Annotated in this window: 112 protein-coding genes (1 of these 112 cut by a window edge); 47 read left to right on the forward strand and 65 right to left on the reverse strand. The window is 63.1% G+C overall.

Features of this window, described 5'->3' with window-relative positions:
• Positions 1–150: 150 nt before the first annotated feature.
• The 4 genes from AC070A_RS10295 to AC070A_RS10310 all read right to left on the reverse strand — a co-directional run bounded on the left by AC070A_RS10295 (position 151) and on the right by AC070A_RS10310 (position 2,401).
• On the reverse strand, positions 151–564 hold the full coding sequence (locus tag AC070A_RS10295) for a GFA family protein (RefSeq protein WP_057247901.1): 414 nt from the start codon (positions 562–564) through the stop codon (positions 151–153).
• A 123-nt stretch (positions 565–687) separates the two neighbouring features.
• Positions 688–1,155 carry an SRPBCC family protein gene (locus tag AC070A_RS10300; RefSeq protein ID WP_058324578.1) on the reverse strand — a complete coding sequence of 156 codons (468 nt, stop codon included), beginning with the start codon at positions 1,153–1,155 and terminating at the stop codon, positions 688–690.
• Entirely contained in the window at positions 1,152–1,481 is a 330-nt protein-coding gene (locus tag AC070A_RS10305) for an ArsR/SmtB family transcription factor (RefSeq protein WP_057248239.1), read from the reverse strand. Before AC070A_RS10305 ends, AC070A_RS10300 begins: the two co-directional genes overlap by 4 nt.
• A gap of 161 nt (positions 1,482–1,642) precedes the next feature.
• Positions 1,643–2,401 (reverse strand): alpha/beta fold hydrolase, encoded by a 759-nt coding sequence (locus tag AC070A_RS10310; RefSeq protein WP_057247903.1) that lies wholly within the window; start codon positions 2,399–2,401, stop codon positions 1,643–1,645.
• 149 nt (positions 2,402–2,550) lie between these two features.
• On the opposite strand from AC070A_RS10310, the gene AC070A_RS10315 reads away from it, so the two are divergent.
• Positions 2,551–2,997, forward strand: a complete 447-nt coding sequence (locus tag AC070A_RS10315) for a MarR family winged helix-turn-helix transcriptional regulator (RefSeq protein WP_057247904.1) — start codon at positions 2,551–2,553, stop codon at positions 2,995–2,997.
• Positions 2,998–3,033: 36 nt separating this feature from the next.
• Here the strand turns inward: AC070A_RS10315 and AC070A_RS10320 are convergent, their stop codons facing one another.
• Positions 3,034–3,996 (reverse strand): LysR family transcriptional regulator, encoded by a 963-nt coding sequence (locus AC070A_RS10320; RefSeq protein WP_057247905.1) that lies wholly within the window; start codon positions 3,994–3,996, stop codon positions 3,034–3,036.
• Between the two features lie 112 nt (positions 3,997–4,108).
• On the opposite strand from AC070A_RS10320, the gene AC070A_RS10325 reads away from it, so the two are divergent.
• Together AC070A_RS10325 and AC070A_RS10330 are read left to right on the forward strand one after the other, a co-directional pair.
• Positions 4,109–4,534: a DoxX family protein gene (locus AC070A_RS10325; protein WP_057247906.1), complete on the forward strand. Its 426-nt coding sequence runs from the start codon at positions 4,109–4,111 to the stop codon at positions 4,532–4,534.
• Positions 4,535–4,668: 134 nt separating this feature from the next.
• A complete protein-coding gene (locus AC070A_RS10330; RefSeq protein WP_309140256.1) occupies positions 4,669–5,013 on the forward strand; it encodes a nuclear transport factor 2 family protein in 345 nt (114 codons plus the stop codon).
• A 42-nt stretch (positions 5,014–5,055) separates the two neighbouring features.
• Here AC070A_RS10330 and AC070A_RS10335 read toward each other — a convergent pair whose 3' ends face one another.
• From AC070A_RS10335 to AC070A_RS10355, 5 genes are all read right to left on the reverse strand, one after another.
• Positions 5,056–5,799: a class I SAM-dependent methyltransferase gene (locus AC070A_RS10335; RefSeq protein WP_057247908.1), complete on the reverse strand. Its 744-nt coding sequence runs from the start codon at positions 5,797–5,799 to the stop codon at positions 5,056–5,058.
• 12 nt (positions 5,800–5,811) lie between these two features.
• The gene (gene guaA / locus AC070A_RS10340) at positions 5,812–7,374 is read right to left on the reverse strand and encodes a glutamine-hydrolyzing GMP synthase (protein ID WP_113479340.1); all 1,563 of its coding nucleotides are present in this window, start codon (positions 7,372–7,374) and stop codon (positions 5,812–5,814) included.
• A 160-nt stretch (positions 7,375–7,534) separates the two neighbouring features.
• Complete coding sequence (locus AC070A_RS10345; RefSeq protein WP_057247910.1) at positions 7,535–8,173, reverse strand: 5'-methylthioadenosine/S-adenosylhomocysteine nucleosidase; 639 nt, start codon at positions 8,171–8,173, stop codon at positions 7,535–7,537.
• Positions 8,170–8,622, reverse strand: a complete 453-nt coding sequence (locus AC070A_RS10350; RefSeq protein ID WP_057247911.1) for a PaaI family thioesterase — start codon at positions 8,620–8,622, stop codon at positions 8,170–8,172. The genes AC070A_RS10345 and AC070A_RS10350 overlap by 4 nt, the downstream gene beginning before the upstream one ends.
• 35 nt (positions 8,623–8,657) lie before the next feature.
• Positions 8,658–9,026 carry a TspO/MBR family protein gene (locus tag AC070A_RS10355; protein WP_244495501.1) on the reverse strand — a complete coding sequence of 123 codons (369 nt, stop codon included), beginning with the start codon at positions 9,024–9,026 and terminating at the stop codon, positions 8,658–8,660.
• A gap of 47 nt (positions 9,027–9,073) precedes the next feature.
• On the opposite strand from AC070A_RS10355, the gene AC070A_RS10360 reads away from it, so the two are divergent.
• Positions 9,074–9,628, forward strand: a complete 555-nt coding sequence (locus AC070A_RS10360; protein WP_057247913.1) for a GNAT family N-acetyltransferase — start codon at positions 9,074–9,076, stop codon at positions 9,626–9,628.
• A gap of 14 nt (positions 9,629–9,642) precedes the next feature.
• Here AC070A_RS10360 and AC070A_RS10365 read toward each other — a convergent pair whose 3' ends face one another.
• The 10 genes from AC070A_RS10365 to AC070A_RS10410 all read right to left on the reverse strand — a co-directional run bounded on the left by AC070A_RS10365 (position 9,643) and on the right by AC070A_RS10410 (position 21,304).
• The gene (locus AC070A_RS10365) at positions 9,643–10,728 is read right to left on the reverse strand and encodes a DUF1513 domain-containing protein (RefSeq protein WP_057247914.1); all 1,086 of its coding nucleotides are present in this window, start codon (positions 10,726–10,728) and stop codon (positions 9,643–9,645) included.
• 78 nt (positions 10,729–10,806) lie between these two features.
• Positions 10,807–11,796 (reverse strand): magnesium transporter CorA family protein, encoded by a 990-nt coding sequence (locus AC070A_RS10370; protein ID WP_057248240.1) that lies wholly within the window; start codon positions 11,794–11,796, stop codon positions 10,807–10,809.
• A 344-nt stretch (positions 11,797–12,140) separates the two neighbouring features.
• A complete protein-coding gene (locus AC070A_RS10375) occupies positions 12,141–13,256 on the reverse strand; it encodes an imelysin family protein (protein ID WP_057247915.1) in 1,116 nt (371 codons plus the stop codon).
• Positions 13,256–14,785 (reverse strand): di-heme oxidoreductase family protein, encoded by a 1,530-nt coding sequence (locus AC070A_RS10380; RefSeq protein ID WP_057247916.1) that lies wholly within the window; start codon positions 14,783–14,785, stop codon positions 13,256–13,258. Before AC070A_RS10380 ends, AC070A_RS10375 begins: the two co-directional genes overlap by 1 nt.
• Positions 14,786–14,833: 48 nt before the next feature.
• Positions 14,834–16,114 (reverse strand): imelysin family protein, encoded by a 1,281-nt coding sequence (locus tag AC070A_RS10385; RefSeq protein WP_113479341.1) that lies wholly within the window; start codon positions 16,112–16,114, stop codon positions 14,834–14,836.
• A 190-nt stretch (positions 16,115–16,304) separates the two neighbouring features.
• Positions 16,305–17,594, reverse strand: coding sequence for an RsmB/NOP family class I SAM-dependent RNA methyltransferase (locus AC070A_RS10390; RefSeq protein WP_057247918.1), 1,290 nt, complete (start codon positions 17,592–17,594; stop codon positions 16,305–16,307).
• 136 nt (positions 17,595–17,730) lie between these two features.
• On the reverse strand, positions 17,731–18,105 hold the full coding sequence (locus AC070A_RS10395) for a septal ring lytic transglycosylase RlpA family protein (RefSeq protein ID WP_057247919.1): 375 nt from the start codon (positions 18,103–18,105) through the stop codon (positions 17,731–17,733).
• A 460-nt stretch (positions 18,106–18,565) separates the two neighbouring features.
• Positions 18,566–19,441 carry an SDR family oxidoreductase gene (locus AC070A_RS10400; RefSeq protein WP_057247920.1) on the reverse strand — a complete coding sequence of 292 codons (876 nt, stop codon included), beginning with the start codon at positions 19,439–19,441 and terminating at the stop codon, positions 18,566–18,568.
• Entirely contained in the window at positions 19,429–20,631 is a 1,203-nt protein-coding gene (queG, locus tag AC070A_RS10405; RefSeq protein WP_057247921.1) for a tRNA epoxyqueuosine(34) reductase QueG, read from the reverse strand. Before queG ends, AC070A_RS10400 begins: the two co-directional genes overlap by 13 nt.
• A complete protein-coding gene (locus AC070A_RS10410) occupies positions 20,612–21,304 on the reverse strand; it encodes a glutathione S-transferase family protein (RefSeq protein WP_057247922.1) in 693 nt (230 codons plus the stop codon). The genes queG and AC070A_RS10410 overlap by 20 nt, the downstream gene beginning before the upstream one ends.
• Before the next feature lie 162 nt (positions 21,305–21,466).
• Between AC070A_RS10410 and AC070A_RS10415 the strand changes: the two genes are divergently transcribed.
• On the forward strand, positions 21,467–22,273 hold the full coding sequence (locus tag AC070A_RS10415) for an undecaprenyl-diphosphate phosphatase (RefSeq protein WP_057247923.1): 807 nt from the start codon (positions 21,467–21,469) through the stop codon (positions 22,271–22,273).
• 238 nt (positions 22,274–22,511) lie between these two features.
• Here AC070A_RS10415 and AC070A_RS10420 read toward each other — a convergent pair whose 3' ends face one another.
• The 7 genes from AC070A_RS10420 to dnaN all read right to left on the reverse strand — a co-directional run bounded on the left by AC070A_RS10420 (position 22,512) and on the right by dnaN (position 27,665).
• Positions 22,512–22,673, reverse strand: a complete 162-nt coding sequence (locus tag AC070A_RS10420) for a hypothetical protein (protein ID WP_093236169.1) — start codon at positions 22,671–22,673, stop codon at positions 22,512–22,514.
• 239 nt (positions 22,674–22,912) lie between these two features.
• Positions 22,913–23,893, reverse strand: coding sequence for a complex I NDUFA9 subunit family protein (locus AC070A_RS10425; protein ID WP_113479343.1), 981 nt, complete (start codon positions 23,891–23,893; stop codon positions 22,913–22,915).
• 121 nt (positions 23,894–24,014) lie between these two features.
• Positions 24,015–24,302 carry a DUF1330 domain-containing protein gene (locus tag AC070A_RS10430; protein ID WP_492384459.1) on the reverse strand — a complete coding sequence of 96 codons (288 nt, stop codon included), beginning with the start codon at positions 24,300–24,302 and terminating at the stop codon, positions 24,015–24,017.
• Between the two features lie 105 nt (positions 24,303–24,407).
• Positions 24,408–25,112 (reverse strand): orotidine-5'-phosphate decarboxylase, encoded by a 705-nt coding sequence (gene pyrF, locus AC070A_RS10435; protein WP_058324595.1) that lies wholly within the window; start codon positions 25,110–25,112, stop codon positions 24,408–24,410.
• Between the two features lie 3 nt (positions 25,113–25,115).
• Positions 25,116–25,703, reverse strand: a complete 588-nt coding sequence (locus AC070A_RS10440) for a histidine phosphatase family protein (RefSeq protein WP_057247927.1) — start codon at positions 25,701–25,703, stop codon at positions 25,116–25,118.
• 4 nt (positions 25,704–25,707) lie between these two features.
• Positions 25,708–26,310, reverse strand: coding sequence for a phospholipid N-methyltransferase PmtA (gene pmtA, locus AC070A_RS10445; RefSeq protein ID WP_082615696.1), 603 nt, complete (start codon positions 26,308–26,310; stop codon positions 25,708–25,710).
• 236 nt (positions 26,311–26,546) lie between these two features.
• Positions 26,547–27,665 carry a DNA polymerase III subunit beta gene (gene dnaN, locus AC070A_RS10450; protein ID WP_057247928.1) on the reverse strand — a complete coding sequence of 373 codons (1,119 nt, stop codon included), beginning with the start codon at positions 27,663–27,665 and terminating at the stop codon, positions 26,547–26,549.
• 252 nt (positions 27,666–27,917) lie between these two features.
• On the opposite strand from dnaN, the gene rsmI reads away from it, so the two are divergent.
• From rsmI to AC070A_RS10495, 9 genes are all read left to right on the forward strand, one after another.
• Positions 27,918–28,847 carry a 16S rRNA (cytidine(1402)-2'-O)-methyltransferase gene (gene rsmI / locus AC070A_RS10455; protein WP_057247929.1) on the forward strand — a complete coding sequence of 310 codons (930 nt, stop codon included), beginning with the start codon at positions 27,918–27,920 and terminating at the stop codon, positions 28,845–28,847.
• Positions 28,837–29,205 (forward strand): YraN family protein, encoded by a 369-nt coding sequence (locus tag AC070A_RS10460; protein WP_057247930.1) that lies wholly within the window; start codon positions 28,837–28,839, stop codon positions 29,203–29,205. The genes rsmI and AC070A_RS10460 overlap by 11 nt, the downstream gene beginning before the upstream one ends.
• Before the next feature lie 161 nt (positions 29,206–29,366).
• Positions 29,367–30,665 (forward strand): extracellular solute-binding protein, encoded by a 1,299-nt coding sequence (locus AC070A_RS10465; RefSeq protein ID WP_057247931.1) that lies wholly within the window; start codon positions 29,367–29,369, stop codon positions 30,663–30,665.
• A 5-nt stretch (positions 30,666–30,670) separates the two neighbouring features.
• Positions 30,671–31,675: an ABC transporter permease subunit gene (locus AC070A_RS10470; RefSeq protein ID WP_244495502.1), complete on the forward strand. Its 1,005-nt coding sequence runs from the start codon at positions 30,671–30,673 to the stop codon at positions 31,673–31,675.
• 10 nt (positions 31,676–31,685) lie between these two features.
• Positions 31,686–32,528 (forward strand): sn-glycerol-3-phosphate ABC transporter permease UgpE, encoded by an 843-nt coding sequence (gene ugpE, locus AC070A_RS10475; RefSeq protein WP_057247932.1) that lies wholly within the window; start codon positions 31,686–31,688, stop codon positions 32,526–32,528.
• A gap of 66 nt (positions 32,529–32,594) precedes the next feature.
• On the forward strand, positions 32,595–33,707 hold the full coding sequence (locus AC070A_RS10480; RefSeq protein ID WP_057247933.1) for a sn-glycerol-3-phosphate import ATP-binding protein UgpC: 1,113 nt from the start codon (positions 32,595–32,597) through the stop codon (positions 33,705–33,707).
• Positions 33,704–34,693 (forward strand): exonuclease/endonuclease/phosphatase family protein, encoded by a 990-nt coding sequence (locus AC070A_RS10485; RefSeq protein ID WP_057247934.1) that lies wholly within the window; start codon positions 33,704–33,706, stop codon positions 34,691–34,693. The genes AC070A_RS10480 and AC070A_RS10485 overlap by 4 nt, the downstream gene beginning before the upstream one ends.
• Positions 34,694–34,839: 146 nt before the next feature.
• A complete protein-coding gene (gene gshB / locus AC070A_RS10490) occupies positions 34,840–35,787 on the forward strand; it encodes a glutathione synthase (protein WP_057247935.1) in 948 nt (315 codons plus the stop codon).
• A 222-nt stretch (positions 35,788–36,009) separates the two neighbouring features.
• Entirely contained in the window at positions 36,010–37,542 is a 1,533-nt protein-coding gene (locus AC070A_RS10495; RefSeq protein ID WP_113479344.1) for a YifB family Mg chelatase-like AAA ATPase, read from the forward strand.
• A gap of 65 nt (positions 37,543–37,607) precedes the next feature.
• On the opposite strand, the gene cysK is transcribed toward AC070A_RS10495, so the two are convergent.
• Both cysK and AC070A_RS10505 read right to left on the reverse strand, forming a co-directional pair.
• Positions 37,608–38,576 carry a cysteine synthase A gene (gene cysK, locus AC070A_RS10500; protein WP_057247937.1) on the reverse strand — a complete coding sequence of 323 codons (969 nt, stop codon included), beginning with the start codon at positions 38,574–38,576 and terminating at the stop codon, positions 37,608–37,610.
• A gap of 136 nt (positions 38,577–38,712) precedes the next feature.
• On the reverse strand, positions 38,713–39,330 hold the full coding sequence (locus tag AC070A_RS10505) for a LysE family translocator (RefSeq protein ID WP_057247938.1): 618 nt from the start codon (positions 39,328–39,330) through the stop codon (positions 38,713–38,715).
• Positions 39,331–39,505: 175 nt separating this feature from the next.
• On the opposite strand from AC070A_RS10505, the gene AC070A_RS10510 reads away from it, so the two are divergent.
• Entirely contained in the window at positions 39,506–40,138 is a 633-nt protein-coding gene (locus AC070A_RS10510; protein WP_057247939.1) for a LysE family translocator, read from the forward strand.
• 22 nt (positions 40,139–40,160) lie between these two features.
• Here AC070A_RS10510 and AC070A_RS10515 read toward each other — a convergent pair whose 3' ends face one another.
• Positions 40,161–40,466, reverse strand: coding sequence for an NIPSNAP family protein (locus AC070A_RS10515; protein WP_057247940.1), 306 nt, complete (start codon positions 40,464–40,466; stop codon positions 40,161–40,163).
• A complete protein-coding gene (locus AC070A_RS10520) occupies positions 40,463–41,377 on the reverse strand; it encodes a DMT family transporter (protein WP_057247941.1) in 915 nt (304 codons plus the stop codon). The genes AC070A_RS10515 and AC070A_RS10520 overlap by 4 nt, the downstream gene beginning before the upstream one ends.
• Before the next feature lie 131 nt (positions 41,378–41,508).
• Between AC070A_RS10520 and AC070A_RS10525 the strand changes: the two genes are divergently transcribed.
• Positions 41,509–41,946, forward strand: coding sequence for an Lrp/AsnC family transcriptional regulator (locus AC070A_RS10525; protein ID WP_057248242.1), 438 nt, complete (start codon positions 41,509–41,511; stop codon positions 41,944–41,946).
• A 107-nt stretch (positions 41,947–42,053) separates the two neighbouring features.
• Here AC070A_RS10525 and dut read toward each other — a convergent pair whose 3' ends face one another.
• Positions 42,054–42,527, reverse strand: a complete 474-nt coding sequence (gene dut / locus AC070A_RS10530; protein WP_057247942.1) for a dUTP diphosphatase — start codon at positions 42,525–42,527, stop codon at positions 42,054–42,056.
• A 91-nt stretch (positions 42,528–42,618) separates the two neighbouring features.
• Between dut and AC070A_RS10535 the strand changes: the two genes are divergently transcribed.
• Positions 42,619–44,202: a peptide chain release factor 3 gene (locus tag AC070A_RS10535; protein WP_057247943.1), complete on the forward strand. Its 1,584-nt coding sequence runs from the start codon at positions 42,619–42,621 to the stop codon at positions 44,200–44,202.
• A 77-nt stretch (positions 44,203–44,279) separates the two neighbouring features.
• Here the strand turns inward: AC070A_RS10535 and AC070A_RS10540 are convergent, their stop codons facing one another.
• From AC070A_RS10540 to AC070A_RS10550, 3 genes are all read right to left on the reverse strand, one after another.
• Positions 44,280–44,978 carry a B3/B4 domain-containing protein gene (locus AC070A_RS10540; protein WP_057247944.1) on the reverse strand — a complete coding sequence of 233 codons (699 nt, stop codon included), beginning with the start codon at positions 44,976–44,978 and terminating at the stop codon, positions 44,280–44,282.
• Positions 44,979–45,011: 33 nt separating this feature from the next.
• Entirely contained in the window at positions 45,012–45,929 is a 918-nt protein-coding gene (locus tag AC070A_RS10545) for a DMT family transporter (protein ID WP_113479345.1), read from the reverse strand.
• Positions 45,930–46,019: 90 nt separating this feature from the next.
• Positions 46,020–46,826 carry an AraC family transcriptional regulator gene (locus AC070A_RS10550; protein ID WP_057247946.1) on the reverse strand — a complete coding sequence of 269 codons (807 nt, stop codon included), beginning with the start codon at positions 46,824–46,826 and terminating at the stop codon, positions 46,020–46,022.
• A gap of 177 nt (positions 46,827–47,003) precedes the next feature.
• Here AC070A_RS10550 and AC070A_RS10555 point away from each other — a divergent pair, with 177 nt between their 5' ends.
• The 10 genes from AC070A_RS10555 (at position 47,004) to AC070A_RS10600 (ending at position 60,296) form a co-directional block, all read left to right on the forward strand.
• The gene (locus tag AC070A_RS10555) at positions 47,004–47,591 is read left to right on the forward strand and encodes an ANTAR domain-containing response regulator (RefSeq protein ID WP_058324614.1); all 588 of its coding nucleotides are present in this window, start codon (positions 47,004–47,006) and stop codon (positions 47,589–47,591) included.
• A gap of 38 nt (positions 47,592–47,629) precedes the next feature.
• A complete protein-coding gene (locus AC070A_RS10560) occupies positions 47,630–48,931 on the forward strand; it encodes a CmpA/NrtA family ABC transporter substrate-binding protein (RefSeq protein WP_082615708.1) in 1,302 nt (433 codons plus the stop codon).
• 346 nt (positions 48,932–49,277) lie between these two features.
• On the forward strand, positions 49,278–50,570 hold the full coding sequence (locus AC070A_RS10565; RefSeq protein WP_057247948.1) for a CmpA/NrtA family ABC transporter substrate-binding protein: 1,293 nt from the start codon (positions 49,278–49,280) through the stop codon (positions 50,568–50,570).
• A gap of 64 nt (positions 50,571–50,634) precedes the next feature.
• Positions 50,635–51,528, forward strand: coding sequence for a nitrate ABC transporter permease (gene ntrB, locus AC070A_RS10570; protein ID WP_082615709.1), 894 nt, complete (start codon positions 50,635–50,637; stop codon positions 51,526–51,528).
• A 14-nt stretch (positions 51,529–51,542) separates the two neighbouring features.
• Complete coding sequence (locus tag AC070A_RS10575) at positions 51,543–52,343, forward strand: ABC transporter ATP-binding protein (RefSeq protein WP_057247949.1); 801 nt, start codon at positions 51,543–51,545, stop codon at positions 52,341–52,343.
• Between the two features lie 4 nt (positions 52,344–52,347).
• Complete coding sequence (gene nirB, locus AC070A_RS10580) at positions 52,348–54,810, forward strand: nitrite reductase large subunit NirB (RefSeq protein WP_057247950.1); 2,463 nt, start codon at positions 52,348–52,350, stop codon at positions 54,808–54,810.
• Positions 54,811–54,814: 4 nt separating this feature from the next.
• Positions 54,815–55,150, forward strand: coding sequence for a nitrite reductase small subunit NirD (gene nirD, locus AC070A_RS10585; protein WP_057247951.1), 336 nt, complete (start codon positions 54,815–54,817; stop codon positions 55,148–55,150).
• A 230-nt stretch (positions 55,151–55,380) separates the two neighbouring features.
• A complete protein-coding gene (locus AC070A_RS10590) occupies positions 55,381–58,038 on the forward strand; it encodes a nitrate reductase (protein WP_492384461.1) in 2,658 nt (885 codons plus the stop codon).
• Positions 58,010–59,512 carry a siroheme synthase CysG gene (gene cysG / locus AC070A_RS10595; protein ID WP_057247953.1) on the forward strand — a complete coding sequence of 501 codons (1,503 nt, stop codon included), beginning with the start codon at positions 58,010–58,012 and terminating at the stop codon, positions 59,510–59,512. The genes AC070A_RS10590 and cysG overlap by 29 nt, the downstream gene beginning before the upstream one ends.
• 88 nt (positions 59,513–59,600) lie before the next feature.
• A complete protein-coding gene (locus tag AC070A_RS10600; protein WP_112994153.1) occupies positions 59,601–60,296 on the forward strand; it encodes a DUF2268 domain-containing putative Zn-dependent protease in 696 nt (231 codons plus the stop codon).
• A 69-nt stretch (positions 60,297–60,365) separates the two neighbouring features.
• Here AC070A_RS10600 and AC070A_RS10605 read toward each other — a convergent pair whose 3' ends face one another.
• From AC070A_RS10605 to AC070A_RS10635, 7 genes are all read right to left on the reverse strand, one after another.
• Entirely contained in the window at positions 60,366–60,785 is a 420-nt protein-coding gene (locus tag AC070A_RS10605; protein WP_057247955.1) for a GFA family protein, read from the reverse strand.
• Between the two features lie 158 nt (positions 60,786–60,943).
• Complete coding sequence (gene iolB, locus AC070A_RS10610) at positions 60,944–61,744, reverse strand: 5-deoxy-glucuronate isomerase (RefSeq protein ID WP_057247956.1); 801 nt, start codon at positions 61,742–61,744, stop codon at positions 60,944–60,946.
• A gap of 237 nt (positions 61,745–61,981) precedes the next feature.
• Positions 61,982–62,881, reverse strand: coding sequence for a myo-inosose-2 dehydratase (iolE, locus tag AC070A_RS10615; RefSeq protein WP_057247957.1), 900 nt, complete (start codon positions 62,879–62,881; stop codon positions 61,982–61,984).
• A gap of 260 nt (positions 62,882–63,141) precedes the next feature.
• A complete protein-coding gene (iolD, locus tag AC070A_RS10620) occupies positions 63,142–64,995 on the reverse strand; it encodes a 3D-(3,5/4)-trihydroxycyclohexane-1,2-dione acylhydrolase (decyclizing) (RefSeq protein WP_492384462.1) in 1,854 nt (617 codons plus the stop codon).
• Positions 64,996–65,070: 75 nt separating this feature from the next.
• Complete coding sequence (locus AC070A_RS10625; protein ID WP_057247959.1) at positions 65,071–67,008, reverse strand: bifunctional 5-dehydro-2-deoxygluconokinase/5-dehydro-2-deoxyphosphogluconate aldolase; 1,938 nt, start codon at positions 67,006–67,008, stop codon at positions 65,071–65,073.
• Between the two features lie 124 nt (positions 67,009–67,132).
• Entirely contained in the window at positions 67,133–67,987 is an 855-nt protein-coding gene (locus AC070A_RS10630; protein WP_057247960.1) for a MurR/RpiR family transcriptional regulator, read from the reverse strand.
• Positions 67,988–68,076: 89 nt separating this feature from the next.
• Complete coding sequence (locus AC070A_RS10635) at positions 68,077–69,204, reverse strand: Gfo/Idh/MocA family protein (RefSeq protein WP_057247961.1); 1,128 nt, start codon at positions 69,202–69,204, stop codon at positions 68,077–68,079.
• Positions 69,205–69,476: 272 nt separating this feature from the next.
• On the opposite strand from AC070A_RS10635, the gene AC070A_RS10640 reads away from it, so the two are divergent.
• On the forward strand, positions 69,477–70,283 hold the full coding sequence (locus AC070A_RS10640) for a class II glutamine amidotransferase (RefSeq protein ID WP_057247962.1): 807 nt from the start codon (positions 69,477–69,479) through the stop codon (positions 70,281–70,283).
• 193 nt (positions 70,284–70,476) lie between these two features.
• On the opposite strand, the gene coaBC is transcribed toward AC070A_RS10640, so the two are convergent.
• The gene (gene coaBC / locus AC070A_RS10645; RefSeq protein WP_110877872.1) at positions 70,477–71,697 is read right to left on the reverse strand and encodes a bifunctional phosphopantothenoylcysteine decarboxylase/phosphopantothenate--cysteine ligase CoaBC; all 1,221 of its coding nucleotides are present in this window, start codon (positions 71,695–71,697) and stop codon (positions 70,477–70,479) included.
• A gap of 345 nt (positions 71,698–72,042) precedes the next feature.
• On the opposite strand from coaBC, the gene AC070A_RS10650 reads away from it, so the two are divergent.
• Positions 72,043–73,854, forward strand: coding sequence for a sensor domain-containing diguanylate cyclase (locus AC070A_RS10650; RefSeq protein ID WP_057247964.1), 1,812 nt, complete (start codon positions 72,043–72,045; stop codon positions 73,852–73,854).
• Positions 73,855–74,016: 162 nt separating this feature from the next.
• Positions 74,017–75,597, forward strand: a complete 1,581-nt coding sequence (locus tag AC070A_RS10655; protein WP_057247965.1) for an ABC-F family ATP-binding cassette domain-containing protein — start codon at positions 74,017–74,019, stop codon at positions 75,595–75,597.
• Between the two features lie 10 nt (positions 75,598–75,607).
• Here AC070A_RS10655 and AC070A_RS10660 read toward each other — a convergent pair whose 3' ends face one another.
• Entirely contained in the window at positions 75,608–76,510 is a 903-nt protein-coding gene (locus tag AC070A_RS10660; RefSeq protein ID WP_057247966.1) for a cation diffusion facilitator family transporter, read from the reverse strand.
• 196 nt (positions 76,511–76,706) lie between these two features.
• Here AC070A_RS10660 and AC070A_RS10665 point away from each other — a divergent pair, with 196 nt between their 5' ends.
• Positions 76,707–77,489, forward strand: coding sequence for a bestrophin-like domain (locus tag AC070A_RS10665; RefSeq protein WP_057247967.1), 783 nt, complete (start codon positions 76,707–76,709; stop codon positions 77,487–77,489).
• A 5-nt stretch (positions 77,490–77,494) separates the two neighbouring features.
• Here the strand turns inward: AC070A_RS10665 and AC070A_RS10670 are convergent, their stop codons facing one another.
• From AC070A_RS10670 to ubiE, 8 genes are all read right to left on the reverse strand, one after another.
• The gene (locus AC070A_RS10670) at positions 77,495–78,763 is read right to left on the reverse strand and encodes an MFS transporter (protein ID WP_210334375.1); all 1,269 of its coding nucleotides are present in this window, start codon (positions 78,761–78,763) and stop codon (positions 77,495–77,497) included.
• Between the two features lie 237 nt (positions 78,764–79,000).
• Positions 79,001–79,471 (reverse strand): nucleoside deaminase, encoded by a 471-nt coding sequence (locus tag AC070A_RS10675; RefSeq protein ID WP_057247969.1) that lies wholly within the window; start codon positions 79,469–79,471, stop codon positions 79,001–79,003.
• Positions 79,472–79,482: 11 nt separating this feature from the next.
• The gene (locus AC070A_RS10680) at positions 79,483–80,076 is read right to left on the reverse strand and encodes an ankyrin repeat domain-containing protein (protein WP_057248245.1); all 594 of its coding nucleotides are present in this window, start codon (positions 80,074–80,076) and stop codon (positions 79,483–79,485) included.
• A gap of 552 nt (positions 80,077–80,628) precedes the next feature.
• A complete protein-coding gene (locus AC070A_RS10685; protein ID WP_113479346.1) occupies positions 80,629–81,408 on the reverse strand; it encodes an SDR family oxidoreductase in 780 nt (259 codons plus the stop codon).
• Positions 81,409–81,576: 168 nt separating this feature from the next.
• Positions 81,577–81,837, reverse strand: coding sequence for a hypothetical protein (locus AC070A_RS10690; protein ID WP_057247971.1), 261 nt, complete (start codon positions 81,835–81,837; stop codon positions 81,577–81,579).
• A 170-nt stretch (positions 81,838–82,007) separates the two neighbouring features.
• The gene (locus tag AC070A_RS10695; RefSeq protein WP_057247972.1) at positions 82,008–82,538 is read right to left on the reverse strand and encodes a GNAT family N-acetyltransferase; all 531 of its coding nucleotides are present in this window, start codon (positions 82,536–82,538) and stop codon (positions 82,008–82,010) included.
• A gap of 226 nt (positions 82,539–82,764) precedes the next feature.
• Positions 82,765–84,339 carry a 2-polyprenylphenol 6-hydroxylase gene (gene ubiB, locus AC070A_RS10700; RefSeq protein WP_057247973.1) on the reverse strand — a complete coding sequence of 525 codons (1,575 nt, stop codon included), beginning with the start codon at positions 84,337–84,339 and terminating at the stop codon, positions 82,765–82,767.
• A 5-nt stretch (positions 84,340–84,344) separates the two neighbouring features.
• Positions 84,345–85,121 (reverse strand): bifunctional demethylmenaquinone methyltransferase/2-methoxy-6-polyprenyl-1,4-benzoquinol methylase UbiE, encoded by a 777-nt coding sequence (ubiE, locus tag AC070A_RS10705; RefSeq protein WP_057247974.1) that lies wholly within the window; start codon positions 85,119–85,121, stop codon positions 84,345–84,347.
• Positions 85,122–85,294: 173 nt separating this feature from the next.
• On the opposite strand from ubiE, the gene mutM reads away from it, so the two are divergent.
• The 4 genes from mutM to dnaA all read left to right on the forward strand — a co-directional run bounded on the left by mutM (position 85,295) and on the right by dnaA (position 90,065).
• Entirely contained in the window at positions 85,295–86,185 is an 891-nt protein-coding gene (gene mutM, locus AC070A_RS10710; RefSeq protein ID WP_057247975.1) for a bifunctional DNA-formamidopyrimidine glycosylase/DNA-(apurinic or apyrimidinic site) lyase, read from the forward strand.
• Positions 86,186–86,236: 51 nt separating this feature from the next.
• Positions 86,237–87,010: an enoyl-CoA hydratase gene (locus tag AC070A_RS10715; protein ID WP_057247976.1), complete on the forward strand. Its 774-nt coding sequence runs from the start codon at positions 86,237–86,239 to the stop codon at positions 87,008–87,010.
• A gap of 301 nt (positions 87,011–87,311) precedes the next feature.
• Entirely contained in the window at positions 87,312–87,578 is a 267-nt protein-coding gene (gene rpsT / locus AC070A_RS10720; protein WP_034797494.1) for a 30S ribosomal protein S20, read from the forward strand.
• A gap of 1,041 nt (positions 87,579–88,619) precedes the next feature.
• Entirely contained in the window at positions 88,620–90,065 is a 1,446-nt protein-coding gene (gene dnaA, locus AC070A_RS10725; RefSeq protein WP_057248246.1) for a chromosomal replication initiator protein DnaA, read from the forward strand.
• Positions 90,066–90,122: 57 nt separating this feature from the next.
• Here the strand turns inward: dnaA and gcvA are convergent, their stop codons facing one another.
• Positions 90,123–91,067 carry a transcriptional regulator GcvA gene (gcvA, locus tag AC070A_RS10730; RefSeq protein ID WP_057247977.1) on the reverse strand — a complete coding sequence of 315 codons (945 nt, stop codon included), beginning with the start codon at positions 91,065–91,067 and terminating at the stop codon, positions 90,123–90,125.
• Positions 91,068–91,228: 161 nt separating this feature from the next.
• Here gcvA and AC070A_RS10735 point away from each other — a divergent pair, with 161 nt between their 5' ends.
• The 6 genes from AC070A_RS10735 to AC070A_RS10760 all read left to right on the forward strand — a co-directional run bounded on the left by AC070A_RS10735 (position 91,229) and on the right by AC070A_RS10760 (position 95,551).
• On the forward strand, positions 91,229–92,161 hold the full coding sequence (locus AC070A_RS10735; protein WP_057248247.1) for a DMT family transporter: 933 nt from the start codon (positions 91,229–91,231) through the stop codon (positions 92,159–92,161).
• A 122-nt stretch (positions 92,162–92,283) separates the two neighbouring features.
• Positions 92,284–92,658 carry a YciI family protein gene (locus tag AC070A_RS10740; RefSeq protein ID WP_057247978.1) on the forward strand — a complete coding sequence of 125 codons (375 nt, stop codon included), beginning with the start codon at positions 92,284–92,286 and terminating at the stop codon, positions 92,656–92,658.
• Positions 92,655–93,929, forward strand: a complete 1,275-nt coding sequence (locus tag AC070A_RS10745) for an RNA polymerase sigma factor (RefSeq protein ID WP_058323675.1) — start codon at positions 92,655–92,657, stop codon at positions 93,927–93,929. Before AC070A_RS10740 ends, AC070A_RS10745 begins: the two co-directional genes overlap by 4 nt.
• A 79-nt stretch (positions 93,930–94,008) precedes the next feature.
• The gene (locus tag AC070A_RS10750; RefSeq protein WP_244495504.1) at positions 94,009–94,422 is read left to right on the forward strand and encodes a DoxX family protein; all 414 of its coding nucleotides are present in this window, start codon (positions 94,009–94,011) and stop codon (positions 94,420–94,422) included.
• A 35-nt stretch (positions 94,423–94,457) separates the two neighbouring features.
• The gene (locus AC070A_RS10755) at positions 94,458–94,823 is read left to right on the forward strand and encodes a DUF1801 domain-containing protein (protein WP_057247980.1); all 366 of its coding nucleotides are present in this window, start codon (positions 94,458–94,460) and stop codon (positions 94,821–94,823) included.
• A gap of 113 nt (positions 94,824–94,936) precedes the next feature.
• Positions 94,937–95,551: a glutathione S-transferase family protein gene (locus tag AC070A_RS10760; protein ID WP_058323673.1), complete on the forward strand. Its 615-nt coding sequence runs from the start codon at positions 94,937–94,939 to the stop codon at positions 95,549–95,551.
• Between the two features lie 30 nt (positions 95,552–95,581).
• On the opposite strand, the gene hemW is transcribed toward AC070A_RS10760, so the two are convergent.
• The 4 genes from hemW to rph all read right to left on the reverse strand — a co-directional run bounded on the left by hemW (position 95,582) and on the right by rph (position 98,664).
• Positions 95,582–96,766, reverse strand: coding sequence for a radical SAM family heme chaperone HemW (hemW, locus tag AC070A_RS10765; protein WP_057247982.1), 1,185 nt, complete (start codon positions 96,764–96,766; stop codon positions 95,582–95,584).
• 82 nt (positions 96,767–96,848) lie between these two features.
• On the reverse strand, positions 96,849–97,493 hold the full coding sequence (gene rdgB, locus AC070A_RS10770; protein WP_057247983.1) for an RdgB/HAM1 family non-canonical purine NTP pyrophosphatase: 645 nt from the start codon (positions 97,491–97,493) through the stop codon (positions 96,849–96,851).
• 17 nt (positions 97,494–97,510) lie between these two features.
• A complete protein-coding gene (locus tag AC070A_RS10775; RefSeq protein WP_057247984.1) occupies positions 97,511–97,930 on the reverse strand; it encodes a VOC family protein in 420 nt (139 codons plus the stop codon).
• A gap of 14 nt (positions 97,931–97,944) precedes the next feature.
• The gene (gene rph, locus AC070A_RS10780) at positions 97,945–98,664 is read right to left on the reverse strand and encodes a ribonuclease PH (protein ID WP_057247985.1); all 720 of its coding nucleotides are present in this window, start codon (positions 98,662–98,664) and stop codon (positions 97,945–97,947) included.
• Between the two features lie 160 nt (positions 98,665–98,824).
• Here rph and hrcA point away from each other — a divergent pair, with 160 nt between their 5' ends.
• Together hrcA and grpE are read left to right on the forward strand one after the other, a co-directional pair.
• Entirely contained in the window at positions 98,825–99,904 is a 1,080-nt protein-coding gene (hrcA, locus tag AC070A_RS10785) for a heat-inducible transcriptional repressor HrcA (protein WP_057247986.1), read from the forward strand.
• A gap of 265 nt (positions 99,905–100,169) precedes the next feature.
• The gene (gene grpE / locus AC070A_RS10790; RefSeq protein ID WP_057247987.1) at positions 100,170–100,787 is read left to right on the forward strand and encodes a nucleotide exchange factor GrpE; all 618 of its coding nucleotides are present in this window, start codon (positions 100,170–100,172) and stop codon (positions 100,785–100,787) included.
• A 79-nt stretch (positions 100,788–100,866) separates the two neighbouring features.
• Here the strand turns inward: grpE and AC070A_RS10795 are convergent, their stop codons facing one another.
• Both AC070A_RS10795 and AC070A_RS10800 read right to left on the reverse strand, forming a co-directional pair.
• Complete coding sequence (locus AC070A_RS10795) at positions 100,867–102,102, reverse strand: D-arabinono-1,4-lactone oxidase (RefSeq protein ID WP_057247988.1); 1,236 nt, start codon at positions 102,100–102,102, stop codon at positions 100,867–100,869.
• 11 nt (positions 102,103–102,113) lie between these two features.
• Complete coding sequence (locus AC070A_RS10800; RefSeq protein ID WP_057247989.1) at positions 102,114–102,881, reverse strand: SDR family NAD(P)-dependent oxidoreductase; 768 nt, start codon at positions 102,879–102,881, stop codon at positions 102,114–102,116.
• A 228-nt stretch (positions 102,882–103,109) separates the two neighbouring features.
• Here AC070A_RS10800 and AC070A_RS10805 point away from each other — a divergent pair, with 228 nt between their 5' ends.
• Positions 103,110–103,841 carry a helix-turn-helix transcriptional regulator gene (locus AC070A_RS10805; protein ID WP_113479348.1) on the forward strand — a complete coding sequence of 244 codons (732 nt, stop codon included), beginning with the start codon at positions 103,110–103,112 and terminating at the stop codon, positions 103,839–103,841.
• 42 nt (positions 103,842–103,883) lie between these two features.
• On the opposite strand, the gene ptsN is transcribed toward AC070A_RS10805, so the two are convergent.
• From ptsN to lptC, 6 genes are all read right to left on the reverse strand, one after another.
• The gene (gene ptsN / locus AC070A_RS10810) at positions 103,884–104,348 is read right to left on the reverse strand and encodes a PTS IIA-like nitrogen regulatory protein PtsN (RefSeq protein WP_057247991.1); all 465 of its coding nucleotides are present in this window, start codon (positions 104,346–104,348) and stop codon (positions 103,884–103,886) included.
• Positions 104,349–104,520: 172 nt separating this feature from the next.
• A complete protein-coding gene (hpf, locus tag AC070A_RS10815) occupies positions 104,521–105,093 on the reverse strand; it encodes a ribosome hibernation-promoting factor, HPF/YfiA family (protein WP_057247992.1) in 573 nt (190 codons plus the stop codon).
• Positions 105,094–105,318: 225 nt separating this feature from the next.
• Entirely contained in the window at positions 105,319–106,857 is a 1,539-nt protein-coding gene (gene rpoN, locus AC070A_RS10820; RefSeq protein WP_057247993.1) for an RNA polymerase factor sigma-54, read from the reverse strand.
• A 143-nt stretch (positions 106,858–107,000) separates the two neighbouring features.
• Positions 107,001–107,819, reverse strand: coding sequence for an LPS export ABC transporter ATP-binding protein (gene lptB, locus AC070A_RS10825; RefSeq protein WP_057247994.1), 819 nt, complete (start codon positions 107,817–107,819; stop codon positions 107,001–107,003).
• A 12-nt stretch (positions 107,820–107,831) separates the two neighbouring features.
• Positions 107,832–108,392, reverse strand: a complete 561-nt coding sequence (locus tag AC070A_RS10830; protein WP_057247995.1) for an LptA/OstA family protein — start codon at positions 108,390–108,392, stop codon at positions 107,832–107,834.
• Positions 108,393–108,407: 15 nt separating this feature from the next.
• Positions 108,408–109,076 (reverse strand): LPS export ABC transporter periplasmic protein LptC, encoded by a 669-nt coding sequence (gene lptC, locus AC070A_RS10835; protein WP_057247996.1) that lies wholly within the window; start codon positions 109,074–109,076, stop codon positions 108,408–108,410.
• Between the two features lie 263 nt (positions 109,077–109,339).
• Between lptC and sppA the strand changes: the two genes are divergently transcribed.
• The 3 genes from sppA to AC070A_RS10850 form a co-directional block, all read left to right on the forward strand.
• On the forward strand, positions 109,340–110,299 hold the full coding sequence (sppA, locus tag AC070A_RS10840) for a signal peptide peptidase SppA (protein WP_057247997.1): 960 nt from the start codon (positions 109,340–109,342) through the stop codon (positions 110,297–110,299).
• A 129-nt stretch (positions 110,300–110,428) separates the two neighbouring features.
• Positions 110,429–110,731, forward strand: coding sequence for an integration host factor subunit beta (locus AC070A_RS10845; protein ID WP_057247998.1), 303 nt, complete (start codon positions 110,429–110,431; stop codon positions 110,729–110,731).
• A gap of 97 nt (positions 110,732–110,828) precedes the next feature.
• Positions 110,829–111,145 carry the 5' portion of a hypothetical protein gene (locus tag AC070A_RS10850; RefSeq protein WP_057247999.1) on the forward strand. It continues 28 nt past the right edge of the window, so 317 of the gene's 345 nt are visible here — the first part of the coding sequence; its start codon is at positions 110,829–110,831; the stop codon falls past the right edge of the window.

Raw genomic sequence — 111,145 nt, forward strand, 5'->3', positions numbered from 1 at the left:
AGTTGTTCGAACTAGTAGCCGAAAAGCGGAGTTATTGTTCGCCTTTGCCGAACGCTGTGCGGTCTTGTTCGCGTTCCCGCCGGGGTAGCGACCAGATGAGTGTGGGCGGGCACTCCAAGGCCCGCCCTGCGAAACCTTCCGTTGCCGATCCTAAGCCGGCGGCATGGTCTCGAATTTGGTCAGGGCCGGATCGAGATGGTCCCAGGCATGGCCGCGTATGCCGTAGGTCACGACCTGAGGCTTGTAGCGGCTGGGATCGTCGAGGCTTGCCGCGCGAACACTGAAGAACTCCGGCATGGCCGAGAAGGTCATGTAGACGGGTGAGCCGCAGGTGGGACAGAAGCCGCGCGTCTTCACATGGCCACTATCGGCGACCATGTCCCAGTGCGTCGCTTCACCTTCGAGCTTCACCCCGTCGCGGCGGAACGTCATATGTGAACCATGCCCGGTTCCGCTCTCCTGCTGGCAGTCGCGGCACTGGCAGTCGTTGGAGAAAACCGGTTCTCCGGAGATTTCGTAGCGGATCGCACCGCAGGCGCATCCGCCGATATAGGACTTGCTCATACATTCCTCCTGTTTCGGGCACGGCAAAGCCTGGCGCGCGGCCGTAAGGGCGACGCCGACCATTCTCTTTGCTCGTTCGGGTTGGTGAGGTGCCGGATTGCCGTGACGATCCGGCTTTAGCATTTAGTGCTGTTCGTCGGTGACAGAGCCGAGGCGCGACAGGACCTTCGTCCAGCCCTCGCTCATGTTCTTGTAGGCGCTGTCGTTCTTCGGCGTGACGAAGCCGGAATGCACAAGGCGAAGACGGGTGCCGTTGTCGACCTTTGCCAGCGTCCAGGTGACGACCGTATCGAGGCGGGAGCCGTAGCCGGTATTGCCCTCGTGCCCGCCCTGCCAGGAGTAGACGAAGCGCTCATGCGGACGCACCTCCAGCACCTGGCAACGGATCGTCCCGTCCCAGGCGCCGGCCGGCGTCGTCTGGAAGGTGAAATGCGTGCCCTCCACGGGTTGAAAGCCCGTCGGCGGCATGATCCATCGGCCCATCAGGTCGCCGTTGGTCAGCGTCTTCCAGATCGTCTCGGGCGTATGCGGAAACACCTCGTCGACGACGATGTCTTGCGTCTCGGACTTCAGAACTGCTGCGTCGGTCATGGATCAATCTCCTTGAGAAGTGTGCGTAGGTCGGCAAAGCGCTCGCGCCAGAAGGTGCCGTAGTGGCTCATCCAGTCGACGAGCGGCGCCAGGCCTTCGGGCTCGGCGCGGTAATAGACGTTGCGGCCCTCCGGACGCTCGGCGACGAGACCCGCCTGCTTCAGCGATTTGAGGTGCTGGGAAATCGCGCCCTGCGTCACGCCGCTGCCGCGGGTGAGCTCGACCACGGTGATTTCCTCGGCATTGGCGATGCGCTCGAAGACGGCGCGCCTTGTCGGGTCGGCAAGGGCGCGCATGACGGCGGTGATGGGGGCGGTTTCAATCATCATGGCTAAATCATTAGTGTAGGCTGATTGATTAGTCAACGCTATTTGTTTCGCCCGGCGCTCCTGAAACGATAAGGCTGTCGTCCGAGTTTGGGTTCGAGACGAGAAAAAGGGGCGCCACCCAAGGTGCGCCCCTTTGTATTGTTGTCGGTTGAGGTTGCTTATTCGCTGGCTTGAGCGGCCTGTTCGATAAGCGCTGCGACGGCATCGGGCTTCGAGACGTAGACGGCGTGGCTGCCGGATGTTTCGACGACGGTGGAGCCGGCGCGTTTTGCCATCTGGCGCTGGGCGGCCGGCGGGATCATGTGGTCGTCGGTGGCGACCAGATAGAAGCTCGGCTTTTCCTTCCAGGCCGGCGCGGTGACGGCACCGGCTGCCGCTTCCACGCCCCACGGCACCTGGGAGTCGGCCATGAAGGCTGCAATCTCGGGATCGACGTCGGCCGCGAAGGCGGCGGCGAACTTCGCCTTGTCGAGCGCCAGGAAACCATCGACCGGCGGCAGGATCGGCGGAACGGAGGCGCCGGCCGGCGGGTTGGCGATCAGCGTGGAAACGGACTCGCCCTTATCCGGCGCGAAGGCGGCGATATAGACGACGGACTTCACCTTTTCGTCGGTACCGGCTTCCGAGACGACCACGCCGCCATAGGAATGACCGACGAGTACGACCGGGCCATCCTGTGCGGCGATCGCGCGCTTGGTGACGGCAACGTCGTCTGCAAGCGACAGGGTCGGGTTCTGGACGATGGTGACGTTGTAGCCGTCCTTCTTGAGGATGTTGTAGACGCCCTGCCAGCCGGAGCCATCGACGAAGCCGCCGTGAACGAGCACGACATTCTTGGTGGCGGGGGCGGCCTCAGCCGGTGTGAGCGCGCTTGCGGAGAGGGCGAAAGCGGCGGCAGTGATGAGGGTCTTGATCATTTTCGGGTCTCCTTGGTTGAGTTGGTTTCCGCGAAAATCGTTATCGCGATAATCATCGTATACGCCGACTCGATTTCGTTGTAAAGATACTTTTTATCGCGATATTGATTTTCGCAGCACAAGGTTCGAACTGCGCCAAGGAGACTACGATGTCTGATGCACCCACCCTGCCACTGGACAGCCAGCTCTGTTTTTCGATCTATTCGGCGTCGATCGCCATCAACCGCGTCTACAAGCCCATGCTCGATGCGCTGGGTGTGACCTACACGCAGTATCTCGTCCTGAGTACGCTTTGGGAAAAGGACGGCCTGACGATCTCGGCGATCGCCGATCGGCTGAGCCTTGAATCCAGCACCATTACGCCGGCGGTCAAGCGGTTGGAGGCCGCCGGTTTCGTCGGCCGGCATCGCAGCATGGTCGACGAACGCCTGGTCGAGGTTCACCTCACCGCCAAGGGTCGGGATCTCCACGTGAAGACCGGATGCTTGACGGCCTCCCTGCTGGAGCATTCGGGTTTCACCGTACCGGAGATGATCGATCTGAACGAAAGGGTCCAGAAGTTGCGCAACGGAATGCGGGACGCAGCCAAGGCGTAGAGGCGGGCGAGCATTGCGACGCGGTTGGGCGCCGGGCTATGTCTGCTTTCTTCGCTGGTGCGGTCGTTTCCAGCCCATCACCGCTTCCGCGCTCCAACCCGCATCCGTCAGCCCGGCGATCAGGAAATCAGCCAGGGCAGAGACCTTGGCGGGTCGCGCGCGGGCCGTCGGCGTCACGAAGTACAGTCCGCCTTCCGGTAGACGCCAGTCGGTGAGAACAGGTTCCAACCGTCCGTCCGGAAAATACTGGGTGGCGATGAACTCGGGGAGCTCGGTCATCGCCAGCCCTTCGAGTACTGTCGGCAGCAAGGCCTCCGCGCTCGTCCCTCGCAGCAACCCCCTGGGCGCAACCGCCACTTCCTCGCCGGTCTCGTGATGGGTGAAGCGCCAGACGTCCCGTTTCGCCCGGTTGGCGTAGCTCAGACACTGGTGGGCGATAAGGTCGTGCGGGTGCTGCGGGCGGCCATTTGTTTCAAGGTAAGCCGGCGAAGCGACGACGAACCGTTGGACAGGTGCGATCAGCCGCGCGACGAGCGATGAATCCTCCAGCACGGCGATGCGCAGCGCAGCGTCGAAGCCATCGCCGATGAGGTCCGTCTGCGCATCGGTCAAGTGAAGGTCGACTGCAATCTCGGGGTAGCGCCGAAAGAATTCCGGCAGAAGGGGAGCGACCCAGCGCGTGCCGAAGGACAGCGGCGCCGCTAGCTTCACCAGCCCTCGCGGACGGCTGGCGGCCTCGCGCGCCAGGTCCTCCGCCTCTTCGGCATCCGCGAAGATCCTGGACGCCCGTTCGGCCAGCATGTGGCCGTAGTCGGTCAGGGCAAGTCGGCGCGATGTTCTATTGAGCAGACGACCGCCAAGTCGCTCTTCGAGACGGGTGACGGCGCGCGATACGGTTGCGACCGAAACCCCCATCGTCCGTGCCGCCGCAGCGAAGGAACGCTCCTCCGCCACCTTGGCAAACATCGCCAGCGCTTCGAAATCGGGCAGCTTGGACATCGACAATTCTGCAATGATGACTTTCAATCACTTCTATTTCGAAAAGAGCGGAGTTGCAACATCATGGCCTGGTCCGCAACGAATTGCGAAGTCCACGTCAAGGAGACGTTCAATGTCTGCGACCCGTTATCTTCCCTTTGTCGGCCGGCTGCTGATCGGCCTTCCCTTCGCCATGAGTGGTTTCAGCAAACTCGGCGCCTACAGCGCCACGACCGGCATGATCGATGCCGTCGGGCTGCCTTTTCCACCGCTGGCCTTCACCGTGGCAGTGCTTGTCGAGCTTGGTGGAGGTCTGCTTCTCATTGCCGGCTATCGCACCCGCTCCGTGGCGGCTGCTCTCGCGCTGTTCTCCCTCGCAACGGCCTTCTCGTTTCATAGCAATTTCGCCGATCAGAACCAGATGATCCATTTCCTCAAGAACGTCATGATGGCGGGTGGGCTTCTTCAGATCGCTGCATTCGGCGCCGGTGCTTTCAGCATCGACAATCGGCACCAGGCCGGCGAGCCGGGCACAGGCGCGGCGGTTGCCGCCCATTAGTCAGCCAATGCCGGATCGGCGGATGTTGCCACCGGGCTGAGCGATCCAGACCTGACCCTGTGCCCTGTCCTCACGCTTCCGGCAATCGGCCCGACCCCAACCGGAGAAATGTGATGTCTTTCCCCGTTTCGACCTTGTTGCTTCGCAACCTCCACGACGTGTTCGGTGAGATTGACGCTGAGCGCCGGCGTGCCGCGATCGACGAGATCTTCCATGAAGACGCCGTGTTCTATGACCCCAATGGCGGTATCTTCCGCGGCCGCGACGAGATTGATCGGATCGCGGGCGTGATCAAGGCCACACATCCCGACTTTCAATACCAGCCGATCGCCCCAGCTGAGGAAATAGGCAATGGCGGCCGGGTCCGGTGGGTGTCAGGCAGTCCCGGCAAAACAGCGGCCTATGCCGGGACCGATTTCATCATCGCCCGGGATGGCAAGATCGCCGCCGTCTATCTCTTTTTTGATGCGCTTGCATAGATCAGACGCATCGCGATCGCTTTCCGGGCACCGGGCAAGCGGCTATCTCAGCCGGCCGATCGGAATGATCTCGGGCGCGGAAGTTTCGAACGAACTGCCGTCCCAGCCGCCGAGCCACTGTTCGACGACGAGCCCGGCCTCGTCCATCATCGCGACGAGGTCTTCATGGGAAGGGAAGGCGATTTTCGACTGGGCCGCGTAAGTGCGTCCGTCGGCTGCGATCCGATAGAAAGTTCCGTATTCCACGATACCCGTCGCCGGATCATGCTGCACGTCGTTCCAGGCGAGAACCTGGCCTAGGACCGGATGAACGATGTCCCGTTCGGATTCGGCCGCGGTCCACTCCCGCCATTCTTCGACCAGCGGATTGCGGCTGTCGAAAATGAAGCGCCCGTCGGGAGCCAGATGCGCTGCGATGGTCTTGAGTGCGGCGAGCTGATCCTCCCTGGTCAGGAAGACCTGGAAGGCATGGCCGCTGAGCAGCACCATATCGAAGGTCTCGTCGAGGCGGATGGTCCGCCCGTCGCCCTCGACCCAACGCACCCGGTCGCCGCCGGGTCGTGACCTCGCGACATCGAGCATCGCGGCCGCCGGATCGACGCCGACGACCCGTTTGCCACTCACAGCAAGAGCAGCAGCCAACAGGCCGGTGCCGCACCCCAGATCGAGGATCGAGGTGCGCCCAGCGGCCATGGTCTTCAGATATTCGGAATCAGCGGTCCAGCCGTTCTCGATGTCGTAGAACTCTACAAGGCTTGGATCGCTATAGAGCTTGTCTGACGGCATCGAGATGACTGCTTATTCCCACTCGATCGTGCCCGGCGGCTTCGAGGTGACGTCGTAGACGACACGGTTGATGCCGCGGACCTCGTTGATGATGCGCGTTGCCGCGCGGCCGAGGAATTCCATGTCGTAGTGGTAGAAGTCGGCCGTCATGCCGTCGACCGAGGTGACGGCACGCAGCGCACAGACGAACTCATAGGTGCGGCCGTCGCCCATGACACCGACGGTCTGCACCGGCAGAAGCACGGCAAACGCTTGCCAGATGGCGTCGTAGAGGCCGGCCTTGCGGATCTCGTCGAGATAGATCGCATCAGCCTCGCGCAGGATCTCGAGCTTCTCGCGGCTGATGCCGCCCGGGCAGCGGATGGCAAGGCCCGGGCCCGGGAAGGGGTGGCGGCCGATGAAGCTGTCGGGCAGGCCGAGCTCGCGGCCGAGCACGCGGACTTCGTCCTTGAACAGTTCGCGCAGCGGCTCGACGAGCTGCATATTCATGCGCTCCGGCAGGCCGCCGACATTGTGGTGCGACTTGATCGTCACCGACGGGCCGCCGGTAAACGAGACGCTTTCGATCACATCGGGATAGAGCGTGCCCTGGGCAAGGAAGTCCGCGCCGCCGAGCTTCTTCGCCTCTTCCTCGAACACTTCGATGAACAGGCGGCCGATGATCTTGCGCTTGGTCTCGGGGTCGCTGACGCCTTCGAGTTCGCCGATGAAGCGGTCGGACGCGTCGACGTGCAGGAGGTGCAGGTTGTAATGCTCCTCGAACATCGCAACGACGTTCTTCGCCTCGTCCTTGCGCATCAGGCCGTGGTCGACGAGGATGCAGGTGAGTTGGTCGCCGACAGCCTCATGGATGAGGAGTGCCGCGACCGAGCTGTCGACGCCGCCCGAAAGCGCGCAGATCACCTTCTTGTCACCGACCTGGTTGCAGATCGCCTCGACCGCCTTGGCGCGGTAGGCCGACATCGACCAGTCGCCCTTGATGCCGGCGATCTTGTGCACGAAGTTGGCAATCAGCTTGGCCCCGTCGGGGGTGTGCACCACTTCGGGGTGGAACTGCACGGCGTAATATTTGCGCTTCTCGTCGGCGATGAAGGCGAAGGGCGCGTTGGCCGAGGTCGCGACGACCTCGAAGCCCTCGGGGATCGCGGTGACGCGGTCGCCATGCGACATCCAGACCTGGTGGCGCGAGCCGACGGACCAGAGGCCTTCAAACAGCGGGCAGTCCTTTTCGACTTCCAGGAAGGCGCGGCCGAATTCGCGGTGATGTCCGCTCTCGACCTTGCCGCCAAGCTGGGCGCACATGGTCTGCTGGCCATAGCAGATGCCGAAGACCGGCAGGCCGGAATCGAAGATAACCGAGGCCGCGCGCGGCGAGCCGATGTCGAGCGTCGAGGCGGGGCTGCCGGAGAGAATGACGGCCTTCGGCTTCAGCTGGCGGAAGCCTTCCTCCGCCGACTGGAACGGCACGATTTCGCAATAGACACCGGTTTCGCGCACGCGCCGGGCGATGAGCTGCGTCACCTGGCTGCCGAAATCGACGATGAGGACGGTATCGGGATGGGCTGTCTGGGTCATTGGGGGCCTTCAAACAAGCTTGATCATGGCGAGCCTTTAATGAAAGGCCGTCATCAGCGCAACGATTCAATTGCACCCCGACAATTCCGGGGTTTCAGAGCGGGATGAGGAAAAGTGTGTGCGGTTTTCCGACCGCATCCCGCTCTGACTTACGATCACATTAGAGCCGGATCGCGCCGCTTGAGATCGCATTCTCCAACCGGTCGATCACGGCTGCAAGCTTCTCGTCGATGACGTGCAAATATTCCGTCCAGTCGCTGACGTGCTTGAGCTCGGCCTTGCCGTCGGAAATGCCGCGAAGCGCAATTAGCGGAACCCCGAAGGACTGGCAGGCGCGCAGGACCGCAAAGGTCTCCATCTCCACCATGTCGGCGTCGATCGTCTCGTACGCCGCGCCCGAGACGATGTTGGCGCCGGTCGAAAGCCGGGCCTCCGGCACGCCGGGAATCCTGAGCGGCAGCGGCACCGCGGCCGGCAGGTCGAGAAACGGCGTTGCGCCCTTCTCGAAGCCGAGCGGCGAGGCATCCATGTCGCGATAGCCGACGGAAACGGCCTGGTAGACCTCCGTCTGTTCCAGCCTGGCGGCACCGGCGGACCCGAGCGAAACGACCAGATCGGGCAGGGCTCGCTCCGCGGCGAGCTCCGCGAGCGTTCGCGTCAGCACCACGGCGGCCTCGACCGGGCCGACGCCGGTCATCAGCGGTTTGATCCGCTGCTTGAGGTGCGTCCCGTATTCGGCATCCACGGCCATGACGTAGAGAACCCTGCGTCCGGCAACGGTTTTGACGGCAAAACTCATCCTTCGATCCCCTGGCGTCCGCGTACCACCATCATCGTCCCGGTCATCGAGGCGATCAGCTTCGCCGGCCCATCGGCGCGGATCGCGTAGCCGCGCCCGTCGGAGACGATGATCGTCGAGCCGGGTTTGGTCACTTCACCGCGAAACAGGAAACGCTCGCCGCGCCCCGGCGAAAGCAGGTTGACCTTGAACTCGATCGTCAGGATCGAGGCATCCGGGTCGATCACCGAATAGGCGGCATAGGTGCCGGCCGAATCCAGCGCCGCCGAGATCACGCCCGCATGCAGGAAGCCATGCTGCTGCGTCAGCTTGTCGTCGAACGGCAGTTCGATCTCGACCGTGCCCTGTTCAACGAGCGTCAGTTCGGCGCCGACCGTGCGCATTGCCGCCTGCCGCGCGAAACTCTCACGGATGCGCTTTCGGAAATCGGGGGGATCACGGTCGTCCATCAGTCCACATGGCCTTTTTTTGTCGGGTGGCATCATTATGCCTGCGGGACAGTGGCACGCTCGTGAAGGTCCGACAAGTTCAATTCATGAGCAAAATCGAGCTGTTGAGCGTCGTCGCAAACGCAACCCAGGCGAGATAGGACCAGGAACAGCAGGGCCGAAACGCGATCCCGCCGCCGGCTTGCGACGACGAAACCGGCGACTGCAATCAATAGCGCGATGATCAGGCCCGAGGAGATGTCCTCAATCCCGAAGAACAGCGGCGACCAGAGGAAGTTGAGGAACATCTGCGCCAGCCACAATCGCATGGCGGCGCGAGACCGAGACCAGTGGCGAATAGGACTGCGCACACGATCGTTCTGTTCATGGCCTCGACAGATAAAACAGACTTTCTGGCTTTCCATGGGGGCTGCCGTTTTGAAGCCGTGATCTGCCACCTATATCATGTGCCATGAAGAGCTTCAGACGCATCGACATCCGGCCGGCCGGTCCGGATGACATCATGATGATCGCCTCCGTCATCGTCGAAAGCTGGCGATCGACGTTCCGCGGACTGATTTCCGACGCCTTCCTCGATGGGATGAGCGTCGAAGAGCAGGCGCTGCGCCACGCAAGGCGCATGCGCGTCGCCGATGTCTTTCATCTGGTCGCGGTCGACATGAGCACGAACAAGGTGATCGGTTTTGCCAATTATGGAAAAGCCCGCTCGATGCCGCCGCGTTTCGATCGCGAGCTCTACGCGCTCTATATCCTCAAGGAATTCCAAGGCGCCGGCATCGGCTCGGCACTGGTGCGCAGCGTTGCCGCCCATTGCCGGGAACTGGGCGGCAAGTCCCTGTTTGCCTGGGTGCTTTCCAGCAATCCGAACAGGGCGTTCTATGAGCATCTGGGTGCGGTTGCCGTCGGCCAGGGTCAGGTAAGCCTCGGCGGTGAAAACCACGACCAGATGGCCTATCGCTGGGACGACTTGGCAAAGCTCTCCGGCGCGGGCCGCTTTTCGGCCTGAGGCATGTCTCCGGCCTATGCCAAACGAACGATGTGCTGATCCCAGGCGACCCGGCTTTGGCGCTCCTTGAAGTGGCCGTCATAGGACGAAACGGCAAAACCGTGGTCGGCTGTGGCGACCCCTGCTGCATCGACGACGCGCTCTTCCTTCAAAACAGCGCCGGTGCGGGCATCGAGCGTCACGGCCACGTTGCCCTTCGGTGAGGTCAGGCCGATCAGCCCTTCGTGCCGGTTGACGGCGATCGCGCCGACATAGTTCGCCAGCGCTTCCGTCGTGCGTTCGGGCAGCGACAGGAATTTCAGGTCCTCGCCCTTGGAGAAGGATCCGACCAACGGCGGCAGGTCGTTGCGCGCGCCTTCGTACTGGCAGGCAAACCAGATCTCGCCCTTCGGGCCGATGTCGACGTGGCGCGTCGAAAGACGGCTGAGTTCAGCAGGCAGACCGTGCCTCTGTACGAGCGCGCCGGTTTTCGTGTCCACCAGCGTCAGGCTCGGCTCCATATGGTCGAGATTGAGCTTGGTGCGGCCGAAGTCCGGGTGGGTTTCGATGCCGCCATTGGCGATCGCGAGCAGGCGTCCGTCGGCAGCGAGCGTCATGTCGTGCGGACCGATGCCATAGGTCGGGAATTCGCCGATGCGGGCGAAGTTGTCGGTGCCGTCATAGATGCCGACCATGCCGCGATTGCCGGCAAAGTCGTTCTCGGTAGCATAGAGCAGCTTGCCATCCGCCGAGAAACAGCCGTGACCGTAAAAGTGCCGGCCCTCTGCTGCAGCGATGACCACTGGTTCCGCCGAGCCGTCGGTCGAAAGGATCATCGCATAGGTGCCGGGCCGGCGGGCGAAGGCGACCGCTCGATGGCTGACGGGCGAATAGGCCATGCCATGCGCGCGCGCCGGAAGCGTCGTACGGTCGATGATCTCGCCGGCTTCCGTCAGCGTTGCAACGCCATAGCTTCCATCCGGCGCCATGAAGGCCGAGGCGAAGACGGCATCGGCTCTGCCTAGGGCGAAAGCCCGGTCAAGCGCCAGGCTTGCCACCCAGGCTGCGCCTGCCATTTTCAGGAAACTGCGCCGGTCGATCAGACCCGTGGCGGCTGTCATGCCATCCTCGCTCGTCGTGGAAATCTGCAGCCCTGAACGGAGGTGCCGCTCAGGGCTGCGATATAGCAGGTTGCGGGGTCAGAGCCAGCCCCGGCGCTTGAAGTAGAAATAGGGCACGATCGCCGATATCACCATCAGCATCAGTGCCGCAGGATAGCCGAACTCCCACTGCAGCTCCGGCATCACGCCGAAGTTCATGCCATAGATCGAGGCGACCAGCGTCGGCGGCAGGAAGACGACGGCGGCGACCGAGAAGATCTTGATGATCTGGTTCTGCTCGAGATTGATGAGGCCGAGCGTCGCGTCGAGCAGGAAGTTGATCTTGTTCGACAGGAACAGCGCGTGGTCGCCAAGCGAAGTTGCATCCCGTTGGATCAGCTTGATCCGCTGCCGGCTTTCCTTTCCTGCCTTGCGTGGCCCCATGCCTTCGAGCGCCACGTGATAGGCAACGAGCCGACCGATGCTGACGAGGCTTTCGCGGATGACCGTCAGGAGGTCGCCCTTCTGGCCGATCTGCTCGATCAGCGACTGCAGGTCGCGCGTCTTCTTGGTGGCGCTGGCATTCGTCTTGCGGAACACTTCGCGCGAAATCGCGTCGACCTCGCTGCCGGCGCGCTCCAGCGCGTCCGCCGTGCGATCGATGATCGCTTCCAGCAGGCCGAGCATCACCAGTTCGCCGGTCTCGCAGATCTGGCCGTTGGCCTTCTGGATGCGGTTGGAAAAGGTCTGAAACGGCTTGGGGTCGGCATGGCGTACCGTGACCAGCGTCGCGCCCTTGAGGATGAAGGTCACCGGCACCTTGACCGGATAGTCGCTGTCGAGCTTGGCGGTGGCCGTCATCGTCATGAACTCGGCGCCGTCCTCCTGGTAGAGGCGGTCGGAAAGCTCGATTTCCTGCATCTCGTCACGGGTCGGGATCTCGATGCCGAGCTGGCCCTCGACGAGGCGCGTTTCCTCAACGGACGGATTGAAGAGGTCGAACCAGATGGCGGGCGTCGGCGATGCGATGCCGTCAAGCATGTCGACGAGCACGAGGTGGCTGTTCTGGCTTTTGTAGATGCGCAGCATATAGGGCTCCATAGGGCGAGTCATCCGACCGCCACGGAGCCCTGATCAAATCAGGACCGGACGGCCGTGAGCGTGAAGGCTCGACTTCGACTGTCGGGGTTCATTGTGAGTTGGTCCTTGTGGTGAAACGTGCCCGCGAGAGCGGACACGGGAAGCGCTTTGCGCCTAAAAGCCTTGATTGTCAACACTCTGAGTTTGAGCGGGATGCGGGCGGAAACCGCGCACACTTTTCCTCATCCCGCTCTGGAGCGCGTGCGTTCAATTGAACGCACTAAGGACGCTCCAGCACTTTGATGCGAGAGCATCTTTTCCGCTCCAGTGCCTACACCTGCGAGCGGGATGCTCTAGTCACCGTCGGCGAAGGAGAAGCCGGCGCCAAGCCCGATCGCGCCTCCGAAATCCTTGTTCAGACGGTTGAGGAGGTCGTTGGTGTTGAGCGACAGGAAGGCGAGCTTGGCGCGCTTGTCGTCGTCAGTGAGCGCGGCATCGATCGGCCCGTCGATGTTGCCGGCCATGCCGATCACCGACTTGAAGACGAAGTCGGCCGAACCCGCCACGGAGCGGCTGTCTTCCGGCAGCAGGCTTTGCATGTCAGCGACATCGAACAGCGTCTTGAGCCCGCGCACGTTGCCGGCGATCGAGGCCATGGTGTTGCCGGAGCGCCAGTAGATCGCAAGTTTCGGATGCCCCTTGTCGTCCTTGCCTTCGTAGAACGGCTTCAGCCGCTGGTCCTTCACCGTCTCGACGCCATGGACGAGAATGCCGAGCAGTTCGGTCGTCGCCTCGCGATTGTCGCGGAATTCGGGATTGTCGGGGCCTGGGTGTTTCCAAGCGGCCTGGATTCCCTCCGGCTTCTGCCAGGCGGCCAAAAATTCGTTGGCGATCGTGTCGAGGTTCCCAGTGATCGCCAGGCCATAGCGGCAGCGGAAGTCACCCTCCTTGCCCGAAAGCGCCTCGGCGCCGGTGCCATAGAGAACATATTCGAGTGCGCCCAGCCCTTGCGCCGCGACGCTCTTGCCCTTGAGCTTGGCTTCGTCCGTTGCGCTTTCGTCCGCCTTCGAAAGGATCGCCTGCACCTGCTTGAGCCCGGTGCTCTTGCGATCGGGGTAGAAGAGGAAGCGTTCGAAGCGGTTCTGTTCGAGAGCCGGACCAAGCCTCACGACCTCGATCGCCGACCAGGCGGCGACCAGGTCGGAGAACGCACTCTGCGCGTTCTTGAGTGCCGGCTGCGACGGCGCCTCGCAGAGCTTCGCCGTCGCTTGCCTTGCAGCGGCGGTCTTTTCCGACAGGTTGCGGTAGCCGGGAATGATGAAGTCGTCGACGGCCTTGGCCATGACGGCGGGCACGGCGGCCTCGTTGACGACGCGCGGCGAGAGCGCGCTCCCCTCCTGAGCTATTGCGGGCAATGCGGTCGTCAGCGCCAGGGAGAACGCGAGGGTGAGCGTATGCGTAGAGGGCATCAGAGTGACTCCAGGAAGGCAAGGAGATCGCGGCGATCGCTTGCGGCAAGGGCGGCGAAAGCATCGCGGGCCTTCTGCCCTTCGCCGCCATGCCAGAGGATCGCTTCGGTGAAATTGCGGGCGCGTCCGTCGTGCAGCAGGAAAGTGTGCCCACTGACGGTCTTCGTCAAGCCGATGCCCCAAAGCGGCGGGGTGCGCCATTCTCGGCCGGTGGCGACGCCCACTTCCTGGCCGTCCGCGAGACCTTCGCCCATGTCGTGCAGCAGGAAATCGGAATAGGGCCAGATGAGCTGGAAGGACTGCGCCTTGTTTGCGGCATCCCGGCGGGTGACGAATTTCGGCGTGTGGCAGCTCGTGCAGCCGAGGTCGTAGAAGACCTTCTTGCCACGAAGTGTTTCGGCAAAGCTCGCCTTGCGACGCGCCGGAACGGCAAGGTTCTCCGAATAGAAGGTCACGAGGTTAAGCACCGGATCGGGCGCTTCGGTCGGACCAAGCCGTTCCTGCACACCGGTCGCCATGGTGAGGCATTTCGCTTGGGCGGCTGTGCAGTCGCCATGCGGCCGGTCGGCGTCGGGGGAGGAGATGCCGATATCGGTGGCAAAGGCATCGGCGCTCTGCTGCCGCACGGTGGCATTCTGCGCCTTCCAGCCGAAACGTCCGATGGTCAGCCTGCCGGACTTCGCGTCACGTCTGAGCGCCGGGCGGCCGCTGATCCCGTCGCCGTCGGCGTCGTCAGGATCGGCAAGCGCGAGGATGTCCGCCTCTTGGATCGCCTCGATGAGGCCGAGCCCGATCATCGGCTGGGCCACGCGCGGTGAGAGCGTCGTTGCCGGATCGAGCGGTCCGTAGGCAAGGTCGGTCACCGAGTAGCGCGGCCGGCGCAGTGAAACGGTCTCGCCGTCGGGGAAGGTGAAGGGTTGCTCGGTGTAACTGACCTTCAGATGGCCTTCGGCAGCAAGGCCCGGCACGGCGCTATCCTGAAGCTGGGCGCCATAGACCGGATCGGGGAAATTCACGGCCTGATGCGCCTCGATCGACCGGCGCTCTTTGTCGTCGCGCGGCGGGCGCGCCAGACGGAAGAACATCGAAGTCGTATCGGTGGAGCCCTCCGGCGGGCGTCCGCGTCCGTCCTTCAGGTGGCAGCTCTGGCAGGCGCGGGCGTTGTAGAGCGGGCCGAGCCCGTCGGATGCCTGGGTCGAGGAGGGCGAGGAGACCCAGAGCTTGCGAAACAGCGCGTTGCCGAGCTTGAAGCCTTCCTCTTCCTGGAAGCTGAGATTGGCCGAAAACTGCGAGAAGCTGTCGGCATTGACGGGCGCGATCGAGGTCGCAGCACCGCCGGACATGGCCTCGAAGCTTTCCGCCTTGGAAAAATCCGCAGTCGGTCGCGTCACCGTTGCGACGCGATCGCGGTCGGTGTTGCTCAGGTCGATACGTTTGGTCGGAAGATCGTCGCCCGCGGCGGCGGGCAAGGCGAGAAAGAGCGCCTGCGCAAAAAGAAGCGCGAAAAGGCGAGGAGCGCCAAGTTTCATCGGTAGAGGATCGGGCCGCACCGGTTTCGGGCGGCCCGCCTTTTCAGCTTATTGGAAGACGGCGTTAGGATTGTCCAGGCTGTCGGAACCTTCAAGCTCGATCGTGCCGAGATCCAGCGACGCAATGACGCGCTGAACGGTCTTTGCCTGGGCGATCAGGCCGTCGATCGCTGCCTGCACCGTGGCGTTGCCCTCGGCATTGCCTTCGCCGATCATCTGGTCGTAGGCCTCGGTGGTCTCCGCGCGCTTGGCCATCGCCTGCATCTTCTCGACTGTAGTCGAAAGGTTGCCGGTCATTTCCTTGTCGAGCGCTGCGTCCTTGGCGGCAACGAGTTCCGAAAGCGACGGGCCGGTCATCTTGGTGCCGTCGACGCGGATGTACTCGCCCGTATAGGCCGACTGGATGCCGATCGCGTCGTGCAGATGCGAGTTGTGCGTGTTGTCGGAGAAGCAATCATGCTCTTCTTCCGGATCGTGCAGCAGCAGGCCGAGCTTCATGCGCTCGCCGGCAAGTTCGCCATAGGAGAGTGAACCCATGCCGGTGAGGATGGCGACGAGACCAGCCTTCGGATCGGCCTCGACGGCCTTGGTTGCGGCACCGTCCGGTGTCCAGTTGGCGACCATTTCCTTGAGGTCGGAAACCAGGAGCTCGGTCGCGGCCTTCAGATAGGCGGCGCGGCGGTCGCAATTGCCACCGGTGCAGGCCTTGGTGTCGTAGTCGGTATAGGGGCGGTTTCCGGCGCCAGCCTTGGTGCCGTTCAGGTCCTGGCCCCAGAGCAGGAATTCGATCGCGTGGTAGCCGGTGGCGACGTTCGCCTCGATGCCGCCGGCTTCCTGCAGCGTGCCCGCCAGGAATTCCGGCGTGATGTTGCTGGCATCGACGTCCTTGCCGTCGATCTTGATCGTCTTGTTGGCGATGACGTTGGCGGTGAACAGCGCGTTCTCGTCGCTTTCGCTGCCGTAGCTCGGGTCGACATAGTCGATCAGGCCTTCGTCCAGCGGCCAGGCGTTGACCTTGCCTTCCCACTCGTCGACGATCGCGTTGCCGAAGCGGTAGACTTCGGTTTCCTGGTAGGGGTTGCGGGCCTTCCGCCAGGCGTCGCGCGCGGCCTTCAGCGTTTCTTCGCTCGGCGTCGCGATCAGCGCGTCGACCGCCTTGTCGAGTGCCTCGGCCGTCGTCAGCGCATCTTCGAACTTGGCATGGGCGACGGCGGTGTAGTGCTTCACCACGGCGGCGGCATCGGTTGCGGCGTGGGCCGGCTGCAGGGCCAGCGCCGACGTTGCCGTCATGAACGCCAGCGCGGCGCCGCGGATGAATTTCTTGGTCATGACCCTCTCCTGTTGCTTCCTTCGGCGCAGCCGATCGAGCCCGCAAACGCGGCATCGTTCAGGCGTCGGGCCATGAGAAAAGGCCCCGGCCGGGCCTGCCTCTCATGAACCAAAAGCAAACTTGTGTCAAAGTGTATAGTTTAGAACGTTTTCAATCTGATGCCGGGTCCTCGGCGGCATGCGAAGGGCATCAGCCCTTGCGTTGCATCAGGCAGAAGAAGAAGCCGTCCGTGCCGGTCGAGGCGGGCGTCAGCGTCACCGTCTTCATGTCGGCCGACCAGGGTTGCGGCTTGTCGGTTCCAAAGAGCGTCGCCCAGATGTCGGCTGCCGACAGGATCTCGAATTCCGGGTTGTCTTCGCAGAAGCCGTAGACCTGGGCCTCGTTTTCCTCAGGCAGTACCGAGCAGGTGACATAGATGAGGTGGCCGCCCGGGCGGACGAACTGGGCAGCGCTCGCCAGCGCTTCCTCCTGCTGGGAGATGCGCTCTTCAAGATTCTTCTGGTTGAGGCGCCATTTCGTGTCGGGCCGGCGGCGCCAGGTGCCGGTGCCGGTGCAGGGCGCATCGACCAGCACCCGGTCGAAGCGGCCGGCGAGCGGCGCGAGGCTGTCGGTGGATTCATGCACCTGGACATTGCGGGTGCCGGCGCGCTTCAGCCGTTCGATGATCGGCGCGAGGCGTTTGCGGTCGGTGTCGTAGGCGTGCACCTGGCCCTTGTTGTTCATCGCCGCCGACATGGCGAGCGTCTTGCCGCCACCGCCGGCGCAATAGTCGAGCACCTGTTCGCCTTCCTGCGGAAAGGCGAGATCGGCAACGATCTGCGAGCCTTCGTCCTGGACTTCGAACCAGCCCTTCTGAAAGGAAAGCTCCGCCGTCACGTTCGGCAGGCGCGAGGCGCCTTCGCCGGCCGGAATGCGAATGCCGTTGCGGGCGATCGTCGCCGGTTCGGCGCCGCTGCGCTCCAGCGCCTTCAGCACCTTGGCGCGCGAGGCCTTCAGCGTATTGGCACGCAGGTCGAGCGTCGGCCGGCCGGCGAGGGCCTTCGCTTCATCGAGCCAATCGTCGGAGAAGTTTTCCTCGAAGGAGGCCTGGACCCATTCGGGAATGTCGCCCTGGATGTGGGCTGCGGCGTCTTCGAGGCGGCGCGTGGCGAAGGCTTGCGCCATCTCGGCTGACGGCATCTCAGGCGCAAATTTGTCGCCGTCGAGTTCGGCAGCGAGCGCTTCCGGGGTGAAGCCCCATTGCCGGTACATCACGGCATGGCCGAGCGCCGACGCGCTGTCGCTGTCCATCAGGAAGGCGTGCGAGAGTTTCATGCGAAGGGCGTCGTAGACGATGTTGCCGATCGCCGAGCGATCGCCGGATCCGGCGAAGCGATGGGAGAGGCCCCAATCCTTGAGCGCGTCGGCGACCGGGCGCTTCCGCTTTTCGATATCCTCAAGAACCTCAATGGCTCCAGCGAGCCTGCCGCCCAAACGCATCTTCGATCAACTCCTTTTTCGCCGTGGTAACGGCGATGGCATCGAAGAGCAAGACGGCGGAGAAGATTAACCGCCGAGAATGGTCTTTCTCAAGTAAACCCACCCGACGATCGGTCGGATGGCAGTATTTCAAAAATCAGGAATTGATGACGCGATAACAGATGCTGGCGTGGCCGGAGCGGATCATGCCGATCTGCGAGGCTGCAGCCTTGGAAAGGTCGATCACGCGGCCACGAATGAATGGCCCACGGTCGTTGATCCGAACGATCACGCTCTTGCCGTTGCGCTTGTTGGTGACCTGAACCTTGGTTCCGAACTTCAGGCTGCGGTGGGCGGCGGTCAGGCGGGCGGCATTCATGCGCTCGCCGGAGGCGGTCTTGGAGCTCAGCGCGTACCAGGACGCGCCGCCGCAGCCGGCGCCGGCTGCATGGCTATCGGAAACGGAAACGAGACCGATAGCGGTCGTGAACAGCGCTGCAGCGGCAGCAGCCTTGATCTTCGCTGGCGTCAACTGGCGATCCCCTCGGTCAAATGGTTGAATAAAAATCTTCTGGGAACCGCTAATTGGGGCGAAAAATGGCGAAAACGTGCTTCAACCATTTACGATCTATTAGGATTTATTAAAAAATGACGAAAATTCAAAAACGAAGATTGTTTGAAATAGTTTAAATGGAGCCAGGAAGTTCTTTGGAATCAGCGGTTGAACGCTCACAGCCTTCCGCACGCAGGCGCAACTCAGTGGTAAACGAAAAATTTTATTAAAAATTTCGAATTGGACGAAATTTCCGGAATCCGGATGGTCGAAAACTCGTTACTAGCGCACAGGTTGTATTCAATTCGTCAAGTATCGAATGAATATCCAGAGAAAGTCACAATTCTGGCGGCGCTGCCGCCGCCATTACTGATGGACTGACTATCGGCTTTCTATAAGCATTTCGGGTTATGTTATTGATTGAGCGCCGAGTTGCGTTTCAGGCGTTGCGCCATGTGCCGGATTGCCAGAGCTGCGCAAGCGAAACGCGATAATCCGGATACGCGAACTCGAAACCGGTGGCGCGCATGCGGGCGTTCGATACCCGCTTGTTCTCGCCATAGAAGGAGCGGGCCATCGGTGACAGCTCCGCCTGCTCGAAGGGAATTTCCGGCGGCGGTTCGACGCCCATCAGCCGCGCGGCCTCAAGCACCACGTCCTGTGGTGGCGCCGGCTCGTTGTCGGTGATGTTGAAGACGCCGCTCGTGCCGTTGTTGGCGAGGAACAGGGTGGCCGCGCCGATATCTTCGACCCGGATGCGGTTGAACACCTGCCCAGGCTTGATCAGGCGCCGGGCCGTGCCGTTTGCGAGATTGCAGAAGGCGTTGCGTCCGGGGCCGTAGATGCCGGCAAGCCTCAACACGGCAACCGGAATGCTCTGCTTCGCGCCGAAGGCGATCCAGGCATCCTCCGCCTCCACCCGCTCGACCGAGCGGGCCGAGACCGGTTTGCGCAGCATGTCCTCGGTGACCCATTCGCCGCCGTGGTCGCCATAGACGCCGACGGTCGAGAGATAACCGATCCACTTGAGGTTCGGCGCCAGTTGCGCGAGATCCGGGCTGGAAGGGCGAAACATTGGATCGCCGTCGCGGCCGGGCGCGATCGACTGGATCAGGTGCGTCGCCTGGCCAAGCGCAGCAGCGAGTTCGCCGGAGACCGTTTCGCCGTCGAAGAGGATCGGGCGGATGCCGGCCTTTTCAAGCTTCGTTGCCTTCTCCTCGGTGCGGGTGGTGCCGACAACGCTTGTCGCCGTCGGGGCCATGGTCCGCGCGATTGCCATACCGGAGTAACCGGCGCCAAGGATCAGGACTTGCATCGGCTCACTCCCGCCATTTGCCATTCGTTGAGGACGTCTTCGTCGGTCTCTGGCTCGCATTGTTCGGCAAATTCCGCAAGCGCCGCCGGCGCGACCAATCGTGACAGCGCCCAGACCGCCATCGCCCGCACCACGGGCGAGGTATCGCCGATGCGCGCCCTGACCGCAGGCACGAGCGCCTGGTCGCCGGAGTTTCCGGCGGCGATCAGCACGTTGCGCACGAAACGGTCGCGGCCGATGCGCTTGACCGGCGAGCCCGAGAACAGGCTGCGGAAGGCCGGGTCGTCGAGGCCGAGCAAAGCTTCCAGCGATGGCGCCTTCAGGTCCTCGCGCGCCTTCAGCTTCATTTCGGAGGCTGCCTGCGCGAACTTGTTCCAGGGGCAGGCGGCGAGACAGTCGTCGCAGCCATAGATGCGGTTGCCCATCAACGGGCGCAGCTCCGGGTCGATTGGACCCTTGTGCTCGATGGTCAGGTAGGAAATGCAGCGCCGCGCGTCGATCTGATAGGGCGCAGGAAAAGCGCCGGTCGGGCAGGCATCGAGGCAGGCGCGGCAGGAGCCGCAATGGTCGCGCTCCGGCTCGTCGATGACGAGGTCCGCCGTGGTGAACAAGCTGCCGAGAAACAGCCAGGAGCCGAATTCGCGACTGACGAGATTGGTGTGCTTGCCCTGCCAGCCGAGGCCGGCCTTCTCCGAGAGTGGTTTCTCCATCACCGGGGCGGTGTCGACAAAGACCTTGACGTCCTCGCCGGCGCGCGCGGCGAAGCGGGTCGCGACTTCCTTGAGCTTGCCCTTGATGATGTCATGATAGTCGCGGTTCTGGGCATAGACCGAGATCGCGCCGCGATCGGTCTTTTCGAGAATCCCGCGCGGATCGTCTTCCGGCCCGTAATTCATCGCGAACATCACCACCGAGCGCACGTCGCTCCAGAGCGTGCGCGGATCGGAGCGTCGCTCGGCAGTCTCGGCCAGCCAGTCCATCGTGCCGTGGAAGCCGTCGTCGAGGAAGTCCTGGAGCCGAGCCGGCGCCTCGGGAATGGCGTCAGGGCGGGTGATGCGACAGAGATCGAAGCCCTTGTCTGCCGCCTCGGCTTTCAGGAATTCGGTCAGCTTCAGCCGCCGTCGATCCCCATTGTCAGCCTTGGCAGCGATGCCGGGCACGGATTCATCCTCAGAAGTCGAGGTCCGCATAGTGCGGAACCGGAGTCACGCCGCGCACACGCTCGGCAAGCAGCGGGCGGAAGGAGGGGCGGGACTTCAGCCGCTGGTACCACTCCTTGGCGGTCGGGGCATCCGACCAGTCGATCTCGCCGAGATAGTCGAGCACGGACACCGTCGCGGCCGCGGCGAGATCCGCATAGGAGATGCGGTCGCCGGCAAGCCAGGTGCGCGAACCGGCGAGCCAGGAGAGATACTTCATATGCTGGCGGATATTGGCGCGCGAGGTGCGCAGGACCTTGCTGTCGGGCGCGCCGCCGCCCTGGTCCGGTGTCATTTGCAGCTTGAAGATCCGCTCGCGCACCAGCGGCCGCGTCACGTCCGCTTCCATCTTGTGCAGGAACCACTCGACCAGGCGGCGGATTTCCGCCCGCTGGAACGGGTCCTCGGCCAGAAGCCGGCGATCCCGCTTCATGATTCCGTTCGTTTCGTCGAGATATTCCGAGATGATCGTGGCGCCACAGAGCGCTCTCATACTGTCGTCAACATAGACCGGTAGCGTCCCGGCCGGGTTCAAGGCCAGGAAGTCGCGCCGGTTCTCCCAGGGCTGTTCCTCGGACAATTCCGTCTGATAGCCATATTCCGAGAGGATAAGGCGAACGAACCGTGAAGCGGAGGACATGGGGTGATGATACAGTGTCGGCATCGATGATCTGGCTTCTCAGAGTCTTTTTGCTGGGGGCGTCAGCGTGGCGGCGCAAGCGTCTGGCCACGGCTCCTGTGATAGAGCTATAGAAATTTGTGGTGGCAAACACAAGCGAATCAGCCTTTTCCTCCCACTCCAAAACTTGTCAGGAAAATCTCATATATGGCGGATCAATCGATCATCAGCGCGCTTGTCCTCGGACTCATCGAGGGCTTGACGGAGTTTATCCCTGTTTCGTCGACGGCGCACGTCCTCCTTGCCGGCCACTTCCTCGGCTTCAGGTCGCCGGGCAACACCTTCGCCGTCCTCATCCAGCTCGGCGCCATTCTGGCCATCCTGCTCGTCTATTTCCAGAAGCTTCTGTCGATCGCGCTGGCGCTGCCGACGAGCATCAAGGCGCGCCGCTTCGTCCTGTCCGTTTTGATCGCCTTCCTGCCGGCGGCCGTCATCGGCGCAATCGCCCATGATTTCATCAAGACGGTGCTGTTCGAAACGCCGATGCTCATCTGTGTCGTGCTGATCGTCGGCGGCTTCATCCTCTACGCGATCGACCACCTGCCGCTGAAGCCGCGCTACACTGACGTCATGGACTATCCGCCGTCGCTGGCGCTGAAGATCGGCCTGTTCCAGTGCCTGGCGATGATCCCCGGCACCTCGCGTTCCGGCGCGACGATCGCCGGCGCCCTGCTGATGGGGACCGACAAGCGCTCGGCCGCGGAGTTCTCGTTCTTCCTGGCGATGCCGACCATGCTCGGCGCCTTCACGCTGGACCTCTATAAGAACCGCGACGCGCTCTCCTTCGACGATTTCACCCTGATCGCCGTCGGCTTCATCGCGGCGTTCGTCGCCGGCATCTTCGTCGTGCGTTCGTTGCTCGATTTCGTCTCGCGGCGCGGTTTCACGCCCTTCGCCATCTGGCGCATCGTCGTCGGCACGGCCGGCCTGATCGGCCTCTGGTTGCTCGGCTGATCTCGGGATCAACGATCTCAAATGAAAAAGGCGCGTTCTGGACGCGCCTTTTTCTTTGACCTCAGTCTTCTTCGAACTCGGATAAGGCCTCAAAAACAAAGCCGCGTGCGTCTCAAGGTGAAACGCACGCGGCCACTGGCCCCCGCCAATAACTCTAACTATGCCCTTCCAAAGCAATTCCAGGAAAAGCGCGAAGCCGCTTTCCGTCCGGAAACGCCTGATCTAAAGGGCGCCGGCCTTAGTTGCCGGAAAGATCGATCGATGCCGTCGTGCACGGATCGACGCCATAGGCCGGCGCGCAACCCTTGCCGCTGCTCGCGACCGTGTTCGGCGCGATGAATGAGCCAGCCAGAATGATCAGTGCCGCAGACGCAAAAAAGATTGCGATCGACTTGCCCATGGACGCTATGCCTTTCGAGATTGCTGCTGCCGCCCGCCGTCATGCCTTGCGATCGGGGCGCGAGGCGGTGTTTAGTCGCTGGATATGACATGATCAATATCAGGACATGTTGAATTTGCGGTAAATGCCATTCGCTTTCTTAACTGCGGCAGAACTGCAACGCTGTTGCCTGGATACCACAGCAAACGGCCGCCCGTGGGTACCGGCGGCCGTTCAAAATAAGATGGGCTTTGCGGCGATCAGGCGCCGCGGCCGCTGCGCGTGTACTGGCCCTGCGGGCGATAGCGCACCAGATAGGTCGGCAGGATCGACTCCAACATGGTCGGATCGATGCCAATGCCGGCGAACGTACGTCCCTCGGAAACCGCCTTTGCCGAGACGACATTGTCGGATTTCAGCAACACCACCTGGTCGGGGGTGAGCGGCGGCGTGATGAAGGGGACCATCGACGCGATGCTGCCGATGAAGGTTGCGACGCCGAAGGGCAGCGAGACGAGCGTGCGCTTGCGGTCGATCGTGTTCAGCATGATCTCGAGACAGTCGCGGAAGCTTAAGACATCCGGGCCGCCGAGTTCGTAGATCTTGCCCTTGGTGATCTTGCCGTCGACGGCGCGCGCCACGGCCTCGGCGACATCGGTCACGTAGACGGGCTGGAACTTGGTGTGGCCGCCGCCGATCAGCGGCAGGACCGGCGAGAAGCGGGCCATGTTGGCGAACTTGTTGAAGAAGCCGTCCTCGGGACCGAAGACGATCGACGGACGCAGGATGATCGCGTCAGGCTTCGTTTCCAGGATCGCCGCCTCGGCGCGGCCCTTGCTGCGGGCGTATTGCGACGGCGAGGAAGCGTCCGCGCCGATCGCCGAAATGTGCGTCAGCGTGGCGCCGACGCTACGTGCCGCTTCTGCCACCGCGCGCGCGCCGAAATCCTGGACGGCGTCAAACGTGTTGCGGCCTTTTTCAAACAGCACGCCGACGCAGTTGATGACGTGGTCGGAGCCTTCGACGGCGCGATCGACGGATTTCCGGTACCGCAAGTTCGCCTGGACAAAGGAGATCTGGCCGACATTGCCGAGCGGCTGCAGGTGGCCGGCAAGGTCGGGCCGGCGAACGGCAACGCGAATGCGGTAGCCGCGCTTGGCGAGTGCGCGCACGACATGACGGCCGACGAACCCGGATCCGCCGAAAATCGTCACCAGCGGCGGAAGGTTGGACAAGGTCATGGGAAACGCACTCCTGATCGCAGAGGAAAGAATTGATTGCTACATAGCCCAACAGCCGCGAGAGGTGAAGGCCAATCCACGCGGCTTGTCGGGTCTGTCGGAAGATGGGGATGCCGGGTCGTCAGACGCCTTCGACGACGACCATCTCCGCGTCGGCGACTTCCTGGCGGATCGCGGCGGCAATCTGGTATTCGGGCGAGTTGTAACAGTCGACCGCTGCCTGCAGCGACGGAAATTCGATGACGACGTTGCGCGCGCGCACGCCGCCCTCAAGGCGATGATGTTCGCCGCCGCGCGCGAGAAAATTCGCGCCGTATTTCTCGAAGGCCGGCTTTGCTGCCGTCACATAATCCTTGTAGCGCTCGGTGTCGCGGACATCGACCCGTGCGATCCAGTATCCCTTGGCCATAGTGAGCTCCTCGTCTTGCACCGCTGAAGGCTGACGCGAGACTTACTTCCGGCAAATTTTGATTGAGGTCAAGCGGATCGCGATGGGTTCCTGGCGCCGCCCGCATCAGCGGGCAAGCGCGCCGTTCATTTCCGCGAGAATGGCGCGGGCGGCCGCAAGCGGCTCCGCGGCTGCGACGATTGGGCGCGCGACGACGAGGTGGCTGGATCCGGCCTTCAAGGCTTCGGCCGGCGTCATCACCCGCTTCTGGTCGCCCTTGTCGGCGCCGGCAGGGCGGATACCCGGCGTCACCAGCGCCATGTTCGGTCCGATGATCTTGCGGACCGCTGCGGATTCTTCCGCCGAGCAGACGATGCCGCCCATGCCGGCGGCGCGCGCCTGTTCGGCCCGGCGCAGCACCAGCGTGTGCGGGTCGTATTCGTAGCCGGCATCGATCACGTCCTGCTCGTCCATCGAGGTGAGCACGGTGACGCCGAGGAGGCAGAGATCGGAACCTCTAGCGGCTTCGACGGCCGCCTTCATCGCCTTCGGATAGGCGTGCAGGGTCAACATCGACATGCCCATCTTGACGATGTTCTCGACACCCTTGGCAACCGTGTTGTCGATATCGAGCAGCTTCATGTCGAGGAAGACGTTCTTGCCGCTGGCGGCAAGGTCGCGCGCGAATTCGAGCCCGCCGGCAAAGACCAGCTGATAGCCGATCTTGTAGAAGGAGACGTCGTTCCCGAGCGTCGACACGATCCTCTCGGCATCGGCGATCGTCGGAAGGTCGAGGCCTACGATCAATCTGTCGCGCGCGGTTTCGGTCATCGTCTAGATCCCCTGCCAGTTTTCCATCGGGGTCCAGTCGCATGCGACGGCGCGATCCGCAAGGCGGAAAGCGAAGACGTTGCCGCCGCCACCGCCCTTCTGGTCGGAACTGCGGGCAATCGGCGCGCCGAGCAGCCGGCACTTCAAAAGGGTGCCGACGCCGCCATGGCCGACGAAGGCGATTGGGATCTTGGTGTCGTGCCCTTCGAGGACACGGAACACTGCGTCCGAGATCCGCGTCTGGGCGTCGATCGCGCGCTCCCAGCCCTTAAAACTTTCCGCCGGATGGGCGAAGAACCAGTCGGCCGCCTTCTCGAATTCCGGCGGCGGTAGGAAGCCGGTGGCGGAGCGATCGTTCTCGCCCATGTCATGGTGAATTTCGACCGTCAGGCCGGCGGCATCGGCAAGCAGCTGGGCCGTTTCGATCGCCTTGGTTTCGTCGCTCGAGACGATCCTCCCGAGCGAGCGCACCCACGGCAACGCCGCCGTCAGGGCCGCACGATCGCGGCCAACAGCGGAAAGTCCCCATTGCGGGACGGGCACGTCCGGATCGATCCAGACCTGCGGATGGGTGACGTAGACGCCGAACATCCCGTCAGTGCGCCCGACGATAGACCCAAAGCTGTGCCGGCGGGATGTTGCGCACGACGAAGTCGAGATGCTGGATGCTGTAGCGGTCCGGCATGGCGACGACGGGCGAGAGCGGCCCATAGGAAATCTGCACGACCGGCCGGCCGGCCGGAATGCGCGAGAGCAGGTCGTCGATCAGCTCGACGCGCCGATGCATCGGGAAGTTCAAGAGCGGCACTGCCGAGACGACACTGTCGAAGGTCTGTCCCTTCAGCTCGCCGAGCGTATGTTCCAGATCGAAAGCATCGCCATTGACGAAATTGACGCCGGCGAAGTTGGCCCTGAGCTGGTTATAGAAGTCGGTCGAATATTCGACCGAGACAAGGCTCGATGCGGGCAGGCCGCGTTCCAGAATTGCCTTCGTGATGACACCCGTGCCCGGGCCCAGCTCAAGAACCGGCAGGCCCGAAGCGGGATTGATGACGCTCGCCATTCGGCGCGCGGTTATGGAAGAGGTCGGCAGGATTGCGCCGACAGCCTTGGCATTGCTCATCCATCCCTTGAAAAAGCGAATTTCCTCATCGAACTTCCGTCCGAGCCGTTCCTTCACCTTCACGCGCAAATTCATTGAACCCCTCAAAACCGTCGTCCTCTCCTCATACGGGCCGCCCGCTGTAATCCCGGCTCGCTGATTCGAGCCGGTCCGGGCGGCGGCAATCATAATGTGTCCCCATCTGCGGCAAAAACAAGTCTGTCTGCGCCTGAAAGCGTCGGCTTATCAACAGCCGCCGGATGGATCGATCAACAAAAAACCCGTCACGAGCGGGCGTGACGGGTTGGCATTTCGCGCCGCGTCAGGCCCGGTTACACGCGCATCGGCATGAGCACGTAAAGTGCATCCTCGGCAGCAAGATCGCGAACGAGCGTCGGCGAGCCCGGATCGGCCAGCATGAAAATCGCATCGGTGCCGGTCAGCTGCGAGGTGATGTCGAGCAGATACTTGGCGTTGAAGCCGATTTCGAGCGGGTCGTGGTCGTAGCCGACGGGCAGTTCTTCCGTGGCGCTACCCGAATCCGGATTGTTGACCGTCAGCGTCATCTGGCCTTCGTTCAGCGCCAGCTTGACGGCGCGGCCGCGCTCCGACGAGATCGTCGAAACGCGGTCGACGGCCTGGGCGAAGGACTGGCAATCGACGCGCAGTTCCTTGTCGTTGTTGGCCGGGATCACGCGCTGGTAATCCGGGAAGGTGCCGTCGATCAGCTTCGAGGTCATGACGATCGAACCCATCGTCAGTCGGATCTTGGCGTCCGAGACTTCGACGGTGACGACGAGGTCCGGGTTGTCGAGCAGCTTCTGCAGTTCGCTGACGGTCTTGCGCGGGATGATGATGCCCGGCATGCCTTCGGAGCCGGACGGGGCTTCAACGTCAGCGCGGGCGAGGCGGTGACCGTCCGTGGCGACGGCGCGCAGCTTCAGTTCGCCCTTGCTCTCGACGGTGTGCACGAAAATGCCGTTGAGATAGTAGCGGGTTTCCTCGGTTGAGATCGCAAACTGGGTGCGATCGATCAACATCTTGAGGTCGGTCGCCTTGAGGCGGAAGGAGTGCGAGAAGCTGCCGGCGGTGAGATCCGGGAAGTCGGACTGCGGCAGGCACTGCAGCGAGAATTTCGAACGGCCCGAGGCAACGGTCATCGCCGTGCCCTCGGCATTGGTGGCGAGCAGCACTTCCGAACCGTCAGGCAGCTTGCGCACGATGTCGTAGAGCAGATGCGCCGGCACCGTGGTCGCGCCCGACTGTTCCACCTGCGCCGGTGTCGCCTCGGTGATTTCGAGGTCGAGGTCGGTCGCCTTCATTTCGAGGCTCGCACCGTCGGAACGCAAGAGCACGTTCGAGAGGATCGGGATCGTGTTTCGCCGCTCGACCACGCGGTGCACGTGGTTCAGCGATTTCAGGAGGTTGGACCGCTCGAGAGTAATGCGCATGGGATGCCGCTTTCAACCATTGCCCGGCAGACGAGGCGTCCGCCTGAGCGTCAACTGCGAGTGTCCCGGCCGACCGACCGGAAATATGTGGACCGGCAAAATGGCAGAAACAGCGCCCGGAACGCAAGGGGTTTAAGGGCTTCTGTCCCCAGATGCAGCGCGCTGGACCATTGCCTTGCCCTTGCCCTGCCCTGCCGGCTCACTCATAAAGACCGGACCGACGCATCGGTGAGCACGATCAGGACGTTACAGGTGGAAAAGCAGAAGACATCGGAAGCATCGGGCGGGCAGAGAGAGCGTAGCTATCGCCTGCACAATGTCAGCGTTCCGGCCCGGCCCCTCGATGCGGCGCTCTATCTGGTGGCGACCCCGATCGGCAATCTCGGCGACATTACGCTGCGCGCACTGGAAACGCTTGCCGGCGCCGATGTGCTCGCCTGCGAGGACACGAGGGTTACGCGCGTGCTGCTCGACCGCTATGGCATCGTGAACCGGCCCTACGCCTATCACGAGCACAATGCCGACGAAGCCGGCCCCCGGCTGCTTGCAGCACTCGCCGAAGGGCGATCGGTGGCGCTCGTTTCCGACGCCGGAACACCGCTGGTTTCCGACCCGGGCTACCGGCTGGGGCAGCTTGCGATCGAAGCCGGTCATCGCGTCGTGCCGATCCCGGGCGCCTCGGCGCCGCTTGCAGCACTCGTCGGCTCCGGCCTGCCAAACGATGCCTTCCTCTTTGCCGGTTTCCTGCCGACCAAGGACAAGGCGAAACGCGATCGCCTCAGGGAATTAGCGGCCGTGCCGGCGACAATCATGTTCTTTGAATCGCCGCACCGCATCGCCGCGACAGTGGCGGCCGCAGCCGAGGTGCTGGGCGAGGGTAGGCGGGCTGCCGTCTGCCGCGAGCTCACCAAGACCTTCGAGGAGTTCCGCCGCGGCACGCTCGGCGAGCTTGCTGCACATTATGGAGAAGCTGGCGCCGTCAAAGGCGAGATCGTGCTCGTCATCGGGCCGCCGGATGCCGCACCCGAGCCGGAAGCGGCCGATGTCGACGCCCTGCTGCTGAGCCTTGTCGCCGACATGCCGGCCGGCAAGGCGGCGACCGAAGCCGCCCGCCAGACGGGCGTGCCGCGCAAGGAGCTCTATGACCGGCTGCTGCAGCTGAAGAAGCGCCATGACGGCTGACGGCAGCGACCGGCGGAAGCTGAAAGCGCTGAGGCGGGGGCAACTCGCCGAATACCGCGCGGCGCTCTGCCTGCTGCTGAAGGGCTACCGCATCGTCGCCATGCGCCATCGCACCAAGCTCGGCGAGATCGACATCATCGCCCGGCGCGGCGATCTCATTGCCTGCGTCGAGGTCAAGGCGCGCCGCTCGGCCGAGGACGGCGTATTCGCGGTGACGGCCACGGCGCAAAAACGCATTCGCGCTGCGAGCGATCTCTGGCTGGCCAGGCAACCGGACTTCAACAGGCTTTCCGTGCGCTACGACATCATCACGGTGACCCCTTGGGGCTGGCCGCGGCATCTGCCGGATGCCTTCTGAACCGGCGCGGGATGAGGGAAAATGATTGCGGTGTTCCGCCCGCATCCCGCCTTGGAACAAAATCGCGAATTTGTAATCGTTCCGACATAAAAGCGTTACGGGCCTGTCATTGAACGTCACTAGTCCAAGCCATCCGCAACCCGGTGGAGAGGGACCAAGTCATGTTCAAGAAGTTTTCATTCGCAGCCCTTAGCTTCGCTTTTTCCGCGACGTCATCATTTGCCGCGACCAATATCACCTGGTGGCACGGCATGGCCGGCCGCAACGGCGAAGTCATCAATGAAGTTTCCAAGAAGTTCAACGAAGCCCAAAGCGCCTGCGCGCTGACCCCGGTTTCCAAGGGCACTTACGAGGAAGCGCTCGCTTCCGGCATCGCCGCATTCCGTTCGGGCGAACAGCCGAACATCCTGCAGGTCTTCGACGCCGGCGCCGCCACGATCATCAACGCCAAGGGCGCGGTCATTCCGGCCGAAGACCTGATCATCAAGGCTGGCCACAACTTCGACCGCAACGCCTTCATTGACGGCGTGCGCTACTTTTACGCCGACAGCGAGGGCAAGTTCGTCGGCATGCCGTTCAATTCCTCCGCGCCGATCATGTACATCAACGACGAGGCCCTGAAGAAGGCCGGCGTCGAAGCGCCGAAGACCTGGGAAGAGTTTGAAGCGGTTGCCCCGAAGCTGAAGGAAGCCGGCTACATCCCGCTCGTCCAGTCGCAGCTCACCTGGCAGTTCACGGAGAACTTCTTCTCCCGCAACAACATCCAGTTCGCCACCAACAACAACGGCTATGACGCCGTCGTCGACACGCAGCTGAAGGTCACCGACCCGAACCTCATCATGATGTTCGACAAGCTCAAGGCCTGGAAGGACGAAGGCTACTTCGCTTTCTACGGCGCCGGCTGGAACGACAACCAGAAGGTCTTCGAAGAAGGCAAGGCTGCGTTCTGGATCGGTTCGTCGGGCTCCTTCGGCGGCCTGCAGAAGACGGCGCAGATGCCGTTCTCGGCAACCTTCCTGCCCTATTGGGGCTCGATCAAGGGTGCCGGCACCAATTCTTTCATCGGCGGCGCGGCACTGTTTGCCATGTCCGGCAAGTCGGATGAAGAGAACAACTGCGTTGCCGACTTCTTCCAGTTCCTGACCTCGCCGGAAATCCAGTACTTCTACCACAAGGCCACCGGTTACGTTGCCATCACCAAGGCAGCCTACGAGCTCGCCCAGAAGGACGGCTACTACAAGGAAAAGCCGGTTGCTGAAGTCGGCATCAAGCAGCTGCTGCTGCCGGCCGGTGACTGGTCGAAGGGCTACCGCCTCGGCTTCTACCCGCAGATCCGCGAAATCATGGAACGCGAATACGGCCGCATCTTCTCGGGCGAAACGACCGTCAAGGACGCTTTCGACACGATCGAAAAGGAAGGCAACGAGCTGCTCGCTCGCTTCGCCAAGACGGCCGGCTGATCTCCATGTCGACCGCGACAGATCTCCTCCCCGCCTCGCGGGGAGGAACCGGAACCCAAACCGGCGGGCGTCGCTTCGGCGCCTTCCGGTTTTTCGGTGGCCAGTCGAAGAGCGGAGGAGAAGGCGTTGCCAAGCGCGTTCAGTTCTCCTCGCCGTTCCTGCCCTACCTCTTCCTCGCGCCACAGCTCGCGATCATCTTCATCTTCTTCTACTGGCCGTCGGTTCAGGCGATCCAGTCGTCCTTCTATCTGGAAGACCCCTTCGGCTTCGGCTCGACCTTCGTCGGCATGACGAACTATACCGACGTGCTGAAATCGGGCGAGTATCTCGGAATCGCCCGCTTCACTGCCGTCTTCACGGCGCTCGTCACCTTCTTCGCGCTGTCGATCGGCTTGCTGCTCGCCGTCAAGGCCGATGGCGTCATCCGCGGCAACGCCGCCTACAAGACGCTGCTCATATGGGTCTATGCCATCGCGCCGCCGGTCGCCGGCCTCATCGGCATGATGTTCTTCGACCAGCATATCGGCCCGATCGTCGAACTCGCCCGCTGGTTCGGCTGGGACATCAAGGTCGGTCTGAATTACTTCGACACCGCCTTTTCCATGGTGGTCGTCTCCGTCTGGAAGCAGATCCCGTATAACTTCATCTTCTTCCTCTCGGGCCTGCAGGGCATCCCGGTCTCGGTGCGCGAGGCGGCGGCGATCGATTGCCGCTCCGGCTTCCGCCGCTTCTGGACGGTGATCCTGCCGCTCTTGGCGCCGACCGCCTTCTTCCTGTTGATCATCAATGTCACCTATGCGCTGTTCGATACCTTCGGCGTCATCGACGTGATGGTGAAGGACAAGGCCGCCAACAACCCGATCACCCTTGTCTACAAGGTCTACATGGACGGTTTCCGCGGCAACGATCTCGGCGGCTCTTCGGCCCAGTCGGTGATCCTGATGCTGATCGTCTTCGTTCTCACCATCTTCCAGTTCCGCTTCATCGAGCGGCGCGTGCACTACAACTGAGGCGGCGCCGATGTATCGCACCAAGATTTTCGACCACGTCATCCTGCTCTTCGGCGTCTTCATCATGGTGGCGCCGGTCGTCGTCGCCTTCATGACCTCGACGCACGAGGCAGCCGATATCCACCGCAATGGCCTCAGCCTCACCTGGGGCGGCCATTTCGTCGAGACCTACCAGACGGTCTTGACCCGTCAAGGCGGCTTCACCGGCAAGATCACCGGCTTCAACATGATGCTGAACTCGATGATCCTCGGCTTAGGTTTCGCCGTCGGCAAGATCGTGCTCTCGATGCTCGCGGCCTATGCGCTGGTCTATTTCCGCTTTCCGCTGGCGACCTTCTTCTTCTGGGTAATCTTCACCACGCTGTTGCTTCCGCTCGAAGTGCGCATCCTTCCGTCCTACGAAGTGATGAACACGCTGAAGCTGACCAACACCTACACCGGCCTGATCGTGCCGCTGCTCGCCTCGGCGACGGGTACGTTCTACTTCCGGCAGTTCTTCAAGTCGGTGCCGGACGAGCTGCTTGAGGCGGCGCGCATCGATGGCGCCGGGCCGTTCAAGTTCTTCATCGACGTGCTCGTGCCACTGTCGCGCACCATGATGGCGGCGATCTTCATCATCATGTTCGTCTACGGCTGGAACCAGTACCTCTGGCCCACATTGATGACCACCGACGAAGGCTTCTTCACCCTGGTTCGCGGCATCAAGCAGATCCTGCTTGTCTGGGTCGGCTCGAACATCCCCGACTACAACGAGGCCTTTGCACTGGCGATCCTCGCCATGCTGCCGCCTGTGATGATCGTCGTGATCTTCCAGCGCTGGTTCATCAAGGGCCTGACCGAAAGCGACAAGTAAGCGGAGTGGAGGCGGGACAACTGTCCCGCCCGCTTCTGAAACGGTACCATTTTAACGGAGGCAGCCATGGCGGCCATTACCATCGCCGAGGTCTCGAAGATCTATCACGGCAATGTCGAGGCGGTGAAATCCGTCTCGATCGATATCGAGGACGGCGAGTTCATCGTGCTGGTCGGCCCGTCCGGCTGCGGCAAGTCCACGCTTTTGCGCATGGTCGCCGGGCTCGAGACGATTTCGAAGGGCACGGTGACCATCGGTTCGCGCGTCATCAACGACGTCGATCCGGCCGAGCGCGACATCGCCATGGTCTTCCAGAACTATGCGCTCTATCCGCACATGACCGTCTACGACAACCTCGCCTATGGCCTGAAGAACCGCAAGACGCCCAAGGCCGAGATCGATGCCCGCGTCGCCGAAGCCGCGCGGATGCTGGAAATCGAGCCCTATCTCGCGCGCAAGCCGCGCGCCCTTTCCGGTGGCCAGCGTCAGCGCGTCGCCATGGGCCGCGCGATCGTGCGCAAGCCGGCGGCCTTCCTGTTCGACGAGCCGCTCTCCAACCTCGACGCCAAGCTGCGCGTCTCGATGCGCGGCGAGATCAAGCGCCTGCAGAAGCGCCTCGGCACGACCTCGCTCTACGTCACCCACGACCAGCTCGAAGCGATGACGCTCGCCGACCGGCTGGTGGTGCTGAACGGCGGCCGGATCGAGCAGATCGGCCGTCCGCTCGACGTCTACCACCGTCCGGCCTCGACCTTCGTCGCGAGCTTCATCGGCTCGCCGGCGATGAACCTGATCAAGGGCCAGATCGAGGGCGGCAGCCTGCAGATCGGCCTCTACAGGATTGAGCTTGGCAGCCGCGCCCCGGTCGAAGGCGCTGTGACCGTCGGCCTGCGCGCCGAGGACCTCCGGCTTGCCGGTGTCGGCGAGGATGCGATGCTGTTCCAGGTCGACTATGTCGAGGAGCTCGGTGCTCAGCGGCTCGTGCACGGCACCATCGAGGGCCAACCTCTGACGATAGCGCTCTCTCCGGAAATGCCGCTTTCCGGTGATCTCGCCGTGACGATTGCCGTCGACCGCCTGCACTTCTTCTCGCCCGAAACCGGCAAGCGGCTGGAACGGGGCACGTCTTTTGCCGGTGATGCACCGGCGCAGAACCTTCGGCTGGAGACGGCATCGTGATCCATGAAGCCGTTGAGCAGCTTGCCGTTCCATCGCTCGAACTGCGTGCAGGATTTGCTTCGATGCTGCGCACCATTGCGGCCCATGACGCCGCCATGGCCGCGCGACCGGAAATGAACAGCATCGAGGTCGGCGCCGCGCCGTCCTCGACCGCGCCGCTCGCCTTTCCCTTCACCGTCGCTGCCTGGAACCTGGAGCGCTGCCTGTTCGCACCGGAAAGTGCTGGACATCTCGCAGCAACCAAGGCCCCAGTCGTGCTGCTATCGGAAATGGACAACGGCATGGCCCGCACCGGCCAGCGCCATCCGACCGCCGAAGTCGCTGCTATACTCGGCATGCAATATGCCTATGGCATCGAATTCATTGAGATGGGCCTCGGCTCCGATACCGAGCGCGCGTTCTGCGAGGATGATTTCAACGCCAGGGGCTTTCACGGCAATGCGCTGATGGCTTCGGTGCCGCTCGGCCGGCCCTTCATGCTGCGCCTCTGGGGCGAGCGTCTCTGGTTCACCGATGGCGAACAGCCGCGTCTCGGCGAGCGTTTCGCGATCGGTGCCGTTATCGAGACCGAGTCAGGCCCCTTCGTCGCCGTCTCCACCCATCTTGAAAGCGCGACGACCGCGGCCTACCGCGAACGCCAGGTCAGGGAATTGATCGATGCGCTCGACGAAGCCTTTCCCGGTCTGCCGGTGCTGATCGGCGGCGATCTCAACACCGGCAACCATGCTGGCGGCGACTTCGAAGCCGAAGGGCTCTTTGCGATGAGCGCTGCCCGCGGCTTCACCCGTCACGGTGGACCACTTGAGGTGATGACCACCCGGCCGAGCCTGATCACCCGTTGGCCGGAGCGCGCGATGAAGCTCGACTGGTTCCTCGCGCGCGGCCTGAAGATCGGCGAAACCAGGATCATTCCCTCGCTCGATGAAACCGGCCGGCCGCTTTCGGATCACGATCTCATCACCTGCGTGGTCGAAGGCTTCGAATAGGCTCAGCTCTCCTTGCCTAAGGCACGCCCGCATTCTACATGTCGAGGGCTTTTCCAGTGCGGGAGAGGGCAGCGGTTTTCTCGTCCTCTTCCGTTCTGACGATTTGAAATCGATCACGCTTGGCGTGATCCACAGGGGACGGGAAGATGGCGAAAATCGTCAATGTCGGGGTCCAGATGGACCATGTGTCGGGCATCAATATTGCGGGTGATTCTACCTTCGCCATGAGCCTCGAGGCACAGTCGCGCGGCTACCGCCTTTTCCACTACACGCCCGAAAAACTGTCGCTGCGCGACGGCAAGGTCTATGCGAGCGTGCAGCAGATGACGCTGCGCGACGTCAAGGGCGATCACTTCACGCTTGGCGAAGCCGAACGCGTCGATCTGTCGACCATGGACGTCATCCTGCTCCGCCAAGATCCGCCCTTTGACATGGGCTACATCACCTCGACGCATCTTCTGGAACGCCTGCATCCGAAGACGCTGGTTGTCAACGATCCGGCCTGGGTGCGCAATTCGCCGGAGAAGATCTTCGTCACCGAATTCGCCGACCTGATGCCGAAGACGCTGATCACCCGCGACCCCCAGGAGATCGCCAGCTTCCGCCAGGAGATGGGCGACATCATCCTGAAGCCGCTCTACGGCAATGGCGGCGCCGGTGTCTTCCATTCGACCCGTGACGACCGCAACCTGTCTTCCCTTCTGGAAATGTTCGGCCAGATGTTCCGTGAGCCCTTCATCGCCCAGGAATACCTGCCGGCGGTACGCAAGGGCGACAAGCGCATCCTGCTCGTCGACGGTGAGCCGGTCGGCGCCATCAACCGCGTTCCGGCCGAACATGATGCGCGCTCCAACATGCATGCCGGCGGTCGGCCGGAGGCGACCGAGCTTACGGCGCGCGAAAGGGAAATCTGCGCCCGCATCGCTCCGGCGCTGAAAGCCCGCGGCTTCCTCTTCGTCGGCATCGACGTCATCGGCGACTACATGACCGAGATCAACGTCACGTCGCCGACCGGCATCCGCGAAGTCAAGAAGTTTGGCGGCGCCGATGTTGCGAGCCTGCTCTGGGACGCGATCGAGCGCAAACGCGCCTGATCCGGCGCTTCCGGTAGAACCTGTCTCCGGATGACGGAGATTGCCGCGGCTTCCGCCCGCGGCTGCGGGGGTGCGCCCTTGCCAACGGCAGCGCGTAGGTCTTGCCTCAGATGTTCCGTAATTGTTCTTGTTTTTGTGCGTGAACCGTGCAAGGCTCCGTCTTGCAACCCAAGGCGGTTGCGGCGCCCGTAATGACGGGACGCCCGGGGCGAGGGAGCAACCATGGTCGCGCGCGTCAGCACGGTCGCATTTCAGGGTATCGAGGGTCTGCCGGTCGACGTTCAGGTGATGATCGCGCCGGGCAAAGTCGGCATGCAGATCGTCGGCCTGCCGGACAAGGCGGTGGCCGAAAGCCGCGAGCGGGTGCAGGCAGCGCTTCATGCTTCGGGTCTGGCGCTGCCGGCCAAGCGCGTCACCGTCAATCTCGCCCCCGCCGATCTGCCGAAGGAGGGCAGCCACTTCGATCTTGCGATCGCGCTCGGCCTGATGGCGGCGCTCGGGGCCATCCCCGGCGATGCGCTGGCGCCCTATGTCGTGATCGGCGAGCTCAATCTCGACGGCACCATTGCCGCCGTTGCCGGCGCGCTTCCCGCCGCCATCGGCGCCAATGCGCTCGGCAAGGGGCTGATCTGCCCGGCCGAAAGCGGGGCGGAGGCGGCCTGGGCAGGTGCGGAGATCGACATTCTCGCGCCGCGCAGCCTGATCGCGATCGCCAATCATTTCCGCGGCACGCAGGTGCTGTCGCGGCCCCAGGCCGCGATCCGCTCGGGCGCTGCCAACCTGCCCGATCTCGCCGACATCAAGGGACAGGAAAGCGCCAAGCGGGCGCTGGAGGTGGCTGCTGCTGGCAACCACAATCTGTTGATGGTGGGACCGCCGGGATCGGGGAAATCGATGCTCGCCGCACGGCTGCCGTCGATCCTGCCGCCGCTCAATCCGGCCGAGCTGCTCGAAGTGTCGATGATCCACTCGATCGCCGGGCAGTTGCCGGGCGGCAAACTCTCGGACCGGCGGCCGTTCCGCACGCCGCACCATTCCGCAACCATGGCCGCCATGGTCGGTGGCGGCTTGCGCGCCAAGCCCGGCGAGGCCTCGCTCGCCCATCATGGCGTCTTGTTCCTGGACGAGTTTCCGGAGTTCACGCCGCAGGTGCTCGACGCACTGCGCCAGCCGCTCGAAACCGCGGAATGCATCATCGCCCGCGCCAATCACCGGGTGAGCTATCCCGCCGCCATCCAGCTCGTCGCCGCCATGAACCCCTGTCGCTGTGGCATGGCCGGCGAGCCCGGACGCAGCTGCGCCCGCGGCCCGCGCTGCATGACCGATTACCAGGCGCGCATCTCCGGCCCGCTGATGGACCGCATCGATATCCGCATCGACGTGCCTGCCGTCAGTGCCGCCGATCTGTTGAAGCCGGCTGCAGCCGAAAGCAGTGAGGTCGTCGCCCGTCGGGTTGCCCGCGCCCGTGCCCTGCAGACCGACCGCTTCGCTGCCCTCGGTCATCCGGAGTTAACGAGCAACGCCCGGTGTTCGACATCGATGATCGAGAAGATCGCCGAGCCCGACGCGGCCGGCCTGCAACTCCTCCGGGATGCCGCCGAGAAGATGAAATTTTCTGCGCGCGGCTATCATCGTGTGCTGAAGGTCGCACGCACGCTCGCCGATCTCGATGGCGCGCAGACGGTCGGCCGCATCCATCTGGCCGAAGCGATTTCCTACCGCATTGCCGGCGAGAGGCTGCAGGCGGCGGCGTAGAGGTCGGTTCGAAACAAAAGGGCGCCGCGAGGCGCCCTTTCCTTTCGTGGGAGAAGGCTTGTCGATCAGCCGCCGAGGCCTTCAAACAGCGCGGTCGAGAGATAGCGTTCGGCAAACGACGGGATGATGACGACGATGGTCTTGCCGGCGTTTTCTTCGCGCTGGCCAACCTCGATCGCCGCCGTCAGTGCTGCGCCGGCGGAGATGCCGACCGGCACGCCTTCGAGCCTGGCGACGAGGCGAGCAGCCTCGATCGCTTCGCCGCTGTTGACGGTGACGATCTCGTCATAAACGGAGGTGTCGAGGATCGCCGGCGCAAAGCCCGCGCCGATGCCCTGGATCTTGTGCGGGCCCGGGTTGCCGCCGGAAAGCACAGGGGACTCTTCCGGCTCGACCGCGATCACCTTGATCGAGGGTTTGCGCGCCTTCAGCACCTGGCCGGCACCGGTAATCGTGCCGCCGGTGCCGATGCCGGACACGAAGATGTCGACAGCACCTTCGGTGTCGTTCCAGATTTCCTCGGCGGTCGTCTTGCGGTGGATTTCCGGGTTGGCCGGGTTCTCGAACTGCTGCGGAATGATGGCGTCGGGCAGCGTCTCGACCAGTTCCTGCGCCTTGGCGATCGCGCCCTTCATGCCCTTGGCACCTTCCGTCAGCACCAGCTCGGCGCCAAAGAGGGCCAGCATCTTGCGGCGCTCGACCGACATCGTTTCCGGCATGGTGAGGATCAGCTTGTAGCCCTTGGCGGCGGCGACGAAGGCGAGCGCGATGCCGGTGTTGCCCGAGGTTGGCTCGATCAGGGTCGTGCGGCCGGGAGTAATCTTGCCCTGGGCTTCCAGGCTCTCGATCATCGCCACGCCGATGCGGTCCTTGACCGAGGCGATCGGGTTGAAGAATTCGAGCTTGGCGAGCAGGTTCGCCTTGACGCCCTTCTCCTTGGCAAGCTTGTCCAGCCGCACGATGGGTGTATCGCCGATCGTCTCCGTGATCGAGGAATAGACGCGGCCGCGGCCGGGCTTGCGTGTGTCGGACATGGGTTTCTCCCTTGGGCGTGAACTGTCAGCTATGAGAATAGGAACAATGACTGCTCAATTCCAGAACGACAAACACGCAGCGACGATTCGCCGGAGGAAAAAGCACCGGCGAAGTTGTTGTTCAGGAAAAGTTTTTTCAGCTCGCGCGGACGGCGATATAGGCGGCCGTTCCCGCCAACACGCTGGCTGCGACCCGGTTCAGTGTTCGGAGCGCCTTTGGCTGCTTGAGCAGCAGACGTGCGCGCGCCGCGAGCAGCATATAGGGAACCAGCACGGCCAACAGCACCAGGAAGGTTGCCGTCAGCAAAAGGCCGTAGTCGCGGGGGCCGATGTCTGCGATGTCGATCAGCGTCGGCACCAGCGCCACATAGAACAGCATCGTCTTCGGGTTGCCGAGGGTGACGAGCAGGCCGGACAGGAAGGACATCACCGGACTCGTCGACGGCTTCGCTTTGATATCCTCGGGCAGCAGCCCCGCGGTCCAGAGTTTCCAGGCGATGTAGCCGAGATAGAGGACGCCTGCAAATTTCACGACCAGGAAGACCGTGGTGAAGGTCTGGGCGATCAGCGCCAGCCCGAGCACGACAGCCGTCAGGTAGATAATGTCGCCGAGTACGATGCCAAGACCCATGAAGAAGGTTTCGCGGAAACCGGAGCCGAGCGCACGGGCGACGAGCGCCGTCACGCCGGGACCCGGTATGGCCGCAGCGATGAAGAGTGCGCCGCTATAGGCAACGAGAGCCGCGAGCGTCATGGACATTCCTTCCGATGGTGATGCCGATTTCTAGCGCAGACGGACAAAAAAGGGAAATCAAGGAACGACGACCGATAGGCGCCTGACGACAAAATTGATCGGGTGACAAGTCTGGCGTTGTCCGCCGACGCGGGATCGGTAGAGCTTGCAGAAAACGAGCGAAAGGCGCCTCTCCATGCCCGAGTTGAAAGATATGATCGGCTTTGCCCTCCTTGCTCTCGGCATGGTGCTGACGCCGGGGCCGAACATGATCTACCTGATCTCGCGTTCGATCAGCCAGGGGCCGGGCGCCGGATTGATCTCGCTCGGCGGCGTTGCGCTCGGTTTCGTCGTCTACATGATTTCGGCCGCACTCGGCATCACCGCGCTGCTTCTCGCCGTTCCCTTTGCCTATGATGCGCTGAGAATTGCCGGCGCCGGCTACCTTCTCTATCTCGCCTGGCAGGCTGTGCGGCCTGGCGGGCGTTCGCCGTTTCAGGTCCGCCATCTGCCGAAGGATGGGCCGAAGAAGCTGTTCGTCATGGGGTTTCTGACGAGCCTGCTCAATCCCAAGGTGGCGGTGCTCTATCTCTCGTTGCTGCCGCAGTTCATCCGGCCGGAACTCGGCAATGTGCTCGGCCAGTCGCTGGTCTTCGGGTCGATTCAGATCATGACCAGCGTTACCGTCAACGCGATGATCGCGCTTGCCGCCAGCGGCATCGCGGCCTTCCTCGCCGGGCGACCGCTGTTCATGGTGGTGCAGCGCTGGGCCATGGGTACGGCGCTTTTCGGCTTCGCGCTGAGCATGGCATCGGAGGCGCGGCGTTAATCCGCGCTTTATCGACCAGGGACTATTCGAAGACCGGCCGCATGAAGCTGCGCTCATAGCTGACGATGCAGCGCGTCTTCTCGGCATAGGCGAAGGCTTCCTGGCATTCCGGATCCGCGGCCATTTCCTGGCGGTAGCTTTCATAGGCCGCAAGGCTCGGAAAGCTGAAGAGCGCGAGCGCGATGTTGTTTGCCCCTTCATGCGGCATGAAATAGCCGTGATGCGTGCCGCCGAGACGGTTGACGAGCGGAATCCAGAGCTTGGCATAGTGCTCGAACTCGGCGGCCTTGTAGGGGTCGATGACGTATTTCAGGTAGCAGGTGATCATGCGGTTCTCCCTTCGCGCTCCCGCTTGATAGAAGAGGGCAGGCGAAGTTTCCAGCCGAGATTCATGCCGGCGGCGGCAATGAGGATGGCGATCGAGCCGAGGATCTGGATCGGTTGCAACTGATGGCCGAAGGCGATGCGATCGACGACGATGGCGGCGATCGGGTAGACGAAGGAGAGCGCGCCGGTCATATGCGTCGGCAGTCGCTGGATCGCGCCATAGAGCAGCACATACATCAGCCCCGTGTGGACGATGCCGACCGTGACCAGGATCGACCATTGCGCGGCACCAGACGGGGCGGGCGCCGCGAGCGCCATCGGCGCCAGCATCAAGGTGCCTGTGATCACCTGGATCAGCGCGATCAGATGCGGCGGCGTACCCTTGAGCAGCTTCGTCGCGATCGCTGCGATCGCGTAGAAGAAGGCCGCGCCGATCGCCAGCGCAACACCCGTCAGATAGCTTTCCGGCGCGAAGCCGTGGCCGGGTTTGGCCGAAATGATCGCCAGCATGCCGGCAAACGAGACCGACAGCCAGAAGATCTTGGTGGCCGTGATCTTCTCGCCGAGGAAGAGCGCACCGAGCCCCAAGAGCATGAAGGGCTGGGTGTTGTAGACCATCGTCGCGATCGAGATCGAGGCGTGGGAATAGGCGGCGAAGAGCAGCAGCCAGTTGACGACGATCGCGACGCCGCCGACGATCGAAAGCAGCAGCATCCGTCGGCTGAAGTGGCGGCGATCGAACAGACCGAGAAACCAGGCAATGCCGACGAGTGTCACGGCGCCGAAGACACAGCGCCAGAAGACGACGCTCGTCACCGGCTGCCCCGACTTCAGCACGAACCAGCCGATGGTTCCGGAAATCAGCATCGCGGCTGTCATCTCGATGCTGCCGCGTTTGAGTTCGGTATTCATGTTCGCCGCTCCATGTTGGTGATCGGAGAATAGCCGGTGCTTGCAGCCTTTCCCATGGATGAACGAAGGCAATTGTGTTATATTGCCTAATTATCGAAGTTCTGTTCGTTACTATGACTTATGGTGCCGTGATGCTGGACGAGATTGACCGACGGATCCTAGACATTCTGGCAGCCAATGCCCGGGTATCGCTGAAGGAGCTGGCGCAGGAGGCAGGCCTTTCCTCGCCGAGTGCTGCGGATCGTCTGCGCAAGCTGGAAGAGCGCGGCGTTCTCGATGGCTTCACCATCGCCCTCAATCCCCAGAAGGTCGGCTATCCCCTGCAGGCGGTCATCCGCGTGCGGCCGATGCCGGGCATGCTGCACATCGTTGAGCGGCTGATCCAGGACACGCCCGAAATCGTAGAATGCGACAAGGTCACCGGCGACGATTGCTTCATCGCCAAGCTCTTCGTGCGCGACATGGCGCAGCTCGACACGATCCTCGACCGGATCGCCGAGAAGGCGCAGACCAACACTTCGATCGTCAAGTCGTCGCCGGTCAAGCGCCGCTTGCCGCCGTTAATTTAAGAGAGCAATTCCAGGAAAAGTGTGAAGCGGTTTTCCGTCCGGAATTGCGTAGACGAGAGCAATTCCAGGAAAAGTGTGAGGCGGTTTTCCGTCCGGAATTGCGTAGATTAAACCCCGGTCGAGCCGAAGCCGCCGGCGCCGCGCGTCGTCTCGCTGGCATTGTCGCTCTCGCGGACAGTCACCTGCGTGACCGGCGCGATCACCATCTGGGCAATGCGCATGCCGCGCTCGATGATGAAGTCTTCGTCAGCGAGATTGATGAGCAGCACCTTCACCTCGCCGCGATAGTCGCTGTCGATGGTGCCGGGTGTGTTGAGGCAGGTGATGCCGTGCTTGAAGGCGAGGCCCGAGCGCGGGCGGATCTGCGCTTCATAGCCCACGGGAACCTCGAAGATGAAGCCGGTCGGAACGAGGGCGCGTTTGCCCGGGGTGAGCATGAGCGGCCGATCGCCGGGAACGGCTGCGCGCAGATCCATGCCGGCGGCGCCTGCCGTCTCATAGGCGGGCAACTCGAGGCCTTCGCCATGCGGCAGGCGAACAAGGTTGAGGGTCGGGCGGGATTCGGATGGGTGCGTGCTCATGACCGCATAAGCCGGGCGGCGGGCGCCTCGGTCAATTGCATAATCGGGGCCGAGCCTGTAAAGGACGCGGCAACTCACAGGATTCTACGACATGGCTGAAACTCTCGCCGAGGCGGTCTCCCGCCGCCGCACATTTGCGATTATCGCCCACCCGGACGCCGGTAAGACCACGCTCACCGAAAAATTGCTGCTGTTCGGCGGCGCCATCCAGCTCGCCGGCGAGGTCAAGGCCAAGAAGGATCGGATCCAGACCCGTTCGGACTGGATGAAGATCGAGCGCGAGCGCGGCATCTCGGTCGTCACCTCGGTGATGACCTTCGAATATGGCGGCAACGTCTTCAACATTCTCGATACGCCCGGTCACGAAGACTTCGCCGACGACACCTACCGCACGCTGACGGCGGTGGATGCCGCGGTCATGGTCATCGACGCCGCCAAGGGTATCGAGCCGCGCACGCTGAAGCTTTTCGAAGTCTGCCGCATGCGCGATATTCCGATCATCACCTTCGTCAACAAGATGGACCGCGAAAGCCGCGATCCCTTCGAGATCCTGGACGAGGTCGAGGAAAAGCTGGCGCTCGACTGCGCGCCCGTCACCTGGCCGATCGGCCGCTCGAAGACCTTCTGCGGCTCCTACAATCTCGCCCACGACACCGTGCGCGGCTCCGACACGCAGGAAATCCCGACCAAAGTCAACGGTCCGGAGATGGCCTCCCATCGCCTGCCGGAAAACGAGCGCGACGTCTTCACCGACGAGCTGACGCTGGCGATCGAGGCCTGCAAGCCCTTCGACAAGAAGGCTTTCCTCGAAGGTCACCTGACGCCGGTGTTCTTCGGTTCGGCGCTGCGCAACTTCGGTGTGCGCGATCTCATCAACGCGCTCGGCGACATCGCACCGCCGCCGCGTGACCAGGTGGCCGATATCCGCACCGTGCACGCCACCGACGACAAGATGACGGCCTTCGTCTTCAAGATCCAGGCCAACATGGACCCGAACCATCGCGACCGTATCGCCTTTGCCCGCGTCTGCTCCGGCAAGCTGGAGCGCGGCATGAAGGCGCGGCTGTCGCGCACCGGCAAGCAGTTGGGCCTCAGTGCCCCGCAGTTCTTCTTCGCGTCGCAGCGCCAGCTCGCCGACACCGCCTATGCCGGCGACGTCGTCGGTATCCCCAACCACGGCACGCTCCGGATCGGCGACACGCTGACCGAGGGCGAGTCGCTGGTGTTCCAGGGCGTGCCGAATTTTTCGCCGGAAATCCTGCGCCGCGTGCGTCTGGAAGATGCAATGAAGGCCAAGAAGCTGAAGGAAGCGCTGCAGCAGATGGCGGAAGAGGGCGTCGTGCAGCTCTTCTCGCCCGAAGACGGCTCGCCGGCAATCGTCGGCGTCGTCGGCGCGCTGCAGCTCGACGTGTTGAAGGAGCGCCTCAGCGCCGAATACGGCCTGCCGGTTTCCTTCGAAATGTCGCGCTTCTCGGTCTGCCGCTGGATCTCGGCTGATCAGCCTGCCGAACTCGACAAGTTCGTCACGGCCCGTCGCGGCGACATCGCCCGCGACCTCGATGGCGACCCGGTGTTCCTGGCGCAGGACAGCTTCTCGCTGCGCTACGAGGCGGAACGCTATCCGGCGATTAAGATGGTCGCGATCAAGGAGTATCACGTCGCCAAGGCGGCGTGATCGATTTCTCGTCCGGCCGGTGCCTGAGGCATCGGCCGGTTTTCCGGCGCCTGCCGCGCCGTGTCGGAACGACTTCCCTAAATCGAAAAATCGAAACGCGGTGACGAGCGATCCAGCATGGCCATGCTCGGGCGAGTGCTCCAAGCTGCAGAGATCGCTTCCGAAAGCGCAGTCATCAAACGCGCGACGTCCTCTCGCGCCGTTTCGTGCATGGCTTCGGCAACGATCAGCGCATGCGCCGTCTGCGGCCGGATCGCCGAATGGCCGCTCTGCCGGTTGGTCCAGCGCCGGGCATGGGCCCGTCCTTCGGCATCCGCGAAGATCACTTCGCCGGGTTCCGGGTTTTCCGTTTCGTCTGCGAAGGTCAGATAGGTCTCGTTGCCGACCGCGCGGCGGACGTGCAGAAAATCGCTGACGTTCGAAAGGTCGAAGACCGCGATGGGAATCGCGGAGGCGAGCGAGGCGGCGTTGCACAGATCGATCAGCGGATGGATCGCCGGCAGGCTGCCTTCTTTCCGGAAGCGCCGGAGCAGCGCCTCGGAGGCGGAGCGATACTGTGTCGGCTTCAGCCCCATCCTGGCAAAGGTTCGGCGCCATGCCTGGATTTCCGGCAGATCGCTTTCCGATCCGGCGCCGAGGCGGTCCTCTGCGATCGCCTGGAAGCGGCGAACATGGTCCTCGACCGAAACTTCGCTGCGTACGTTGTCGATGAAGAGTGCGCCGACGTTGAGCTCCGGGAAGTCGCGCCAGATATCGTCTGCGTGTTGGAAGTGCATGGAGGCCCTCGGATTAGATGCGTTCATTCTGGCTCAAGCCTTCCCTGCCTGAAAGGCGCGCGCTGTCCTTCGGCTGGCGCGGATCTGGGGCACGGTCAGGCCAAGTACGGCGGCGAGCACGCAGCCGATCCCAAGCAACTGATGGGTGCCGACCGGTTCGCCGAGCAGAAGAAAGGCAAAGAGCACGGCAGAGACAGGCGCCAGCGCCGTGAAGACGGAAGCCTCGGTGCCGCTCACCCTTGCGGAGCCGGCATACCAGAGCACGAAGCCCACCACCGTCGGAATGAGCGCATAGTAGAGAACCGCAACGATCGCGCCCTTGTCGATCCGTGCGGCCGAAGGTGCCTCGAAGAGCGCGGGGATGAGGGCGACGGCGAGGCCGAGACCTGCCATCAGCGTCGAAAGGGCAAGCGGAGAGATCTCGGCCCTGACGCGCTTGTTGATGAGGATGAACAGGCCCTCGCAGATGACGGCGCCGAAGATGAGGGCGATGCCGAACGGGGAGTGCGCGGCGCCTTCGCCGGGCTTGAAGACGATGGTAAGCACGCCGGCAGCGGCGAGCACGATCGCCGCAAGCATCCGGCGGTCGGGGCGCTCGCCGAGAAGCAGGATGGCGATTGCGGCGGAAACGATCGGCAGGGTCCCGATCACCACGCCTGCGTCGGTTGCGGACGTCAGGCTCAGGCCGGCGATCAGCAGGGTGGTGTAGCCGACGCTACCGGCACCCGCCTGGGCGATGAGGATCAGCCAGTCGCGCCACCCGAGTTTCGGCCAGGGCGTCTTGGTCAGTCGCATCAAGAGCAGGAACAGCGGGAAGGCGATGGCGAAGCGCAGAGCTGTCGCGGTGAAGGGCGCAAGCCCGGCGGCAATGATCTTGCTGACGATCACCGTGCTGCCGACGAGGATCATCGCCAGCGACAGATAGAGATAGCCCTGAAATTTTTCCGACATGTCCGTTCTCCGTTGCAGTGCCGCGCTGTCGATGCGCAGGTTGAGCAATGCGCCGGAGGGGGAGACGGGTCTTGAACGGAATTGCGGGTGTTACTTCCTGGCCTCGGCATAGGTGCCGGGCGAGAGGCCGTATTTGCTGACGAAGACGCGCGTCATGTGGCTCTGGTCGGCAAAGCCGGCCGCGAATGCGGCCTCTGCCAGCGGTGTGCCTGCGCCGATCAGTCGGCGGGCGAGATCGATGCGGCGCTGGACGATATAGGCATGCGGCGTCAGGCCGACCGCTTTCGCGAAGTTGCGCACCAGCTGGAAGCGGCTGAGCCTCGCCTCGGCGGCGAGGTCGGTAAGCGTGATCGTCGCCGTCGGATCGTCGTCGATCATCGTTTTTGCAGCGGTGACGGTTGCCGGCCTTTCGTGATGCTGGGGTTTCCCGGTGCCAAGAACGTTCGCAAGCAGCAGCAGAAGCTGCTCCTCGCGCCGGATCGTCTCATCCTCTGCTTCGGGACCGGTGATCGCCGTGAACAGTGCCCGGAACTGGTTTGCCGCTTCGGCGTCCTTAAAAGCCGGTGAGGCAAATTCTCCAGCGTCCGAGCGGCCCTGGCTGATATCCGCGGCGGCGGTGGCAATGACGGAAGGATCGAAATAGAGTATGCGCCAGGAACGGCCGGCGTCACCGATCGGTGCGCCGTCGTGCACCTCGCCGGGGTTGACGGTGATCATGTCGCCGGCGCCGGCCTCGACCATGCCGCGGCCGCTGAGCGATTTCTGTGCGCCCTGGTAGATGAGGCCGATGCCGAACTGGTCGTGGGTATGGCGGGCGAAGGAATGGCGCGTTTCCGCCTCCACCGCGTCAATGCCCGCGGTAGCGCTGCGCAGCATCCTGAACTGACCCTTTGCCATCCGCGCGCCGCTCCTTTTACTACGACGTCTTTTACATCGTCCGACCGCATCCCGCTATCGTCCTCAACCTCGCCCAATCGATTGGCGTTTCGCCTAAATTTTATGCATCTAATACAAATGTCAAAACATTAGGCAAATCCTGTTGCGAAAAATGCTGCGCTGCATCATGATCGAGCGATGACGCACCGGGACCTCACCATTCTCGTGATTGACGAGAACGCCATCCGCGCCTCGATCATCGAGGAAGGCTTGCATGAGGCCGGTCATCGCAAGGTCACAGTCATTCACGAGGTCCAGGGCGTCGCGCGCACCATCGACACGCTCAGGCCCGATGTCATCGTCATCGATATCGAAAACCCCAACCGCGACATGATGGAGCATCTGTTCCAGCTCACCCGCACCGTCGGGCGGCCGATCGCCATGTTCGTCGACCGCTCCGATACGGCGTCGATAGAGGCGGCGGTGGAGGCGGGCGTCTCCGCCTATGTGGTCGACGGGCTGAAGAAGGAACGCGTCAAACCGATCCTCGACATGGCCGTCAGCCGCTTTAATGCCTTCAGCCGGCTGCAGCGCGAGCTCGCCGATGCGAAATCGGCGCTGGAAGAGCGAAAGGTGATCGAGCGCGCCAAGGGCATCCTGATGAAGATGCGCGGGCTTTCAGAGGACGAGGCCTTCGCACTGCTGCGCCAGACGGCGATGAACGAAAAGAAGAAGATGTCGGAGATCGCGCAGAGCGTGGTGACGGCCGCGGGCCTGCTGATGTGAGAGCGCGGTTTCCGATGCTGTCGGAAGGAGACACCGGAGTGAACATCATGACGACCATCGACAATTCGCGACCCGGAGCGGCGATGGGTGACGGGCTGCCGGCGCCGGTGAGACTGGGCGGCGAGGGGGCACGGACGATCCGCGCCGGCTTCATTCCGCTGGTCGATGCCGCCGTGCTGATCGTGGCGGCGGAACTTGGCTTCGCGCGCAAGGAGGGGCTGACGCTTGATCTCGTCAAGGATGTCTCCTGGGCCAATGTACGCGACCGCCTCGCCTTTCGTCAGTTCGATATCGCCCATATGCTCTCGCCGATGCCGGTCGCCGCCATGCTCGGCCTCGGCTCCAATCCTTCGCCGACGATCGCCCCTTTCTCGCTCGGGCGCGGCGGCAATGCGATCACGCTTTCCAACCGGCTCTTCGCCCGCATGCAGGAGGAAGGCGCCCTTGGCGAAGTAGAGGATGCGCTCGCCCATGCGCGTGCGCTCGCCGCGGTGCTTGCCCGCATGCGCCAAAGCGGCGAGGCGGCGCCAAGGCTCGGCGTCACCTATCCCTTCTCCTCACACAATTACGAGGTCCGCTACTGGCTTGCCGCAGGCGGCATCGATCCGGACCGCGACGTCAAGCTTGTGGTGGTACCGCCGCCGTTGACCTCGGATGCCCTTGCCGCCGGCGCCATCGATGGTTTCTGCGTCGGCGCGCCCTGGAACATGGTGGCCTCCGAGCGTGGACTCGGGCGCATCGTCGCCGCCAAGCAGGACATTTGGCCATTGGCGCCGGAAAAGGTGATCGGCATGCGGCCCGAATGGGCGGAGAGCAACGCCGAGACCGTATCGCGCCTGCTTCTGGCGCTCGACCAGGCGGCGCGCTGGTGTGATGAGCCGGACAATCGCGGCACGCTTGCCGAACTGCTTGCCGCCCCCCGTTACATCGGTGCCCCGATCGAAATCATCCGCCGGGTTCTCGCCGGAGAGTTCGCCATCGACGCGGCCGGCAACAGGCGTGTGATCGATGATTACTTCGTCTTTCATCGCGACCACGCCAACTACCCCCGTCCCGGCCAGGCGCTCTGGATCTATAGCCAGATGGCGCGCTGGGGACAGGTGCGGCTATCGCCCGAGATGCAGGCGCTGGCGGCTGCCGCCTATCGCCCCGACCTCTATCGCCACGCGCTCGGCGAGGCCGCCGCTCCCGCCGCTCCCGCTATTCGTGTCGAAGGCGAGAGGCCGGGCGAACGCTTCATGGATGGGCACGTTTTCGATCCCGCAGATATCGGGGCCTATGTTCGCACTTTCCCCGTTCGCGCTTTGGCGGAGAGCGTTTCGGTCGAGCAGGAGGGTTGAGGATGGCGCACCATGTTTGTGCAGAATCCCGATGCGGAATGTGTGCACCGCACAATAATTCAGCAGAGTCTACAATAGGCGCATTTATGGGCGCCGCATCTGCATCCGGAAATTACGATTTGAATTCAAACCACTAAGGGGCGTGGCGGCGAACTGGCACGGCCCTTGCTTTTCTAGAAATGCTTCGGTCAACGGCGATTGAAGCTATCTCAAACGCCAGATCGCGTTTGCCAACGACACCGACGTCGCAAGGTTTTTGTTTTCCGAGGGTTCCTCCCGATCCCGGACGCAAGCACCGAGCGGCGTTTTTTTATGTCCGTTATCCGGCCAGCAGAGGAACCTGCGCATGACCAAGTTTTCGACCGGCGGTCTGACCCGCCGAAGCCTGCTGAAGACCACCGCGACCGTTGCGCTCTTCGGCGCGGTCAAGTCGGCCTTCCCATCCGGTGCCTTTGCGCAAGGCTCCGGGCCGGAAACCACCAAGGCCGTGCTCGGCTTCATCGCGCTCACCGACTCGGCACCGCTGATCATCGCCAAGGAGAAGGGCCTCTTCGACAAATACGGCATGACCGAAGTCGAGGTGGTCAAGCAGGCCTCCTGGGGCACGACCCGCGACAACCTGGTGCTCGGCTCCGCCGGCGCCGGCATCGACGGCGCCCATATCCTGACGCCGATGCCCTATCTGATCTCGACCGGCAAGGTCACTCAGAACAACCAGCCGCTGCCGATGGCGATCCTTGCGCGCCTCAACCTCGATGCCCAGGCAATCTCGGTCGGCCAGGCCTATGCCGACCTCAAGGTCGGCCTCGATGCATCCGCGCTCAAGGAAGCTTTCGCCAAAAAGAAGGCCGAAGGTGCCGCCGCCAAGGTGGCTATGACCTTCCCCGGCGGCACCCACGATCTCTGGATCCGCTACTGGCTCGCCGCCAGTGGCATTGATCCCGATAGCGATGTCGAAACCATCGTCGTGCCGCCGCCGCAGATGGTCGCCAACATGAAGGTCGGCACCATGGACTGTTTCTGCGTCGGCGAGCCCTGGAACGAGCAGCTCGTCAACCAGAAGATCGGCTACACCGCCGTCAACACCGCCGAAATCTGGAACGAGCATCCGGAAAAGTCCTTCGCCATGCGCGCCGACTGGGTGGAGAAGAATCCGCGTGCTGCCAGGGCGCTTACCATGGCGATCCAGGAGGCGGCGCAATGGTGCGACGACATGGCGAACAAGGACGAACTGGCGAAGATCGTCGGCAAGCGTAGCTGGTTCAACGTGCCGCCGAAGGACATCGTTGATCGCCTCAAGGGCGAGTACGACTACGGCAATGGCAAGGTCGTCGAACAGAGCCCGCACTTCATGAAGTTCTGGCGCGATCACGCCTCCTATCCCTTCCAGAGCCACGATACCTGGTTCCTCACCGAGAATATCCGCTGGGGCAAGTTTGCGCCCGATACCGACGTCAAGGCGCTCGTCGCCAAGGTCAACCGCGAGGATATCTGGCGTGAGGCCGCCAAGGATCTGGGCGTCACCGACGTGCCGGCTTCCACCTCGCGTGGCGTCGAAAAATTCTTTGACGGCAAGATCTTCGATCCCGCGGATCCGCAAGCCTACCTCAAGAGCCTTTCGATCTCGCGCGTCGCCTGAGCCATCGCCGATGCTGGCCGGCATGGCCCGCCAGCATCCGCTTTCGAATACCAAGGAGAACGGCATGACCGTCACCAACCTCAAACTCAAGGGCCAGTCGGCGCCGCGACCTGCCGCGCGCGTGATCGCCTTTACCCGCTCGGCGAAACCCGGAAGCAGCCGTCCGCTGCTCGAAAGGCTCGCCGCCGGTGCCGCGAACATCGCGCCGCTCATCGTCACGCTGTCGCTGATCCTCATCACCTGGCAGGTTGTCTGTTCGGCGCCCGATTCCAGCCTGCCGTCGCCGGCGCGGGTGCTGGAGGAAAGCTGGGAGCTCATCGCCCATCCCTTCTATATCGGCCAGGGCGTCGACCAGGGTCTCTTCTGGCATATCGCGGCGAGCCTTCAGCGCGTCGCGGTCGGCTATGCGCTCGCAGCGGTCGTCGGCATCGCGCTCGGCGCGCTGGTTGGCCAGAGCCAGCTTGCCATGCGCGGGCTCGATCCGATCTTCCAGGTGCTGCGCACTGTGCCGCCGCTTGCATGGCTGCCTTTGTCACTGGCTGCTTTCCAAGACGGCAACCCCTCGGCGATCTTCGTGATCTTCATCACCGCCATCTGGCCGATCATCATCAATACCGCTGTGGGCATCCGCAACATCCCGCAGGATTATCAGAACGTCGCCAGGGTGCTGCGCCTCAACGCCTTTGAGTACTTTTCGAAGATCATGTTGCCGGCCGCCGCCCCCTACATCTTCACGGGGCTGCGCATCGGCATCGGCCTCTCCTGGCTGGCGATCGTCGCGGCTGAAATGCTGATCGGCGGCGTCGGCATCGGTTTCTTCATCTGGGACGCTTGGAACTCCTCGCTGATCAGCGACATCATCGTCGCGCTGATCTATGTCGGCATCGTCGGTTTCCTGCTCGATCGCCTCATCGCCCTCGTCGGCCGCGTTGTCACCCGCGGCACCGCAACCGCTTGAGAGAGGGGAAAGCCATGACCAAGAGCTATCTTTCGCTGGAACTGATCGACAAGAGTTTTGAACGCGGCGGCGTGCGCACAGAAGTGCTGAAACAGGTGTCGCTCTCTGTGGACAGGGGCGAGTTCATCTCGATCATCGGCCATTCCGGTTGCGGCAAGTCGACCTTGCTCAACATCGTTGCCGGCCTGACGCTGGCGACGACCGGCGTCGTGCTGCTCGACGGCCGGGTCGCTGACGAGCCGGGGCCGGACCGCGCCGTCGTCTTCCAGAACCACTCGTTGCTGCCCTGGCTGACCGTCTACGAGAACGTCCGCCTCGGCGTCGACAAGGTCTTCTCGCGCACCAAGAGCAAGGCCGAGCGCCACGACTGGACGATGCGCAATCTTGAACTCGTGCAGATGGCGCATGCGACGGACAAGCGCCCGTCCGAAATCTCCGGCGGCATGAAGCAGCGCGTCGGCATCGCCCGCGCGCTTGCCATGGAGCCGAAGGTGCTGCTGCTCGACGAGCCTTTCGGTGCGCTGGACGCGCTGACCCGCGCGCATCTGCAGGACCAGGTGATGCAGATCCATGCCGAGCTCGGCAACACGGTGCTGATGATCACCCATGACGTGGATGAGGCGGTGCTGCTTTCCGATCGCATCGTCATGATGACCAACGGCCCATCGGCCCGCATCGGCGAGATCCTCGACGTGCCGCTCGCCCGCCCGCGCCGCCGCATCGAGCTTGCCGGTGACCGAACCTACCTCAAATGCCGCGAAGCCGTGCTCAAGTTCCTCTACGAGCGCCACCGCTTCGTCGAAGCTGCGGAGTGATCCCATGGCTGAACACACCACTGAAAAGCTCGTGATCATCGGCAACGGCATGGCGCCGGGCCGCATGCTGGAAGAACTCTTCGAGAAGGCCTCGGGCCGATACGCGGTGACGATCTTCAACGCCGAGCCGCGCGTCAACTACGACCGCATCATGCTGTCGCCGGTGCTTTCGGGCGAGAAGGACTACGAGCAGATCATCATCCACGGCGACGGATGGTACATCAAGCACGAGATCACGCTCTACAAGGGCCACAAGATCATCGCCATCGACCGTGACGCCAAGACCGTCACCTCCGACCATGGCGTCACCGAGAGTTACGACAAGCTCGTGATCGCGACCGGTTCGGTGCCATTCATCATTCCGGTACCGGGCAAGGACCTGCGCGGTGTCATCACCTATCGCGATCTCGACGATGTGCAGGCGATGCTGCTTGCGGCCCAGTCGCGCGAAAAGGCTGTCGTCATCGGTGGCGGTCTTCTCGGCCTCGAAGCGGCAGCCGGTCTCAATGCACGCGGCATGGACGTCACCGTCCTGCACGTCATGCCGACGCTGATGGAGCGGCAGCTCGACCCGTCCGCCGGCTACCTGCTGCAGAGGGCGGTCGAAGAGCGTGGCATCAAGGTCATCACCAAAGCGAATACCAAGCGGATCGTCGGCGACGAGAAGGTCGAGGGCATTGAACTCGACGACGGCCGGATCATCCCGGCGACACTGGTCGTGATGGCGGTCGGCATCCGACCGAATGTCGGCCTTGCCAAGGAGGCGGGGCTTGCCACCAACCGCGGCATCGTCGTCGACGCCGGTATGCAGACGTCCGACGGCCACATCATGGCGCTCGGCGAATGCGCCGAGGTCGGCGGCATGGTCTATGGCCTGGTGGCGCCGCTGTATGAGATGGCGCGGGTTGCCGCGCGTCACCTGGCCGGCGATCGCAGCGCCGCCTTTGTCCATTCCGATACGCCGACAAAACTGAAGGTGACCGGCATCAACCTCTATTCGGTCGGCGATTTCGCCGACGGCGACGGACGCGAGGAGATCGTCCTTCGCGATGCTACCGCCGGCATCTACAAGCGGCTGGTGCTCAAGGAGAACCGCATCATCGGCACGGTGCTCTACGGCGAGACCGGCGACGGCGCCTGGTTCAACGATCTGATGAAGCGTGGCACCGACATTACCGAAATGCGCGACACGCTGATCTTTGGCCAGGCCTATCAGGGAGGGTCGCCGCTGGACCCTATGGCGGCCGTTGCAGCCTTGCCGGATGATGCGGAAATCTGCGGCTGCAACGGCGTCTGCAAGGGCAAGATTGTCTCGACGATCGCGACCAAGAGCCTGACCTCGCTCGACGACGTGCGCGCCCATACCAAGGCGTCCGCCTCATGCGGCTCCTGTACCGGCCTCGTCGAGCAACTGATGTCGCTGACGCTCGGAGACACCTACAATCCCGCTGCCGTCCAGCCGATGTGCACCTGCACCGAGCTCGGCCATGACGACGTGCGCCGGCTGATCAAGGCCAAGGGGCTGAAGACCATTCCCGCCGTGATGCAGGAGCTGGAGTGGAAGACCTCCTGCGGCTGCGCCAAGTGCCGCCCGGCGCTCAACTACTATCTCGTCTGCGACTGGCCGGACGAATATGCCGACGATTACCAGTCGCGCTTCATCAACGAGCGCGTCCACGCCAATATCCAGAAGGACGGCACCTATTCGGTGGTGCCGCGCATGTGGGGCGGCGTCACCAATTCCGGGGAATTGCGGGCGATCGCCGACGTGGTCGACAAGTTCGATATCCCCCTGGTCAAGGTGACGGGAGGCCAGCGCATCGACCTGCTCGGCATCGAGAAGGAAGACCTGCCGGCGGTCTGGGCGGATCTCGGCAAGGCCGGCTTCGTCTCCGGCCAGGCCTATGCCAAGGGGCTGCGCACGGTGAAGACCTGCGTCGGCTCCGACTGGTGCCGCTTCGGTACCCAGGATTCGACGGGGCTCGGCATCCGCATCGAAAAGTTCATGTGGGGCTCGTGGACGCCGGCCAAGCTGAAGATGGCGGTCTCCGGCTGTCCGCGCAATTGCGCGGAAGCCACCTGCAAGGACATCGGCGTCGTCTGCGTCGACAGCGGCTTCGAGATCCATTTCGCCGGTGCTGCCGGGCTCGACATCAAGGGTACGGAGGTGCTCGGGCTGGTGAAGACCGAAGACGAGGCGCTGGAGCATATCGTGGCGCTGACGCAGATGTACCGCGAACAGGCCCGCTATCTCGAGCGCATCTACAAATGGGCGAAACGCGTCGGCCTAGACGAAATCCGCCGCCAGATCATGGGCGATGCCGACAAGCGCAAGGCCTATTTCGACCGCTTCGTCTTCAGCCAGAAATTCGCCCAGGTCGATCCCTGGTCGGAGCGCGTCTCCGGCAAGGACAAGCACGAGTTCCGGCCGATGGCGACGGTCGGTTTTTCAGAAGCCGCGGAGTGAGGGGATGGATATGAACTGGATCTCAATCGGCGACATCTCCGACATTCCGCTGAGGGGCGCGCGTTGCGTGAAGACACCCCAGGGCAAGATCGCCGTGTTCCGCACGGGCGAAAACGAGGTGTTCGCCATCGAGGATCATTGCCCGCACAAGGGTGGACCGCTGTCGCAAGGCATCGTGCACGGCACGGCGGTGACCTGCCCCTTGCACAATTGGGTGATCTCGCTCGAAACCGGCAAGGCGCTCGGCGCCGACGACGGCGCAGTGCGCACGATCCCGGTGCGCAACGACGGCGGCGCGCTGTTCATCGCACTCGAAAGCCTGCTGATCGCGGCGGAGTAATCGCATGGATGATTGCGTTCCCCGTTCTGTTCTCTTGCGCGCTACCTCACGCTCTTCCTCATCCTTGTGCTTGTCACAGGGATCCAGCAGCGCCGCGTCCACGGCGCGAAGGGGACCCATCACGCGAAAGATTTCGCGTGATTGGATTCCTGTCACAAGCACAGGAATGACGGAGGAAGGGCTTCAGGGCGCCGGTTCAACAGCGCCTCGATGCCGGAGGAGGACAGGCAATGCCCTCTGAGACGAGAACCACCTGTCCCTATTGCGGTGTCGGCTGTGGTGTTATCGCGACGGTGGCCGAGGACGGCGCCGTCTCCGTTCGCGGCGACGTCGAGCATCCTGCCAATTTCGGCAGGCTGTGCTCCAAGGGCTCGGCGTTGGCCGAGACCCTCGATCTAGACGGCAGGCTTCTTTACCCCGAGGTCGACGGCAAGCAGGCCGGCTGGGACGAGGCGCTCGATATCGTCGCCACACGTTTCGCTCAGACGATCGCAGAACATGGGCCGGATTCGGTTGCCTTCTATGTCTCCGGGCAGTTGCTGACCGAAGACTATTACGTCGCCAACAAGCTGATGAAGGGCTTCATCGGCTCGGGCAACATCGACACCAATTCGCGGCTCTGCATGTCCTCCTCGGTCGCCGGTCATCGCCGCGCCTTCGGCTCGGACACGGTGCCGGGCTGCTACGAGGATCTGGAGCTTGCCGATCTCGTGGTGCTGACGGGCTCCAATCTCGCCTGGTGCCACCCGGTGCTCTACCAGCGCCTTGCCGCGGCAAAGGCGGCGCGGCCCGAGATGCGGGTGGTGGTGATCGATCCGCGCCGCACGATGACCGCCGATATCGCCGACATGCATCTTGCCATCCGGCCGGATGGCGACGCGGCGCTGTTCAACGGCCTTTTCGCCCATCTGGCCGCCAGCCCCACTAACGACCGGTCCTTTATCGCTGCCCATACCAGCGGCTTCGCCGAAGCCTTCGCAGCGGCGAGCGCGCTTGACGAGTCCGCCTTGGCACAATCGACCGGGCTCGAACCGTCGGAAATCACCGCCTTCTTCCGCCTGTTCGAAACGACGGAAAACGTCGTCACCTGCTACAGCCAGGGCGTCAACCAGTCCTCCTCGGGCACCGACAAGGTCAACGCCATCATCAACTGTCATCTCGTCACCGGCCGCATTGGCCGGCCGGGCATGGGGCCGTTTTCGCTGACCGGTCAGCCCAATGCCATGGGCGGCCGCGAGGTCGGCGGCCTCGCCAACATGCTTGCCGCCCATATGGACATCGAAAAGGCCGGGCACCGCGATCAGGTGCGCCGCTTCTGGGGCGCGCCATCGATCGCGACCAGGCCGGGGCTGAAGGCGGTCGACATGTTTCGTGCGGTTGCAGACGGCCGGATCAAGGCGATCTGGATCATGGCGACCAATCCCGTGGTCTCCATGCCGGATGCCGACGCCGTCGAGGCCGCACTCAAGGCCTGTCCCTTCGTCGTCGTCTCCGATGTGCTCCAGGAGACCGACACCACCCGTCACGCCCATGTGCTCCTGCCCTCGCTCGGCTGGGGCGAGAAGGACGGGACGGTCACCAATTCCGAGCGCCGCATTTCCCGTCAGCGCGGCTTTCTCGCGGCCCCGGGGGAGGCCCGCGCCGACTGGTGGCAGCTGAACGAAGTGGCGCGCCGTATGGGGTTCCAGGGTGCCTTCGCCTATACCTCACCCTCAGAAATCTTCGCCGAGCATGCTGGTCTTTCGGCGTTCGAGAATGACGGGCGGCGCGATTTCGACATCGGCGCCCATGCGGAGATCGATGCTGCGGCCTACGACGCGCTCGCGCCGTTCCAATGGCCGCAATCGCTGGGGAAGCCAGAGGGCGAGACCCGCTTCTTTGCCGATGGTGGCTTCTTCCACGCGGATGGGCGTGCCCGCTTCGTCGCGGTTGCGAGCGCCGTGCCGGCCCGCGTCAGTGGCGGCTTCCCTTTGACCTTGAACACCGGCCGCGTGCGCGACCACTGGCACACGATGACCCGCACCGGTAAGAGCGCGCGCCTCTCCGCCCACCTCGCCGAACCTTTCGTCGAGATCCACCCGCGTGACGCGATGGATCTTGGCATCGCCCCCGCCGATCTCGTTTCCCTTGAGAGCCCTTACGGCTCGGCGATCGTCCGCGCACTCATCACTGAGCGCCAGGCGCGTGGCAATCTCTTCGTGCCCATGCACTGGAACGACCAGTTTGCCGCCAAGGCGCGCATCGATGCGCTGGTCCCGCCGGTTACCGATCCGGTCTCGGGCCAGCCGGCCTCGAAAAATGCCGCCGTTGCGATCCGCCGTTTTTCCGCTTCGACCTACGGCTTTGCGGTCAGCGCGTCGAACCCCTCGGGTCTCGATCTCGGCTACTGGGCCGTCGCCAAGGCGAGGGGCGGTTGGCGTCTGGAACTTGCTGCAGAGACGACGCCGGAGGATTGGGTCGCCTGGTGCCGGAAGACCTTTGGCCTTACTGGGGACATCGAGCCGATCGGCTATGCGGATGGGCCCTCCGGCCAAAGACGGCTCGCCTTCTTCGACGGCGATCGCTTGCTGCTGGCGCTGTTTCTCGCACCTGAACCCGTCGCCGTAGCCCGCAACTGGGCGGTCGAACAGCTGAGCGCCTCGCATACGGACCTGCGCACGCGCTTTGCGCTCGTTGCCGGCCGGCCGGGCGCCGACCGGCCGGACCCCGGCGCGACCGTCTGCTCCTGTTTCAATGTCGGCGTCAATCAGATCGTCGCGGCTGTCCGCGGCGGCTGCCGTTCGGTTGAAGCTGTCGGGCGGGCGCTGAGCGCCGGAACCAATTGCGGCTCCTGCCGCGCCGAGATCAGGGGGATCGTCGATGGATGCCTTGCTGCCGCTGCGGAATGAAATTCAATCGCGCCGCGAGCCGGTGAGCATGGCCGCGCTTGCCAAGCTGCCGGTCTTCTGGTCGCTCGAAGCCAAGCGTGTCGTGGTGGCGGGCGGCAGCGATGCCGCGGCCTGGAAGGCGGAACTGCTGGCCGCCTGCGGCGCCGAGGTTCATATCTATGCGCCGGAGGAAGAGCTCGGCGAGGTCTGCGCGGCTTTGATCAGCCAGGGCGCCGCTCATCCCACTGGTCGTCTCGTCCATCACCGCGAGAGCTGGCAGGCGAATGTGCTTGCCGGTGCCGCGCTTGCGGTCGCCGATTGCGAGAGCGACGACGAAGCGCAAGCCTTTTTTGCGGCGGCGCAACAGGCCGGCGTACCGGTCAATGTCATCGACAAGCCCGCTTTCTGCCAGTTTCAGTTCGGTTCCATCGTCAACCGCTCGCCGGTCGTGGTGTCGATCTCGACCGATGGTGCGGCACCCATCCTCGCCCAGGCGATCCGCCGGCGCATCGAGACGCTGCTGCCGCCGGTGCTGAAGGATTGGGCAGCGCTGGCGCAGGCTTTGCGAGACAAGGTCAATGCCCGGCTCAAGCCCGGCGCGCCGCGCCGCGCCTTCTGGGAGCGGTTCGTCGATCTCGCTTTTCAAGCGACACCGGAGGAGGGTGTCGAGACGCGGCTGGTGGCGGAGATGGAGCGCTTGTCGGCGAACCATGCCGCCACCGGTCGCGTGACGCTTGTCGGCGCTGGCCCCGGCGACAGCGAGTATCTGACGCTGAAGGCGGTACGGGCCCTACAAGCCGCCGACGTCATCCTGTTCGACGATCTCGTTTCGAACGAGGTTCTGGAGCTCGCCCGGCGCGAGGCCAAGCGCATGCTGGTCGGCAAGCGCGGCGGGCGCGAGAGCTGCCGGCAGGAGGACATCAACGACATGATGGTGGCGCTGGCGCGCGCCGGCAAACGTGTCGTTCGCCTGAAGGCCGGCGATCCCATGATCTTCGGCCGTGCCGGCGAAGAGATCGCCCGTCTGGAGCAGGAAGGGATCCCGGTCGATGTCGTGCCCGGCATCACCGCCGCAAGCGCCATGGCGGCGCGTCTCGGCCTGTCGCTCACCCATCGCGACCATGCCCAGGCGGTGCGCTTCGTCACCGGCCACTCCCGTCATGGCGGTTTGCCGTCGGACATGGACTGGCGCGCTTTGGCCGATCCGAAGACCACGACGATCTTCTACATGGGCGGTCGCACTGCACCTGCTATCGCCGCGCGCCTCCAGGCGGAGGGATTATCCGGCGAGACCCCGGTCGTCATCTCGGCCAATGTCAGTCGCGACAACGAGCGGCGCTGGCAAGGCGCCTTGCGCGACCTTGCCACAGGCATCGCCGTGATCGGCTACGACGATCCGGTCCTGATCGGCATAGGTGCCGCTTTTGGCGTCAGGCGGGTGCCGAGGGCGGCCATCCGACCTGCGCCTTTTGCCGCAGGTTCGCTTGCAGGTTGAAACCTTCTCTCGCTCGGCGTTGCAATCACCGGCCGCATGCTTACCTTGCCGCGCGGTAGAGTGATGTCGATGACGGGAGATTCGCCAGATGCTGGACCTGCGTGTTCACTTCCTTGAGGCCTATGGATCGCTTGCCGCTTGGCGCGAACAGATTTTGCGCCAGGTGGACGAGACGGCCGAGCGGGTCGGCGCGCGTGTTCCTGCCGCCGACAGTGCCGCTCCCATCGATATCGTCGTCGAAAACAGGCCGGGAGAGACCATTCCCGAACTGGGTGTGGCCGGTAGCTGCTATCGCAGAGGATTGGTCTACCTGACGCTCGACCCCGACAACGAGAACTTCCATGCCAGCCTTGCCGCCGGCGAGTTGCGGAGAATGTTGACGCATGAGCTGCATCATTCCTTCCGCCACGCGACCTGCGGCTACGGCTCCAAGCTCGGCGAAGCTCTGGTCACCGAGGGCCTTGCGGATGCCTTCGATGTCGAGATCAATGGCGGCGACGGCCATCCTTGGAACCACGCGATTGCAGCGGGCGATTGGGCAGATTTGCTGGAGCGCGCCGAGCGGGAACTCTGGGCGGAGGGCTATGATCATGCCGGCTGGTTCTTTGGCTGCGATCGTGCGCTGCCGCGCTGGGCCGGCTATACGATCGGCTATCACCTTGTGAAAACTTATCTCGCAGCGAACCCCGATGCACACCCGTCGCAGATGACGGCGACACCTGCTTCCGTCGTCATCGGCGAAGCCTGGGCGCCGTTGAAGCAAGGCCTGCTGGCCGCCGCTTGAGCGGCCAGAGCGGGATGAGGAAAAGTGTGTGCGGTTTTCCGCCCGCATCCCGCTCTAAACCATCGTGATCTAAGAGTAGGGCGCCTCATCGCGGTCGCGTCCGGGCAATTTCCTGACATCGCCGATCCAGGGCAGCGCCGAGGAGCACCAGATCTGCGACCGTGGCTTGAGCTCCCGGCGCTGGTTGATCGTGCCGACCCGGATGCCGACTTCCAACGCATCCTCGTCCGTGCCGGTCGTATAGATCGGCGAGCCGCAGTTCGGGCAGAAGAACTGCAGCCGCTGGCGACCGTTTTCAGCGACCTTCGTATAGAGCTTCGGTTCGCCGCCGGTCAGCCGGAAGTTCTCGCGGGCAGTACCTGCGGTCACGCGATAGGCGGATCCCGTCAGTTGCTGGCAATCGGTGCAATGGCAGATCGCGACGTCGCCCGGATCGATCTCGGCCTCATAGGTCACGTAGCCGCAGTGGCATTGCCCGTCGATGCGCATGGAGGCCTCCCTGAAAGCACAGAAGCTAGAGCGGAGCAGCAAAAAGTGTATGCCGCTTTCCGGGTTTGAGCTTGGATAGCTCACGCCTGACTATCGACGACAATCGCCACTGGCTGCAGCGGCTGGAGGCATGGGGCCACGATTGCGTAAGTAGAAACTTACACGCCGGTGAACAGCCACTCGTGTTCGCGGGCGTTGTGGAACTTCCAGATACGCTTCGGCCCGGCCATGACGTTGAGATAGTAGACGTCGTAGCCGTGTACTGCGGCAACGGGGTGATATCCCTTCGGCACCAGCGTCACGTCGCCGTCCTCGACCGCCATGGTCTCGTCCAGCGAGCGGTCGTCGGTATAGACGCGCTGCATGGCGAAACCCTGCGGCGGGTTCAGCCGGTGATAGTAGGTCTCTTCCAGATAGCTTTCGGCCGGCAGGTCGTCCTGGTCGTGCTTGTGCGGCGGGTAGGAGGAGGTGTGGCCGCCGGGCGTAATCACTTCTACGACGAGCAGAGACTGCGCCGAACCGTCATCTTCCGGCATGATGTTGGTGACGTAGCGGGTGTTGGTGCCCTTGCCGCGCGTCATCTGCGGATGCGTGCCCGGCGCGATGACCTTCGCCTTGAAGCCCTCGCCGCCCGGTGCCGAGCAGATGGCAAGATCCAGATCCGAAGTCGCCGTTGCCTGCCAGCGGCTGCCCTTCGGCACATAGACGGCATAGGGCTGGCCCTCGAACGGCGTCATGCGCCCGCCGAGTTCGCCGAAGCTTTCGCCGTCAACGGATACCTTCGCCTTACCGGAGACCAGCACGAGGCAGACTTCCTTGTCACCGGTCTCGCCTTCGGTCGTTTCGCCGGCCTTCAGCCGTTCAAGCGCGAAGCCGACATAGGTCCACCCGGCGCTCTCCGGCGTCACGTTTTGCATCAGGCCCGATTTGGCCTTCGGTTTGACGAGCAGCTTGGACATGTGACGGTCTCCCTGATTCCTTTCCCGGGGCGCTCTGAACGTGTGGCTTGCCCCTCACCCTAACCCTCTCCCCGCAGGCGGGGAGAGGGAATCTGGAGTTTGCCGCATGCTCTCCACCTTACGTCGCGAGGAATTGGGGAGCCAGCGGCATATCCCTTCTCCCCGCAAGCGGGGAGAAGGTGGCGGCAGCCGGATGAGGGGCAATCCCCGTGAAGTCCGGCGACCGAAACCGTGAGCTTACTTGTCGAGCCCGGCTTCCTTGGCAAGGGCCTTCAGCGACTTCAGCCCGAGTGACTGGTATTCGAACGGGTTGCGCACGGCCGAATCCTGTTCGGCCTCGATCACCAGCCAGCCGGAATAGTCGTGCTCGGCCGCGATCTTCAGCACGGGCAGGAAGTCGACGCCGCCCTCGCTGTCGCCGGGCACGGTGAAGACGCCGCGGCGCACGCCTTCGAGGAAGGAGAGGTCTTCACCTTCGACGACTTTGCGGATGGCCGGCCGCACGTTCTTGCAATGGATGTGGCGTACACGGTGCATGTACTTGCTTGCGACTTCCGCCGGATCGGAGCCGCCGAACCAGGCGTGGCCGGTATCGAGCAGCAGCTTGGTCGCCGGCCCGGTGTTCTGCATCAGGAGGTCGATTTCCTCGCCGGTCTGGACGATCGTGCCCATGTGGTGGTGGTAGACGAGGTCGATGCCCTGGCCGGCGCAATACTCAGCGATCGCTTCGAGGTCGGCACCGAACTTCTTCCACTGGTCGGCCGGCAGCACCGGCTTATCGTTGGCAACCGACTTCGTGTCGTCGCCATGAATGGCGTTCGAGGTTTCGCAGACGATCGCCACCTTGCAACCATTGTGCTTCAGGAGGTCGAGATGTGGCTGGATCGCCTTCTTCTCGGCCTCGACGTCGTGGGTGAGCAAGTTGGTCGAATGCCAGCCGGAAACGAAGACGAGATCGTAGGAGGCGAGCTTCTGCTTCAGTGCCTCCGGATCGCTTGGCATCTTGTGCCCCTTCTCGATGCCGTCGAAGCCGATCTTCTGGCAATCGGAGAGGCAATCCTCGAGCGTCAGATGCGCGCCGATCGTATGATCGTCGTCGTTGCTCCAGGCGATCGGGTTGGTTCCGTAGCGGATCATGTTAGTCGTTTCCTATAGCATTGTCCGCGCAGGCGGATCGTTCGTGGTGCCTCATGGGTGCGCAGCGGGGACGGGGCGATTGCCCCCTCATCCGGCTGCCGCCACCTTCTCCCCGCAGGCGGGGAGAAGGGAAATGCCGCGCCCTCCGTGTTCCCTCTCCCCGCTCGCGGGGAGAGGGTTAGGGTGAGGGGCCGCTCTCGATGTCTCATCCTTCCGGACGTTGCCCGACAGGCAAAGACGCGGGCGCCGAAAGGGCAATCTTAGCCGAAGCGCTGGGAGGTGAGCGCCTTTACGTAGCCCTCGCGCGCCTCGTTGACTTGCTTGCGGCCCGAGACTTCGGGCACTGCCACATCCCACCAGTGGCCGCCGGCCTCGGTGGTGATCAGCGGGTCGGTGTCGATGACGATGACGGTCGTGCGCGCCTCGCCCGCCGTCTCCTTGAGGGCCGCTTCGAGCTCGGAGATCGAGCCGACCTTGCGGGTGACGGCGCCCATCGCGGCAGCGTGGGCCGCGAAGTCGATCTGCGGCAGCTCGACGTGATGGGTGTCCTTCAAGAGATTGTTGAAGTTGGCGCCGCCGGTGCCCATCTGCAGCCGGTTGATGCAGCCGTAGCCGGCATTGTCGAGCAGCACGATGGTGAACTTGGCGCCGAGCATGATCGAGGAGGCGATCTCCGAGTTCAGCATCATATAGCTGCCGTCGCCGACCATGACGATGACATCGCTCTCGGGCTTGGCAAGCTTGACGCCGAGGCCGCCGGCGACCTCGTAGCCCATGGTCGAGAAGCCGTATTCCATGTGGTAGCCGCCAGGCTCTTCCGCCTGCCAGAGCTTATGCAACTCGCCCGGCAGACCGCCGGCGGCGCAGACGAGGGTCGTGTTCTTGCCGCCGCGGGCGCGCTGGACGGCGCCGATCACCTGGGCATCGGAGGGAAGCGCCGCATTGGTCGTGGCGGTCGCCTTGTCGGCAGCCGTCAGCCATTCGGCCTTGCCGGCCTTGGCCTTGGCGGTCCAGCTCGGGTCGGCCTTGTAGCTGCCGAGACCGCCAGAGATCCGGTTGAGACCGGCGCGGGCGTCGGCAATCAGAGGCAGGCCGTTGTGCTTGCCGGCATCGAACGGCTGGACGTTGAGGCCGATGATCTTGAGGCCCTCATTCTTGAAGAGCGCCCAGGAACCGGTGGTGAAATCCTGCAACCGCGAACCGACGGCGAGAACCACATCGGCGTCCTCGGCGAGCGCGTTGGAGGCGGAAGTGCCGGTGACGCCGACCGAGCCCATGTTAAGGGAATGCGAATGCGGCAGCGCCGACTTGCCGGCCTGCGTTTCGACGACGGGAATGCCGTGCCGTTCGGCAAAGTCGCCGAGCTCCTTGGTCGCTTCCGAATAGAGCACGCCGCCACCGGCGATGATGATCGGCTTCTTCGCTTGCTTCAGCGCTGCGATTGCCGTTGCCAGTTCGTCGAGATCGGGCTCGATGCGGCGCGGCACCCAGACCTTCTCGTCGAAGAAGTTTTCCGGATAGTCATAGGCTTCAGCCTGCACGTCCTGGCAGAGCGACAGCGTGACGGGGCCGCAATCAGCCGGATCGGTGAGAACCTGCATGGCGCGGCGGAGCGCCGGCACGATCTGTTCGGGCCGTGTGATGCGGTCGAAGTAACGCGACACCGGACGGAAGCAGTCATTGGCCGAGATCGTGCCGTCGCCGAAGCTTTCCACCTGCTGCAGCACCGGATCGGGGCGGCGATTGGCGAAGACGTCGCCGGGCAGGAACAGGACAGGCAGGCGGTTGACATGGGCGAGTGCCGCCGAGGTCACCATGTTGAGTGCGCCGGGGCCGATCGAGGTTGTGCAGGCCATGAAGCGGCGGCGGAAGCTCGCCTTGGCAAAGGCGATCGCTGCATTGGCCATGCCCTGTTCGTTCTGAGCGCGGTAGGTCGGCAGCGTGTCCTTGATTGCATGCAGCGCTTCGCCGACGCCGGCAACGTTGCCGTGGCCGAAGATGGCGAAGACGCCGCCGAAGATCGGTACCTTCTTGCAGTCGATCACGGTCATCTGGCGGGTCAGGAACCGCGCCACGGCCTGGGCCATGGTCAGGCGCACGGTCTTCTGGCTCATTGTCTGTTTCCTCCTCGTGGCGGAATCGTCCCGTTCCACCCTGTCCGCAGCATTATCGATGGTTATCCGTCGATCCTATGCCGCCTTTGTTTCACCCAGTTGCAGCCAGAGATCCACCAACGCCCCAAATTTTCCGGCCATGTCGGCGATCGCCTGCTCGTCTGTCATCGTACCGCCGAGCCAGGCCTTGCCGGCATCGGCGAAGATCGTGCGGCCGACGGCGAAGCCTTTGACCGTCTTCGAGGTGCGGGCGGCTGCAAAGCCATCCTTCAACTGCTCATAGGGCGCCTCGAGGCCCAGGAGCACCACGCCGCGGCAGAGCGGATCGCGGGCCTCGATCACGGCGTCGATCGCCGCCCAGGCGCCGCGGCTTGCCTGCGGCTCGAGCTTCCACCAGTCGGGCTTGAGGCCGGCGTCGTAGAGTTCGGTCAGCGCCCGCGGGATCGTCTGGTCGTCGAGCTTGCCATGCTTGCCGGCGATGATCTCGATCAGGATCTCGCGACCGACCTTGCGGGCCGCTTCGAAGGCCGAGCGGAGCTTCGCCACCTGCTGCGCCTTGAGGTCTGCGGGATCATCCGGGTGGTAGAAGGAGAGCACCTTGATGCAATGATCGACCGGCCAATCGATCAGGCGGCTGCCGAGGTCCTGGCTGAATTCGAACTGCAGCGGCCGCGAGCCCGGGAGCTCGATCGGCTTGCCGATCCAGAAATCGTGGTGTGCGCCGGCGGCATAAAGCGCATCGCGGCCGTATTTATCGTCGATCAGCATGCCGAAGCCGGAGCGACCGGCCGCGACCTGGGCGGCGGCCTTGACCGCCAGCACCTTGAAGGCGGGAATACGCGCAAGCAGAGCCTGGTCGCCGGCGGCCATATCTTCGAGCTGGCTGCGATGGTCGATCGCAAGCGCCATCAGAAGCGGAATGTCGCGGCGACGGGTGGTCGCCCAGTGAACGTGGTTGATCGCCTCGTCCTTGCGCAGCGCCCGTTCCTTGCTGCCGTTTTCCAGGAAGAACTGCAGCTCGGTCCAGGTCGGAATTTCAGGCGCACAAAGCAGCCGCGATACGGCAAAGGCGCCGCAAGCATTGGCCCAGGTGGCAGATGTTGCATGCGGTTCGTTCTTCAGCCAGCCGCGCAGGAAGCCGGACATGAAGGCGTCGCCGGCGCCGAGCACGTTGTAGACCTCGATCGGGAAGCCCTTGCCGACGATGCCGTCTTCGAGATTGTCGGAGATAGGGCCGTCATAGACGATGCAACCCATCGGTCCGCGCTTCAGAACGATCGTCGCCTTGGAAAGCGAGCGGATTGTCTTCAGCGCTTGCAAGAGGTCGCTTTCGCCGGACGCGATCAGCACTTCCTCTTCCGTGCCGACGATCAGGTCGCAATCGGCAAGAACGGTCTTCAGGTGCGCCGAAACCCGGTCGGAGGCGATGTAGCGGCTCTCGCCGGCATCATGGCCGGCAAGACCCCAGAGGTTCGGACGGTAGTCGATGTCGAAGACGATCTTGGCGCCGCTTTCCTTGGCAAGGCGCATGGCCTTGCGTTGGGCGGCGTCGGTGTTCGGCTTGGAGAAATGCGTGCCGGAGACGAGGATGGCGCGGGCCGAGCGGATGAAGTCTTCCGAAACGTCGTCTTCGCAGAGCGCGTTGTCGGCGCAGTTGTCGCGGTAGAAGAGCAGCGGGAAGGACTTGTCGTTTTCGACCGCGAGGATGGCGAGCGCCGTCAGCCGCTCCGGATCGGTGACGATGCCGCGCGTCTCGACGCCTTCACGGATGAGCTGCTCACGGATGAAGCGGCCCATCTGTTCGTCGCCGACGCGGGTCAGCAACGCCGACTTGAGGCCCAGGCGGGCCGTGCCGACCGAGATGTTGCACGGGCACCCGCCGACCGACTTGGCAAAGCTCGAAACGTCTTCAAGCCGCGTGCCGATCTGCTGGCCGTAGAGATCGACCGAGGCTCGGCCGATGGTGATCAGGTCGAGCGACTTTGCTCCCTGTGCCGAAACGTTCTGGCTCACTGCTTCCTCCCCGCGGACACCTTGGCGGGCCCGACCATTTTCGTACTGTGGGTGATGGCGGTATGAAACATAAATTCCGACGTTTCGTCAATATGGAATTTTCATTCTATCTGTTCCGTTTGACCTAGCCACCTTCGGCAAGGCGCTGACGCTTCTCGGCGATGGCGACGGTCAGCGCCATGGCGAAGGCCATGCTGGCGGAGAGCGAACGGAACCCGGCATGGTCGGCCTCGACCAGTTCGAACCAGACCTTCGAGGATTCCGCGAGCGGCGAGAAGGCCGAATCCGTCAGCGACACGACCGGCACCTTGCGTTCCGCGAGAAGCCTCGCCTGGGCGGCGCTTTCGGAGGCATAGGGTGAGAAACTGACGGCAAAGGCCGCATCGTTCTTCGTCGCCATGGCCAGCACATCCTCGTCGATGCCGGCGGCCGTGCCGACGAGCTGGTACTTCACCTTCAGCTTGCCAAAGGCATAGGCCATGTAGCTGGAGATCGGGTAGGAGCGGCGCTTGGCGATCAGGTAGATCGTGTCAGCTTTGGCCAAAATGTCGACGGCCCGCTCGAAGGCTCCCGGATCGACCGAAGAGGCGATGTTGTCGAGCGAGCGGTGGGCGGCGGCGACGAAGCCGTTGAAGATCGAGCCGCTTTCGAGCCTGCTATGGTCGTTGTTGCTCAGCGCCTTCAGCCGATCCTCGTAGCCGGGCGTGCGCTCGCGCAGCCGCGCGCGAAAGATCTGCTGCAGGCTGGAGAAGCCCTCGAAGCCGAAATGCTGAGCGAAGCGCACCAGCGTCGACGGCTGCACTTCGGCGGAGGTGGCGATGCTCGCCGCCGTGCCGAAGGCGATTTCGTCAGGATTGTCGAGCGAATAGGCGGCGACCTGGCGCAGCCGTTTCGGTAGCTGCGCCTTGCGTTCCAGAATGGCGGCCTTCAGCGCCTCGAAATCCTGCGGGACCTCCGTCGTCGTTTCCGGCATGGCCATGTCTTATTCGTCTCCTCGGTCTTCGGTGTCGTTTGCATCCTCACTCTAATCGATTAGCCGGGAACGGCATAGAACAGACGTTCCATTTTCTAGATATGCACCCATTCATTGGTCCTGGCAGACTGATAGGTCGCCGACAGCACCTTCTGTACCTCAAAGCCTTCGCGGAAATCGGTCGAGGGTGATTTGCCCCCGGCGATGGCGTCGAGGAATTCCTTGACCTCGATCGCCTTCAGGTCGTTGAAGCCGATCTGGTGGCCGGGAGCCACGCAGAAGGCGCCATAGGGCGGATGCTCCGGTCCCGCCCAGATGGTGCGGAAGCCGCGGGTGCGGATGTCGTCGCCGGTCTTGTAGAGGCGGATTTCGTTCAGCCGCTCCTGGGTGAAGACGATGCTGCCCTTGGAGCCGTAGATTTCGAAATCGTGCTGCATCTTGCGCCCCGTTGCGATCCAGCTGGCCTCGAAGCTGCCGGTGGCGCCGTTCTCGAACCGCACGAAGGCGCGCGTGATGTCGTCGACCTCGACGGCGCGTGTTTCGCTGGAGCCGGCGGCAACGGGGCGTTCCGGAATCTGGATGATGGTTTCGGCCAACACCGCTTTGATCGGGCCGACGAGGTGGCGCATGGAGGCGATGATGTGGCTGCCGATATCGGCAAGCGCGCCGCCGCCGCTGGCCGGGTTCAGGCGCCAGCCCCACGGCACGTTGGCATCGGCCATGAAATCTTCCGCATGGATGCCGCGCATCGAGCGGATCTCGCCGATCTCGCCGCTTTCGATGATGTCTTTGGCAAGGAAGATCAGCGGGTTCTTGAGATAGTTGAAGCCAACCTGGGTGACGACGCCGGCCTTCTCGGCGGCCTCGACCATCTCGCTGCATTCGGCGACGGTCGGCGCCAGCGGCTTTTCGCAATAGACATGCTTGCCATGGGCGATTGCCGCCAGCGCCATTTCCTTGTGCAGGAGGTTCGGCGTGGTGATGTCGATGATGTCGATATCCGGATCGGTCAAAAGTTCGCGCCAGTCGGCAGTCGCCTTGCGGAAGCCGAGTTGGCCGCGAGCCCGTTCAGCGCTCTCGGTGGTCACGTCGGCGACCGAAACGAGATCGAGCTCGAAGGGCAGGTCGAAGACCCGCGCGGCAATGGTGAAGCCGAGCGCATGGGCCTTGCCCATGAAGCCCGTGCCGATCAGGCCGATCCCGAGTTTGCGCTTGCTGGCCATGTTGAAGTCCTCCCGGTCGGCGCCGCTGCAATCGGTCCAAAATGAAATGAATTGTGCAAGTTTTGTCAATATGGAATATTTATTCGAAATGCGACGGTAATAGGGGAACGGTGTCCATCGAAACGGCCAAATCTGTGCGTTCCGGCCAGGCTCATCTTGACCAAGGGGGAATGTGTTAACGCATTTTTACCATGTTCCGTTGGAACATCGCACTTCGTCATGGTTAACGAATCGCTCCGGAGTCTACGGGGCGGAGCTGGAGTGAAATCAGCATGTGCCGCTGGGCAGCCTATCGCGGGGACCCGCTCTATCTCGAGGAACTGGTAACCTCTCCCGCGCACTCGCTGATCGAACAGTCCCATTGCGCGACGCGGGCGAAGACGGCCACCAATGGCGACGGCTTCGGCATCGCCTGGTATGGCGATCACCCGGAGCCGGGGCGCTACCGCGATATCCTGCCCGCCTGGTCGGACTGCAATCTCAAGAGCATTGCCCGCCAGATCCGCTCGCCGCTCTTTCTTGCCCATGTGCGCGCCGCGACCGGCGGTGGCACAAGGCGCGACAACTGTCATCCTTTCGTCTTCGGCCGCTGGTCGTTCATGCACAACGGCCAGATCGGCGACTTCGAGCATCTGCGCCGGCCGATGGAGAGCATGCTCGACAACGATCTCTATTCGGCGCGCACCGGCACGACCGATTCCGAGCTTCTGTTCCTGCTTGCCATGCAGTTCGGGCTCGACCGCGATCCGCTCGGCGCGATCGCCGAGGCACTCGCCTTCGTCGAGCAGCTTGCCGAACATCTCGAACGCCAGGTGCTGGTCCGCTTCACCGCCGCCTTCTCCGACGGCCAGGATCTCTACGCCGTGCGCTATGCCTCCGACTGGAAGGCGCCGACGCTCTACGCGGCACCCATGGGCCCGAGCGGCGGCTATTGCCTCGTTTCCGAGCCGCTCAACGACGACGATAGCGCCTGGGTGGAAATCCCGGACGGCACGGCGGTCATTGTCGGTGAGAATGGTGTCGATGTCCGGCTGTTCTCGACGCAGGGGACGCCGGTGAAGACACGTCAGATGGCTTGAGGCGCAGTATCTTGATGGTCGATGGCCCCTCATCCGGCTGCCGCCACCTTTTCCCCGCAGGCGGGGAGAAGGGACATGCCGCACTCTCCCGAATCTATCTGCTTGCTGCGAACGCTTCGTTCACTCAGGGCACGTCCCCCCTCGCCCCGCTTGCGGGGAGAGGGCTAGGGTGAGGGGCATCGGTAATTCGGAGCTAGCCCTTGTCGATCCGCGCCAGTTGCTCGGCAATCATCACGGCCAGCTTTTCCGCAACCGCGTCCTTGTCCATCTCCGGCCAGTCGTCGTTGCCGGCAGGGGAGATCAGCTTCACCTTGTTGCGGTCGCCGCCCATGATGCCGGTTGCCGGCGAAACGTCGTTGGCGAGGATGAAGTCGGCGCCCTTGCGCTCGAGCTTGGCGCGGCCGTTGTCGGCGACGTTTTCGGTCTCGGCGGCAAAGCCGATCACGAGCTTCGGCCGCTTGGTATGATGGCCGACCGTCTTCAGGATATCGGGGTTTTCGGCAAGCTGCAGCGGCGGCGGGGCCTCGCCCGGCTTCTTCTTGATCTTGTTGCCGGCAGCGCTGGCTACCCGCCAGTCGGCAACGGCGGCAACCATCACGGCGACATCGGCGGGCAGGGCGGTTAGCACCGCGTCGCGCATTTCCTCGGCCCGCTCCACGTGCACGACCTTGACGCCGGCGGGATCCGGGATCGTCACCGGGCCGGAGACGAGTGTGACATTAGCGCCGAGCTTTGCCAGCGCGGCGGCGATCGCGTGGCCTTGCTTGCCGGAGGAACGGTTGGCGATGTAACGCACTGGGTCGATCGGCTCATGCGTCGGCCCTGAGGTTACGATCACGCTGCGCCCGGCAAGCGGCTTCGCGGCGCCGCCGAGAAGATCCTCGACGGCGGCCACGATCGAAAGCGGCTCGCTCATGCGGCCTTCCCCGGCCTCGCCGCTTTCCGCCATCTCGCCGGCTTCGGGGCCAATGAAGCGGATGCCGTCTTTGGCGAGCGTCGCCCGGTTGCGGCGCGTTGCCGGATGCGCCCACATCTTCGGGTTCATCGCGGGAGCGATCAGCACCGGCCGGTCGGTCGCGAGCAGGATGGTGGAGGCGAGGTCGTCCGCATGGCCGTTCGCCATCTTGGCCATCAGGTCGGCGGTCGCCGGCGCAACGACGATCAGGTCGCACTCGCGCGCCAGTCGGATATGGCCGACATCCTGCTCGTCCTCGCGCGAAAAGAGATCGATATAGACGTGCGAGGCGGACAGCGCGCCGACGGCAAGCGGGGTCACGAACTGCTGCGCGCCGGCCGTCATCACCGGCCGCACGCTCGCCCCGCGTTCCCGCAAACGTCGGATGAGATCGAGGCTCTTATAGGCCGCGATGCCGCCGGAGATGATCAGGAGAATACGCTTGCCCGACAGTGTCATTTGCACCCGGCCTTTCGGCCGTCCTCTTGCCCGGCATGGGCTGCCGGGTTCTACGCGATACCAGAATATTCCAGCGGCTGGCCTCACCAGCGCCTTCGAGATCGAACCTACTTGAGCGATCCGCTGCGCGCAACGTGTCCCACCGGAGGAGGTAGCCTGCGCTGACATCCGTGCGATATGGCGTTTCGCTATGCTGGCCCCCCGGGCATCACCACCGGTTGTTCCCGCCCGTAGCGCGCAATGGAACAAAAGCCGTGCCGCCCGCGTCAACATGCTCCGGGCCTGTTGCCGAAGCCAGGGAATGCGATTAATCCGCTTTCAATCCGCGCAGGGTAAGCTCTTCTCATGCGAATAAATGCGATCACCAACTGGGCCTACGGCGTTACCGTGCTTCTGACGGGGCTTTCGGGCGCCGCCTTCATCCTGTCGACGAATAGCGCTCTCGAGGAGAGGCGCGCGGTCGAACAGCATCTTGCCCTCGATACGCTTGGCGAAGAACTTGCGCTCGGAGCGGAAGTACGGACCGACGAGGCGCGCCTTTACGTCATGCGCGGCGACGAGCGTCACCTCGAAACCTTCCATCGCGCGGAGGAAGAGGAGCGCAAGCGCGAAGAGGCGATCAAGACGGCCACGAGTTTCGGCGCGTCCCAGGGCGAGATCGCAGCCCTTCAGGAGACGATGCGCGAGGCAGAGGCACTCGACAAGATCGAGGTTGCCGCCATCGAGGCCTATCAGAAGGGCGATCGCACGACCGCCCTGGAGAAGCTATTCGGCCCGGAGCACGAGCGCCTGCAGACAGCGCTTCTCGACACGGTCGCACGGTTTCGAGACTTGACCAATGCTCGCACAGGCGGGGCGCTCAACGAGGCACAGGCGCGCAGCGACTGGTTCGCCATCGCCGCCAAGACGATGCTTGGCATCACCGCCGCCCTGTTCCTGAGCGTGCTCTATTTCATTCTCAAGCGCCGCGTCGCCATGCCGCTCACCCGCATGAGCGGCATCGTCACGCGTCTCGCCGAGCAGGACTACGCTGTGGAAGTGCCGCTCGATCGGCGCCGCGATGAAATCGGCGAGATGAACAAGGCGATCCATATCTTTCGGGAAAACGGTATCGAACGTGATCGGCTCGATGCGGAGCGGCGCCTGGACCAGCAGACCAAGGACCTGATCCTGCAGATGATGCACCGGCTGCAGGCCTGCCAGAGCCAGGACGAACTGGCCGAGGTCGTGGCCCGCTTCGCGCCGCAGGTCTTTCCCAATCTTGCTGGCCATCTCTACGTGCTGAGCGACAGCCGGACGCTCTTGACCCGCGTCGGCAGTTGGTTCGATCCGCAGCATTCTGCGCCATCCTTCCCGTCCAGCGCCTGCTGGGGACTTCGCCGCGGCCGGCCGCATGTCAGCAATCGCGGTCACAGCGACATCGCCTGCCAGCATCTCGACGACGATGGCGCGGTCGGTCTCTGCGTGCCGCTGACAGCCCAGGGCGATACCATTGGTCTCCTCTATTTCGAGGAGCGCTCTGACGAAACATTCGCAGTCGAAGCATCGCGCCTCTATCTCGAATTGATCGCCGAAAACATCGGGCTGGCCGTCGCCAATCTTCAGCTGCGCGAGAAGCTCACCAATCTGGCGGTGCGCGACGCGCTGACGGGCCTGCTCAACCGGCGCTGCCTCGACGAGGCGCTGAACCGTGAGCCGCGCGGGCAGGGCGGCAAGCCACTCACCTGCCTGATGATCGATATCGACCATTTCAAGCGCTTCAACGATGAGTTCGGCCACGATGCCGGCGACGTCGTCATGCAATATGTCGCGCAGATCATCGTCGATACGGTGGCCGACGCCGGCAGCGCCTATCGTTTCGGCGGCGAGGAATTTACGGTGTTGCTGCCGGAAGCAGACGAGGCGGCAGGTTTCGAGCTTGCCGAGCGGCTGAGGACCCGGATCGGCACCACCCCTCTGTCGCATCGCGGCCGGATTCTGGGCACGGTTTCAGTCTCGGTCGGCATTGCCTCGGCTCCGGACGACGGGCCCGTCGCTACCCTGCTGACGCGGGCTGACGCCGCTCTTCTCGACGCCAAGAACCACGGCCGAAACCGAAGCGTGCGCGCCTCCGGGCTGACTTTCGGCCATGACGAGGCGCGGCGCAGCCTCGCCTGATCCTCCGCTTATCGCCGCGCGGCAATCGAATGTCCCGCCTTGAAACGGGCGCATTCGATGCTATCTATTGCCGCGATAGAAATTTGAACAGGATACACGCATCGATGGATTTCACCCTGACCGCCAAGCCGAACCGTCTTGCCATCAGGGAAAACCGTATCCATGCCTGCTTCGATTTCACTCTCCCAACTTTCGTGGTCCACGCCTGAGGGCCGAAGCCTCTTTTCCAATCTCGACCTGAGCTTTGGTGCTTTGCGCACCGGTCTCGTCGGCCGCAACGGCGTCGGCAAGTCGACGCTCCTGCGGCTGATCGAAGGTTCACTCGCGCCGCAGGCCGGCAAGGTTACGGTCACGGGCAGCCTCGGCATGCTCAGCCAGACCGTCCAGGTCGCGGACAATGAAACCGTCGCCGACCTGTTTGGCATCCGCGATGCGCTTGGCGTCCTCAAGCGTGCGGAAGAAGGGCTGGCCAGCATGGACGAGCTTGCCGCGGCCGACTGGACGCTCGAATCCCGGCTGGAGGCAGCACTTGCGCGCGTCGGTCTGGAGGCGTCGGCGGGGACGCGCCTTGCAGCACTTTCCGGCGGGCAGATGACCCGCGTGAAGCTTGCCGCCCTCGTCTTCCAGGAACCGGATTTCATCCTGCTCGACGAACCCACCAACAATCTCGACCGCGAGGGGCGGGCTGCCGTTGCCGCGTTGATGGCGGGCTGGCGCGGCGGCGCCATCGTCGTCAGCCATGACCGCGAACTCCTGGAGACGATGGATGCGATCGTCGAGCTGACATCGCTCGGCGCCACGACCTATGGCGGCAACTGGAGCCACTACCGCGAGCGCAAGGCGATCGAGCTCGCGTCGGCCCGTCACGATCTCGCCGACGCGGAGCGCCGTCTGGCCGAGGTCCAACGAAAAACGCAAGAGATAGCCGAGCGCAAGGCGCGCAAGGACGCGTCAGGCCGCCGTAAGCGGGCCAAGGGGGATGAGCCGCTGCTGCTGCTCGATGCGAGGAAGGAGCGCAGCGAGAAGACGGGCGGCGACAATGCCCGTCTTGCCGAGCGCCGCCGCGATTCTGCGATCGGCGATGTGGCCGAGGCACGCGAACGCATCGAAATCCTGCAGCCGCTGACCGTCCGCCTGCCTGCGACCGGCCTGCCCGCCGGCCGGGGCGTGCTGCAGGTCGATGCCGTCACTGCGGGTTATCAGCCGCGAACGCCAGTGATCGACCGGCTGTCGCTCTCGATCGTCGGCCCCGAGCGCGTAGCACTCACCGGCCGCAACGGCTCGGGCAAGACGACGCTGCTGTCGCTGTTGACCGGTGATCTCAAGCCATGGTCCGGCAATGTGCGTGTCCTGGTCGAATACGCCATGCTCGACCAGCAGGTGAGCCTGATCGATCCCCGTCTTTCGATCCGTGACAATTTCCGGCAACTTAATCCTGACGCCAGCGAGAACGACTGCCGCGCGGCGCTCGCCCGTTTCATGTTCCGGGCAGACGCGGCCTTGCAGGTCGTTTCGAGCCTCAGCGGCGGCCAGATGCTGCGTGCAGGGCTTGCCTGCGTGCTCGGCGGCAGCAGCCCACCGCAGCTCTTGATCCTCGACGAGCCGACCAACCATCTGGATATCGAATCCGTCGAGGCGGTCGAGGCGGGTCTCAGAGCCTATGACGGCGCGCTGCTCGTCGTCAGCCACGACCACGCCTTCCTGGAGGCGATCGGCATCAACAGGCGGATCGAGCTTTCCTGACGGGGGAAGATTACTCAGCCCAGCGCGCTTCGCCGGTAAAGGCGATCGTCAGCCAGCGGTCGTGGCCGGGATCGCCGATCTCCTCGCCGACCTCGGCGCGGATCCGGTCGAGTTCGGCGAGGGTGCCGACCTTGGTTTCCGGCGTTCCGATAAGATAGACCTCGATCGTCTTGGAGCGCCCGACCTTGGCGACATAGGTGCGATAGTCGGCAAAGCCGTGGCGCGCGACCGCATTTGCCGCCGCCTGACGCACGCGCTCGTCGAGTTCGGCAGGCGCGACCAGGAAGATCTCCTTCAATGCCTGGAAGACCGTGCGGATCGGCAGCGGAATAAGGCAGAGCGTCAGCACGATCAGGATCGCCGGGTCGACATAGGGCGTCCAGTGTTCGTAAGCCGTACCCTTCAACGCCGCGGCGATCACGAAGGCGACGAGCAGGGCCGAGGTGATCGCACCGGACATCGCCCAGGCACGCACGTCGAGCGCCAGGAACTCCGAGCCGATCGGCCGGTTTGCCCGGCGAATGTAGAAAAACATGACGAGGCAGATCACCACGACGACGGCGGCATAGGCAATCGCCCAGTCGAAGGCGAGATGGTTGCCACCCGACAGGAGCGATCCGACGGCGTTGACCATCGCGTAGAAGGAAAGCAGCGTCAGCAGCCCGGCATTGAAGAGCAGCACCATGGGCTCGATATGCCAGAAACCCATCTGGAACCGCTTGCTCTGCTTCGGGATCAGTTGCGTCACGCCGAGCGCAAGCACGGTCATGGAGGCATCGACGGCCGAGAACACGCCGTCGAAGACGATGGAAACCGAGCCCGAAAGCAGACCGAAGATCACGCCCGTCACCCCGACGACGACGGTGGCCGCGATCGATTGCTTGAGGACTGTCTGTTCGCTTGGGGCGGTCATGATGTTGTTTTTACTCCTGTTTCGGCGCGGCGCTTACGGGTTGGCAATGTCGAAATGGTGGCGGCGGCTGCAAACATAGCGGTTTGCCTGCAGGCAAGACAGCTGTTGCGTGCATTTGCTAATAAAGCGAGGCGTTGTGTTTCCAGGCCTCGACGCTCAGAATTGCCGATGTTATCGGCGGCCGGCGGAGGGGAAAATGATCGTCGAGATGTTGCTCGGTGCCTTATTCGTCTTCGGCACGGTCGCCCTGACGCTCGCGTCCTACTTTGCAATGCGGCTGATCATGGGCGGCGAGGCGGAAGGGCACGAAAAGGAACTTGCCAGTTTGGTCATCTTTCGCATTTCGGCGCTGCATGGCTTGATCCTCGCGCTGGTCTTTGCGCAGGAGATGGTCGAGTACCAGCAGCTCAAATACGAGATGGCTACCGAAGCCGGGGCGACCGCTGACATCTTCTACGACGCCGAACGTTACGGTGAAGCCGTCAAGGCGCCGATCCAGCAGGCGATCTCCGCCTATGCGGCCGAGGTGATCGATGGTGAATGGCAGTCACTGGCGGACAAGGGACGTCTTTCACCACAGGCTTGGGTGCACTGGGATCGCGCCTATCAGCACGTGCTGAACCTGGTCCCGGCCGACAAGCGCCAGGAGAGCCTGCGCAGCCAGATGCTGGAGCGGCTGCACGACATCTCGCAAAGCCGGACCAAGCGGGAAAGCAATGTCGCGGACTCGATCGACAGTATCTTCTGGTTCGCGGCACTCTCCGGCGTCATCTTCATCGCGCTCGCCTATTATTCCTTCCCGCCAATGCGGCGCAATCTGCTGCTGCTCTGCCTCTTCGGCGCGTACACGGGCATCATTCTGTTTCTGATCTATGCCTTCTCCAATCCGTATCAGCCGCCAGCGGCGTTGGCGCCGGGGCCGCTCGAACGGGTGCAACAGCAGATCAACGCCTCGTCGGCGCCTGCGACGGGAGGATAACGGCGCTAGGCGAATTGACCCAGCCGCAGGAGATCGCCGCTAATGGCGCCACCGTCGGACGCATCGGCGCGCGCGGTCTCAGGGCGCGGCGGCGGCATGGAGTGGCCGATCGCAAACAGAAGCGCGCTTGCCGCCGAAAGAAATGCAAACAGCAGGAACATGCCGGCGCCGCCGATGGTGCCGAGTGCCAGGCCGCCGATCAGTGGCCCAAGGAAGTTCCCGACCGTCGAGAGCGAATGGGCGCCGAAATAGGTGCCGCGATTGCCGGCATCGGAGATACCATCGACCAGCACATATTCCGAGGGCACGACGAGCACCTCGCCGATGGTGAAGAGGATCATCGAGGCGACGAGCATTTCCATTCCGGACGAGGCCGCAAAACCGACTTCGCCAAGCAGAAACAAGAGGCAGCCGAGTGACAGTGCCGGCAGCGCGCCGATCCGTTCGATGACGAAGCGGGCAGGCGTGCTGGCGATCAGCACCGTTGCGGCATTGGTCGAAACCAGGAGCGCGAAGAGGGTGACGCCATCCGCAAAGCCGGTGTTGAGATACTGCGACAAGGTCACCGACCATTGACCATGAACGGCCAAGAGCAGCGTGCCGCCGATGACGAAGAATACCAGCCTTCGGTCGCGCAGGGCGGCAACAAGCCCGCGCCAGCCACCGGCAGCCTGTGTTGCCCCTTTGGTTTGGATCATCTGCCTGTTGCCGGCTTCGGGCACGTTCAAGAAGAGCACCAGGCCGAAGGCTGCGTGCATGACGCCGGCGCTGACGAACAGCGTCGAATAGGCAGCACCGACCCAGACGCCGATCAGCGGCCCGATGGCCCAGCCGGCATTGATGGCGAGATAACGCCAGGAGAAGACTTTAAGGCGCAGATGCTCAGGCGCTGCATCGCTCATCAAGGCACGCGCAACCGGTTCGTAGACGGCGGCTGCGACGGCAGACACGATGTGCGCCAGCGCGAAGGCGGCGATCGATTGCGCCAGTCCGAGCCCCGCCAGCGCCAGCCCGGCCATGAAAAGCGCTGCGGTCAGCACCCCTTTTCGGCCGATGCGATCGGACAGCGTGCCGGCAAAGGGGCTGACGATTGCGCCGAGCAGCGGGCCGGCGCCGATGAGAGCGCCGATGCCTGCGGGGCTGAGGCCAAAATCACGCTGCAGGCGGATCGCGAGGAAGGTCAGGCTCATGCCCTTCGCGATCGTCACCACGCCGGAACCCGCGATGAGAAGCAGCGCAACACGGCGACCCGCTTTTTCGGAATAGGCATTCATCACGGGCACCTGCAGGCTGGGAGCGCTCGGTTTCCGTGGGAATGTCGAGCGACGGGAGTAAGGAAGAAGACTCCCTTTGCGATTACATCCGTCGCGTGTACTCGGCAAGTGGGCAGCTATCCAGCGGCAATCTGTCCCTGTCGGCTGAGGGCGTCGGTTTCCCACTCGGCCGTGGTCTGAACGAAAATGCAAGGCGGCCACCGGCCGTGGCCGCCTCAGGGCTGTTTCACCTGCCGGCTATTCGTTCCCCTGCCGCTCCTGCCAGGTCACGTAGAGCGGTGTTGTGTCGGAATCGTCGACCGGTACATGGCGGAAGCGCATGGCCTGCTCGGCAAGCGGTTTTGCCAGTTCCGCGTAGATCGCCGCTGTCGACAGGCCGAAAGATTCGGCATCGGCGTTCGAGTTCGCATAGGCGATCTCGGTGATCCCGGCCATGCGCATGGCCGCAAGGCACATCGGGCAGGGCTGTCCACTGGCATAGACGGCAGCACCTTCGAGCCGCGGGGAGCGGAGCGTCCGGGCGGCGGCACGCAATGCGTTGAGTTCCGCATGCGAAGTCGGGTCCCCGGTCGACAGCATCTCGTTGACGCCGCGGCCGACGATCTCGCCGTCCTTGACGACGACAGCGCCGAAGGGCCGTCCGCCATCCTCGATGTTGCGGCGGGCAAGCGTTACCGCCTCGGCCAGATAGGTCTGTTCCTGGTTCATGGGAGTTCTTTCTAACGCGCGCCGGCGTCGACCAGCAGCGTTTCAATGCTGCCGTAGCCGCGCTGGCGCGCGTGGCTCAGCGGGCTGACGCCTTCGCCATCGGCGAGGTTGACGTCGGCGCCGGCCTTGATCAGCAGCCGCACGATCTCGGTGTGCTTTTCGCCGCCGGTGCCAAGGATGATCGCCTCAAGCAGCGCTGTCCAGCCGAGGCGATTGACGTGGTTGATATCGACGCCGGCTTCGATCAGCGCCTTGACGGTCTCGACATGGCCGCGCTCGGCGGCCGGAATGAGCGCCGTGCCGCCATAGCGGTTCGTGCTCTTGAGGTCGGCGCCATGGGCCAGCGTCAGCTTCATGATTTCGAGATGGCCACGTGCGCCGGCGTAGAGGTAAGGACTGTCCTGGATCTTGTCCTTGGCGTTGACGTCGGCGCCGGCCTCGATCAGCGCGCGTGCCGCATCGACGCGGTTTTCGTGGGTGGCGACGAGAAGGGCCGTGGCGCCGCTGGCATCACGGGTCTCGATGCTTGCGCCCTGTTGCAGCAGCGATTTGACCTTGTCCGTATCACCGGCCTCGGCAGCAGAAATCAGTTGGGTTTCGAGCATGGAGGCCCCCACGGCTGCGGGTGAAAGGCTGAAGGCGGCGATCGATGCGCCGACCAGCGAGCCGAATAGTCTTGGTCGCATTTGGTCTTTCCGATCATGCCGACCGGTCGAACAGGCCGACCGATCGCAGTGGTTCCGGTTAAGGGCGAGACGTGGAAGCCCGGAATTGGCCGCGCTTTCGTGCCGCTCTCGCTCTTTGCAATCTCGTGCTTACTTGAGCCGGCCCGTGACCTTTTCAAGGGCGCAAGATGCGCGTCTTGCCGAACCTGTCCCGCGCCCGGCATGGCGCCCTGGACGCCGACCGTAGGTGGCGGGCCATCCATTTGGAAATTAAATGTATGAATGATGAAAAGGGGAAATATGAATGCGTTGCCGTTCGACCTGGATCTGCTCATAGCATTCGCGACCGTGGTCGATTGCTGAGGCTTCAGGGCCACGGCGAGCCGATTGCATTCCACCTGGTCATCAGCCCGGAGGTGATGGGTACCAGAAGCGAGGTGTGATCTGACGGATAATCACACCATCCGTGGACGGACGCTGTCCTGAACGGCCCTAGAGCATCGAGCGGCTGAGACCGCCGTCGACGGGCAACGCGACGCCGGTGATGTAGCTTGCTTGGCGGCTGGCGAGGAAGGCCGCGGCCGCGCCGAATTCCGCCGGCGTGCCGTAGCGCCCAAGCGGGATCTCCTGCTGGCTGCGCGCCGCGACCGTGGCGATATCGACGCCCTCGCTTTCGGCATCCATCCGGTCGAAGCTGAGCGTGCGGTCGGTGGCAAGCCGCCCTGGAAGAAGCAGGTTGACGGTCACGCCCTCGGCTGCGACCTCGCCGGCAAGTGTCTTCAGCCAGCCTGCAACAGCGCTTCTGAGCGCATTCGAGGCGGTGAGCCCGACGATCGGCTCGCGGATGCTGGTGGAGGCGACGGCGATGATGCGTCCGAACCGGCGTTCCCGCATGCCGGGCAGCAGCCGTCCGGTGATGCGCATGCCGGCCAGCACCATGGTTTCGAATTGCGCCCGCCAGAAATCGGGCTCGATCGCCGAGGCCGGCGAGGGCGGCGGTCCGCCGCCATTCAGCACCAGAATGTCGATCGCGCCGAAATCGGCTTCGAGCCGATCCAGCAGGCGGTCGAGCATATCGGGTTTCGAGAGGTCGAGCGCGTAGCCCCGCGCCGACGGGCCGATGTCGCTTGCGACCTTGGCCGCCGATGCGGCATCGCGACCGGTCAGCGCAACGATGACGCCTTCGCTTGCCAGCGCCTCGGCAATGCCGCGGCCCAATCCCTTGCTGCCGCCGAGCACCAGCGCGCGCTTTCCAGCAATACCAAGATCCATGACCGGTTCTCCTCGATGTGGAATTCAGAATGACCAGGAACTGGAGCTACTACAGTTTTACTCGAAGCGGAATCGAATTGACCGTCGGCGAATGGCGAAGGCAGGCCGAACGGAAAAGCCCGACCGGAAAACCGACCGGGCTTTTGCCCCTCGCCCTTCTTGAGTGCATCAGCGGCAGATGCGAATTTTCTTGAAGTAGACGTTGCCGTAGTGGTCGTAGCGCTTGACCTTCTTGAGGAAGCAGTACGGTTCGTCTTCGTAATAATAGGGGCCGCCGTAGTAGTCGCCGACATAGCCGACATGCCCACCCCAGCCATGACCGTAGTGGCCATTGCTGAAGCCGATCGAGAAACCGCCGGCCTGCGACGGGGCGGCAAAGGAGACGGCGGCGGTAACGGCAACAACGGCTGCGATGATGATCTTGCGCATGATGGTCTCTCCTCTGGATTGGTTGGGATGATCGCTTCGTCATCCATGAGAAGAAGGTCTCACATCGCGGATAAGCGCGCAGTTCCGGATGGAACATGGTCATGGCCGGCTGCTGCCAAGGGGGCTGCGAACCCGGCCATGACCGGTGCCGATCGGCGCATTGCCGCCCGTCAGGCAGCGCGCGATCCGCTAGGAGTGCGGATGCGCGCCATCGCGAAGACGTCGGCCAATGCGCCGTTCCTGAGCGCATAGGCCCTGTGTGTGCCCTCCATCTCGAAACCCGCCTTGCGGTAGAGTGCGATCGCAGACTCGTTGTCGGTGAAGACCGTGAGCTCGATGCGGCTGATGCCCAGCCAGTTGTCGGCGGCATCGATCAAAGCCGTAAGCAGTGCCTTACCGATGCCTTCGCCACGGTGATTGTCATCGACGCTGATGCCAAGGGCAGCCGAATGCTGACGACGTCCCTTGCTGCGGTGCAGGCCGGCCATGCCGACTATATGCCCGTCGCGTTCGGCAACGATGACCGTGTCGTCGTCCGATCTTGTCTCGATCCACTTGCGCGTTTGTTCCGGGGTGGAAAAGGGCAGTCGGAGTGTTCCAGATCGGATGCCTGGCTGGCTCATCAAGGCGGCGACCGCCTCCCAGTCGACGATGCGCGCCGCGCGGATCTTGGTTTCAGGAGGAGCGTGTGTTTCGGTCATTGTTTCCTCTCTTTGCGCCGAGGAAACAGGACCCGACCCTGCTCGCCTCGGCAGGGTTGGTGGGGGACATTTCGCTTAAATCAGCGCAACAGGTCTCCCGCACACCCCTGGGGTATGCGTGCAAAGCACCATTGCGATTGTCGAGCGATTGTCCATGGCGGAAGAATAACAAGCGCAAGTGGAAAGGCAAGTCCGCAGAACGCGCAGAACGCTCTGCGCGCCGCGATCAGGTGACCTGCCAGGCGATATAGACGAGCGTGGCGGCGATCAGCCAGAGGGCGACGCGGCCTGAACGGGTATGCCGGGCCTCCGCCTTGCCGATCGCGTGCGCCGTCTCGGCGTCGAAGCGCAGGCCGTTCTCGCTCATCGCCATGATCTCGCTGGAGAATTTTTCCGTGCGGGCGGCGATCTCGGGGGCGGCCTCGGCGAGCCGGAGCGCCGCGTGCAGGCCGTCGCGCAGATCCGTGACGATGCGCTTCGGTCCGAGATTGTCGCGAATCCATTTGCCGACGACCGGTTCCGAAGCCTTCCACATGTTGAAGCGCGGATTGAGCGTGCGGGCCACACCTTCGACGACCACCATGGTCTTCTGCAGCATGACGAGCTCGGGGCGCGTCTGCATGTCGAAGAGTTCAGTGACCTCGAAGAGCAGCGTCAAGAGCTTCGCCATCGAAATGGTTTCGGCCGGCTGGCCGTGGATCGGCTCGCCGATCGCGCGGATCGCCTGGGCGAAGCTCGCGGCGTCGTGATGCGAAGGCACATAGCCCGCCTCGAAGTGCACGTCGGCGACGCGCTGGTAGTCACGGGTAATGAAGCCGAAGAGGATTTCCGCCAGGAACCGGCGCTCTTTCTTGCCGAGACGGCCGACGATGCCCATGTCGACGGCGACGATATGGCCGGCATCGTCGACGAAGAGATTGCCCTGGTGCATGTCGGCATGGAAGAAGCCGTCGCGCAGCGTGTGGCGCAGGAAGGACTGAATAAGCGTCTCGGCAAGCTCGTTGAGGTCGTGTCCGGCGGCCTGCAACCCCTCGATATCCGACATCTTGACGCCGTCGATCCATTCCATCGTGACGACGTCGCGCCCGGTCCGTTCCCAATCGACTTTCGGCACGCGGAAGCCGGAATCGTCCTTGGTGTTTTCGCCAAGCTCGGAAAGGGCGGCGGCCTCCAGACGAAGGTCCATTTCGATCTTCGTCGTCTGCTCCAGAGTCTTGGTGACCTCGACCGGCTTCAGCCGGCGCGTATAGGGCAGGAACCGTTCCTGCATATGGCTGACGAGATACATCGCCTCGATATCGGAGGCGAAACGCTGGCGCACGCCGGGGCGGATGACCTTGACGGCGACCTTTTCGGGCTTGCCGTCGCGAAGCACGATGGCCGGATGCACCTGCGCGATCGAGGCGGCCGCCATCGGTTCGGAGAGCTCGGCGTAGAGGTCCTCGACCTTGCGGCCGAGCGAACCTTCGATTGCGGCCTTCGCCTCGCTCTGCGGGAAGGTCGCCATGCTGTCCTGCAAGAGCGACAGGTCGGCCGCGAACTCTGCGCCGACGACATCCGGGCGCGTCGCCAGGAACTGACCGATCTTGACATAGGAGGGCCCGAGGCGGGCGACCGCGCGTGACAAGCGGTCGCTGCGTTCCTCGCCCGGCACCCTGCGGCGCGCCAGAAGTCCTGCCGCCTTCTGGGCGAAACGGGCAAACGACGGCAGATGCTCGGTTGGGACGGCTGAGACGACGCCTTCGCGCACGAGAACCCACCCGATCCGCGCAAGGCGGACATATGTTCCAGGCGTGCTCATCGGGTTCAGATTTTCCAGCCGGAATGCAGCGCTGCGATGCCGCCGGTGTAATTGGTGAAGGAGACGCGTGAGAAGCCGGCCTCCTTGATCATCGTCGCGAAGTTGCGCTGGTTCGGGAACTTGCGGATCGATTCCACCAGATACTGGTAGGGCGCCTCGTCGCCGGTGATCAGCTTGCCGAATTTCGGGATCGCGTTGAACGACCAGGCATCATAGAAGCGATCGAGCAGCGGCATCTCCACTTCGGAGAATTCCAGTACCAGCAGGCGACCGCCGCGCTTCAGCACCCGGTGCGCCTCTTTCAGCGCCACGTCGATGCGCGGCACGTTGCGAATGCCGAAGGCGATCGTATAGGCGTCGAAGGAATTGGCCTCGAAGGGCAGTTCCTCGGCATTGGCCTCGACGAATTCGAGATTGGCGGAAAGCTTCCTCTTCTCCGCCCGTTCGGCGCCGACGGCGAGCATCGAGCCGTTGATGTCGAGCACGGTCGCATGCGCCTTGCGGTCGGAGGCCTCGATGATGCGGAAGGCGATATCGCCGGTGCCGCCGGCAACGTCCAGAACCTTGTAGTCTTCGCGGCGCGGCGGGTTGAGGGCGGCGATCATCGCGTCCTTCCAGGCGCGGTGTAGGCCGGCCGACATCACGTCGTTCATGATGTCGTAGCGCTTCGCCACCTTATGGAAGACGTCGTTGACGAGCGGCTGCTTTTCGCCGGCGTCGACATTGCGGAAACCGAAGGATGTTTCCATGCCGCCATCGGCCGATACGCGCTGATCCGTCATACGAAGAACTCCACCTGAACCAATTTTTCCGGCACCATAGCGAAAAGGCCCCATCCGCGCTATCTCGTGGACGGGACCGCGCCTGCGGCATAGCGCACTCCCTATAGGATAAGAAGGCCGCCAAGGAAATGCCAACCACCGCATCCGGTGGCTGAGATCGTAGGAGTGCATTTATGCCGGAGTTGCCCGAGGTCGAAACCGTCAAGCGCGGCCTGGCGCCGACCATGGAGGGCGCGCGGATCGTCAATGCGGAATTGCGCCGTCCGGACCTGCGCTTCCCGTTTCCGGAGAATTTTTCTTCGACCGTTGCCGGCCAGCGCATTGTCTCGCTGTCACGGCGGGCGAAGTACCTGATGATCGATCTGGAAGCCGGCGACGTGATCATCGCCCATCTCGGTATGTCCGGTTCCTTCCGCATCGAGGCAGGGCCGGCTGCAGCGACGCCGGGCGAGTTTCACCATCCGCGCGGCAAGGACGAGAAGCACGATCACGTCATCTTTCATCTCGACGGCGCCGAAGGCCCGGTGCGGGTGATCTACAACGACCCGCGTCGTTTCGGTTTCATGGATCTTGCCCGCCGCGACACGGTGTCAAGCCACGCCTATTTTCGCGCGCTTGGCGAGGAGCCGACCGGAAACGCGCTCGATGCCGCCTATCTCGCTGTACGCTTTTCCGGCAAGGCGCAGCCGCTGAAGGCGGCCTTGCTCGATCAGAAGAACATCGCCGGTCTCGGCAATATCTATGTCTGCGAGGCGCTCTGGCGCTCGAGCCTGTCGCCGGTGAAGCCCGCGGGCGAACTCGTCGACAAGCGTGGCAAGCCCAAAGATGGCCTGGTGCGCCTGACGGACGCGATCCGCGAGGTGATTACCGATGCCATTGCGGCTGGCGGCTCGTCGCTGAAGGACCACATCCAGGCCGACGGCTCGCTCGGTTACTTCCAGCACTCCTTCTCCGTCTACGACCGCGAAGGAGAGGCTTGCCGCACGCAGGGCTGCAACGGTACGGTCGCCCGTATCGTGCAGGCGGGCCGGTCGACCTTCTATTGCCCGCATTGCCAGAAATGAACGTCGGGCTGTCCGCGGCCTGGCGTCGGAGATGAACCGGAGGAAACAGGAATGACCTACGAAACGCTGCTGGTCGAAACGCGCGGCCGCGTCGGCCTCGTGACGCTCAACCGTCCGCAGGCGCTGAATGCGCTGAATTCGACCGTCATGCGCGAGCTTGCCGCAGCGCTGAAGGCCTTCGATGCCGACAAGGAGATCGGCGCCGTCGTCGTCACCGGCTCGGAGAAGGCATTTGCAGCCGGCGCCGACATCAAGGAGATGCAGGCGCTCGATTTCGTCGACAGCTATCTTGGCGATTTCATTGGCGGCTGGGACCAGGTGGCTGCGGCCCGCAAGCCGGTGATCGCCGCTGTCTCTGGCTATGCGCTCGGCGGAGGCTGCGAGCTGGCGATGATGTGTGACTTCATCATCGCCTCCGAGACCGCGAAGTTCGGCCAGCCCGAAATCACCCTCGGCGTCATTCCCGGCATGGGTGGCTCGCAGCGCATAACGCGCGCCGTCGGCAAGGCGAAGGCGATGGACCTGGTTCTGACCGGCCGCATGATGGACGCGGCGGAGGCGGAACGCGCAGGACTCGTTTCGCGTGTGGTGGCGCCGGAGAAATTGATGGAGGAAGCGCTGGCTGCCGCAGAGAAGATCGCATCCTTCTCGCTGCCGGCGGTCATGATGGCGAAGGAGGCGGTGAACCGCTCTCTCGAGCTGACGCTCGCCGAAGGCCTTCGTTTCGAGCGGCGTCTCTTCCATTCGCTGTTTGCGACCGAAGACCAGAAAGAAGGCATGGCCGCCTTCGTCGCCAAGCGTAAGCCGGAGTTCAAACATCGCTAGAGCGGGATGAGGAATAGTGTTTACGGTTTTCCGCCCGCATCCCGCTCAAGCCTGTTAGAAACGATCACGTTTATGGTTTTGGGTCGATCAGACCCAAGACCATCGTGATCTAAGCCAGAGCACGGCGCAGATTCTAGAAAATGCGCGTTGACGGGGCGGCTGTTTCCCGCTATACGCCGCCCTCAGTTTGGAACGCCATTTTGGGCTTTCCGGAAATATTCCCGAATTGCTTTGATGACAGGTCGCAGTGACCCGGCACGGCGAGGGCGGAGTTCATGTCAGTTTTCGAAGAGAGGCACCAATGGCCAATACAACTTCGGCGAAAAAGGCGACCCGCAAGATCGCACGCCGCACCGCAGTGAACAAGGCCCGTCGTTCGCGCGTTCGCAACTTCATCCGCAAGGTCGAAGAAGCGATCGCTACCGGCGATCAGGCAGTTGCAGCCGCAGCGCTCAAGGCAGCTCAGCCCGAGCTGATGCGCGCAGCCACCAAGGGCGTCCTGCACGCCAACACTGCATCGCGCAAGGTTTCGCGCCTCGCGCAGCGCGTGAAGTCGCTTTCGGCCTAATCCGGCTAAGAAAAATCTGTTGACGAAAAGCCCGGCCCTTGCGCCGGGCTTTTCGGATTCATACTTCTGTCATCGCGATGGTTAATCCGACGGTATTACGTTGTGTCAATGCGATGACAAAATTTATGAAATAAATTCAATGACATACGGGAGGTCCTTATCAAAAGGATGTCTCTGGCCGGGGCTCTCCTGACCCCGTAATGAGTCAAGCGATTTTTTATTTTTTTTCTTTTTCGCCAGCTAAGCAAAGGGCGAAAAATCAAAACCCTTGATTCAAAAGCGATTCTTCACGGACTCGGAATGCGGCAAGCAAAAGGCAGGCTGAGAGTCAACGGTCAGTGCCTAAGGTTGCTTAAAAATCGCGATTGATCTTGCCCATCGATCCTGCCTAAATGCCCTCCACAGGGGACACGGACCACATCTGTAAAGGAAGCAGAAGACGCCATTTCGAAGAAATGGTTTCGATGTTTCTGTCCTTTGTATCAGGGCGGCTCCGCGTCGTTCAATCAGACAAGTCGAAGGTGAAAAAACCGGATGGTTCGTTCCACTCCGGGTGAGGAGTTTTCGTCCTATGGTTGTGTGGCGGGGCTTGGCTCGTGACGGCGGGTGCAAGCGGCGCCTGCCGGCAGACAAAGGTCCAACGCGCGGCTCATCGCTTCGTACGAGGGTGCGAAGAGCTGTTGACGAGGAGGAGGATCCGAGGCGGTGCGGAAGCGCACCGGAGGATTGTTGACAAGAGGCGCGAGGGGACATCTCCGGCCACAGGTGGGCTGGTGGATGCGCGTAGCGCGCAGCGAGGCGGGAGATGAGGAGCCCGGCGTCGACTGCGACTGTGACGTTCGGCGAGTGCGGCATGGCCTTTCGGGGCGCCGCGGGCGACGGACATACGAGATGACGCCGGCAGTGATGACGGCATCTGAACATGAACTGGAAGGCGGCAAAATGCAGATGAATTTGGTGACGGCGGGCGCACTTCAGAAAGAAGGAGACGCATTCCAAGCCGGAAGCAATCTATCTCAGGCGGCGGGGGAAAAAGTCGACATGAGGCACGACGCACTGTTCGAGCGAGTAAGTGCGCGTCTCAAGGCTCAGGTCGGTCCGGATGTCTTTGCGAGCTGGTTTGGGCGTCTGAAGCTCCATTCCGTATCCAAGAGCGTCGTGCGCCTCTCGGTGCCGACCACGTTCCTGAAGTCCTGGATCAACAATCGTTATCTCGATCTCATCACGTCGCTCTTCCAGCAGGAAGACGGCGAGATTCTGAAGGTCGAAATCCTGGTGCGCACCGCGACCCGTGGCGCCCGGCCGACGACACAGGAAGACGTGTTGCCGCAGGCGACCGAAGCGGCTCCAACCGCACCGGCGCGCCGTCCGGCAGCAGCCCAGCCGGTCGCAACCGTTGCCGCAGCGGCGATTGCGAGCGTACAGAGGCCTGTCCAGGCGCCGCTTTTCGGCTCGCCGCTCGACCAGCGCTATAATTTCGAAAGCTTCGTCGAGGGTTCCTCGAACCGCGTGGCGCTTGCCGCTGCCCGGACGATCGCGGAAGCCGGCGCCGGTGCCGTGCGGTTCAACCCGCTCTTCATCCATTCGAGCGTCGGTCTCGGCAAGACGCACCTCCTGCAGGCCATCGCCATCCAGGCGCTGCAGAGCGCGCGTGCACCGCGTGTCGTTTATCTGACGGCCGAATATTTCATGTGGCGTTTCGCCACCGCCATTCGCGACAACGATGCGCTGTCGCTCAAGGAGTCGCTGCGCAACATCGATCTGCTGATCATCGACGACATGCAGTTCCTGCAGGGTAAGTCGATCCAGCACGAGTTCTGCCATCTCTTGAACATGCTGCTCGACTCCGCCAAGCAGGTCGTCGTCGCCGCCGACCGCGCTCCGTGGGAACTGGAATCGCTCGACAGCCGCGTTCGCTCGCGTCTCCAGGGCGGTGTCGCCATCGAGATGGACGGCCCCGACTACGACATGCGCCTCGAAATGCTGAAGCGTCGGCTGGACGTCGCCCGCCAGGACGATGGATCGCTCGACATTCCCGGCGATATCCTGAGCCATGTCGCCCGCAATGTGACGGCGAGCGGCCGCGAGCTGGAAGGCGCGTTCAACCAGCTTCTGTTCCGTCGTTCCTTCGAGCCGCAGCTTTCGATCGAGCGCGTCGATGAACTGCTCGGCCACCTCGTCAATGCCGGCGAACCACGCCGCGTGAGGATCGAGGACATCCAGCGCGTCGTCGCCAAGCATTATAACGTCTCGCGCCAGGAGCTCGTCTCCAACCGTCGCACCCGCGTCATCGTCAAGCCGCGCCAGATCGCCATGTATCTGTCGAAGACGCTGACGCCGCGCTCCTTCCCGGAGATCGGCCGTCGCTTCGGCGGACGTGACCACACGACGGTGCTGCATGCCGTGCGCAAGATCGAAGAGCTGATTTCGGGCGATACCAAACTCAGCCACGAGATCGAGCTTCTGAAGCGTCTGATCAACGAATAGTCGCAGCTGACTGTTTCAAAGAAAAGGCCCGGTTTTCCGGGCCTTTTTTCGTTTGGGCTAACGCACCGCCTTCAACGTCGGTCGCTGAGACGGCCTGATCGGCTGGTCCTCGACGACCTGCGATGTGCGGGCCTCCGCGATGATCCAGCTGCGAAAGGCGACGACAGGCGGTCGGTCGAGAGCGGCCGGCGGATAGACGAGGTGATAGGCAAGGCCGGTCATCACTCCCTCCGGGAAGGGGGCAACCAGCAGGCCTTCCGCAAGCTCCCGCGCCACGAGCGACAGGCGCACCAGGGCGACCCCGTCGCCGGCCTTGGCCGCCTCGATGGCGCCGTTGCTGTTGACGAAGACCGGCCCGCGCCCGGGATCCACCCCTTCGGCCCCTGCCGCATCCAGCCACAGCCGCCAGTCCTGGCGGTGCACGTCGTGCAACAGCGCATGGCGGGCGAGGTCGCTGGGCGTGTCGAGCGGCAGTTTGGCCCGAAGCGCCGGATGGATGACCGGAACCGGGTCGTCGTCGATCAGCCGTTCGCTGACCAGACCGTCATACCGGCCGAGCCCATGCCGGATGGCGACGTCGACGCCGTCACTGTTAAAATCCGTCAGCCGGTTCGTGGTGCTGATGCGGACGTCGATGCCAGGCACCTTCTGTTCGAAGGCGCCGATGCGCGGCACCAGCCATTGCGCGGCGAAGGTCGGCGTGCAGCTCACCGTCAGCACCGGCGCACGTTTGCGCGCCGTCAGCTCCTCGGTTGCCTCCCGCATCATGCGGAAGGCACGTCGGAGCGTTGCGAAATAGAGGCTGCCGTCTTCCGTCAGAACCAGTTGCCTGGGCCTTCGTTCGAAGAGCGTTACACCCAGCGTCTGCTCCAGCTCCCGCACCTGCAGGCTGACGGCGCCCGGCGTGACGTTGAGTTCGTGCGCGGCCTTGGTGACGCTTGAATGACGCGCCGTCGCCTCGAAGGCGCGAAGCGATGCAAGGGAGGGAAGGGATGTGGTCATGGTTTAACCAAACTCAATCATCCAGCGAGAAATGATCGTTTGTCCGAAGCGTAATATGCTGAGAATAATGGCATAAATTCACGACGGTCAACACCGTTTCGATTTAGTCAGATAAACAAATGAGGGTTTTCGCGATGGTGCAGCCGGTTCAGGCCAAGGTCATGGGAGCGCGGGAATGGGGCATGTTGATCATGCTCTCTCTCCTCTGGGGCGGCTCCTTCTTCTTCATCGGTATCGCCGTCAAGGCGCTGCCGCCATTTACGATCGTGGCGCTGAGGGTCAGCCTCGCGGCGGTCGCACTGCTCGTTTTCCTGCGCCTTGCGGGACTGTCGATGCCGCGGGACCCGCGTGTGTGGCTGGCGTTCTTCGGCATGGGGCTGCTCAACAATCTCATCCCCTTTTCGCTCATCGTCTGGGGGCAGACGCATATCGCCAGCGGCCTCGCCTCGATCCTCAACGCCACCACGCCGCTTTTCGGCGTGATCGTCGCGCATCTGCTGACCGATGACGAGAAGCTGACCGTCAACCGCTTCGCCGGCGTGGTCGTCGGTTTCCTGGGCGTTGCCATGATGATTGGTCCGGCGGCACTCGGCGGGCTCGGCTCGAACCTTGTTGCTCAGCTTGCCGTTCTCGGTGCGGCGCTCTCCTATTCGCTCGCCGGTGTCTTTGCCCGCCGCTTCAAGCGCATGGGCGTGGCACCGATCGTGACGGCCACCGGCCAGGTCTCTGCTGCCAGCATCATGCTGGTGCCGCTGTCGCTGCTCGTCGATCATCCCTGGACGCTTACGATGCCCGGCCTCGACGTCTGGGCCGCAATCGTCGGCATTGCTCTGGTCTCCACGGCGCTCGCTTATGTCCTGTTCTTCCGCATCCTGGAAACGGCTGGAGTCACCAACCTGATGCTCGTCACCTTCCTGATCCCGGTCAGCGCCATTCTGCTTGGCGCGACGTTCCTGGGCGAGACGCTGGAGCCCAAGCACTTTCTCGGCATGGCGCTGATTGCAGCGGGTCTGGCAGCAATCGACGGGCGACTTCTTCGCCTCTTTTCTCGGCCGGCCGTCGACCCCAAGTTAGAGTGCCGCGAGAACGTCTGAGCGTTCCCTTCTTACACGCATTGCGGGCCGGTGGGCGAAAGCACCACCGGCCCTGTTTTTTTCAGCTGGGTTGTCGGCTATTCCTTGCCGCCACCGTCTTTGTTTCAGGAGCAGGAGTTCCGATGCTTTACGCCGTGTTTTGCTACAACAACGAAAATGTCACCAGTGAGTGGAGCAAGGAGCAGGATGATAAGGTCATGCGTGACTTGGCGGCCGTACAGAGCAAATATGCTGAAGCCGGAAAACTTGGGCCGGTGGCCCGCCTGATGCCAACGACAACGGCGACGACGCTTCGGCACACTCACAGCGAGACGATCGTCACCGACGGCCCTTTCGCCGAAACCAAGGAACAGTTGCTCGGCTTCTATGTCGTCGACTGCGCGTCTATGGACGAAGCACTCGAATTTGCTCGTGATCTGAGTTCTGCCAACCCGGCGGCCGGCTCCTACGAAATCCGACCCCTTGCCATCTACAAACCCAGTGAGCTTGCTTCATGACAGACACAGCCTGGATAGACCTCGCACTCGTTTCAGCCCGGCCGCAGGCAGTGGGCGCATTGCTGCGCTATTTCCGTAATCTCGATACGGCCGAGGAAGCGTTCCAGGAGGCTTGCATCCGGGCTTTGAAGACCTGGCCGAAGAGTGGCCCGCCGCGCGATCCTGCGGCGTGGCTGATCTTCGTCGGCCGCAACAGCGGCATCGACAAGGTCCGGCGCCAGTCCCGCGAGACGGCGCTGCCACCGGAGGAAATGCTCTCCGATCTCGAGGATCAGGAGAGCAATCTCGCCGACCGGCTGGATGGCTCGCAATATCGCGACGACATTCTTCGGCTGCTGTTCGTCTGCAGCAACCCGGCTCTGCCGGCAACCCAGCAGATCGCGCTGGCTCTGCGCATCGTCTCGGGCCTTTCGGTCAAGCAGATTGCCCGCGCCTTTCTCGTCAGCGAAGCGGCGATGGAGCAGCGCATCACCCGCGCCAAGTCCCGCGTCGCGGCGGCCGGCCTTGCTTTCGAAACGCCCGATGTTGCCGATCGTGCCGACCGGCTCGCCGCCGTCGCAACGATGATCTATCTCGTCTTCAACGAAGGCTATTCGGCGATGAACGGCCCGGAAAGCGTCTCGGCCGATCTCTGCGAGGAGGCGATCCGGCTCGGGCGTCTGCTGCTGGAGCTTTTTCCCGCGGAACCGGAGATCATGGGGCTGACGGCGCTGATGATGATACAGCATTCCCGCGCGCGCGCCCGTTTCGATGCCGATGGCGCCGTCATCCTGCTCGAAGACCAGGATCGCGGATTGTGGAACCGCCCACTGATTGATGAGGCGCTGGCGCTGATCGACAGGGCGATGCGCCACCGCCAGCCCGGCGCCTATCAGATCCAGGCCGCGATCGCTGCCCTGCATGCGCGGGCGGAACGCCCTGAAGACACCGACTGGGCGCAGATCGACCTGCTGTACCAAGCGCTCGAACGGCTGCAGCCCTCGCCGGTGATTACCCTCAACCGGGCCGTTGCCGTCTCGAAGCGTGACGGTCCGGAGGCGGCACTCGCCATGATCGAGCCGCTGGCCGGCAAACTGTCTGGCTACTTCTATTTCCACGGCCTCAGCGGCCACCTCCTGAAGCAGCTCGGCAAGGTCCGCGAGGCACGCGTCGCTTTTGATCATGCCATCGCGCTTGCGACCAACGCCGCCGAATGCGCCTATATCCGCATGCAACTCGACAAGCTCGACGAGGAGCCGGGCGTCGAAGACGCCGTCGTCAAAAAAAGATGAAAAAGCCACGAGGCGGCTGTCGGGGCGGGCCGCCTTGCTTCGTCCTTGGACTGAAAACGAGATCCAAGGAGAAATCCCAGTGAATACCAGCCTTGCCATTTCCGCCCCGACTGCCAAATCCGTCATCCTCGGCCGCGTCCTCAGTGGCGTGCTCGTCGCCTTCCTGGTCTTCGATGCCGTCATCAAGCTCGTGCCGCTTCAGGTCGTTACCGAAACCATCTTGGCGCTTGGTTACTCGGCAGATCAAAACCTGGCGCGTCTGCTCGGGGTGCTCACGCTGCTCTGCACCGTGCTCTACGTGATCCCGCGGACCTCGATCCTCGGCGCCATTCTGCTGACCGGTTATCTCGGCGGCGCCATGGCGACGCATCTTCGGGCCGGCAGTCCACTCTTCAGCCATCTGTTCTTCGGTTTCTACCTGGGCGTCATCGCCTGGGGCGGCCTGTGGCTCCGAGATTCGCGCCTGCGCAGCCTGATCCCATTCAAGAACTGAAAACTGCCTTCCAACCGAACAAGTGAAAGTCGATCATGACCAGGACTGTCGAAGATTACATTGCCGGCCTTTCCGGGGTTCCGGGAGACGTGGCAAAACGTCTGCACGCAGCGCTCATTGCCGCAGGCGGGCTCACCGATATCGTGAAGTGGGGCCACCCCATCTACGAGGCCGGCGGCGCAGTCTGCCTCCTGAAGGGAGCAAAGGATCACGTGACCTTCGGCTTCTGGCGTGGGGCGGAGATGCTCGATCTCGATCCGCGCCTGGAAAAGGGCGGCGGCAAGGGTGACATGGCCTATATCCGCCTGCGCGCCACGGACGACGTCGACGACGCCCATGTGGCCCGCTTGGTCGCAAAGGGCATTGAACTCAACCGGCTGAAAGGCGATCCGATGAAGTAGCGGTTCGCGAAACAAACTTGCAGCGCTGCCGGTAAAACAGAGCGCCTTTATCGGCTGCGATGCAATATCTCTTCACGGGAACAGGCATTCACGCCAGATCCCGCGAGGCAAACATGATCCTCTACTATCAGACCCACTCCCCCTTCGCCCGCAAGGCGCTCGTCTTCGCCCACGAGGCCGGTCTCGCCGAACGGCTGAAGGTCATCCACCACGAGACCAGCCCGACTCGGCGCAACGACGAAGTCTATGCCGAAAACCCGCTTGGCAAGGTGCCGGTGCTGTTGCGCGAGGGGCAGGAACCGATCTTCGACAGCGACGTCATCTGCGCCTATCTCGACACGCTGCAGGATGGACGCAAGCTGATCCCGGAAAGCGGCGAACCGCGCTGGCGGGCGCTGCGCATGCAGTCTGTGGCGCAGGTCCTCGCCCAGACCGGCATCGGTCTTCGCTGGGAATGGGAGCGTCGGCCGGAGCACTTGCGTTTTCCGGAACTCGCCAAGGGGTATGAAGAGAAGATCGAGGAGACCTACGATTGGCTGGAGCGCACGCTGGAGCCCGAGGCGGCCGTTGATATCGGCCAGATCGCGCTGGCGACGGCGCTCTCCTGGATGGCATTTCGCAACCTGCCATCGTTCCGTAACCGCCCGACGCTGACACGCTGGTTTGACGTGTTCGAGGAGCGCGCCTCGATGCGGGCGACACCGCTCTCCGGTGAAACGTTCGATTGAGTCTGTAGCCGGCGAAGACCGCCTGCTGCCTCAGGGGCAAGCGAGGTCGGCCACCACGGCGTCGAGGATCAGCATTCCGGCCGGCGTGCAGCGCAGGCGCGAATTGCCGAGCCGCTCGATGAAGCCGTTGTCGATCAGGAACTGTTCGCGCTCCGGGTCCGGATCGCGGCCGGAAAGGGTCTGCCAGCGGGCAAGGTCGACACCTTCCTTGAGGCGCAGGCCCATTAGCAGCAGTTCATCCGACTGCGCTTCGAGGTCGAGCGCCTCGCGTTCGACCATGCCGTGGCCGTAGGTCTCGACGAGGCGCAGCCATTCCTCGGGCTTGCGTTCGGTGGCCGTCGCGACCTTGCCGCCGCCGATGCCGAGGCGCCCGTGTGCGCCGGGGCCAATACCCGCATAGTCGCCATAGCGCCAGTAGGTCAGGTTGTGCCGGCTTTCAGCACCCGGACGGGCGTGGTTGGAGACCTCGTAGGCCGGCATGCCGATCGATGCCGTGATCGCCTGCGTTGCCTCGTAGAGCACGGCCGATTGTTCGCCGTCCGGAACGATGAGCTTTCCGGCCTTGTGCAGGCCGTAGAAGGGCGTGCCCTCTTCGATTGTCAGCTGGTAGAGCGACAGGTGATCGACCGCGTAGGAGACGGCCTCCTTCAACTCGCGCTCCCACTCTTCGACCGTCTGGTTCGGGCGGGCATAGATCAGGTCGAAGGACATGCGCGGGAAGATCTCGCGCGCCAGCCGGATCGCCTTCAGCGCGTCTTCGACATTGTGCAGCCGCCCCAGGAATTTGAGGTCGCGGTCGTTCAGCGCCTGGACGCCGAGCGAGACGCGGTTGACGCCAGCAGCACGATAGCCGTGGAAGCGCGTCGCCTCGACACTCGAAGGGTTGGCTTCCATGGTGATCTCGATGCCGTCGGGCACGTGCCAATGGCGAGCGATACCCTGGAGGATCGCGTCCACCGTCGAGGGCTCCATCAGCGACGGCGTGCCGCCGCCCATGAAGATGCTGGTGACGGTGCGCGGACCTGAGAGCTCACGCACCTCTTCCATCTCCTTCAGGAAAGCGGCAACGAAACGCGGCTGGTCCACGGGCTGGTGGCGCACATGGCTGTTGAAGTCGCAATAGGGGCATTTGGCCGCGCAGAACGGCCAGTGTACATAGACCCCGAAACCGGGGTCCATGCCGTCACCAATCGCCGATAGCGTGGCCGTCTGCATCGTTGCGTCTCTCATGGTCACTTTCAGTAGGGAGCGGGATGCGGGCGGGAAACCGCACACACTTTTCCTCATCCCGCTCAGATCAGGCTCCGAGGCAGGTCTCGGCAAAAATCTTGAAGGCGCGGGCGCGGTGCGACAGGGCCTGCGCATCGCCCGGCTTCCAACCGTGTTTCTCGTCGGCGCTCATTTCGCCGAAAGTGGTCTCGTAGCCCTTCGGCTGGAAGACCGGATCGTAGCCAAAACCCTGGCTGCCGCGCGGCGGCCAGACCACGAAGCCTTCGACCTCGCCACGGAAGAGCTCGACATGGCCGTCCGGCCAGGCAAGGCAGAGCACCGAGACGAAGCGGGCGGCGCGCTCGGAGGGCGTCGTTGCGCCCTTTTCCTGCAGTGCGTTTTCGACCTTCTCCATCGCCATGGCGAAATCACGGCTGCCGTCCTCGCGCTCGGCCCAGTTGGCGGTATAGACGCCGGGCGCGCCGTCGAGTGCGTCGATTGAAAGACCGGAATCGTCCGAAAGCGCCGGCAGACCCGAGGCCTTGGCGGAGGCGAGCGCCTTGATGGTGGCGTTCTCCTCGAAGGTGGTGCCGGTTTCGTCGGGCTCGATGAAATTGAGGTCCGCCGCCGACTTCGCCTCGAAGCCGAGCGGGCCGATGAGATCGCGGATTTCGCGGATCTTGCCGGCATTGTGGCTGGCGACGATCAGCGTCTTGTTGTCGAGTTTGCGCATGGTATCTCGTTTCATATTCATTCGATGGACCAGAGGCCCGGCTCCGCACATTCAAGGCTGTTGCCGGCCGGATCGCGGAAGTAGAACGACCGCGCGCCGTTCGGCCAGCGCAGATCGCTTTCGATCTTGATACCGGCCGCTTCCAGTTTCGCTTTCCAGGCGTCGAGCGTCTCGGCGCGCACGCGAAAGCACATGTGTCCCCGGCCGGTCGTGCCATGCGGTGGCACCGGCAGGGCGGCGTCCGGCGCTGGCGGTTTCACCGTCTCGGCCGGATTGAAGATCAAAAGCACGCCTTGGCCGCAGCGGAAGAACACGTGCCGGTTTCCAGCGCGGGTGATCTTCTCAAGGCCGAGAACGCCGCCGTAGAAGGCCTCGGCGGCATCGAGATCGGTCGCGTAGAGCGCAGTCTCGAGTATGCCTTCCAGTGCCGGGGCCATCTTTTCTCCTGTGGTCAGCCTGCAATCGCCTGCTTCTGCAGCGCGACCAGTTCGGCAATGCCGTTCTTTGCCAAGCCCATCAGGCTTGCGAATTCCTCTTCCGAGAACGGCTTGCCTTCGGCCGTGCCCTGGATTTCAACGATGCCGCCGGAGCCGGTCATGACGAAGTTGGCGTCGGTCTCGGCGGCGGAATCTTCGAGGTAATCGAGGTCGATCACGGACTGGTTGGCGAAGATGCCGCAGGAGATGGCGGCGACATGGTCCTTCAGGACCTTCTCGACCTTGACCATGTTGCGCGCTTCCATCCACTTCAGGCAATCGTAGAGAGCGATCCAGGCACCGGTGATCGAGGCCGTGCGCGTGCCGCCATCGGCCTGAATGACGTCGCAGTCGATCGAGATCTGGCGCTCGCCGAGCGCCGGAAGGTCGACGACGGCGCGCAGCGACCGGCCGATCAGGCGCTGGATTTCCTGGGTGCGGCCGCTCTGCTTGCCGTTTGCCGCCTCACGCTTCATGCGCTCGCCGGTGGCGCGCGGCAGCATGCCGTATTCCGCCGTCACCCAACCCTTGCCGCCGTTGCGCAGCCAGGCCGGAACCTTTTCCTCAAGGCTGGCGGTGCACAGCACGTGCGTGTCGCCGAACCGCACCAGACAGGAGCCTTCCGCGTGCTTGGAAAAATTGCGCTCGAAAGAAACCTTGCGCATTTGGTCGGTTTTTCTGCCGGATGGCCGCATCGTCAACTCCTATCGTATCTCGTCAGCCTTCTAGAGCATGGCGCAGGCAAAGGGAACCGGTGGATAGCCGGGGGACCAGTCGATTTTTCCCTTTTGCCATCGGGCGGCAGGATCATTATATTCCGGGCACGGCAGGATGTGCCTGCGAGTGTGGAGTGACATGGTACTGCGCAATCCCGGAGCAAAGGAAATCGCAGCCGCGCTGGATGAGCGCTCGGGCGAAATTTTCCGTCGCATCGTGGAAACCTATCTGACGAGCGGCGAGCCGCTCGGCTCGCGCAATCTGTCGCGGCTCCTGCCGATGTCGCTCTCTCCCGCTTCCGTTCGCAATGTGATGAGCGATCTCGAAGATCTCGGTCTCATCTACTCGCCGCATGTCAGCGCTGGCCGTCTGCCCACCCAGACGGGGCTGCGCTTCTTCGTCGATGCCTTCATGCAGGTCGGCAATCTCTCGGTCGAGGACCGGGCGTCGATCGACCGTCAGGTGCGGCGCGATGATCATATGCAGCCGGTCGATGCGCTGCTGACCGAAGCCAGCCAGATGCTGTCAGGCATGTCACGCGGGGCCGGCCTCGTCATCACCGCCAAGGCCGATCCCGTACTGAAGCATGTCGAGTTCATTCGCCTGGCGCCGACCAAGGCGCTGGCCGTTCTCGTCGGCGAGCACGACCAGGTGGAAAACCGCATCATCGAACTACCCGCCGGGGTCACCAGCTCGCAGCTCACCGAAGCCGCGAATTTCCTTAACGCCCATCTTGCCGGCCAGACGATCGGAGAGGTGCGCACCCAGCTTGAAACGGTGAAGCAGACGGTGCGCGGCGAACTCGACGCGCTGTCGCAAGACCTCGTCGAGCGCGGTCTCGCCATCTGGTCGGGCAATGAAGGCGACGAGAAGCCGGCGCGGTTGATCGTGCGCGGCCGTGCCAACCTGCTCGAAGGGCTGGAGGGGGCCGAGGATATCGATCGGCTGCGCATGCTCTTCGACGACCTCGAAAAGAAGGACAGCCTGATCGAGCTGCTCGATCTTGCCGAGAGCGGTCCGGGCGTCCGGATCTTCATCGGCTCGGAAAACAAGCTCTTCTCGCTCTCCGGCTCCTCGCTGATCGTCGCGCCCTATCGCGATGGCGAGGATCGCATTGTCGGCGCGGTCGGCGTCATCGGACCGACGCGGCTCAACTACTCCCGCATCGTGCCGATGGTCGATTATACCGCGCAGCTGATGTCGCGGCTTTCCCGCTAAAGGCGGGCTTTTAGTCGCTGCATGTCTCCTTAAATCGACCTCGATCAAGGACAAAGACATGCAGCAAATCAAAGTGTTACAGCAACCTTTGCGCGTCTGATCAGTCGCGCGGCGCTGTAGGAGCGCGATTGAACCCTTGATTTTTCGGCCCCAAACCTCGATATCGGCTTCAAATCCAGTCACAGGGCATTTTTGCTGACACGCAGGCTCGCGCTTGCGGCGTGGAAATGCGAAGGACGATAGAGACGACACTGCGGAGAACGTCATGACCGACGATACGAACAAGCACGGACCCGAGGCCACCGACGAGGTATTCGATGCCGCGCCCGATGCGGCCGACGCCGCTGAAGCTGCGCCGGTTGCCGAGCCCGATCCGTTGGAGCTCGCCAGGGCGGAGAGCGCCGAGCTGCGTGACAAGTACCTTCGACTTGCCGCCGAGATGGACAACCTGCGCCGCCGCACCGAACGCGACGTGAAGGATGCGAAGTCCTATTCCGTCGCCGGCTTCGCCCGCGACATGCTCGCCGTTTCGGATAACCTGCGCCGCGCCCTCGATGCCATTCCGGCAGAGGCCAGGGAAGCAGGCGAGGCTGGCCTCACCGCCCTGATCGAGGGCGTGGAAATGACGGAGCGCTCGATGCTTTCAGCGCTTGAGCGCCACGGCGTCAAGAAGCTTGAGCCGGAAGGCCAGAAGTTCGACCCGAACTTCCATCAGGCAATGTTCGAGATTCCCAATGCGGACGTGCCCAACAACACGGTGTTGCAGGTCGTTCAAGCCGGCTACGTGATCGGTGACCGTGTTCTGCGTCCGGCCATGGTCGGCGTCTCCAAGGGCGGACCGAAGGTCGTGGCCGGCGAAAACGGTGACGCACCGACTGCCTGATCCAACTGATCAGAGTTTAAAGAAACGCCGCGCGAAGTTCGCGCGGCGTTTTTGTTTTGAGCGGCGTCAGCCGCAAACGCTATCCGAAAAGCTGGTGCAGGTGATCGTTGAGGAAGCGGCCCTCCGGATCGACCTTGGCCCTCAGCGCCCGGAAATCGCCTGCACGGGGATAGAGCGCCGTCACATCCTCGGCGCCGAGGAAATGCAGCTTGCCCCAATGCGGCCGTGAGCCGTACTGCCGCAGGATCGTATCGACATCCCTCAGGTAGTCCCAATAATCGGTTCCCGGCTCGCCCGAGACCGAGAGCGTGATCGAGTCCTGCTCGAAGAAGGGGCTGATCCAGCCGGTGTCTCCGGCGGTGAAACGGTACTCGATCGGATAGATGCAGGTCGGGTGCTTTTCCAGCATCAGCTTGCGCACCGCCTTCACCGCATCCTTGCCGTGGGCGACGGGCACCGCATATTCGAGTTCGTGGAAATTCGGCACGTATTCGATCGGATAGATCTCGGAGGAATATGCGATCTTCTCGAAGCGGCGCTCCGTCGGTGCTTCCTCGGTGATGTCGATCACCTTCATCTCGCAGACGTCGGAGGTGCTGTCTGTGGTCGAGACCGATGCGGTGTCCGGCAGGCAATAGCAATGCCGGCTCTCGGGCACTGGGCACCAGAAAAAGCCGAAGTGGCGGTGTTTGGCGGCCAGTTCGTCGTGCTGTTCGATCATTTCGTCGAAGGTGCAGCGCCAGAGCCTTTCATGCAGATTGTAGCTGTCCATCGCCTGCAGCGTGATCTCCGAGATCACACCAAGCATGCCGACCGATACCCGCGCCGCCTCGAGCAGATCCGGTGTCGTCTCGTCGACAACGAGAATGCTCCCATCCGGCTGCACCAGGCGCATGCCGACGATCTGCGAGGCCATGTTGCCGAGCTTGGCGCCGGTCCCATGCGTCCCGGTCGTCAGCGCGCCAGCCAACGCCTGGCTGTCGATGTCGCCCTGATTGATCAGCGACAGGCCGTTGGATTTCAGCACCTTGCCGAGCTGATTGATGGTGGTACCCGCCTTCACCGCGACGCGCTTGCGCGCGTAGTCGATGCCGACGACACCCTGCATGTTGGAGAGCGTCAGCTGCAGCCCGCTGGTCAGCGCCACCGGCGTGAAGGAATGGCCGGAGCCGGCGCAGCGCACGTTCAGCCCTTGCGACGTCGCCTCGCGCACCATTTCGGCAAGAGCTGCCTCGCTCTCCGGCGCGCCGCGATGACGCACGATGCATGATTGGTTTCCGACCCAGTTGCGCCAGTGGCCACCTGCCTGAAGCATTTTCCCCTCCCTCAAACCGCGGTGAAGCAATTGTCGACGAACAGATGCGTGCCGTTGATGAAGCTCGCCTCATCGCTCGAAAGAAACAGCGCCGCGTTCGCCACCTCTTTCGGGTCGCACATGCGGCCCTGCTGCACGGCGATGGCCGCCTCCGAAACGTCGACCCCGTATTTGCTGAGGCCGACGAGCTCGCGCTTGCCATGATCGGTGGCGATAAAGCCCGGGCAGACGGCATTGCAGCGGATGCCGCGGTCGCGGAACTCGACGGCGATGGCGCGGGCGAACATGTGGCAGGCGCCCTTGGTCGTGTCGTAGAGCACCTCCATCGGCGTTGCCGCCACGGCCGAGATCGACGAGGTGCAGACGATGCTGCCGCCGCCGGCGGAAAGCATGCCGGGCAAAACAGCCTTGGTCATCAGAAACATGCTGCGCACATTGACCGCCATCAGTCGGTCCCATTCGTCTTCCTCGACCTCGAGGAAGGGGCCGACGGCAAGAATGCCGGCGTGATTGAAGAGCACCGTGATGGCGCCGAACGCCGCCTCCACCGCCTTGACGGCCGATGTCACTTCTGCGGATACCGAGACGTCGGCCGGGGCAAAAATCGCCTCGCCGCCATTGGCGCGGATCGATGCCGCGACCTCTTCGCCCTTGCTGCGCGGCAGGTCGACGATACCGACCTTGGCGCCTTCGCGCGCGAAAAGCTCCGACGCCGCCAGGCCGCAGCCTCCCGCGCCACCGCTGATCAGCGCCACCTTGCCTGAAAGCCTGCCTGCCATTGCGCCCTCCTCATCGGCGTTCGCCGCAGTGTTCGCCAAGGGCGACCCGTTTCGCGACGACCTGTTGCTCTCCCGGGGGGAATTATTGTTGACGAAGCAGGGGCTGTCGATATCCCATGGGGGATACGAGGAGCGGGGGGATGAAACCGGAATGCTGGCAAGGGAGTCCGCTGATATTTCGGCGATGATCTGATCGGCACGCAGGATTTCGGCCAGGCGCTCGACCGGATGCTGCGGTCGTTCACCAGTTTCGACCTCTCCGTCGCCTTTGCCTATCCGTACGATGCCAGGCCGATCGTGCTGCACGACGGCTACACGGCAAAGGTATCGGCGAGCGCGCTTTCCGCCTATCTCGGCGGCGCCTATCTGCTCGATCCCTTCTACGTCGCCTGCTCTGCCGGCCAGCCGGCCGGCCTCTGGCGCATGCGAGAACTCGCGCCGGACCGATTCTTCCAGTCCGACTTCTCGTCGTCCGCCGAGGTTCACCCCTGCGTATCGATGGAATCGGGTGTGCTGGTGGAGGAGGTCGGCTTCGTCATTCCGCTCGACGGTGGCCTGCAGGCGACCTACTCGCTGATGCGCGGCCGCGGCGGCCAGCCTTTCAGCGAGGCCGAACTCGAGCGACTGCGCGTCTATGAGCCGATCGTGCGCGAGGCGGTCCGCTCGAACTGGCGCCAGCACGGCCGGAGCTTTGCGCCGCCGCCCTCCGAAGAGGGCGACAATGTAATGGAAGCGGCGTTCGACAGCCTTTGTTCAGACCGGCTGACGAAGCAGCAGCGCAACATCGTGCGGCTGATCCTTCGGGGACACAGCAACCTTTCGATCGGCAAGGTGATGAACATTGCCGAGGGAACGGTCCGGATCCATCGCAAGAACATCTATCGCCGGCTCGGCATTTCGAGCCAGGGCGCTTTGTTCCGGATTTTCATAGATCATTTGAACGGTCGTCAGCTTTACTGACGCAGGCACTGCGCGTCCGGCGGACGCGCGCCGTTGCTATTTTCAGGCGGCGTGCGAGGTCGCGTCGTCGTCGAGCAGCGTGTAGATCGCGCTGGCGGAATCGCTCGAGCGGATCTTGGCGACCATGTCCTGATCACGCAGGACGCGGGCAATGCGCGACAGGGCCTTGAGGTGATCGGCGCCGGCACCTTCCGGGGCGAGCAGCAGGAAGACGAGGTCGACGGGCTGGTCGTCGAGCGCTTCGAAATCGACAGATGTTTCCAGTCGCGCGAAGATGCCGATGATCGAGGGAAGATTGTTGAGCTTGCCGTGCGGGATGGCGATGCCATTGCCGACACCGGTGGAGCCAAGACGCTCCCGCTGCAGGATCACGTCGAAGATTTCACGCTCGGGAAGCCCGGTGATCTTTGATGCTTTTGCCGCCAATTCCTGGAGGAGCTGCTTTTTCGAGTTGGCCCTCATGGCCGGGATGATCGCATTTTGATGCAGTAGACCTGCCAATGCCATTCTTTTGTCCTCATTCGCCGGTTAGAGCCGGACAACATCATCATAAATGCGTCGCAATGGCTCTAACCATCTTTGTCATGGCGGGTTCCATGCACAGAAAAGTCACATTTTCCGGCCTGCCCGCTGATTCTGGGCGCGGGGAGTGCCGGCGTGCCGGCACTCCCCTATCCGCTCATGCTTTGATATTGGCAGCGTCAATCCAGCCAATATTTCCATCGTTGCGTCTGTAGACGATATTCAGATCGTCCTTGCCGGGGCTACGGAACATCAGGACGGGTTCATCGGTCATGTCGAGTGCCATCACGGCGCTGGCGACAGACATCGTCCTCAATTGTTTCGTGCTTTCGGCGACGATCGTCGGTGCATAATCCTCGGGGACCTCATCGTCCTCGAACGGCACCGAATCCATCACTGTGTAAGCCACTTCGGCAGCATTCGTACCGTTGCCGTTATGGTGATCCTTCAGCTTCCGCTTGTAGCGGCGCAGACGCTTTTCGATGCGATCCGACGCCGCGTCAAACGCAGCCTGTGGGTCGTTCGCCTGACCGTTCGCCTGCATAACCACGCCCGTATCGAGATGAAGCTTGCAGTCGGCGCTGAAGCGCGGCCCGGATTTTTCCACAGTGACCTGGCTTGAATATCCTCCGTCGAAATATTTGGTAACGGCCTGCTCGATCTGCTCGCCGATGCGAGCTCGAAACGAATCGCCGATTTCCATCTGTTTACCGGATACACGCACACTCATGGAGTTTCCTCTCTCGTTCGTGATTTGCGCAGCCAGTCTATTCCAAGCGGTCCCGTCATCCAAGCCTTTCAGGCTTGCGGGCGCGCCTCTGTCGCAGCTACCGGTCGTACCGGTCCGCTTCCGGGGCGAGCTTGTCCCCGGCAATTGCGGCGGGCTCATATCGCCTGTGTCGGAGAGAGTCAATCGAAGGTCGCAAAAAAGTTAATGCGGCTTAACTTCCGGTGCTCAGAAACCGGCGGCTTTGGCCAGCGCCCGCTTTTCCCGTCGCCGCTGTACGGAGGAGGGGATGCTCATCGCTTCGCGATATTTGGCGACAGTGCGACGGGCAAGGTCGATACCAGCCTTCTTGAGGACATCGACGATATCGTCGTCGGAAAGCACCGCTTCGGCGCTTTCCTCCTGGATCATCGCGCGGATCCGGTGGCGCACGGCTTCCGCCGAATGGCTGTCGCCGCCCTCGGCCGAGCCGATCGAGACGGTGAAGAAATATTTGAGTTCGAACAGCCCGCGCGGCGTCAGCATGTATTTGTTCGAGGTGACGCGGCTGACGGTCGATTCATGCATCTTGATCGCGTCAGCGACGGTCTTGAGGTTCAGCGGCCGTAGGTGACCGATGCCGTTGGCCAGGAACGCGTCCTGCTGGCGAACGATCTCCGTGGCGACCTTCATGATCGTTCGGGCGCGCTGGTCGAGGCTGCGTGTCAGCCAGTTGGCGTTCTGCAGGCATTCGTTGAGGAAGGCTTGGTCGGCACTGTTTTTCTGCGTCCCGCGCGAGACCTTGGCGAAATAGTCCTGGTTGACCAGCACGCGCGGCAGCGCGTCCGGATTGAGTTCGATCATCCAGGAGCCGTCGGGCGCGGCCCGCACGACGATGTCGGGCACGATCGCCTCGCTGACGCTGGTCTCGAAACTGGTTCCGGGCTTCGGATCGAGCTTGCGGATTTCCGCCAGCATGTCGATCAGGTCCTCTTCATCGACGCCGCAGATCTTCTTGAGCGTCGCGAAATCGCGCCGCGCCAGCAGTTCGAGATTGGCGAGCAGTGCCTCCATCGCCGGATCGAGGCGGTCGCGGGCGCGCAACTGGATTGCAAGACATTCGCCAAGCGAACGCGCGAAGACACCGGGCGGATCGAACTGCTGCAGCGTCAGCAATACCCGCACGACATCCGTATGCGCGGCGCCCAGCCGTTCGGCGACTTCGCCAAGGTCCGCCTGGAGATAGCCGGCGTCGTCGAGCTGATCGATAAGGTGCTGCGCGATCAGCCGATCCGAGGGGGCGGGCAGCGCAAATGGCAATTGCTCCGTGAGCGTCTCGCGCAGGCTCTTGCGGCCGGCAACGAAGTCGTCGAGGTCATAGTCTTCGCCTTCACTGCTGCCGGGCATCGATTTCCACTGGCCGAGCAGTTCCGGGGCATCGGCGCGCTGCGGTGTCGTGTCGTCCTGAAAGACATTGGCGAAGTCGGCGTCGAGTTGCTCGCCAAGCCGCTCGCTGGTCGGCGATGTCGCGCTGTCGTAGAGATCGTCCTGCGCGCCGAAGTCGTCGCCGGCAGGCTCGTCCCCGGCTGTGCTCTCGCCGCGCTCCGGCGTGCCTGGCAGATCGTCATTCGCCTGAAATTCGAGCAGCGGGTTCTTTTCGACTTCCTGGGCGATGAACTGATTGAGTTCGAGATGCGTCATCTGCAGCAGCTGGATCGACTGCATCAGCTGTGGCGTCATCACCAGGGACTGGGACTGGCGCAGATGAAGGCTGGCGGACAGTGCCATGCTGACGCGAAACTCCCGAGAAATCTCCTGGGCCGCGGTGTTTCTCCGGTCGCCGGGGTGGCCCTTATCAATTGGCCCAAAAATTGCTTATCGAGAAGGTTTGGTCAAGCGTGGTCGCGGGCGGAATCGCCCGCGAAGCGGTCTCAAAGGCTGAAATTGTCGCCGAGATAGAGCCGGCGCACGTCAGGATTGGTGACGATATCGTTGGCGCGACCATGAGTCAGCACTTCGCCGGCATGGATGATATAGGCGCGGTCGATGAGGCCGAGCGTCTCGCGGACGTTGTGGTCGGTGATCAGCACGCCGATGCCGCGCGAGGTCAGGTGACGGACAAGCGCCTGGATATCGGCGACCGAGATCGGATCGACACCGGCAAAGGGCTCGTCGAGCAACATGAAGGTCGGATCTGTCGCAAGCGCACGGGCGATTTCGAGACGCCGCCGCTCGCCGCCCGAAAGCGCAATCGCGGGGGACTTGCGCAGGTGCGTGATGTTGAACTCGCCGAGCAGGTCGTTGAGCTTGCTCTCGCGCCGCTCCAGGTTCTTGTCATGGACCTCGAGCACGGCGCGGATGTTTTCCTCGACCGTCAGCCCGCGAAAGATCGATGCTTCCTGCGGCAGGTAACCGACGCCAAGACGGGCACGCCGGTACATCGGCATGGTCGTGACGTCGTTGCCATTGATCTCGATCGAGCCTTCGTCGACCGGTACGAGGCCGGTGATCATATAGAAGCAGGTGGTTTTGCCGGCGCCGTTCGGTCCGAGCAGGCCCACGGCTTCGCCGCGCCGCACCACCAGTGAAACGCCGTTGACGACGCGGCGCTCGCGATAGGCCTTCGTCAGGCCGCGCGCGATCAGCGTGCCGTCGTAACGCGCCTTGTCGACCGCGTGTCCGGAAACAACCGCAGCTGTCGCCGACGGCTTGCGGACCCGTTTGCGCTTGTGAAGGAAGGGAAAGTGCACGAGCGATCTACGTCAGTTCTGCTTGCGGGACTTCGGGTCGAGCTGGATCTGCACGCGGCCGCCGCAGGCTTCGAGCTGAGCCTCCCCGGTTTCCATTTGGACGTTGAGCTGGCAGCCGACGAAGACGTTTTTGCCTTCCGACAACACCACCTTTTCGCCCTTCAGCACGAAGACCTGTTTCGTCATGTCGAAGGAACCGGTGTCTGCCGTTGCCTGCTGCGTGCCCGAGCTCAGGAAAACCTTCTGGCTGACCTCGATGCGGTCGATGTCGGCGTCGCCGCTCGAAACCGAGCCGCCGCCGGACTTGTAGTACACCACCATGTTGCCGGCCTGCAGCGTCGTCGTGCCCTGCACGACCTTGACGTTGCCGGTGAAGATCGCCTTGCTCTCCGGATCCTTGATTTCGAGCTTGTCGCTCTCGATCTGGATCGGCTTGTCGTTGGAGAGTTCAAGGCCCTTCATCTTGCTGGATGTGGCCTGCGCCGAAGCGCCGGAGGCAATGATCAAAGCGCCGACACCGGCAATCGCCAGGCTGGCGGAAATCTTGAAAAAAGAGGCGGTTGTGACCGACATGGAGTGCACCGGGTCCTATTTCGCGTTCTTGCGGATGGCGGTGGGCTCGACGTTCACCCTCACCATGCCCTCAAATATTACAATACGTCCCTTATCCGTCATTCGCAGCGTCTGCGCAATGATCGAACCGCCCTTCATGCTGATCGCAACGGGCTGTTTCGTTTCCATCTCGCCGGCATTGATGTCCAGATAGGCCGACTGGAAGTCGGCGTTGATGCCATTATTGACGGAAATGGTGAACGGGGCGTTCATATCGAGCGTATTGGCGCCGCGGTCGTAGATGCCGTTGGTGGCGTCCACCGTCGCGACCATCGAATCCTTCATCGGCATTTCCGCATGGATCGTCTGCAGCGTGATGATGTCAGGATTGGCGATGTCCTGGAGCGCTCGCTGGGCCTTCATCGAATAGCTGATCCCCTGCTTGTTGCGGCCGGAGATGGCCGGATTCTGCATCACGATCTTGCCGTCCTCGATCGTCGCCGTTTCGAGTTGCAGATCGACGGGCATGAAGGCCCGGACGAAGGAAACGGCGGCAAAGATCACCGCGATGACGCCGGCGACCACGGGCAGGATGACTTTCAGCCGGCGGACGCGCACGGAGTGTCTCGCGGCGAGCGCATAGGCGTCGGCGGAGCTCTCACCCGTATCGGCAAAAATGCCCGGGGCTGGCGCGTGGTTCAACATGAAAGGGCCTGTCGGTTCTACTGCTTTTATCGCTGAACCCATCAAGGGATCATATACATACAATGGTGTAAGTCGTCGCAAATATGGATATTTTTTGCTGCTGCACAATGGCGCTGCAAAAAAACTCGGGTGAAGCACGAAAACGCCAGCCGCGGCTTTCAACCGTGGCCAAGCGCGTTTATGGAATATGCCTCTGCGCGCGCAGATAGCACGTTCCCGCGGAAACTGACAGAAGCTGCGCCAACAATTCGGGAGAAACCCACATGGACGAACTCGCCATCGCCGATCGCCGCAGCCTGCGCCGGAAACTCAGTTTCTGGCGCTTTGTGGTGGCGGGGCTGCTTCTTGTGGCAGCGCTCGCGATCTTTGTCTGGTCGGGCGCTGCGGACGATGTCGGCCGCACTCGTCAGCACGTGGCTCGCGTCACCATTAGTGGTCTGATCCAGGACGACCGGGAGCTTCTCGATCGCCTCCAGAAGATCGCCGACAACGACAGCGTCAAAGCACTGGTCGTCACCATTTCGTCCCCGGGCGGCACCACCTATGGCGGCGAAGTGATCTACAAGGCGATCCGCAAGGTTGCCGCCAAGAAGCCCGTTGTCTCCGATGTGCGCACGCTCGCCGCTTCTGCGGGTTACATGATTGCGCTCGCAGGCGACACGATCGTCGCGGGCGAAAGCTCGATCACCGGCTCCATCGGTGTCATCTTCCAGTATCCGCAGATCAAGGACCTGATGGACAAGCTCGGCGTGTCGCTGGAATCGATCAAGTCGCGGCCGCTGAAGGCGGAGCCGTCGCCCTTCCATCCGGCGAGCGACGAGGCGAAGGCGATGATCCAGTCGATGATCGATGACAGCTATGCCTGGTTTGTCGACCTGGTTGCCGAGCGCCGCAAGCTTCAGCGCCCCGAGGCGCTGCTGCTCGCCGACGGCCGCATTTTCACCGGCCGCCAGGCGCTGAAGGCGAAGCTCGTCGACACGCTTGGCGGCGAGGACGAAATTCGCGCCTTTCTGACGGAGAAAAAGGTATCGAAGGACCTGCCGATCGTCGATTGGGAAGCACCGCGCAAGACCCTGCCTTTTGGCCTCGGCGCGCTGGTCGGCAACTGGATCAAGATGTTGGGATATGACGCTTTTCCGGCAATGAGCGGCCTCGAAAAAATTGCGGGCGACAAGTTGTTTCTTGACGGTCTTGTTTCCGTTTGGCAGGTTGATGGCCAATGAGGAAGGCGACATATACCCAGCCTGAGCCGTGAGGAGTTGGCGGCGTTTTTGCAAGCGTCGTCGATATTCTTGCAGCAATCACAATGCAGACCGAAAAAGCAAAACAAACAAGAATTTGAGGGGGCGACAGTGATCAAGTCAGAACTGGTGCAGATTGTTGCAGCTCGCAATCCGCATCTCTATCACCGCGATGTCGAAAACATCGTCAATGCGGTTCTCGATGAGATCACGGACGCGCTCGCGTCAGGCAACCGGGTCGAACTGCGCGGCTTCGGTGCCTTCTCCGTCAAGAACCGGCCGTCGCGTTCCGGGCGCAACCCGCGCACCGGCGATTCCGTCTTCGTCGAGGAAAAGTGGGTGCCGTTCTTCAAAACCGGCAAGGAATTGCGCGAGCGCCTTAATCCCGGCATGAATGGTGACGACGAAGACTGATCGTCTTTCTCGGTCTCAGCGGCCTGGCGCAATGGACGCCCGTCGTCCCGCGTGGCCAACGGAAACCACGCGGCCGCTCGCAAGCTGGAGCGCTTGAATGTTCAAGAAACTGATCAATATCGTTGTTCTCATTCCGGTTGGCGTGATCCTGATCGTTCTCAGCGTCGCCAATCGCCAGAGCGTAACGCTGGCACTGAACCCTTTCCGCCCGGAAGACAGCGTGCTTTCGGTCAGCGCGCCCTTCTTCGTCTTCCTGTTCCTTGCCGTCATCGTCGGCATGATCCTCGGCGCAGCAGCGACCTGGTTCAGCCAGGGCACGTACCGTCGCCGTGCACGCACCGAGGCGAATGAGGCGGTGAAGTGGCATCGCGAAGCCGAGAAGCATCGCAGCCAGGCAGAAAAGCTCGCCACTCA

The sequence above is a fragment of the Ensifer sp. GW101-20A05 genome (genome assembly GCF_059424735.1).

Coding starts and splice junctions, on each gene's coding strand:
- AC070A_RS10495 (WP_113479344.1), top strand. CDS start 36,010: ATGGTCGCGCGCGTCAGCACGGTCGCATTTCAGGGTATCGAGGGTCTG.
- AC070A_RS10635 (WP_057247961.1), bottom strand. CDS start 69,204: ATGGCCAGCAAGCGCAAACTCGGGATCGGCCTGATCGGCACGGGCTTC.
- cysG (WP_057247953.1), top strand. CDS start 58,010: ATGGATGCCTTGCTGCCGCTGCGGAATGAAATTCAATCGCGCCGCGAG.
- AC070A_RS10685 (WP_113479346.1), bottom strand. CDS start 81,408: ATGGATCTTGGTATTGCTGGAAAGCGCGCGCTGGTGCTCGGCGGCAGC.
- AC070A_RS10370 (WP_057248240.1), bottom strand. CDS start 11,796: ATGCTGCGCATCTACAAAAGCCAGAACAGCCACCTCGTGCTCGTCGAC.
- AC070A_RS10640 (WP_057247962.1), top strand. CDS start 69,477: ATGTGCCGCTGGGCAGCCTATCGCGGGGACCCGCTCTATCTCGAGGAA.
- AC070A_RS10760 (WP_058323673.1), top strand. CDS start 94,937: ATGATCCTCTACTATCAGACCCACTCCCCCTTCGCCCGCAAGGCGCTC.
- AC070A_RS10465 (WP_057247931.1), top strand. CDS start 29,367: ATGTTCAAGAAGTTTTCATTCGCAGCCCTTAGCTTCGCTTTTTCCGCG.
- AC070A_RS10565 (WP_057247948.1), top strand. CDS start 49,278: ATGACCAAGTTTTCGACCGGCGGTCTGACCCGCCGAAGCCTGCTGAAG.
- AC070A_RS10665 (WP_057247967.1), top strand. CDS start 76,707: ATGATCGTCGAGATGTTGCTCGGTGCCTTATTCGTCTTCGGCACGGTC.
- AC070A_RS10545 (WP_113479345.1), bottom strand. CDS start 45,929: ATGTCGGAAAAATTTCAGGGCTATCTCTATCTGTCGCTGGCGATGATC.
- gshB (WP_057247935.1), top strand. CDS start 34,840: ATGGCGAAAATCGTCAATGTCGGGGTCCAGATGGACCATGTGTCGGGC.
- pmtA (WP_082615696.1), bottom strand. CDS start 26,310: ATGAATTTGCGCGTGAAGGTGAAGGAACGGCTCGGACGGAAGTTCGAT.
- iolB (WP_057247956.1), bottom strand. CDS start 61,744: ATGTCCAAGCTGCTCGTCAAACCGAAGGCCAAATCGGGCCTGATGCAA.
- AC070A_RS10715 (WP_057247976.1), top strand. CDS start 86,237: ATGACCTACGAAACGCTGCTGGTCGAAACGCGCGGCCGCGTCGGCCTC.
- AC070A_RS10505 (WP_057247938.1), bottom strand. CDS start 39,330: ATGACGCTCGCGGCTCTCGTTGCCTATAGCGGCGCACTCTTCATCGCT.
- AC070A_RS10430 (WP_492384459.1), bottom strand. CDS start 24,302: ATGGCCAAGGGATACTGGATCGCACGGGTCGATGTCCGCGACACCGAG.
- AC070A_RS10675 (WP_057247969.1), bottom strand. CDS start 79,471: ATGAACCAGGAACAGACCTATCTGGCCGAGGCGGTAACGCTTGCCCGC.
- nirB (WP_057247950.1), top strand. CDS start 52,348: ATGGCTGAACACACCACTGAAAAGCTCGTGATCATCGGCAACGGCATG.
- grpE (WP_057247987.1), top strand. CDS start 100,170: ATGACCGACGATACGAACAAGCACGGACCCGAGGCCACCGACGAGGTA.
- AC070A_RS10420 (WP_093236169.1), bottom strand. CDS start 22,673: ATGGGCAAGTCGATCGCAATCTTTTTTGCGTCTGCGGCACTGATCATT.
- AC070A_RS10510 (WP_057247939.1), top strand. CDS start 39,506: ATGCCCGAGTTGAAAGATATGATCGGCTTTGCCCTCCTTGCTCTCGGC.
- AC070A_RS10345 (WP_057247910.1), bottom strand. CDS start 8,173: ATGAGTTTTGCCGTCAAAACCGTTGCCGGACGCAGGGTTCTCTACGTC.
- AC070A_RS10735 (WP_057248247.1), top strand. CDS start 91,229: ATGGGAGCGCGGGAATGGGGCATGTTGATCATGCTCTCTCTCCTCTGG.
- AC070A_RS10655 (WP_057247965.1), top strand. CDS start 74,017: ATGCCTGCTTCGATTTCACTCTCCCAACTTTCGTGGTCCACGCCTGAG.
- AC070A_RS10745 (WP_058323675.1), top strand. CDS start 92,655: ATGACAGACACAGCCTGGATAGACCTCGCACTCGTTTCAGCCCGGCCG.
- AC070A_RS10400 (WP_057247920.1), bottom strand. CDS start 19,441: ATGCAAGTCCTGATCCTTGGCGCCGGTTACTCCGGTATGGCAATCGCG.
- AC070A_RS10315 (WP_057247904.1), top strand. CDS start 2,551: ATGTCTGATGCACCCACCCTGCCACTGGACAGCCAGCTCTGTTTTTCG.
- rph (WP_057247985.1), bottom strand. CDS start 98,664: ATGCGGCCATCCGGCAGAAAAACCGACCAAATGCGCAAGGTTTCTTTC.
- AC070A_RS10515 (WP_057247940.1), bottom strand. CDS start 40,466: ATGATCACCTGCTACCTGAAATACGTCATCGACCCCTACAAGGCCGCC.
- AC070A_RS10470 (WP_244495502.1), top strand. CDS start 30,671: ATGTCGACCGCGACAGATCTCCTCCCCGCCTCGCGGGGAGGAACCGGA.
- AC070A_RS10460 (WP_057247930.1), top strand. CDS start 28,837: ATGACGGCTGACGGCAGCGACCGGCGGAAGCTGAAAGCGCTGAGGCGG.
- AC070A_RS10335 (WP_057247908.1), bottom strand. CDS start 5,799: ATGCCGTCAGACAAGCTCTATAGCGATCCAAGCCTTGTAGAGTTCTAC.
- AC070A_RS10605 (WP_057247955.1), bottom strand. CDS start 60,785: ATGCGCATCGACGGGCAATGCCACTGCGGCTACGTGACCTATGAGGCC.
- AC070A_RS10555 (WP_058324614.1), top strand. CDS start 47,004: ATGACGCACCGGGACCTCACCATTCTCGTGATTGACGAGAACGCCATC.
- AC070A_RS10380 (WP_057247916.1), bottom strand. CDS start 14,785: ATGAAACTTGGCGCTCCTCGCCTTTTCGCGCTTCTTTTTGCGCAGGCG.
- AC070A_RS10350 (WP_057247911.1), bottom strand. CDS start 8,622: ATGGACGACCGTGATCCCCCCGATTTCCGAAAGCGCATCCGTGAGAGT.
- mutM (WP_057247975.1), top strand. CDS start 85,295: ATGCCGGAGTTGCCCGAGGTCGAAACCGTCAAGCGCGGCCTGGCGCCG.
- AC070A_RS10695 (WP_057247972.1), bottom strand. CDS start 82,538: ATGACCGAAACACACGCTCCTCCTGAAACCAAGATCCGCGCGGCGCGC.
- AC070A_RS10300 (WP_058324578.1), bottom strand. CDS start 1,155: ATGACCGACGCAGCAGTTCTGAAGTCCGAGACGCAAGACATCGTCGTC.
- AC070A_RS10650 (WP_057247964.1), top strand. CDS start 72,043: ATGCGAATAAATGCGATCACCAACTGGGCCTACGGCGTTACCGTGCTT.
- AC070A_RS10410 (WP_057247922.1), bottom strand. CDS start 21,304: ATGCCGACACTGTATCATCACCCCATGTCCTCCGCTTCACGGTTCGTT.
- AC070A_RS10795 (WP_057247988.1), bottom strand. CDS start 102,102: ATGCTTCAGGCAGGTGGCCACTGGCGCAACTGGGTCGGAAACCAATCA.
- AC070A_RS10630 (WP_057247960.1), bottom strand. CDS start 67,987: ATGGCCATGCCGGAAACGACGACGGAGGTCCCGCAGGATTTCGAGGCG.
- AC070A_RS10550 (WP_057247946.1), bottom strand. CDS start 46,826: ATGGCAAAGGGTCAGTTCAGGATGCTGCGCAGCGCTACCGCGGGCATT.
- AC070A_RS10310 (WP_057247903.1), bottom strand. CDS start 2,401: ATGATCAAGACCCTCATCACTGCCGCCGCTTTCGCCCTCTCCGCAAGC.
- iolE (WP_057247957.1), bottom strand. CDS start 62,881: ATGATCCGCTACGGAACCAACCCGATCGCCTGGAGCAACGACGACGAT.
- ntrB (WP_082615709.1), top strand. CDS start 50,635: ATGACCGTCACCAACCTCAAACTCAAGGGCCAGTCGGCGCCGCGACCT.
- rdgB (WP_057247983.1), bottom strand. CDS start 97,493: ATGCGCAAACTCGACAACAAGACGCTGATCGTCGCCAGCCACAATGCC.
- dnaN (WP_057247928.1), bottom strand. CDS start 27,665: ATGCGCATTACTCTCGAGCGGTCCAACCTCCTGAAATCGCTGAACCAC.
- AC070A_RS10415 (WP_057247923.1), top strand. CDS start 21,467: ATGGCGGATCAATCGATCATCAGCGCGCTTGTCCTCGGACTCATCGAG.
- AC070A_RS10320 (WP_057247905.1), bottom strand. CDS start 3,996: ATGTCCAAGCTGCCCGATTTCGAAGCGCTGGCGATGTTTGCCAAGGTG.
- AC070A_RS10755 (WP_057247980.1), top strand. CDS start 94,458: ATGACCAGGACTGTCGAAGATTACATTGCCGGCCTTTCCGGGGTTCCG.
- AC070A_RS10375 (WP_057247915.1), bottom strand. CDS start 13,256: ATGCCCTCTACGCATACGCTCACCCTCGCGTTCTCCCTGGCGCTGACG.
- AC070A_RS10805 (WP_113479348.1), top strand. CDS start 103,110: ATGCTGCGGTCGTTCACCAGTTTCGACCTCTCCGTCGCCTTTGCCTAT.
- AC070A_RS10440 (WP_057247927.1), bottom strand. CDS start 25,703: ATGTTCGGCGTCTACGTCACCCATCCGCAGGTCTGGATCGATCCGGAC.
- ubiE (WP_057247974.1), bottom strand. CDS start 85,121: ATGACGGATCAGCGCGTATCGGCCGATGGCGGCATGGAAACATCCTTC.
- rpoN (WP_057247993.1), bottom strand. CDS start 106,857: ATGGCACTGTCCGCCAGCCTTCATCTGCGCCAGTCCCAGTCCCTGGTG.
- AC070A_RS10520 (WP_057247941.1), bottom strand. CDS start 41,377: ATGAATACCGAACTCAAACGCGGCAGCATCGAGATGACAGCCGCGATG.
- coaBC (WP_110877872.1), bottom strand. CDS start 71,697: ATGACACTGTCGGGCAAGCGTATTCTCCTGATCATCTCCGGCGGCATC.
- AC070A_RS10600 (WP_112994153.1), top strand. CDS start 59,601: ATGCTGGACCTGCGTGTTCACTTCCTTGAGGCCTATGGATCGCTTGCC.
- AC070A_RS10575 (WP_057247949.1), top strand. CDS start 51,543: ATGACCAAGAGCTATCTTTCGCTGGAACTGATCGACAAGAGTTTTGAA.
- AC070A_RS10680 (WP_057248245.1), bottom strand. CDS start 80,076: ATGCTCGAAACCCAACTGATTTCTGCTGCCGAGGCCGGTGATACGGAC.
- hrcA (WP_057247986.1), top strand. CDS start 98,825: ATGGTACTGCGCAATCCCGGAGCAAAGGAAATCGCAGCCGCGCTGGAT.
- AC070A_RS10305 (WP_057248239.1), bottom strand. CDS start 1,481: ATGATTGAAACCGCCCCCATCACCGCCGTCATGCGCGCCCTTGCCGAC.
- guaA (WP_113479340.1), bottom strand. CDS start 7,374: ATGACCCAGACAGCCCATCCCGATACCGTCCTCATCGTCGATTTCGGC.
- AC070A_RS10540 (WP_057247944.1), bottom strand. CDS start 44,978: ATGCACTTCCAACACGCAGACGATATCTGGCGCGACTTCCCGGAGCTC.
- AC070A_RS10800 (WP_057247989.1), bottom strand. CDS start 102,881: ATGGCAGGCAGGCTTTCAGGCAAGGTGGCGCTGATCAGCGGTGGCGCG.
- gcvA (WP_057247977.1), bottom strand. CDS start 91,067: ATGACCACATCCCTTCCCTCCCTTGCATCGCTTCGCGCCTTCGAGGCG.
- cysK (WP_057247937.1), bottom strand. CDS start 38,576: ATGTCCGACACACGCAAGCCCGGCCGCGGCCGCGTCTATTCCTCGATC.
- AC070A_RS10525 (WP_057248242.1), top strand. CDS start 41,509: ATGCTGGACGAGATTGACCGACGGATCCTAGACATTCTGGCAGCCAAT.
- AC070A_RS10425 (WP_113479343.1), bottom strand. CDS start 23,893: ATGACCTTGTCCAACCTTCCGCCGCTGGTGACGATTTTCGGCGGATCC.
- AC070A_RS10385 (WP_113479341.1), bottom strand. CDS start 16,114: ATGACCAAGAAATTCATCCGCGGCGCCGCGCTGGCGTTCATGACGGCA.
- AC070A_RS10670 (WP_210334375.1), bottom strand. CDS start 78,763: ATGAATGCCTATTCCGAAAAAGCGGGTCGCCGTGTTGCGCTGCTTCTC.
- hpf (WP_057247992.1), bottom strand. CDS start 105,093: ATGAGTGTGCGTGTATCCGGTAAACAGATGGAAATCGGCGATTCGTTT.
- hemW (WP_057247982.1), bottom strand. CDS start 96,766: ATGCAGACGGCCACGCTATCGGCGATTGGTGACGGCATGGACCCCGGT.
- iolD (WP_492384462.1), bottom strand. CDS start 64,995: ATGAGCCAGAAGACCGTGCGCCTGACCATGGCCCAGGCCGTGGCGCGG.
- ugpE (WP_057247932.1), top strand. CDS start 31,686: ATGTATCGCACCAAGATTTTCGACCACGTCATCCTGCTCTTCGGCGTC.
- sppA (WP_057247997.1), top strand. CDS start 109,340: ATGGACGAACTCGCCATCGCCGATCGCCGCAGCCTGCGCCGGAAACTC.
- AC070A_RS10775 (WP_057247984.1), bottom strand. CDS start 97,930: ATGGCCCCGGCACTGGAAGGCATACTCGAGACTGCGCTCTACGCGACC.
- AC070A_RS10830 (WP_057247995.1), bottom strand. CDS start 108,392: ATGTCGGTCACAACCGCCTCTTTTTTCAAGATTTCCGCCAGCCTGGCG.
- AC070A_RS10660 (WP_057247966.1), bottom strand. CDS start 76,510: ATGACCGCCCCAAGCGAACAGACAGTCCTCAAGCAATCGATCGCGGCC.
- AC070A_RS10590 (WP_492384461.1), top strand. CDS start 55,381: ATGCCCTCTGAGACGAGAACCACCTGTCCCTATTGCGGTGTCGGCTGT.
- AC070A_RS10535 (WP_057247943.1), top strand. CDS start 42,619: ATGGCTGAAACTCTCGCCGAGGCGGTCTCCCGCCGCCGCACATTTGCG.
- pyrF (WP_058324595.1), bottom strand. CDS start 25,112: ATGACCGAAACCGCGCGCGACAGATTGATCGTAGGCCTCGACCTTCCG.
- queG (WP_057247921.1), bottom strand. CDS start 20,631: ATGCGGACCTCGACTTCTGAGGATGAATCCGTGCCCGGCATCGCTGCC.
- AC070A_RS10365 (WP_057247914.1), bottom strand. CDS start 10,728: ATGACAGCCGCCACGGGTCTGATCGACCGGCGCAGTTTCCTGAAAATG.
- AC070A_RS10325 (WP_057247906.1), top strand. CDS start 4,109: ATGTCTGCGACCCGTTATCTTCCCTTTGTCGGCCGGCTGCTGATCGGC.
- ptsN (WP_057247991.1), bottom strand. CDS start 104,348: ATGGCATTGGCAGGTCTACTGCATCAAAATGCGATCATCCCGGCCATG.
- rpsT (WP_034797494.1), top strand. CDS start 87,312: ATGGCCAATACAACTTCGGCGAAAAAGGCGACCCGCAAGATCGCACGC.
- AC070A_RS10740 (WP_057247978.1), top strand. CDS start 92,284: ATGCTTTACGCCGTGTTTTGCTACAACAACGAAAATGTCACCAGTGAG.
- dut (WP_057247942.1), bottom strand. CDS start 42,527: ATGAGCACGCACCCATCCGAATCCCGCCCGACCCTCAACCTTGTTCGC.
- AC070A_RS10355 (WP_244495501.1), bottom strand. CDS start 9,026: ATGGAAAGCCAGAAAGTCTGTTTTATCTGTCGAGGCCATGAACAGAAC.
- lptC (WP_057247996.1), bottom strand. CDS start 109,076: ATGTTGAACCACGCGCCAGCCCCGGGCATTTTTGCCGATACGGGTGAG.
- AC070A_RS10390 (WP_057247918.1), bottom strand. CDS start 17,594: ATGCGTTTGGGCGGCAGGCTCGCTGGAGCCATTGAGGTTCTTGAGGAT.
- AC070A_RS10690 (WP_057247971.1), bottom strand. CDS start 81,837: ATGCGCAAGATCATCATCGCAGCCGTTGTTGCCGTTACCGCCGCCGTC.
- AC070A_RS10295 (WP_057247901.1), bottom strand. CDS start 564: ATGAGCAAGTCCTATATCGGCGGATGCGCCTGCGGTGCGATCCGCTAC.
- ubiB (WP_057247973.1), bottom strand. CDS start 84,339: ATGAGCACGCCTGGAACATATGTCCGCCTTGCGCGGATCGGGTGGGTT.
- AC070A_RS10360 (WP_057247913.1), top strand. CDS start 9,074: ATGAAGAGCTTCAGACGCATCGACATCCGGCCGGCCGGTCCGGATGAC.
- AC070A_RS10480 (WP_057247933.1), top strand. CDS start 32,595: ATGGCGGCCATTACCATCGCCGAGGTCTCGAAGATCTATCACGGCAAT.
- nirD (WP_057247951.1), top strand. CDS start 54,815: ATGGATATGAACTGGATCTCAATCGGCGACATCTCCGACATTCCGCTG.
- dnaA (WP_057248246.1), top strand. CDS start 88,620: ATGAGGCACGACGCACTGTTCGAGCGAGTAAGTGCGCGTCTCAAGGCT.